The following is an 87,621-nucleotide window of genomic DNA, read 5'->3' as shown; positions in this document are numbered from 1 at the left end:
CCTACAGACGAAAAAAAAGCACCGCGATCGCTCGCAGGTGCTTGATTCTCTTACCGCCTTCGTGAAAAAGCGGGGGTGGTGGGCTGAGCGAGACTCGAACTCGCGACCAACGGATTAAAAGTCCGCCGATCTGCAAATCCCTGCAAGTCAGAATGTCTTTTCAATCAAAGACTTGCAACGATAGCCCCCCTTTAGCCACTGGACATTCAATCAGTGATTCGCAGGGTTTTGCGGTCTTTTTTAATGATTGCGGTCAAGATTTGGTCAAGGCCCGCTGCCGCGCGAACCTAGCAGGACTTTCACCTCTCTGGCGCGCCGACACATGCGCCAGCAGCCCTAGCCGCTCCTTCGCGGCACATCCCCAGTCACGCTGGATAGTCAGCTAAACCCGCAGCCCGCGTATGTCGCCCACGGCGGCAGGCCGAGGTGCGCACGTCATTCGCAGAGGATCTATATGGTTCAGTCGTCCGCGGCCTACCCATCCGGCGCCGCATTTGAATTTCCATCCACGGCGCGCGACGCACGCCAAGCAGCTCGCACTTGGTTCGAAACGGCTCCGGAGATGACTCCGGCTCAGTACCGCGACCAGCAATTTATCGAGCATTGCAAAGGCAAAGCCGATTCGCCCCTCGAACGCAGAATCCGGCGGGACGCCTTCAAGCAGGCATTTGCTGAGGCCATGGGCCACATCGTGGTGGAGGAGGCGAGGCTTCATGCGCTCCCTGCTTGAGCGCCCGATCACATTCCGGCTATCCGATGACGCCCGCCGGCGGTACGCGCAAGCAGCTGCGGATCGCGGCATGACGCTTTCCGCGTACCTGCGGGATCGGCTCGAAGTCGACGACCAGGTCGCCGAACATGTTTCGCAGCTGCGCCTCACGCTGCTGGATAACGCCCCGAGCGGACAGTCCGACGGTTCGCTGCTCCCCATCCTCCTCGAACTGTTGCTGCTCACCAGGCGACAGAGCTCCCCGGCCGAGCTGCGCGCCGTTCACCATGAACTTGAACGGCAGGGCGTGACGCCCCAGACCTTCAAGTAACTCTTTAGGATCCCCAATGCAAGCACCCCTCTTGGCGGCCGTCGTCTCGGCGGCCTGCCTTCTTTCGGCCTGCGGATTTGTCCCGCCCGCCCCTCCGACACCTCCGGACTCCGGACGCATCCTCATCAACCATGCTGATCCGCGCACCGTTCTACCGGGTAAATCGCCGACCGCCCTGGCTTCGGCAGACATTCCCCCCATCCCCGTGCCGGAAGCGCCGCCCAAGCTCGAAAGCACTGCACCAGCTGCCAGCGCGCCTAAGCCAGCCGCGACTGAGGCAACGCCTGGTGCCAGCGCCTCTGCGTCGGCGCCGCCGCCGGTAGCAACAAATGAAGCCTCCGTGCCTACCAACGACGTGAACGAAAGTCCGCAACAAGTCACTCCGACCGCTGGCGCCGTCGTAACGGTCGAAGTTACTCCTACCGAGCCCGTTGCCGAACCGCAAGTCGTGGAGCCGCCTAAACAGATTTGGCGGGTCAGCCCGCAAGACGGGACCGTCCGCCAAGCGCTTGTGCGCTGGGCAGCTGATGCCCACTGGACCTTCGGACCTGATCAGTGGGAACTGAACGTCGACATTCCGATACAGGCTCCCGCCGAGTTCGAGGCGGACTCGTTCCGAGAAGCCACTCAGGCGCTATCGCAGGCGGTCGCCATGGGTGAATCGCCGATCCGCCCCTGCTTCTATGCCAACCGCGTGCTCCGCATGTTGCCCTTCACCCGCAGCTGCAACCGATCCCCCGCCACGCAATCCTAGCCGTGGCGTTGAACAGGAAATCCAATGATTGCTTACCGCACCGTACCGACGGCGGTCATGCTGGCAACGCTTGCTGGCTGCTCGGCCCTGCAGGCCACCGATCGAGTCGAATCCCGCGCCGCCCTCCGTCAAGCCGACGGCACGATCGCGCTGGACCATTTCAAGCTCAAAGCCGGAGACATCGACCGGGCAAAGGGTCAAGTCGTGCAGCTCCCCTGGATCGCCGGCCGACCGCAGCCCTTGGCTCGCGAAGTCACCCTGCCCCCGGCGCTCCGGGCGAACGTCAATACGACGCTGCTCTTTGAGAACAACTCCGCCGATCTCAAGACGCTGGCCGACCGGATCCAGATCGCCACCGGCATCCTGACGCAGGTCACTGCCGACGCCCTGCTCCCCGCCGAATACTTCTTGCCTCGCCTGGCGGGCGATCTCGGCGCGGTGAACCCGCTTAGCCTGAGCGCCAGCACGGCTGACACGCTCGTCCCGGCTCTAATCCCCGGCGCGGCAGTGGATCGTGTTGCGGGTCCCGCGCTGCCGACGGGCGTAGCGCGCACAAAGATGGCCCCCCTGCCAGCTGGCCAGGCCCCGCTCGCCTCCGTGCTGGACGCCATCGCCCTGCGCCTGGGCGTGTACTGGCGCTACGACGACAAGATCGGTGCGCTGCGCTTTTACCGGACAGAGACCAAGAGCTATGTGGTCCGCACGCCCACTCAGGCGGCCGAGGAAAACCTGCAGCGCGATATCAAGTCGACCAATTCGATGCTTGCAGACAGAACCACCGCGGGTGCGAAAGACGAAGCCCGCGAGCTGGCCGCAGTTGTCAGCAAGGTCACCCAGTTCCTCAGCCGCGCCGGCGTGATCAAAGCGGCGGACGGCGCGTCGAACACGATCGTGGTGACGGACACCAAGGAAGCTCAGGACCGAATCAGCGAATTCCTGGACGCCGAGAATCGGCAGATGACTCGTCGCGTGCGCCTGGTCTTCGAAGAAATCACGGTGCAGAGCGATCGGATCAACCAGGGGAGTGTGGACTGGAGCATCCTGTTCAACAGCCTCGGGCGCCAGAACACCGCGTCAGCAATTGGTGTCGCTCCAATGCTGGACGCGGCCAAGGCCGCTGGCAGCGTAGGAGCCACAGTGGGCAGCGGCCCGTTCGCAGGAACCAACCTTGCACTGTCAGCGCTATCGCAATTGGGTTCGATCATCGACCACAAGAGCATCCCGCTCCTGATGCAAAACCGCCGCCCAGGCAAGTACGACACCCGCCGCTCCTTCGACTACATCAAGGACCTGCAGCAAACGCAAAGCACGTCGGACACCTCAGCCCCCACCGTCACGGTCACGCAAGACAACAAGACGGTCGGCACTTTCCTTACGGTTGTGCCGGACGCGCAGGACGACGGCCAAGTGCTCTTGACCATTGCCTACGACGACACCCGGCTCATCGAGATGAAAAAGGAGCCGGTCGGTGCGCGTGGTGATCAGTCATTTGTCCAGCAGACTGACATCGGTGGCCAGGGACGAGTGCAGCAGGTGATGGTGCGCCCCGGCGAGCAGGTCGTGATCGGCGGCTACCAACAATCGGCCGACACCTCTACCAGGCGGCGCCTGGATGACAAGGCTCCGATGCTCGCCGGCGGCTCCGACGCTTCGCAAGAGAAGCAGATGCTCACGGTCGTGCTGGTCACGGCCATTCCCGAAGAAGGATTCTGACGTGGCACGACGAGAGAAAGCCCCGCGGCGGCTGAGCTATCGGCTCGTCGCCATCCCCGGCACATCGAATCAGCTTGTCTTCGGCGTCCGATGGCAGACGGTCCTCGGAGAGGATCCGCAGAAAGAAGCGCTGCGGCTGGCACGCAAGGTGAAGGCCACGCACTTTGTCCACAGCGATGCCCGCAGCCCTTCCGTCGGACTCCTCATCGCCAAAGGGAAGGAGCGTCGCGCAAAGACGCGCGCCAGCCTATTCTCGGCGGCCTCCGCGTTTGCACAGATGCACCGTCACGGCACCCACATCGTGGCGCTCAACCTGCCCGACAAATCCGTATGGATTGCCGTCGTCGTTGCTGGTGTGGTCCAGGCAGGCGGAGACGCGGTCTTCGCAGATCTGCAGGCGGCACAGCGTGCGCTCGATGAGGCGCTGGCCCGCTACGGCGAGGCGCAGGTGCACGGGGACCACCGCACGCAGTCGCGGCCTTTCTCCTTGCAACAGCTTGCCGCGCACACCAACCAGCAGTCGACCCTGCGCCGAGCGGGCTTCAGTCTCGCGATGGTCTCGCCCTTCTGGTGGACCATCCTGGGGCTATTTCTGGTGTACGAGGCCTGGGACATCGGCATGAGCTACTGGGAGGAGCGGCAAGCACGAATTGCACAGGAGATGCTGGCCGCGCAGCCCGAAGTTGACCCAGCAACGCTGTGGAAAAAGGCAATCGCTGCGTGGGCAAAGACCGCGCGAACACTTGGCGAGCCGGGGCTCACTCCGCTGCTGCAACAAGTGGAGTCCGTGCCGACCGCGCCCGGTCGGTGGAAGCTCGTCGAGGTTGACTGCCAACCCAAGGTTCGCAGCTGCGTAGCGAAGTACGAGCGCACGCGACTTGCGGATAATCGCACCCTGCACGCGGCCTTACCTCCCACCTGGAAGATTGAGCATGTCGATCTGGAGAGCGCGAACGCCTCCTGGACCGTCCCTGCGGGGCTGGCGGCTCAGCCGTTGCTGCTGGCGGAACTCCCCGACGCAAACGCGATGCGGCAGGTTTGGGAGCCATCCTGGCAGGCACTGCGCCCAGCGCTGCAGGACATTTCTCTGTCTGCGCCAGGACAAGTGCCGATCTCGGTACCGAACATCAAGCTTGCCAACGGGTTGGAACAACCCGTGATCCGGCCCAAGGAGATCAAGCTTCCGGCAACGCGCGCGCTCGTCATCAACGCGCCGCTGCGCTCCCTGTACGGCTTGGCGCTTCCGCGCGCCACCGAAGTCACGCAGTTGCACGTGCGCTTTTCGCCAGATACCACACCAGGGCTCACGACGAGCGCCTTCGACACAACGCTCAAAGGAACCATCTATGTTGAATCGCCCTGAACGCAGACAGCGACAACGATTCGTCGCAATAGTCGTCTGCGCAGCAGCTGCAATTGCCGTGCCGCTATCGGTGGCGGCGCAGATTCCCGTCTTTGGCGTCGATGCCGTCAATCTAAGCCAGCCAGTTCCTCGGATGGTGCAAGAACTGTTGGAGCTCGATGCCCAACGCGCACTCGATGAGGAAAAGCGCAAGGCGCAGCCCGGAATAGGCGAAAGCGCGCACCTTGCCGCTTCTGGCCCGCCTGCCGCGCAGGCCGCCAAACCCGATCCAAACGCAACGCCAGTTGTTGCCCCGCCTCGGCTTCTCGCCATCACAGGTGTCGGCAAGCAGCTGACGGTGATGGTCGACCAGGCGGGCCGTCGGGCGCATTTTCGCAGCGGCCACGCCGAGCCGGTTGCCGGCGTCGACCTCGGACTGCGCCTGCAGGCCGTTTCGCAACCCTGCGCCAGCTTCGTTGACCAGTCTCAGGACGCAGTCACCTATTGCCTTAATCGGGGAACACCATGATTTCAAGCTTCCTTCAGTGGGTGCGGCGGCTCAAGCGAACGTTGCATGTCAGCCTGCGCGAACAAGAGGAAATGCCGGTGCTGGATATGCATGCATCGATGCCTGCAGTGCCCACCGGTGACGACTACCCGCACCTCGATTCGTTCGAAGACATTACGCAAATGCAGCCGGCGTTCAGGACGCTCAAGGTCGATTGGTGCGGCTCGACATCGGCGGTCACCGCATGCGTCGCCGAGCTCGAGGGACCGCGCTATGTCGTGTTCGTCAAACCGCGCGAAGTCGACACGGACATCTTTCGCGCCGTCAAACAGCGCGCCATCGACGCCGCCAAAGGCCCGGTCCACATATATACGATCAACCCGGTCATTCTGCTGACCCTTGTCAGAGAGCGGATGCAGGCCGAAGACGTGATGCAGCGAAGCTCCCGGATCCGTGGCCAAAAGGAGAAGTCGGCGGTTCGCCAGGGGTTCTACGACATTGTGTCCTGGGCGGTTCGCAACGATGCGAGCGATCTGCATCTGAACATCGACACTACGGCCGCGAAATCGCGCATCAGCGCCACCATCGACGGCCAGTACACCACGCCTGAACATCTGGCGATGCCCACGCAGCAGCTCCTCGACATGGCCAGCGTTGCATGGCTGGATGTCAGCGGCGGGAACGGCCTATTCCTTGACATGGCCAACGAGCAACAGGGCCGGCTGTACGAGGTGGTGGACGAGCGCAGCTACATGCTTCGCTGGGGTTCATTCATTGCGGACAAGGGGCCGTCCATCACACTGCGCCTGCTGGACGTGGACTCCAAGGTGCAAACGGTGGACATGTCAGCCCTTGGATACCTCCCCTCGCAGATCGCCCAGTTCGAGCGGGCGATGCGCAGCATGGGCGGCGCCATCGTCATGGGCGGTATCCCCGGCTCCGGGAAAACGGTGAGCATCGCCCAACTCATCGTGCGCTTGCCGAAGACCCGCAAGCGGATGTCGATCGAGGATCCGGTGGAACTCATCATGGAGGCAGTGCTCCAAGCCAGCGTTTCGCGCTCATTGGATGGCTCCGACCGCGACACGATGAAATCGAAGCTCATGGCGCTCAAGCGGGCAGCCGCCAGTGACGTCTTTCTCGGTGAGATTCGCGATGTGCTCACGGGCGCGGCATTTCAGGACATCGTGCTCTCGGGCAGCAACCTTTATTGCACGACGCACGTGGGAGGTGCGCTTGCCATTCCGCAGCGGTTTGCCTCCAGCGAAATCGGAATACCGCGCAGCACGCTGGGAACCCCTGGCGTGTTGAAGCTGCTGGTTCACCAGGCCCTGATGCCAAAGTTGTGCAGCTGCGCCCTTCCCGCCGTGGCACTCCTTGACGGCGCCCAGGATCGGATGGGAATCAATCGAGATCGCGATACATGGCAACGGTACTTGGCGGACATCGAAGCCCTATACGACTTCGGCAGCGATCCGCTCAAGATCCGTAACCCGGACGGGTGCGAACACTGCCGCAAGAAGGGGATCCCTGAACTCTTCGGGTACGCAAGTCGTACTGCAGTAGCAGAACTTTTCGAGCCCTCTAGTGATCCCGATGCACTTCGAGCCATCGCAAACGGGGACGAGATCCGCCTGAGAGCGATCTTCGCCAGCCAGCGCACCGCCCGTTACGACGACCCTGATATGGAAGGAAAGTCGACCATGGAATGCGCCGTCTACAAGATGAGCCAGGGAATGATCGACCCCCGGGACATTGAGCCTCACTTCACGGCGTACGCAACACTTCTGCGCCAAAGGAAAAAGGGATGAAGATTCCCTTCTACTTCACGCGGGTGGGCCAGGCCGCCAGCAAGTTCGCGCGTGCCCGTGCGGACTGGTACGAATACTTGGCGGACATGACGGAGGACACTCAGGGGCGCCGGACGTTCCTCAGCATTCTTGAGGCAGACGCCCAGCGCTATGGCAAAAGCGCCCGTGGCGTCCTGTCGGCTTACTGGGCGCACCGAATTGTGGAGACGGGCGAGCTTGGCAGGACGCTTCACCGGACGCTCCCACCGCGAGAGGTAGCGGAATTCGTTTCGCTGCAAACCCAAGGGCAAGCAGTCTTCGCAGGAGGGCTGCGCGACATGGCCGCCGTCGTGCGCGTGACGGCCAAGCTTAGGTCAATCCTCGTCGGAACGTTGGCGGTGGCTGCCCTAATGCTGCTGCTGGTCTGGGCCATGGTGATGATCGCGGTCCCCTACCTCACCGCGCCCATGCTGCAGGACGCCATGCCCGACATACGGTTTGAGCTGCTTAGTCCGTCGACCCAGGCGTTCTTCGACATGGCGCAGTGGATTCGGGACAAAGGTATTCGGCTGTGGTTGGTATCGAGTGCCCTCGGCGTTGGTGTCTATCTCTCGTTTCCCTATATGGACAACGCGCTACGCCGGTGGCTCGACAAGTGGGGACCGTATCGGCTTTACCGGGACGTTCAAGCGATTGCGGTCGTGAGCACGGCGGCAACCGCCGTCAAGCCTCGCGCCGGCAAGGTCATGCAGATCCGTCAAGCGATAGAGCTGCAGTTACCCGGGGCATCCCGCTGGCTTAGCCGTCGGCTTCAGGCCATTCAGAACCGACTCGACGACGCAAAAAAGGGCGCGGAGATTTTTGACGTTGGCCTGCTGGATCGAGAGATCTACTGGTATCTCGAAGACCTCACGAACACGCTTGGCCTGGACGCGGGCTTGCAGATGACCCGCGCACGCATGGAGACCACCATTCTCAAGCGCGTTGAAGACCGCGCAAAGGTGCTGCGATGGGCGGCGCTCATTTGCGCCGTCCTCTTCATGGCAGGCCTCTTCTTTTGGCATCAAAGCGTGATCATGGACATGCGCAACGCCTTGATGATCGACGCAATGTAGCAACTCGCCGCCACGAAAGCTCGTGGTGAAAACTCATTCGAACAATCGGAATTCAGATGCAACAGCACAACATCGCAACCCAGCGTGCAATCCAACGCGCCAAATCTGCGGACCTTCGCCGTCAGGGCGGTTGGACGCTGGCCGAGGTGGGCGTGGTCATCACTATCGTCATCATCCTCGCTATCGTGGGATTCCCCTCGGTAAAGGGCTTCTTTGTTCAAGGTCGTGTCCCTGCGGCGGCTGGTGAACTGCAGCGGTTCATGTCCACTGCACGAATCATGAGCGAAGGTGACTCGGCCACGCCTTACTCGGCGATCGACAACGCGCAGAACCTGGCGCCGTCGCTGAGGGACTCAACCGTTTTCAAGGTGACCGGGAACACGGTTGCACACCGCCTCGGCGGTACCGGCGTGGGCTCGAACGGGACGATCACTATCGCCCCGGCCGCGCTGGGTGGCGGCGCGGTAGGAAGCGCGTTCTCCCTGACGCTGACGAACGTCAACCATCGCGCCTGCCCTGTCCTCGCCTCCACCTTGAACGGCATTTCCGAGATGATCAGCGTGAACGGCACGGTCGCAAAAACCTTGGGTGCCAACAGCGAGTCGGGGACGTTCAACGCCGTCACCGCCCAAAACCTCTGCGTCAATGGCGACAACAACACCTTCGTCTTCGCCACGCGCTGATTCCCTGGGACTGCGTGTGGGACGTGCCACCGGCACGCCCCGACGGGCTCTCAACGGAGGCGAACCAATGCAATTATTTCAATCACCGCTGCCCTCCCGCGCGCGCACACAGGCAGGCTTTACTCTCGTCGAGGTCACGGTCGCCCTACTGCTCGTCATGTTGCTGGCTGTATTCGCGGCGAAGGAAGTCAGACGCAAAGCAGACGAAGGCGCCGCTGAAGCGACCGGCCGTTACCTGATGCAAATCCGGGGCGCGGTGGTCGATCTGCAGTTAAAGCACGAGGCCTGGCTGCGCGGCGAAGACCTCACCGGACTGCCCGCAGGCTCGTATCCCACGCCTCCAGCTCTAGCCTGGGCCAGCGTGGGAGGTGCGCAAGTGGCGCGGGGCGGGCTCTCCGATCTCACGGCGCTAGGGCTGCTGCCGGCGACCATCCCGCGATACCCGAGCTTGGGAGACGTAGCGCGGTTCATTCTGGTCCGACAGGGTGCCTGCCCAGGCGCTGATTGCCGTACCAGCGCCTTCGTCTACGCCTGCCATCCCATCAACGCAGCGCGCAGCCTCCGACAGAATGCCGGATGCACACCGCCTGCCGCCAACCGTAGCGTTTTCGACCAAGCCCTCCTGAGCAAGGTGGTTCTGGCCGCTGACGGCTACGGTGGCCACGACGCGCGCGGGTCCGCAAATGTACGGGGGCCGCTGATGGACATTCCGCGTGCCTGGTTTGACTTCGGCACAGAGCCAGGGCATGCAGTCATCGCTGCAAGCCTGGACGCCACACCCTTCGGCCAGTTCGTGCGGCATGGTGAAACCCGCCCCGTCACTCTGCATAACACCTTGACAGTGGGAGAGACGATCCAGAGCAACAAAGGCTTGCTGCTCAAAACGTCGGTCGCCCCAGGCGCCGCATGCACGATCGAAGGTCTTTACGCTTCAACGGCCAATAAGATGCTCGCGGTTTGCACGGGCGGGGTGTGGTTTACGCCCTTCGGTCACGTGGTTACTGGGGTGTACAGCAACCTGCCGACCGATGCAGCAGTTCCGGCGCTCACCTGCCCAGCAGGTCAGACGCCGTGGAGGTATGCGTCGATCCAATCCCTAGACGTCACTGTCACGGGGACTGACGTTAACGTTGGCGGTTCGGTCGGAGGGACCATTCAAGGATCAGGTTCGGTCAATGCCGCAGGCTCCGTAACCGTGAACGGCACGTTCGCGGGAAGCTTCCAAAACTCTGGCTCCAGCTATGTTCGGGTGGGCCAGGCCGTGGCAATGAGTGGCGACCGCGTAGTTATCTCTCCGGCAGGCGCAAACGCACGCGCCGCCGTCATCCAGGGCTGCAGGAACTAGGCAGTCCCCCACGTGCGTCCACTATGGACGCACTCATCACCTTTGAGGCAAGCATGAATTTCCACACTCTCAAGTGCTGGGGCCGGCGTGCGCTCGCCCTGACTGCGTTGCTGGTGTCCACCCACGCCGCGGCTGCGGCGGACCCGAATGGCAAGCAGGCCGACGTCCAGCTCAAGACGGACCTTACGCTCATGAACGTCCAGGTCACCCAAGGCGCGCCGCTTCCTCCTGGCGGCTGCTTCTCAGGCTATGCCTGGCACACAACTTACGGTGGTTGCCGCCTGGCTCAGTCCCAGTCCGAATCTGCCACTTGCCCCGCGGGCTATACCGGCAGCCGAACTCGGTACCGAACGGCTTACATCTTGCAGGCCAATCACGCCGACGTCGCCTACGAGGGCTGGGGGCCCTGGCAAGACGCATGTGTGGCGGCGCGCCTTCCTGGGGTAGTCGACGCCCTAATAGCGGGGGTCAACGGCGGCCAAAGTGGATGGTCGGACAATCACTCAACCATCGTTACGCCGAACCTTCAGCGCGCCATGTTGGTGTACTACGGCACCCGCTACGGGGTCACGATTCATCGACCCTCGGCCACTTTGAACTGCTTGTTCGCGTCGGGCACCACCGCCGGTAGCGGCAACTCTAACGATCCCATCTGGTACGGCAAGCTGGCGGAACCCGGCGAGTCGGTCGAAGTTAGGGGTGAAAGCGGCTTTTTCGGATACTGCAAACTGTCCAACAGCAATCGTACCGCCGAGCTGTACGGAAGCTGCGACGGCCACACGGGCGGCGATGGAAGCCACTGCATTCCAGCCACTCGTGTAGTCAACATCACGTCCGTGAGCGGTTGCATCGTGACTACCGAGACGCGTGAAGGCCGCAACATCGTCGACGTCGGTAGCTACGACATCTGCCACTAATCTGAGGACCCCAACCATGCAGATCCTGCGGCGCCTGATGGCGCTTATCATTGCTTCGATTCTCCCGGCACTGTCATCTCCGGCGTGGGCGCAAAGCCCCGGTCAATTCGATTATCTGACCGGCGACAAGAAATTGGCCTGCGAAGCGCTCATTTGCCTTTCCAGCGGAGTACGGCCGGGGCAGTGCGACCCGGCCCTCTCGCACTTCTACGGCATCAAGAAGAAAAAGCTGTCCGACACGCTGGATGCTCGCCATGACTTTTTGAAGCTGTGCCCGTCCTCCAACCAAACCAAGGAAATGGCATCACTCGCAGATGCGCTCGCCCATGGCGCAGGGCGATGCGACGCAGGCTCCCTAAACGCGGGCCTCGGCGCCTGGCGAGGGACCAGCGACGACGGATACCCCATCATCAGCAACAAACGACCGGGCTACTGCAACGCCTATGTCTCGCACGAGTACACGTCATTTGATGACGATCTGCCTCGCTACGTTGGAACGCCCGAAGAGCGCGGCTACTGGGTTGAGGCGAAGGACTATGACCGCGAACTCGCCAAGTACGAAAAGGAACTCGCCGAGCGCAAGCAGCACGAGGAGTGGTTACACGGCTCTGGAAGCGGGGGGAATTAGACGATGGACTTTCCCACGCTCGCCCGGCAGTGCGCGCCTGACGTGCATATCAGTACGCTGAGCGCGGTAGTGCGGCACGAGTCTGCGTTCAATCCGCTTGCCATTGGCGTCAACGCCAAGCCGCATCGAAGCATCCGCCCCAAGTCCAAGGAGGAAGCTGTAGAAGCGGTGCGTGAGCTAATGGCCAAGGGGGTCGACTTCGATGTCGGCTACGGCCAGATCAACGTGCGCAACTGGAAGTGGCTGGGTGTCACGCCGGAGTCCATCTTTGACCCTTGCGTGAACCTGGCTTCTGCGCAGCGCGTACTCGTGAATTGCTACCAGCGCGCAGCCAAGCTGCATGGGCCTGGACAGAATGCGCTGTATGCGGCATTCAGTTGCTACAACACTGGCAACCTCACATCAGGTTTCACCAATGGCTATGTCGGCAAGGTTATCGCAGGCGCGGGCCTGGCCGTACCGGCAATCGTGAAGGACGCCGGCGCCATCGCCCACGCCGAACGCAAGGCAGGTAGTTCACCGCCACCCAAGCCATCCAAGCCAGACGCATTCCAAGCGCCCCGCAGAGATGCGTTCGGCACCCGGCGCAACGATGCCTTCACGCCGCAGACCGACGCGGTATTCGGGCGTCCAGTACCGACCTTGCCCACACGTCCGCCTACGCAGTAGCCACGTACCCCTCAACGTGTTTAGCCGCTAAACACCGGAATTTTCCCATCAGCCTCAACAAACGCCTCCCCGCCGACCGGCCGGAAGGCCACACCCATTGGAGTTTCACATGTTTGTCGCTTCCTCTTCCTCCCACATCAAAACGCCGTCCAAGAGCTGGCGCATGCTCACCGCACTGGCATATGCCACCCTGGCAGCGCTCCTCATGCTGCAACCTGAGCTGGCCATGGCTCAGCTCGAGAAGGCCACCAGTGCCACGCAAGCTCTGAAAGACTGGCTTTGGCTGATCATCCCGGTCATCGGCCTCATCTCTGCGGGCATCATCGGCATCCTTTACTCCTTCGACGTGATTCGCAAGGAGACCGCCTATCAGTGGGCGGTGGGTATGGTATTTGCCGGCGCGATCGCTGGCGGCATCATCAAGCTGCTCTTCTAAACATGGCCACCTCGCCTAAGCAGAAGGCAAAAGCCCCCGCCGCAGCCGCCCCAGTTGCGGTGGGGTCCGAAGTGCCGCCCAACCGCTTCCCTCTTTTCAAGGGAGCCACCCGCGTCGCCACCGTCCCGGGTGGAGTTCCGACGCGGGCGTTTGCGGCCCTGGTCTTCCTGACCGTCACGGCGGCGTCCTTCACCCTGTGGGGCTGGCTGCTCTTCCCTGCGCTCTATCCGATCATGGCCATTGTCAGCCGCAACGATGACCGGGCCTTCTGGATCTGGGAGCTTTGGTTGAAGACCAAGATCTTCGCCAAAAACAAGGGCTTTTGGGGAGCAGTTTCGCTCACACCCACGCCCTACAGTCCGCGGCGCCCATGGGCACGCGGGCGCGGAGTTCACGACCGATGAAACAACAATCCACCGTGACGCTGCCGGCGCATGAGCCACCGGTTAGCGAATACGTTCCCTATTCCCACCACGTCACCCCGACCATCGTCGCAACCCGCGACTGGGAGTACCTTTCAGTGTGGCGTATCGACGGCCGTACATTCCAGGGCTACAGCGAAGAGGAACACTATCGCTGGGTCGAGGAGCTGAACAACGTCTTCCGTGGCTTTCCGACTGGATTCGGGATCTGGTCGCACCTGGTCCGGCGCAAGGTCTTCGAGTACCCCGAGAGTGACTATCCGGACCAGTTCTCGCGAGATCATGACGCCGCGTACCGCAAGGTCTTTGCAGGCAAGCCGCCGATGATCAACGAGATGTACTTGACCGTGCTGATGCGGGCGCAGATTGATCCCGCGCTGCGATTGCTCTCGAACTTTGAGAAGCGCACCGCGCGCGCGGCGCTCGCCTGGCAGAACCAGGCCATCGAGCAGCTCGATGACGTCAACCGCAAGCTTCGCGGCTCGCTCAAGCGCTATTCGCCGGATCTCTTGTCCATCGTCGAACGCGAGTCGCCGCAAGACATAGGCGATGAGGAGGCTCCGCGCAGGATGTCGCGGTTCTCGGAGCCCGCGGAGTTCCTGGGCTATTTGCTCAACGGCAAGATGCAGCCCGTGCCGCTGGTCAATGCCCGGCTCTACAACTACCTGCCGACCAGCCGGCAGTTCTTCTCCACGCACGGTGAGCTGGGCGAGATGCGCGGGCCCGACTGGACACGCCGCTATGTGATGTTGGAATTGCGTGAATACCCCAACAACACCAGAGCTGGCCATCTGAACTGCCTGCTCAATCAGCCTCATGAGTTCGTCCTGTCGCAGTCATTCGGGGCAATGTCCAAGGCAGACGGTCTGAAAGCCCTATCGCGCCAGATCAAATGGCTGCAAGACTCGGGCGACTACTCGTCGTCACAGATCGCGGATCTGCACAAGGCGCGTGACGAGTTGGCCGCCGGCCGCTTCGTCATGGGGGATCATCACGCAACGATCCAAGTGTTCGGAGAGGACAACGAAAGCGCCCTTCGCGCGGCTGCAAACATCAGCGGCGCGCTGGCCGATGAGGAGATCATTGGAAAGCTGTGTGATCGCGCTTCCCTGGCGGCATGGGCCGCGCAGCTCCCAGGCAACTGGAAGTGGCGCCCTCGCCCGGCGCCCATCACCTCGCTCAACTTCCTGAGCTTCGCGTCCATGCACAACTACCTCTTCGGAAAGCCCGCGGGCAATCCTTGGGGTCCGGCCGTCACGATGCTCAAGACGACTGGGGGAACGCCCTATTACCTGAACTTTCACGCCTCGCTGGAGGACGTGGACGATACAGGCAAGCGTCGCCTTGGCAACACGTCCATCATCGGGCAGTCAGGCGCTGGCAAGACCGTTCTGTTAGGGCATCTGATCACCCAGGCACGCAAGTTCAATTACACGGGCGTCGTCTTCGACAAGGATCGCGGCATGCAAGTCACGGTCATGGCGATGGGCGGTAAGTATTTCCCGCTGCGCCTGGGCGTCAGAACCGGTTGGAACTACCTGCAGCTGCCGCCCACCGCCTCCAACGTCGCATTCATGGCGAGCATGACGCGGCAACTGGGCGCCAGGGGCGACGAGCCGCCCAGCAGTTCCGAGCAAAAGCAGATCGCCGAGGCAATCGACCACCTGGTCAGCCATATCGACTTGGGGGACCGGTGCCTTTCTACCCTGCTGCAGTTCTTGCCTTCGGCGCCGGCGCCAGATGGCCAGCTCAGCTTGAAGGACCGCCTCAAGCGCTGGTGTGCCGGAAGCGAGAACGGCTGGCTGTTCGACAACCCGAAGGACGAGCTTGACCTCGCAGTCACAGATCTCTTTGGCTTTGACCTGACGGAGTTTCTCGAACAAGGGCCGATCCGGGACGCGGCGATCACATATTTGCTTTATCGGACTGACCAGATGATGGACGGCCGACGTATCGCCCTGTTCTTTGACGAGGTGCAGCACCCGCTGAAAGTGCCGTACTTCCAAGCATCGATGCAGGACGCCAGCCGCACCGTTCGCAAGAAGAACGGCGTCCTGGTGTTCGCAACCCAGGAACCGGCGGCGATCTTGGAGAACCCGGTGGGGCGCTCGCTCATTCAGCAGTCGGCAACTGCCATGTTCCTCGAGAACCCCAAAGCAACCGCCGAGGAATATGTCGAGGGTTTCAAGTTGTCCCCGGCCGTCTTCAAGATGGTCAAGGAACTGCCGCCATTCAGCCGGCAGTTCGTCGTCAAGCAAAACGAGTCTGCCGTCACCGCCGAGCTGGACCTTTCTTCTTGCCCTGAAGCACTGCTGGTGTTCTCCGGTTCTGAAGACCTGGCCGAAATCGCCGAAGCGGCCGTCGCCACCCATGGCGACGATCCCGCGATCTGGCTGCCCCACTACCTCAAACGCGCCCAAGAGGCGACAAGGAGCTAAAAATGACCCAGAAGCACAACGGCAATACCCGCCTGCGCAGCCCCTGGCGCGCACGGGTCACCGCATGCCTGGCCGCCGTCCTTTTCTGCAACGCGCTGGCCCCTGTCCACGCGAGCGGAATCCCCGTGATTGACGGCGCCAGCCTCGCCGACCGCGCAATCAAGCATGTGGAGACGTTGGCCAAGTACGCCGAGCAGATCCAGGTTCTCAAGAGTCAGCTCGAAAGTCAGAAACGCCAACTCGAATCGCTCACGGGCACGCGCAACCTCGGCGACATCCTGAACAACCCGGCGATCCGCAATGCCCTGCCGGCGGACGCACGAGAGATCCTGCGGGCGTCCAGCGGCGGGCTGGGCGGTATCTCAGACGTCGTGGAGCGCATTGAGCGCGAGGAACGTCTGACCGGGAACTACGAGCAAGACAAGAAGAACCTCGATGCGCGCGCCGATAAACTCGCTATCCGCAGTCAGGCGATGATGGAGCAGACCCAGAAAGCCATGACCGCTCGCGTCAAACAGGTGGACCAGCTCCAGGCGCAGATCAACCAAACCCAGGATCCGAAGGCTATTGCCGACCTTCAGGCTCGTCTGTTGGTTGAGCAGGCCAACATCCAGGCCGACCAAACTCGGGCGGATATGCTGACCCGACAGATCGAGGCGGAGCAGGCACTGATGGAACAGCAGGCCGAGAAGCTCGCCGATAGTTCCTTTAGCCTCAGCGCAATTCGGGCGCCGCTTCCGGGAGCGCGGTAATGGCCACCACCGGGGTTAGCCTTGTCAGTCTCGGTGGCATCGCGAACTGGATCGATCAGTCAGTAACCACGATGCTGACAAATGTCGTCACGCCAATGGTCGCATCCGTCACGGCGAAAATCTTGCCGTTTGTCTCGGTCGGCCTTTCGATCTCACTGATCTGGTACGGGTGGCTAATCTGCTCCGGGGCAATTCAAACCCCGGTACTCCACGCTTTGCGACGTGTCGTCAACATTGTGCTCATTGTGGGCATAGCCGGTGCCAATGGCTTTTATCAGCAAAGGATCGTCACCGTGATGCTGGACTTACCCACGTCGGTCGCACAGCTCTTTACCGGCACCGTCAAGACTCCTTCAGAGATGATGGACGATGCCGCAAACAATGGCGCGGAGATCGGCACGAGGCTGCAGGAGCGCGCACCCAGCGGCATCAGAAAGATCGCACAAGCGTTCGTATTTGTCGTCGTGTCGGTCATCATTACGATCATCTCTGCCGTAATGAGCGCGATCGGCATGCTAGTACTTATCACCGTAAAAGTCGGGATGGGCTTAGTCGTCGTGTTGGGGCCACTCTGCATACTGGCTCTGCTGTTCGATGTGACCCGGGATTTCTTTACTACCTGGCTGCGTCAAGCCTTGTTCTATGCAATCTATGCTGGCCTATTTATGGTCGTATTCATGTTCATCATGGGCATGTTCGGCATGCTGCAGCAAGGGCTGTTAGACCTCACAGCAGCGGATCAGATAAACATCTTTTCCATGCTCACAGCCATCGTCTTTTTCATGATGTGTTCCAAATACATGCTTGAACAGGTCTCCACCGTGGCGGCAAAGATTACGGGCGGAGAAGGGGGGGGTATTTCGGTTCCTTTCCTGGGTAGGATCGGCTAACATTGATCCAAACCTACTGCAAGTCATCATCTCGATTTCAAGACAATTTGTGGGAGAACTGATGGCCCCGATTACGCCCCTGGGCAAACCTCTTTCGAGGGCTCCGCTTGTGAGCCAGGATGTGCCCCTATCTCCGTCCCTTCAGACGGGAGCCGAACAACCGATCTCGGCCTTCCAGTGGGTGAGCTTGGCACGCGCGAGCTGGACGTGGATTCTGCGGCCGATTTGGTATCTCTGCTTCAAATGGCCGACGCAGCTATTTATAGCGGGCACAGCGACTACCCAACGCTCGAGCGATGTTGGACGCGCGCCTTGGCAGAAAAGGCACTCCCAACAGCAACATAATGAAATGACCCGTTCGATGGTTCGGAACATGAGTCAGGATCGCTAGCGCGGTCAAAGCAATATCAACGGCGCCACTGCCGGTTTCTCACAGGGCACAGCAATCGCTGTGCCCTTCTCTTTGAGCTGCGCATTAGCCAGCCTCCTCTGATTTAAATCCCCTCATCTCCTCGGAGAATCGATGAAGCACGCCATATTGGCCGCGCTCGCCGCGGCTCGCCCTTTCACGTCCGTACGAAACGTGCGGCCCTTCCACCTCGTCGGGCAAAGGGAGGAAGGTCATGTCCTCTGAAGATCCCAAGCTCTCACTGCAGCAAGAACTGGATCGCAACCGTGGCCTGGACCGAGACCTTCTTACGGAATTCAGCGTGTCCAGGGCCAAAGCTTGGCGAGTGGCAACAGCCTTCTTTGTGCTGGCGGCACTCGCTGTCGGTGCGCTGACCGCCCTCCTGCTGAGCTACACGCCCCAACCGCCCTACGTTGTGCGTGTCAATGACGCGACCGGCGAGGTCGAGAACGTATCTCAGGTTGGTGATGCACGGGAAGACTACGGCCCCCGGCTCGCCCGTTACTTCGTCACTCAGTACGTGCTTTCCTGCGAAGGCTACGACTGGCGAACCCTGCAGAACATGTACGACCGCTGCGGGTTGTTCAGCTCCCCTGACGTGCAGAAGCAGTACCACTCGAAGTTCGAGGATGACTCGAGAACGGGCCGGGAAGCCCTGGACAAAAAGTATGGCGAGCACACGCGCCTGGCGATCAGCGTCCGCTCGATCACCCCCGGCCCCAACCAGACCGCCACGGTTCGCTTTACCCGAAGCGAGATCGGCCCCAATCGGGCGCCGAATTCTGAGCAGTTCATCGCCACCCTCGCTTATCGGTTCGTCAATACGCCCATGTCGGAAAGCGTGATCCGTGACAACCCGTTGGGCTTTCAAGTCATTTCCTACTCGACCGCTGTCGAAACGCTGAGGTAATCGTCATGCAAAAAGCACAAATCAACGAACTCGCCCGCCGCCTCGAAGATGTGGGCCGCATGGACAACGCACAGCGCACTGCCCTGCTGCGCGACATTGAGCGCTATGCAAAGAGCGACCTTTACGGCGCCGCCCGCTTGTGCAAGGACCATCTCCAAAAGGATGCGAACCTGCGCCTGCCTACCGCTGTGATGGCCGCTGACCGCATCGGCAAGCACTTCGAAGAGCGGATCCGCGAAGCGCGCCGTCCGGTGGAACTGTACGGGGAACAGGACCGACAAATCCGCCAACCGGAAGACGGTCGCGAGTACAAAGGTCCGATCGTTGGGACGACTCCCAACTGCCTGATTCAGCGTGACAACGAGACAGGCGACCTCATCGTCCACGCACGCAACACGCTGAATCGTTCCTTCGAGATGACCGGCAACGAAGAAGCCCTCGCGATCAGCTATCCGTTCAAGGCCGTCGGAGGCGTCGGCCTGGTGCGCGACGCTGACCATGGTAAGCAGGCCGAGCTGGGCGTCGAGCATCAGCACTCGCACCACCAGGTCCGCCAACGCGAGAGCAACCTCGAGATGGGGCACGCCCGATGAACATCCGCTTCAGGCCTTTGGCCTTGGCGGTGCTGACGGCCGCGCTATGCGCGGTCGCAGCGCCGGCCTGGTCGCTTGACCGCCCTGCAGCTTCGCCCAAGGATCAACGCATCCGCTGGACGGACTATGACGCCGCAGACGTCATTCAGGTCGACACGACGCTGGGTGTCGCAACGCAGATCCAGCTGAACGACGATGAGGACTATGTGACTCATGCTTTCGGTGATTCGGCCGCGTATGACTTTCAGCAGATCGGCAAGCACCTCCTGCTCAAACCTATCGTCGAGCAGGCCGACACGAACCTCCTTTACATCACGACCAAGCGCAACTACTCGTTCCTCCTGAAGTATGAAAAGGCCCGAAAGAGCGGTGGTGTCTTTCGCGTGGTGCTGCGCTACCCCGAGCTTGAGCAGGCAAAGTCGGCCGCCCAGGAAGAGCGTGAGCGCGTTCAGCGCGACCTGGCCACGGCGGACGTCGCCATCAACTGGCAGGCTTACTCGATGAGCGGCGACATCAGCTTGGCACCCAGTGCCGCCTGGGATGACGGTGCGCAGACCTGGCTTCGTTTCGCGCCTGGCCAGGATCTGCCAGCCATTTACTTCGTCGACGCCGACGGCCAGGAGGTCATTGTGAACCGCCATATGGAAGACGAACAAACCGTGGTACTCCATCGCGTCGCCAAACGGTGGCACTTGCGAATTGGCAACCAGGTTCTGGCCGTTCACAACGATGGCCCGCCTGTCGCACGCAGCTTGGCCACCGGGACTGTGTCCCCGCAAGTCGAACGCGTCCTTCGTGAGGAGCCAGCGCCATGAAGTTCTTCAAAAGGCGAAAAAGACCCGGTCAAACCATTGACGCCGTGGCGGAGATCGAGGAGCACCAGGCACAGATACAGGGCCGCGGCCGGCCCGATTTGTCCGGCACGGCCAAGCCGATGCAACAGGGCGCAAAAGCGTTCATGTTTCTGATGATCCTGATTGCTCTGATGGCTATCGGCGTAACGGGATGGCGCGCATTTAACTCGCCCGCTGCAGAGGAGGCCGCGCCCGCCGTGCAGGCGAGAATCGAGAACGTGCTTCCCGGCCTGAAGCTCAGACCCGAACCTCCTCCGCCGCCACCTCCGATGCCTGATTCGCCTCTGGCTACGCCTATAGTGCCTGCTCCAATGCAGGCGGAGCAGAAGGGCGCAGTGCCTGACCTTGCACAGGCCGTGACGGTAGACGCAGTCACCCAGCGGCGCTTGGCCAGCGGCCTTCGTGGCACCAAGGGACAAGAAGGCCAGTCTTCCGGGCAGTCCAGCTCTTCCCCTCCGCCAGCACGCGAAGTCGACAGCGGGCCGATGGCCAGCAAACTCACCCCTATGAAGCTCTCGGCATCGCGAGCAGGTTTGATCGGCAACCGAGACATGTTGATCACGCAGGGCTCGATGATCGACTGCGTCCAGGAAACCAAGCTCGTCACTGCGCAGGCAGGCATGCTGAGCTGCTACGCGCCTCACGATATCCGCTCGACCAGCGGTCGCGTGGTCCTGATCGACAAAGGATCCCGGTTCATCGGCTATCAGCAAGGCGTGCTGGCCCAGGGCCAGCCGCGCGTGGGCGTCGTATGGTCGCGGCTGGAAACGCCCAAGGGTGTTGTCATCCACCTGGATTCGCCTGGCACCGGCCCCTTGGGTGAGGCAGGCCTGGACGGCTTCATCGACACGCACTTCGCTGAGCGGTTCGGCGGTGCCATCCTGGTCAGCTTGATCAGCGATCTGGGCACGTGGGCTACCTCACGTGGCAGCAGCGACAACGGGCAAGTGCAATTCAACACGACGGGCGACGCGGCTACCAACGCGGTTACCACGGTGCTGGATAACACCATCAACATTCCGCCGACGCTATACCGCAACCAGGGAGGCCGGTTGGGGATCTATGTCGCTCGCGACCTGGACTTCAGTTCTGTTTACACGCTCCGGTCCGTCCCGCGGTAGCAGCGCAGTCGCCGGCACTGCCAATGCTGCGAAGCTGACCGAAGCTTCCAACGCATCCTCCGTTAGGCCTGCCTGACCTTCGGGTCTCGGCGGGCCAGACGCATTAATTGGATTCCCTATGAAAGACTCCTCCGGTGCACCGCCCGTCGACTCGGGCGGGCGCGACACAGCGTTGCGCCAGATGATGCGTCCCATCTCTGGCTACATGGCCGACGACGCTGTCCGCGAGATCACCATCACCCGGCCTGGCGTTATCTTTACGCGCTCTCAAGGGCGATGGCATGAGCGCCACGATCCGAAGCTGACCTTCAGCTTTCTGGAAGCGTTGGTGAGCGCCATGGCCAGCTACAACAACGTCAACTTCACGCCAATCATGTCGCTGCTGCTGCCGGACGGGGAGCGCGCTCAGGTTGCCCAGCCGCCTGCGGTGATCGACGGCGCACTCTCGATCAACATTCGCAAGCACAGCAGTGTCGTGAAGACGCTGGACGAGCTGGCCGCAGAAGGGGCCTTCGCCAACTGGGTCAATGTGAGTGGTCTGACGGGACACCTCGACAACCTGACCGACAACGACAAGGAATTGCTCGACCTTCTGACAGCGAGGGATATGTTGCAGTTTCTGCGACGCGCAGTCCTTCAATGCCGCAACATCATTGTCGCGGGCAAGACCGGCTCAGGAAAGACGACGTTCGCGCGCAGCCTCATCGACTGCGTGCCCTCCCTCGAACGCCTCTTGACCATCGAAGACGTGCACGAGCTCTTCCTGCCTAACCATCCCAATCGCGTGCACATGATCTACGGCAAAGGTGCGGGCCGAATGTCGGCGACAGAGTGCATCGAGGCCGCCATGCGCAGCTCGCCCGATCGGATATTCCTGTCCGAGCTGCGCGGCCCGGAAGCGTGGGACTACCTGAACGCTCTGAATACTGGCCACCCTGGATCTGTCACGACCACGCACGCCAACAGTGCGCCCGATTCGTTTGAACGCGTCGCGCTCCTCGTCAAGCAGTCCACGGCCGGCAATCAGATGGATCTCGACACCATTCGGCGCTACCTGTTTTCCACGCTGGATATCTCGCTGTACTTCGCCGACTACAAGCTGACGCAGGTGTATTTCAACCCTGGGCGGGTGCTATGAACAAACGCATAGACGTCGAAATCCCGTTCAGAGCGCCGGTGGGGCAGCCGGGTGTTCTACGGCTCCAGCACGAGTGCGGCAAAGGCCAAACCGCACTTCTAGCCATGGATGGCTGTGGCATGCCTGGCGCGCCGACTGCGTCCGCCTCACTTACCACTGCCGACATGCACCAGCTTGTGGATGGCTTGATGGACGCGATCTACGCAATCGAGCGGCAAGAGCGGCTGTGAGTTTAAAACTTGCGTTCGGCTCATGCGTGTAAGTAGCTCTCGCTGGCGCGAGTAGCCCGTTTGCAGGTCACGTGGCGCCCTGGACGCAGCCACAGGTGCTTTGCACCGTCGCTTCCTGGTTCAACCCTCTTCTTCACCTGGCGAGCGCTTCGCTCGCAGCCGAGTAAAATCCATGATTAAAGAACTCGATCTTTCACTTCCGTTCCGGTTCACCGTTATTGCGTTTTGTCTGCTGCTTGTTTTCGTCATTGGTATGGCGAGCGGCATGCAGATGCCTGTTTTCGGGATATCTGCCGGGGTAGTCGCCGCCATGATGTACGTCACGGCGGTGAGTTACGACCGCCGTCTGAAGGCACGCGTCACCCAGCCGCGGCCCATCGTCTGGAAGGTCACTGTGAACGGGATATCGGTCGGGACAATGGCCGACAGGCATTACGCCGCTATTCAGCGCAGCGTTCTCCGTAATAGCGGTGTCGCCGTCGAGCAACTTATGTCCTCTTCGAAGTGGTCGGCCGCCCTCGCTGCGAAGATGTTGCTCATCTGGCCCCTAGTTCTCTTCTGGCTACTGGCACTTCTTGCAATGGCCTTTCCCAATGAAGCGGTACCTATGCTGCAGGAGCTATCGGCGGAGTGGCACGCACGCGCATGGGGCAGCGCAACGCTGACGAATATTGTCGGCATCACCGGCGCGATTTCCATTTTCTTGGCATACCTTTCCATGCCGCCGCGTGTGCGCTCTCGCTACAAGCAGGCCACCGACGCCTTGCTACGCCTGCACTTCAACACGGCCGCCGACGGTGACGTGCAAGTTCATCGGCTTCCGGCCTATACAAACCATGCAAGCCGTACTTGAGCATATGCGCAGCGCCTTTCGCCGGAGGATGCAAGCACGCCTCTTCAAAGGATCGTTGCGGCCACACACCGAAGCGCTAGCGCTCGATGTCATCGATCCGCGCGTCCGTGCACTGGTTGCGGCGTTCAACGTCGACGGCGTCGTCTCATCAGTAAGCAGCTGCGAAGGACATCGGCTGTGGCGCCTGCCGACGCGTCGGACGCCCTTCGTTATGTTCCGTACGGATGTCGCTCGGTCCGCGCGCCTCGCGGGTAGGATCCTGCTTGATTATGGGCAGGCGTGCGAGCTGCAGCACTATTGGGCCATCGACGCAATGTTCGATGCCAACGGCGAGCTCGTCTTCCATCTTCACTGCCCGGACTCCCGATTCCAACGCCAAAAGGTGGACGCCGACTTTATGCTCCTCGCGCATTGGGCTCGAGACGTCTTTCAAGGCCACCCCGCCCAGCAAGCCTGAAGTCCCGGCCGAGCTCGAGGCGCCATCCGAGCGAGCGCGCCAGCGAAGGCGGCCAGCGCGCACTCTGTCCTCTCTGTTTCGTAATCCCAGCGCGCCCGGCCAAGTCCGGGCTTGCGCTGCCGTCGGCGGACCATTCACACCGCCCCGACGCCAATTTCACCCGGAGACTTCCATGACCCGAGCGAACCGCAAACGCGGCGCGCAGGAAGCACGCACCCGCATGGCCTACAAGATCATGCAAAGCGTCTTCGACCGCTGCCGCGCCGAAGGCCTCAGCGCCGAACAAACCCACCAGGCCATCAAGGACGCGTACCCCTGGGGCGAGCGCCGTGCCTGGCCCTACAAAGCGTGGCTGATGGCCCGCCGCGAGTTCTACGAAGCACACGGCCTGCCCCTGCGTGCACGTCGTTCCATTGCTGAATCTCTGGAGGCTGACTCGTGATCGGCAAGCTGTACCCGCACCATCCATTACCCGGCAAAACCTCGAAGCAACGCAAGGGACGAACATGAGCGTCGAAGCATCCAAATGGGCCAGAATGGCCGACGTCCAGAAATCCTCATCCAAGCTCGTGTTGCTCAACTTGGCGCAGCTCGTCCGGTACGATGCCGAGCATTGGACCGTTTTCGCATCAATCGACTACCTGGCCAAGGTCACGCATCTGAATCGCAAGACGGTCATCGAGGCGCTTGGTCGGCTTCGCGAACTGGGCGCGATACAGGACACCGGGCGGCGTGCGGGCGACAATCGCAGCAGCATCATCTATCGCTTGTGCCCGAATGCGGTCCCGCTGATCGATCTAGCGGCCACCGGTGCTGTCGCCGGCGGCGAGGCTCAGGCGGCGCAGCAAGACTTGGGCCTGCAGGACGAGGGAGACGATGCCCCCGCGGCCGCGCCGCCAGTCGACAACCCGCCACCGTTGGACCAACGGCAGCCGGGCGATCGGGATGGAGCCGGTATTGACGGCATGTCCGAGGGGTTGCCCAGAGAGGGCGTCATGACCTCAGCAGGCGACTCCAGCCCCACCCACGACAGTTCTCGGAATTCCGCTCCCGCGACGTATGCAGCCACCGGCAAGGCGGCGAAGGGCTCCCGGAAAAAAGGCCGAAGGCGCCAGCCCGAAGCGCGCGGTGCCGGCGCCGGTGCCACCAGGCTCCCGGTGACCTGGACACTGCCGGAGCGATGGCGAAGCTGGACGCAGGAACAGCGGCCGCTCTGGACGCACGAGAAGATCGACGCCATGGCCGCCACATTCAGCGCCTACATGAGATCCAGGCCCGGCGAGCTGGGCACGTCGCCCGATTGGTTCGAGTCGTGGCGGCTTTGGGTTTTCCGAGAGCGCGAGCCCGGCGAAGCCGCCGGCGCGGCGTGGCAGAACAGTTGGACCGGCATCGTGGCCACGGGCAAGAAGCTGGGCGTGGAACAGGCCCCGAACGAGCCACCTCCCCATTTCAAGGCGCGCGTGTTCCAGGCCGCTGGGCTCGTGCCGTCCCATTAGAAATTGTCCACAGCCTGGCCCAGTATCGGGACCAGTCCCAATTTTGGGCCTAGCCCGAAAAGTACTTTTTGCCCGTCCCAGTTTCTGCTTTCGCCAGTACCGAAAACGGCTTTTTGCCAGTACCGAAAACGGTACCCAATAGGTATATATAGGTTTTATAGGTTTTAGAGAGAGTCGCGCGCGAGGCGCTGGCTCATCGCGAACGCCGATCCGCCTACCCTCCGATCGCTGCGCTCCCTCCGCCCCGACGCCTGCGGCGCCGGCCTGAACCCATAGCTTCAGTCCCCCTCTCCGCCGGCGCGATGCGCCGCCAGGCGGGGGAAAGGCAGCCCCCCAGGGCGTTGCGGGCCGCTGGCCTCGCCCCGCCCTTAGCGCCACGACCTGTCTGCCGAACGCCTCCAATGCCGCGCCACCGCTGCTGACCTCCATGGCTGCGCTGCCTGCATACCCCAGAAAAAGGTCCGTCCCCTTCCCGGCGGGCATCCCGCCGGGTGGGGATCGGAAGGCCCCAAAAGCGCGGGGGCTGCTGCCCCCCTGGCCGGCCGCCTAGCGGCGTCCGCGCTTCCGACCCCCCGGGGAACCGCAACGGTTCCCCCGCGCCCGCCCACGGGCGCGGCTCCCCCTCCTTCAACCCCGGTTCTGCAGCACGAGGGGCGCCACCGCTCACGTCAACTCAACCGCACGCCGGTGCTCAGCCTGGAGCGCTACGCACCTTCACCTCACGAGGAAATCTCATGAAAATCTCCGACCTGAAAGCCAAATTCCAAGCGTTGTTTCGCTCCGCCCAACCCGATCGCGCGCCCGTTTCGAACGGCCCGCGAGCTCTTTCCGCCGACGGCGAACGCAAGCCGGTCGACATCTCCATCGTCAGCACCGGCGAGCGATTCGTTCACGTGCCCTCAACGCCTCAACCTGGCGAAGTCAGCCACGCAGCCGATCAGATGGACGTAGACCCCGCCGATTCCTATGAGCAACATCTCTCTGCGCTCGAGCGCGAAGCCGAAGCGAAGCTACGGCTATGGGACGGAAAGTCGGTAAGCGATATCGACGCAGGCGTTTTCGATGACTTCCGAAATCTCGAAGACCACCCGGTCATGCGAGAAACCGTGCCCACGCCGGTGGTTCGGAAAGACTTCTTAAACCCGTCGCCGCTAGACGAGAACGCGGTCGAGAAGGTCACCTTACTGGCGGTCGACACGCAAGGCCAAGCGCTTCTCAAGACACAACTATGGCACCACGTGAGCGACTTCGAACAAACCACCTACGACATCATGCCTATAGCGGAGGCCATTGATGAGCTGCAGCGACACGGCGCCAGCGAGGATTTGACGCTCGTGATTGGCGAAACTCTGTGGCGTGGTTCGACACCGGCCGAAGTGAAACCGGCTGAAGTCGGCGCGACGTATCGGGGTGCCATTCTTGATGTGCAGGGCAGCAAGGTTTATCAGCTCGTGTCGAACGGCACTGCCATCTCGCACGACGCAGGCAGGATGAGCGTACCCGATCCGCTTCGATTCGTAGGCAGAGAGGTGGACATCAGCTACCCGTGCGGCAAAGTTGGCCTGGTGCGCGAGGTGGAATCCCTCGCGCTCGAAGCCACCGCGTGGCAGAAGGCAGGTGCGGAGAAAATTTCGGCCGCCCTCGAGCGGTAACCCGGCGTCCGCGCAACTCACCGAACCTGGGAAACGCCTCTCCATGCAACAGAATCACGCCCCGCCGGCCAACAAAGGCGAGATCGTTCAGCAGCTAAACGCGTTGAATGCCACCGACCAGCGCGCGCGGTTTCGCGCGCTACTTCCGTTGATAGACCGACTCGTCAGACAGGGAGTCCCCCACGCCAAGATCGTTGAATCCCTGATCAACGCTGATTTGCCCGTGACACTTCTGTCGCTTCGAAAGGCGCTCTACCGATGGCGCAAGCGGTCCGTCGCTTTGGAGATCGACGACAACGTGCCCGACCGCCATTCCGCGCCCAGCTCCGAGGCAAGTCTGCCTTGTCCATCGCGCATCCCCGATACCCCCGCTCCTGGCGGCATTCAAAGCAAGGCCGACTTGGTTCGGCTTCGCCTAGCCTCAGATCACATTGACCTCAACGAACTGGCCGAAATCGGCCGAAGAAAATAGGCATCACCCATGAAAATCGCAACCGTCAATTATTCCGGCTCGGTCGGCAAAACCGTCACGACGAGCCACCTGCTGGCGCCCCGCATCCCGGACGCCGAAATCATCGCCGTTGAGTCGACGAACGAAAGCGCAGCCGATCTTGGGCTGGATGTCGAACAGATGCGCGGCGGGCAATTTGGCCGCCTCTTTCGCAAGTTGCTGATGGCAGAAGCCGCCATCGTCGACGTCGGCGCCTCCAACATCGAGGACTTTCTGGCCGAGCTGGTGAAGTACGACCAGGCGCATCTCGAGATCGATTACTACGTCCTGCCCGTGGTCAGTTCGGGTAAAGCGCAACGCGAGACGATCAAAACGATCCAGGCCCTCTCGGAGATGGGCGTGCCGGCCGACCGCGTGCGAGTGCTCTTCAATCGGGTCGATTCCGATGTCCGTGAGGAGTTCGCAGCTATCTTCGGCTACGCCCGCAAGTCCGGCGACTTCCAGGCCAATCCGGAAGCGGCGATTTTTGAAAACGAGGTGTTCGATCTGCTGGCCAACAAGCGCACCACGATCAAGGAAATTCTCGCCGACCCGCGCGACTACCGCCAGGAGCTGCGTCAGGCTGATCGTGACGATGCGAAGCTCGTCAGTCACCTCAGCGACATGCATGCCCTGCAGTCGCTTGCGCGTCCGGTCGATCGGCAGCTGGACAAGGCGTTTGGCGCACTCTTCCTGTAGGGGACTCTGTGACCGCCATTCAGCCCGAAAGCGCAGCCGCCTCGTCCCCCATCCCCCGAAGCAGGATGGAGCTTCTGTATCGCGACATGCTGCAGGAAAGCGCTCAACTGGTAGGGCAGATGGAGCAGCTGACAGCACGGCAGGAGGGGATCGCCCAGGCAATGCAAGCGCTGCCCTCCACTGTGCGCCAAGCAGGCATGGAGGCTGCGGTCAATGCGGGCGGCCAGGCCGCCCGCTCGCTTCTTGAGGCAAGCCGCACCCTCGCTAAGTCGACGTCCGAAGCCCGAATCGCGACTCGCGTCGCAACCCGGGCTCTGCCGACGGCCGCGTGGCGAGCTGGTCTCCTGTGCGCGGTCTGCGCGCTCATCGGCAGCGGCATCGGCGGCGCCCTTGTGGCGCTCGCGCTTTATCGGTAGCCCCTGCGGGCGCTATTTCAATGGCGCCCTAGGCGCCTTATTCCTATTCCGAAAGGACTTTCATGGCACCCGACATACGCCGGCGAATTATCAAGTTCGCCCTTCTAGTTCTTCCTCTTTGCGCTTGGCTTTTTACAGCCAAGGTGCTATCCGGCCTCCCCTTCTCCCACATCACCTGGACGGTGCTATCACACTGGGTAGTCTCCACGCCAGACTACCCCTCCCTAATCGCCGCGCCCATCATCGCCCTCATCCTGGCACTCGCACTTTCGCTCACGCTCAAGAAGTACTCAACCAAAGACGGCTTCGACGGCGCCGGGTACAAGAAGCACATTCGCGGTACCGAGGCGGTCCCTGTCAAGAAGCTGAAGAAGCTTTGCGCCGAAAACGGCCGCCAGCAGATCGATGTGGCCGGCGTCCCGATGCCCACGGGCATCGAGAATCTTCACATCCTGCTGAACGGAGCAACGGGCAGCGGCAAGTCGGTGCTATTGCGCAACCTGGTCTATTCCGCCCTGCGGCGTGGCGACCGAATTGTCGTGGTCGATCCGAACGGCGATCTCTACAGCAAATTCGGGCGGGAGAGCGACGTCCTGCTCAATCCCTATGATCAGCGGACCGAGGGTTGGTCATTCTTCAATGAGGTGCGTGCGGAGTACGACTGGAAGCGATTAGCGCTGTCTATTGTTCCGCTGGGCAAAGACGCTAACGCGGAAGAGTGGAACGGCTATGCTCGACTCCTGCTTCGTGAGGCTGCCCGCAAGCTGAACGAACTAGGAAACCCGTCCATCGAAGAGCTCTTTCGTTGGACCACGATCGCCTCCGACAAAGACCTTCGGGCCTTCCTTTCCGGCACGCTTGCCGAGTCCCTGTTTGCCGGCTCATCTGAGGCCAACAAAGCCCTGACGAGCGCACGCTTCGTGCTTTCCAAGTATCTGGCAGAACACGTCACGATGCCTGCTGGACAGTTCAGCATTCGTGACTGGATGGAGCACGGCACCGGCAGTCTCTACATCACGTGGCGCGAGGACATGAAGGAGGCGATGAAGCCTCTCATCTCCGCATTCGTTGACGTTTTCTGCTCGGCACTGCTTTCGCTGCCAGAAGATCAGGCGCGCCGGTGGTGGCTGGTCATCGATGAACTGGGGTCGATGGAGAAGATGGCCAGCTTGGAGGACTTCTTGACGAAGGGGCGCAAGAACGGTGGCCGCGCGCTTGCTGGCCTTCAATCGGTATCCCAAATGGACGACATTTTCGGAGAGAAGATGTCCCAGACGCTACGCGCAAGTTTCCGCTCGCTGGTCGTGCTCGGCGGCTCCAAGACGGACTTTGAAACAGCAGAAGTCATGTCCAAGTCGCTCGGTGAGCATGAGGTCGCGCGGCCGGAATACACCGATAGCCGAAACCCTGGAAAGACGCCGAACACGAGCGAACGCATGGTCCGCTCGACAGAACGCGTCGTTACCGCCGCGCAGGTACAAACGCTGCCTGAACTCACCGGCTGGGTTGCCTTCGCGGGCAACCGGCCGATCTCGAAGTTCGAGCTCCAGCCGGCAACCTTCGCTATTCGCAATGCGCCCTTTGTCGAAGCGAGGCGCAGCGGCGCTCAAAGTATGACCAATTCGTCTGCCAGCGGCCCTCAACCCTGGTCGCAAGTCGACCTACCCGAGGATCCGACTCTCGCGGCGTAAGCGCATCACACCAGGTCGCCGGCAGCGCCGGCGGCCGCTCGCATGGAACATCCGATGATTTCGCTCAAGACCATCCACCGGAGCGCCGCCAACAAGGCGTCGCACTACTACGCAGACCAGAAGGATGACTACTACAGCCGCGACGGTACTGCGGCGCAGTGGCAGGGAAAAGCTGCAGAGGCCCTTGGCCTCACTGGCAGCATCCAACAGGACGAGTTCCTGCGGGCGCTCCGCGGTGACTTCGGATCTGAAGTTGCACTGTCTCAATCGGTTCGGCTTGATGCCAAAGCCAGGGCCGCGCTTGACATGACGTTCTCCCCTCCAAAGAGCGTCAGTATCCAAGCGCTGGTCGGCAAGGACCCTTCTGTTGTAGCCGCACATGACGCGGCGGTCACCAAGGCGCTGGCATTCATTGAGCAGGAGCTGGTGCGGGCACGCCAAACGGAAAAGGGCGTCACCACCATGGAGCGCAGTGGGAACGCCGCGATCGCCAAGTTTCGCCACGAGACTGCCCGCCCGACGGACGGTGCGTACTCGGACCCCCAACTTCACACTCACGCGCTAGTTCTGAATATTACCCAGCGCGCGGACGGGTCCTGGACCGCGATCTCGAACGATGAGATCTACCGGCTCGTTTCGCTGGTGCAGTCAGTCTATTCGGCAGAGCTCGTCGCCGAGCTGGAACGCGCCGGGCACGCCATTCGATATGAGGGCAAGAGCTTTGAACTTGCGCACGTCTCTCGAGAACAGATCGAAGCCTATTCGAAGCGTTCTCAAGACATCAATGCCGAACTGGCTTCGGTGGGTGCAACTCGTCTTACCGCAAGTCCCAAACTCAAACAGACGATCGCGCTCAAGACGCGCAACAACAAAGCGCCGGAGCTCACTCGCGAGGAGTTGCAGCGCGACTGGGAGCGGCAGGCCAGGGATCTCGGCGTGTCATTCGAGCCGTCGAACACACCGACCGGCAAGGCGGCCGAGCGCACGCCGCAGGCTCAATCCTTGACGGCCGACGAATGCTTGAAGTGGGCAATCAAACACCACACGGAGCGCGAGTCAGTCATGGATGGCAAGGCATTGCTGAAGACAGCGCTGCGCCGATCCCACGGCACGGGCGTCAACCTGGCAGACCTCAAAGGTGCCGTCAAACGATCGTTAGATAGGGGTCACCTAATCCTTGGCACGCTGCAGTATCGCCACGCCAAGGACCGTGATGCGCCCGCAATGTATCGTTCCGAGATGGTTGACGCGTTGGTTCAAGGCGGCACTACCAAGAGGCAGGCGGAAGAACAGGTCCGCAAGTCTATTGCCCGAGGCGAATATGTCCCCACGGGCGCCCGCTACACCACGCAATCCGCGCGTGAGCGTGAAAAGCGCATTTTGCAGATTGAGCGCGAAGGCCGTGACGCCGTCGCCCCGATCCTGCAGGTGGACGCGGCGCAGGCTGCGTTGGCTGACAAAAAGCTCAAGCCTGGGCAGCTCGCGGCGGCCGGCCTGATACTAAGCACGCCGCATCGCTTTGTCGGCGTGCAGGGATTGGCCGGCACCGGCAAGTCGCACATGCTGGCGCAGGTCAAGGAGGCGGCAGAAGCGGCCGGCTATCGCGTCCAGGCGGTGGCGTCTTACGGCAAGCAGATCGAGGCGCTGCGAGAGCTGAACATGGAGGCACGTACAGTGGCCTCCGTGCTTGAAGCGCGCCAGAAGGACCGCTTCAAGTTGGACGCGAAGACGGTCCTCGTCATCGACGAAGCCGGCGTGGTTCCCGCCCGAATCATGGAGCGCCTCATGAAGATGGCCGAGGCCGACGGTGCTCGTGTGGTCATGCTCGGCGACACCGGCCAGACCAAAGCGATTGAAGCGGGCCGACCGTTTCACCAGCTGCAGGCGGCCGGCATGGAGACTTCGCTCATGGGGGACATCATCCGCCAGAAATCGCCAGAACTGAAGGCGGCGGTGGAACTCGCCGCGGCTGGCAAGGCGTCCGCATCCCTCGCCGTGTTGGACGGAAAGCTCAAAGCGGTCCATTCCATCGATGACGACGGCACCCGCTATGACGCCATCGCCTCCAAGTACGCCACGCTCGACGGGGATGAAAGGCGTGAAACGCTGATCGTCACAGGCACGAACGATTCGCGCAATGCACTGAACGAGGCAACGCACCAGGCGCTGGGCCTGTCTGGCCGTGGATTCGACTTCAATCTGCTCACCCGTCGCGACACGACCCAGGCGGAGCGACGGGTGGCGAAGTACTACGTCGCCGGCGACATCCTCCAACCGGAACGCGACTACAAGACGGGCAACCTACGCCAGACCGAGATGTACCGCGTCATCGGCGTAGCGCCAGGAAAGCCAAATGATCTGGTTGTCGAACATGTCATCACAGGAGAGCGCACGCAGTTCAATCCTGCACGCGCCGCCAAGCTTTCCGTATACGAGCCAGTCCAGGCGGAATTGTCTGCAGGCGACTGGGTGCGAGTGACACGGAACAACGCCAAGCTTGACCTTGTCAACGGTGGCCGATTCGAGGTGCTGGCGGTAACCCCCACCACCGTCACCATTGGCGGCAACGGCCGGAGGCTCACGCTGGATGCTGCCACCGGCCCCCTACACCTGGATCGCGCATATGCCACGACCAGCCATAGCGCCCAGGGCCTCACATGCGACCGCGCACTCATCAACGCGGAGAGCTTTAGCCGGACCACGCAGCGTGACGTCTATTACGTGGCTATTTCACGCGCACGTCACCATACGGAGATCTACACGAACGACGCCAGCGAGTTGGCCGGCGTCGTAGATCGGCTCGAGGAAAAGACTGCGGCCTTGGACATCGGATTGGAAGCTACCCGCCCTTGGCGTCCATACAAAGCGCCTGCCACGATGGAACACCACACCAAATAGGATTAACAATGCAATCTATTCAAACACCGTTCTTCACGCTAACCGTCAAGGGAAGCTTTGTCCACATTAAAAGTACCGGGCTGGCGGGGGCCCAGGGCGTGATCCATTTAGTCGAGAGGGACGCCTTAGAAACCTTCGACCAGCTGCTGCACGTCCGCGAGTCCTCCTACACGAACTGGGCCGAGGATCCGTACCCAGTGGAATGCGGCGCGGTGCTGCTGCGCGTCGATGACATTACTCATGCAGAGTACGGCCGCTTGCAGGTCGAGCTAGAACGGCATCCGAGCAGCGGATCGTTGGCTCTGGGTGAACCCGAGCAGGAGCAGATCCAGTTGCAAGCACTTCTGCAATTGCGGCACCAGGTCATGCACTTGTTCGAGATAACCCGACCGGACGAAGCAGCGCGGGCGTGCACTGCCGAGCGAGCACAAATACTGCTCCGCCAAGCCAAAGGCCTCACCTTTTTACCGCCGGAAGGCTATTGCTATCGCTGCGAGGAGGACGTCACTCTGGAAATTACAGACGCCACCGGCATGACCGGCTGCCCGAAGTGTCACGTTTCCTGGTGCGACTAGCATCCAGCTAAGAGCGCCGCCTATATTCTTGCGGACAAGCGATCACGTTGCGTAGTGAAAGCGAGAAATATAATCGGCCGCAGGTTTCTCGCCGTCTGATCGCCCGAACGACCGCTCACGAAGTGCGATAAACACTCAAAAGTGTTATTGCGTAAACCCGCAGCCGGCCACTCTTGGCCCGGAGTGGTCGTCGAAGACAGGCAATTTTCGACCTGAAGCCGCAAAAGGCGCACGATCACTCCCGCCCCACCGTCGCCAAGTGGGGAAGGTTCTCTCCCCATCCGGCGTGCGTTCAGCGCGTCCATTGCGCGCACTAAAAGTCTAGGCGGATTCGCCCAATGGCTTGCTCATAATGATGCTGCGATAATTAGTGTGTGCCCATTGCGCAAATTCAATCGGCCGGTAGCCGCGTGAGATGTACCAATCTTGCAAATGCGTTGCGGGTTCGGCGGTATCTAAAGCGATTTCACTGGCACCACAGTTTGCCGCCCGAGCTTCGGCGTATTTCATCAGTCTGGTCCCGAGCCCCGACCCTTGTAGAGCGGGGTCCACCCCCAGCTGATGAAGACTAGCGACATCGGGCCGATCGAGCCATGGTGTCCCTCTGGTCCGTGGCGGAGGAACGTAGAGTACGGTCCCCACCAAGTTGCCGCCCGCAACCGCCACATAACACTCCCCAGCATCCAAGCGCTGCCGCGTGACATCGTCGGACTGATCTACAGCTTTGAACTGCCATCCCATTTCACCGAGTTGGGCATATGCTCGGTGCAGTAACGAAGTGAGAGTCGAAATATCGTCGTCGGGTGTAAATAGCCGGACGTCAACAGAGGTAATATCGATTTCCACGTCTTACCTTGCAAACTTGGTTAGAAGTCTCGAATATATATCAGGTAGGCGACCGCTTCTGGCGGCTAGCCGTCCTTGTCGACCGGCCGATGGCGGCCAGAAGCGGTCGTATAACTTGCCCTTTTGAATGTCCGCTTTAACTCGCCATTGAGAGCTCGACCGGGTCCGCGCCCCTACCCGCCTAGGCGCTGATCACCACTTCCACGCCCTGGGCGCGGATCGCGGCCACGACCTCCAGGTCGGCCGCCGGATCGGTAATCAGGCGCTGCCCCTGCTGCCAGGCGGCCACGCGGAAACTGGCATGCGCGTTGAGCTTGGTGTGGTCGGCCATCACGGTGGTACGGCTCGCCGCCGCGATGAAGGCGCGGTTCATGGCGCCGTCCTCGCTGTCGCGCATGAATATGCCGGCGGCGGACACCGCGTGCACCCCGAGAAACGCCTCCCGGATCTGGATGCCCGACAGCGTGTCGTTGTCGGCGCGCTCGATAGTGGCCTGTTTGCGAGTGTCGAGCCGGCCAGCCAGCACATACACATACGCCATTCGGCTCTGCCCGGCCGCCGCGGCCACGGAAAGCCCGTTGGTGATGACGTGTAGATCCTGGTGGCCGCGCAGAGCCTGAGCCAGCGCGTGCGCAGTGGTGCCGGCGTTGATCAGGATGCTGTCGCCATCGGAGATGTACTGCGCCGCGCACTCCGCGATCGCGGCCTTCTCGGCCGACTGCTGATTGTGCCGCTCGGCATAGCTGTACATCTCATAGCGCGCATTGCCCTCGGCCAGCACCTCGTGCAAGGCCACCGCGCCGCCATGGGTCCGTGCCAGCATGCCTTTGTCGCCCAGTTCGAGCAGATCGCGCCGGATGGTGATGGGCGAGGTCGAAAAGGCCTGCGCCAGATCGCGCACGGTCACGGCGTTGGTTTCTTGCATACGCGCGAGGATGCGCTGCTGACGTTCGGCTTTGAGCATATTTGATCGTTATCGGGCCGGGGCCGCCACCCTATCACACAGAGATTTCTGGAGCCTTAAAAAATGAAATGATCGATATTGATCTTTTATAAACGAATTTGTTCATATCTGCGTCACATTCGATCAATAAAGTAGCGGACATGACAACTTTCACCCCCTATCCAGCGATCGTTTTTGATCTCGACGGCACGCTGCTCGATACTTGGCCCAGCCTGCTGGCGGCCGTGCGCGCCGTGGCCCCGGCCTCGGCCCCCAGTCTCGATCCGACCGCGCTGCGTCTGGCGTTGAGCCAGGGCGTCGGCCCAATGTTCAAACGCGCCGCCGCGCAACTGGCCGGCCCTGAAGACGGGGCGCGTCCCGCGCTGTTCGCGGCAATGTCGCGCCACTATCTCGATCACACGCTGGTGACGGCCACGCCCTACGCCGGCACCGGCGCACTGCTGGCCGGCCTGCGGGCGGCCGGCCATACGCTGGCCGTGTGCACCAACCGCGACCGCGCCTCCACCCTGACCCTGCTGGCGCACCACGAATGGCGCGCGCACTTCAGCCACGTCCATTGTCTCGACGACGGTCTGCCGCCCAAGCCCGATGGCGCGCCGCTGCTGGCCACACTCGAACGTGTCGGCCATCCCTCCGGACGGGCCCTGTTCGTGGGGGACTCGCAGGTCGACGCGCGCTGCGCACAGGCCGCCCGCGTGGATTTCGCCGCCCATCGCGGTGGCTACCATGCCCGGCCCGGTGACCTTGCCCCCGCCGTATTCACCTATGACCATGCCGGCGACCTGAAGCACTGGATCGCGTCGCACCCCACCCGCGTCCTGGAGACAGAAGATGACTGACCTCGTCCTTGACCAGATCAGCAAGTCCTATGGCAGCACGACAGTGCTCGACCGTCTCTCGCTCACCATCCACGATGGCGAGTTCCTGACCCTGCTGGGCGCCTCGGGCTGTGGCAAGTCCACGCTGCTCAAGCTGCTGGCCGGACTGGAGATGCCCGACAGCGGCACCCTGCGCAAGGGCGACACCGACATCCTGGCGCAGTCGCCCAGCGAACGCGACTGCGCCATGGTGTTCCAGTCGTACGCGCTCTATCCACACATGAGCGTGGGCGACAACATCTGCACCCCGCTCTATATGCGCTCACTCAACTTCGCCCAGCGCCTGCCCGGTGCGCGCTGGCTCATCCCCGGTACGCGCCGCCGTGTGCGCGACGCGCAGGACCAGGGCCGCCAGGTGGCCGGTATCCTGGGCATCGACCATCTATGGACACGTAAGCCAGCCCAGCTCTCTGGCGGCCAGCGCCAGCGCGTGGCGTTGGCACGCGCGATGGTGCGCCGACCCTCGCTATTCCTGTTCGACGAACCACTCTCCAATCTCGATGCGAACCTGCGCCAGTCGCTACGCAGCGAAATCCGCCAGTTGCACGACCAGCTCGGCGTGACCTTCGTCTATGTCACGCACGATCAGCACGAGGCCATGTCCATGTCGGATCGCGTGGCGGTGATGAAGGGTGGCCACATTCTGCAGTTGGGCACGCCGCAGGAGATCTACCACGCGCCTCAACACGCAGACGTCGCCGCATTCGTGGGCGCGCCGCGCATCAACTTCCTGACCGTGGGCCACGACGGCGCCGGCCGCGCTGCGCTGCAGGAACAGGCCATCGAGCCACACTTCCCCACGCGCAGCACCCGAATGGCATTCCGTCCACACGCCGCCACGCTCGCGCCCATGCGCGATGCCCTGGTGGTAAGCGGCACGGTGCAGTTGGTGGAATTCACCGGGGCCGACTGCATGGTTACGCTGCAGACTGCAGGGGCGGAGAAGGTCGTCGTGGTGCTGCCCGCCAGCAACCGCATCCACACCGGCGAGGTGCTGCGCGTGTACGTGCCACTGACGGCCTGGCATGCGTTCGATGCCGACGGCCACAGTCTCGCTGACGGCCAGCGCGCGCTGTCGCTGGCCGCCTAGGAGCCGGGATGCGCATCAAGCCTTTGCAACTAACGCTGCTACTCGGGCCAAGCCTGGTGTTGACCCTGCTGCTGCTGGTGCTGCCGCTGGTGGTGGTAGCGCTCATGTCGCTCACCGACTGGCAGTTCGGCGCGGCCAGCTGGAACTGGATCGGCCTGGGCAATTACGCCGATCTGTGGAACGACACCACGTTCCGCAAGAGCTTCGCCAACACCGTGTACTACCTCATGGTGGTGTCGCTTGGCTCGATCGCAATCGGCCTGGCCGTGGCGCTCCTAATCGAGTCGCATGATTCCTGGCGCGGCTTCTACCGCACCGCGTTCTTCATGCCGGTGGCCTCGACACTGATCGCGATGGCGGTGGTGTGGCAGTTCCTGATGCACCCCTCGGTGGGCTTTCTCAACCACGTGCTGGGCTGGTTCGGCGCCGAGCCGCGCAACTGGCTCAAAGACTACGACCTGGCCCTGCCGGCGCTGGCGGCCATCGGCATCTGGCAGATGTCGGGCCTGGCGCTGGTGATGTTCCTGGCCGGTCTGAAAAGCATCCCGGCCGAACTGCGCCACGCCAGCCTGCTCGACGGCATGCGCCATCCGCTCGACCGCCTGCTGCGGCTCACTCTGCCGATGCTCGGCCCAACCATGCTGTTCGTTGTCACGGTGTGCGGTATCCGTTCGCTGCAGGTGTTCGATACGGTACACGCGCTGACCCAGGGCGGCCCCAACAAATCCACGGAGGTGCTGCTGCACACCATCTACGCCGAGGGCTTCGGTTTCTTCCGCATGGGCTATGCGGCGGCCATGGTGGTGGTGTTCGTCGGCTGCATCTTCGTGCTCACGCTGGTGCAGCAGGCCAGCATGGAAAAACGGACACTCCACTGATGAAAAATCCCATGCAACCCGGGCTGCCCTGGCGCGTGCTGCGTCACACACTGCTACTGGCCGGCGCCGCGGTCTATCTGCTGCCCTTCGTCTGGATGCTGTCGACATCGCTGAAACCGGCCGACGAGATCTTCCGCGACGGCTTCCACCTGTTGCCGCGGCAGTGGGCCGCGGTCGACAACTACACCCGCGCGCTGACCCAGGTGCCACTGCTGCGCTATCTGTGGAACGGCATCGTGGTGTGCGGCGGGATCCTGATCCTGCAGATCATCGTGTCGCTGCCGGCCGCCTATTGCTTTGCCAAGCTCAAATTCCGTGGAAAGCGCCTGGCCTGGGGTCTGGTGCTGCTATCGCTGATGATTCCATTCCAGGCCACCGCGATCCCGCTCTACATCCTGCTTTATCACGCCGGCCTGCTCGACACCACCGCAGCGTTAATTCTGCCGTTCATCGCCTCAGCCTTCGGCATCTTCCTGATGCGCCAGTTCTTTATAGGCGTACCCGACGACCTGATCCATGCTGCGCGGCTGGACGGCATGGGCGAGTTCGAATTGGTGTGGCGCGTGATGATGCCTGCGGCTATGCCCGCGCTCATCGCCTTCTCGATTTTCTCCGTGGTGTGGCATTGGAACGACTACTTCTGGCCGCTGCTGGTAATCAACACCACCGATCTGGCCACCCCGCCGCTGGGCACCATGTTCTTCAAGAACGAGGAAGCCGGCACGGATTTCGGCCCCCTAATGGCAGGCACGGTGATCATCACCCTGCCCTTGCTCTTGTTCTTTCTGTCGGCGCAGAAGCGCTTCATCGAGGGCGTTACCCTCACCGGTGTCAAAGGTTAAAGGAACCTCCATGCAATTCAAACTGCTGTTCGGCCTGCTGGCCGGCGTCGCCCTGATCGGCAATGCCGCCCAGGCCGCCAAGATAGAACTGATCGTCGACTACCCCTATCCCGACATGTTCAACACGGTGCACGAGGAAATCGCCAAGCGCTTCACGGAGAAGTTTCCCGACTACACCGTGAAGTTCCGCGCGCCCACGCCCGAATACGAGGCCGCCGCGCAACAGGCGCTGCGGCATGCCGTCACGCGCCAACTGGCCGACGTGTCGTACCAGGGCCTGAACCGCCAACGCGTGTTCGTCGACCGCAACATCGCGGTCGATCTCACGCCCTTCATCCAGGCGGAGAAGGATTGGGATAAGAGCGGGTATAGCCCTGCGCTGATGTCGCTCGGCCAAGTCAATGGCAAGCAGGTGGGTATCGGCTTCTCGCTCTCGACCCCGATCGTCTACTCCAACATGGACCTGCTGGAGCGCGCCGGCGTGAAGGCCGACGCGCTGCCCAAAACCTGGGACGACATCCTCGCCGCCGCCGACAAGTCGCGCGCCGCCAACGCCGGCACCAATGGCCTGCACTACGACTGGGAAATCACCGGCAACTGGCTCTGGCAGGCCATGGTGTTCTCGAAGGGCGGCAGCATGCTCGACGCGAGCGAAGCCAAGGTGGCCTTCGATGACCAGACCGGCCGCGAGTCGATCGAGCAGATGGGCCGCATGGTCGAGCACGGCACCATGCAGAACTTAAAATACAAGGACGCCGCCCAGCTGTTTGTGACCGGCAAGCTCGCTGTGCTGTCATCGTCCACGTCACGCTTGTCGACCATCGAGAAGCAGATCGGCGGCAAGTTCAAGATGGTGACGGGGTTCTTCCCGACCTATGGGGATAACGCTCGCGTGCCGGCCGGTGGCAACGTGGCCATGATGTTTGCTAAAGACCCGGCGCACCAGAAGGCTGCCTGGGAATACATCAAGTTCGCCACCGGCCCCGAAGGGGCCACCATCATGACCAAGGGCACCGGCTATTTCCCCGCCAACACCCTGCCGATTGACGACCCCGCCAAGCTCAAGGGCTATTACGACGCCAATCCGAACCAATACACTGCCGTTCGCCAGCTGCCGTGGCTGACCGGCTGGTATGCGTTCCCGGGCGAAAACGGCCTGAAGATCACTGACGTGATCAATGATCATCTGCAGACCGTGTTCGACAAGTCCACCAAGCCCGACGCCGCGCTGGACGCCATGACGCGCGATGTGCAGAAGCTGCTGAACTGAGCGCCGCGATGAAATTCATCCATCTCACCGACACCCACCTGATCGCCGACGCTGGCGATCTGTATGGCACCAATCCCAAGCAGCGGCTGCAGCAGGCGGTAGCTCACATTCTGGCTCACCAGCCCGACGCCCAGGCCGTGACCATCACCGGCGACCTGACCCATTACGGCCACACCGGCGCGTATGAACACTTGCGCGAATGCCTGGCGCCGCTCACCATGCCGGTGTTCCCGATCCTGGGCAACCATGATCATCGCCAAATCTTCCAGAAGTACTTCCCGCACGTCGGGCGCGACCCCGAGGGTTTTGTGCAGTATGCGGTGGACTTCGGCGATCACCTGGCGGTGTTCCTCGACACCAACGAGCCGGGCGTGCACTGGGGCGTTTTCTGCGAGCGTCGCGCAGCCTGGTTGCGCGAGCAACTGGAGGGGACGGCCAAGCCGGTGCTGCTGTTCATGCACCATCCATTCTTCCCGATCGGCATCCGCAGCATGGACTTCCTCTCGCTGCGTGACACCGGGCCGTTCATGGCCGCCATCGCCGGCTTCGAAGCACGTATCCAGCAGGTGTTTTTCGGCCACATCCACCGCCCGATCTGCGGTGTCTTTCGAGGCATCGGCTACTCGACGCTGCGTGGCACTAACCATCAGGTCGCGCTCGATCTGCACGGCGACGAGAGCCAGATCATCGGTGTACATGAGCAGCCGCAATACGGCGTGGTGCTTCTGGCGTCCGATCAAGTGCTGATCCACACCGAAGACTATCTCGACTGCGAAATGCGCTACAGGCTGCACGAGATGCGCGACGGGGAGCAGAGCTGACTGCAGCCCCGACCGCGGCGGCCGGCCCCGAGCGAGCCGCCGCTTCAGCGCTGCAGAGGCCGGCCTTTCCGCAGGTCAATACCCAGGAGCGCCGTCCGCTTTTTGGGTGGAGCCTGGTCCCACAGGGACCACATACCCGAACATCGGAGACACAATGCGAACGTTACCCCGTTTGACCGTGCGCCTCGGTTCCCCGCCGAGCACCTCCTCCGACATGAGGGCGCACCTGCTCAGTGTCGCACCGTCCTCACCCTGACGCGGCCTGAGGAAGCGAGCCGGACGTCGCCTTCCGACCGTCGCGGTGCCGCTTCGCCTCGTTTTCAGTCTGCACTTGTTCTCCAAGATCATTCACCTTTCGAGGGGATGCGCAATGACATGTCCAAGCAGCCACTCCGCTGGGACTGACCACTAACCCCTTGAAAGCTGCCGTTAGACGGCGCCGACCCAAAGGGCTGCAACGGGTCGTCATCGGCCAGTCGACAAGGGCCGCTCGCGGTTCCCGGTCGGAAACTGCCCTTAGGACAGATCCGACACCACAGGCATGACCGCCTGCCCGAAATGTCACGTTTCCTCGCGCGACTAGGTTCGGACAATCGGCCGACTGGCAGCGGCCCTGAACCACGGTCAAGCGCAAGAAATGACACAGCACAAGTCGATTTCATGTTGCGATTGTCGCCTGGGGCGTACTTTGTCTCACTGTTGTCCCACTGTGGTCTCATGTGTGTCTCATAGATGTCTCACACATGTCCCATAGTTGTCTCACACGTGTCTGACACCTGTCTCATAGTTGTCTCATCACCCAGCGCCCGACGACGAGAATGTCAAGAATCGGCGGAATGTATACGGCTGCATTCCGGGCAAACCCGCTGCCCGCGTGGCCTCTGGCGCTTTAGCGCGGTTTGTTGTAGGACAAAAGAAAACAATTCTGCGCGAGGAAAGCCCCAAAAAATCAAAGAGATAACCGCACCCGGAGGGTGCGTAGTGTGTGGTGGCTTTAAGGGACCCGCCGCCGCCCTGGCGGCGGGGGCCTTAAGGGCACCTGTGGGCGTCCGGGGGACGCTCACGAAGTCCGAAGGACGGCCCCGCCGGCGCAGCCGGTGGGACTGGACGCCCCAATCCAAGACGCCGTTCATCCAAAGCAAAAGGGCCGCCCCTAGGGCGGCCCTCTTGCTTTGGCGGGTGTCGCGGTGGTTAGTGAACGTCAGCCACGGAGGCCAAAGGCCGGACTGGCGGCTGCTCATGCTGAAGTGCTTGCCAAAGGTCATAGTTGGCCTGCATCGCAATCCACGCCTGGGCAGTACTTGCCCCGGCCCGTTCCAGCCGGACCGCGAGGTCGGGACTGATCCCAGCCTTGCAGTTGAGCACCCGAGACAGCGCGACCCTGGACATGGCCAGCCGGTCAGCCGCTTCGGTGACGGACAGCCCCAGGGGGGCAATGACATCCTCCCGGAGAATCTCGCCGGGATGCGGCGGGCAGTGCATTGTCACGACCTAGCTTCCCCTAGGTCTGCTCCCGCCACCTTGCCCGACAGGTCGGAAAAGTTGCTGATCCGCACTGCACCGTCCGGGAACCGGGCAACCACATCCAGTTGGCCACCCATGGCCTCGATGTGGCTGCGCAGCGTCGAAATGTACATGTCCGTCCGCTTTTCCATCTTGGCGATGGACGGCTGTTGCACGTGCAAGATCTCGGCCAGGACCTTTTGCGACAGACCACGGGCCTGACGCAATTCCTGTAGCGGCATGTCCCGAAGCATCTCTTCCGTAGCGGCTTTGGCGCGAAGCTGAGATTCCGGCGACATGGCCGCCCGGAGTGCTGCAAATTTCTTAGCCATTGATCTGCCCTTCCTTTCGCAATTGTTCCAAATGATCGTCGTAAAGCTTGTCCGCTCGCGGCACGAACTCTTCATACCAGCGGCCATTCCCCGTTTTGTCGCCGCCGATCAGCAAAATGGCGGTCCTCCTGGGGTCAAAGGCGTACAGGGTACGCAAGGGATGCCCACCCGCCTGAGTTCTAAGCTCGCGCATGTGTTCGTGCCTGGAGCCGTTAATTCCACTCGAATGTGGAAAGCCCAACGACGTGCCCCGTTCCTCCAGCAGGCCGACCGTGGCGGCCACCGATTCCTGTTCGCTGACCGACAAGCTGTTCCACCAGTCTTCGAACTCATCCGTGAACTCAACTTCCCAAACCATCGATTCCCCGCCTAAGCTGTTTTAAAGATTATAGCCTGCACGGAATATTCCATCAAGGGAATATTCCGAAGGTTTCCCGGTGCGGGCGACCGAGGGACCGCAATGTCCGTCGGCTCGCCTCCTCAGCCAGGGACCGCGCAGCGACCCCGGCGCACATGCTCTTTAGTCCTCCATTTCTCCCATCGGGTGTTCCACGGCCATTGCGGCCTGAAGGGGTTGGACGCGCATCAGTTCAGGCACCCAGCCCTTCCCTTCCAGCAATTGCTCCGCTGCTGCGGCGGCCTGCGCCTTCTTCATCGCAAGCAGCGGCTTCGCCTGCTCGGCATCGACTGCATCTGTGACCACTGCCGCGATTCGGTCCTTGGACACATGGGCAAGGTAGGACTGCGCGGTCGGCTTCCACCACTTGCTCATGTCGAGATCAACAAGGCCCGATAAACGGTCTAGGTGCTTGGTTTCCGCGCCGTGCGCATTGCTGCGGCGGCGGTAGATCGTCAGACTCGTCAGCACGGCCAGCATGTCGAGAACATCGGCCTGGGACTGGTTCAGGAGCCAGGGCAGGACGGCGCTTTCATCTTCCGGCACGTCCTTCGTGACCGACCCAATCATTTCCTGCACGGCGGTCCAGGCCGCGCAGTCCTTGATATCGGGGTCCGTGTTCGCCAATTCATGTTGGGCCGACCGTGCCGAGAAATCGAACGTATCGCCGCTGGCGCTGCGCCGGTTCCAGTCCATATCGCCCAGCATCTGCTCCACCAGCAGGCACAGAGCCAATTGCGGGCGCATCATGACTTCGTATTGCAAGGCAATCACTCTTTGGGCTTGCAGACGATTTGTCAGGGCTTCGGAATGCACCGGGCGCGTCTTTACCGGGGGCAAGTCCACGCCCGTCACCGTCTGGCCCTCTGCGTCGTTGCTGCGCGTGGCCTGCGCCACGGCGTCGCGCTCGTCCTGGCGAATCAAACCGCGCGTGACGGTCAAGTCGCCATGGTAGTCCAGGTGCACAATCGCTCCGCACAGGGCTTTCAGGTCGGCCGGGTAGTCGTAAAGCTCGGCCCGGATTTCACGAAGCTGCCCTTCATAGCCGCGAATCAGGCCGCGAACCTTGTCCAGGTCGGCCGCGTCCTGGCCTTCGGCCTCTTGCAATTCAGCCAGCTTTGTCCGCGCCGCTTCCGTCTTCTTTTGCAGTCCGTCGATCTGCTTGGCCTGGGCCTTGCTGGGCTCCTGAAGGACGCGCTGAATCTCGCCGAAAGACTTTTTGTCGGCGTACTCGAAAGACACGCGGCATTCCACCCACAACCAGCCTTCTGCCTGCACCGCCTTGAACAGCTTGGATCGCTGCATCTTGGCATCGGCCATGCTGCGCACCTTCTCCGGGTCGGTCAGATAGGCGTCGTTTTCGAAAAGGTCGCGGCGAACCTCGCCGCCCGCCTTCTCGTATGCGGCGACGGTCACGTACCGCGCCACGGGCGAATCGCCGCGCATTTCGGTTTCGGCCAGCAACTGGCGAATGTGGTCATCGCGGTTCCAGTATTGGCCCGCCGATGCCTTCCATGCCGCCTCCTGGCGAGCATGGTCAGAGACGGATGCCAGCGCCTGCATTTCGTCCATCTTGATTTTGCCGTCGCGGAACAACTGCATGAGCGTGGGCGACACGCTGCCCAGCGCCAGCAGCTTCTTGACCGCCGATTCGGACGCGCCATGCGCGGCGGCGATGGCCGCAACCGTCCAGTTTTCGGCACGCAAGCGCGCATATCCCGCGTACACATCTGCCGGGTGCATCGCCTTGCGCCCGATGTTTTCGATCAGGCTGGCGTGGTGCGCGTGAGCGGCCGGAATGACAAGGCAAGGGACCGGGCAGTCGGCGGGAAAAACGCCGTCCGCGATCAGCAGGCCCAGGGCCGTCCAGCGCCGTCCGCCCGCGCACACTTCATAGGAACCGTCCGGCGCTGCGACCACAACGAGGTTTTGCAGCAATCCGCCCATCGCCAGGATGGTGGCTTTCAGTTCCAGAATCTCGGCGTCCTGCTTCCGGTCTTCCAGGCCACGGGCCTGATACGCCTCACTCAGGCGCAGTTGCGAATGCGGGATTTCTGTGCGCGTTGCGGCGGCGTGGACGGCGGCGAGTTCGTTGGAATCGAGTTTCATCAAAATGCTCCGGGTCGATATCAAATCAGTGCAGTTGCGCGGGGAATTCGGGCGCGTCGAGCGCGGCGATGAGGGCGGTAAGCTGGCGCATGGTCATCGCGGGAATGCGAAAGCCCAGGCCCAGCAAGTGGGCGCGGCGCATGTCGTTCGCCAATCTGATAAAGTCGTGGTTCATCACGAATCTCCTAGTCCGAGGTTGCGGGTGATGGCCCTTGTCGGTTGCCGCCGACAGGGGCCTTTTACTTAGTAGCCAAGCCAGTTCAGCAGGTCGCGCCCGCGATACAGCGGCTGGTCGCCATGTTCGGCAAAGAATTCTTGGGCGTTCGCTTGGTGGTCGCGCAGTTCCAGCACCACTTGAAACCGGGTCAACACGGCTTCGTCGGCCGTTTCCCTGTCGCGCAAACCGTCCGCGTCGACCACGCCGGTATCCATCAGGTCGGCCAACAGTTCGATGAGGTCGGGGCGATGGCCGGTCCAGGCGAGCAACTCGTTTTCAATCGCGGCGGTCACGACGGGCGCGAAATCAAAGCCTTTACGAGCCAGGGCGGGCGCATAGTCCATCGCGCTGCGCTCGGCGTACTGAAGGCCGCGCTGCGCCAGGGCCGCTTTAGTCAAGGCGCATTCAGCGCCACCCAGCACCGTGTAAATCACGATAGGCATATCAGTCGTGTCCTGTTCGCCAGCCGATCCTGAAGAAGTCGTCCGAGCGTAGGTTTGTTGGATTTGGTTGTTCATGGTCTTTCCCTCCGCGTTATTCGCATCCGTTCCTGTGAGGCCTGTCCGTGCCGTCCGTGGCCACGTAGTGACGACTGGAAAGGGCCGGAGCAGAGGCCGCACGCGGAGCGCAGCCAAAGGCGAGCACCGAACGGGTGAGCACCGGACCCTTGGAGGGAGGAGCGCAGTGGTACGGTCGGCGTTTTAGGACGGGGCTCGCGGGAATGGATGCATTGCGAGAGACAGGGCGGCGACACCAAAGCCAGGCGCGCGCCGAGCGCCCCTACCCGCGCGCAGCGCGGGTCAAGCTGGCCGCAAGGCGGCCCGCAAGCGATAGCGCGCAGCGCCGGCAGGCGCGAAGGCGTGAGCCGACCGAAGGGAGGGACGGCTGGAAGCCCCACCGGGGGTGAGACTGGCGGGGTTGGCCAGGCTCAACGCGAAGCGCGAGAGCCCGACCCGCAGCCGAAGGCGTAGGGGCACGCCCAGGGGTGAACACTCCGTCCGAAAACGGCCCGCGCCGACGTCCTGACCGGTCTGGCCTTGTGCGTTTCAGCGCTGCGAATCTGTCGAAGGCGAGATGTTCAGCAGATCCATGGCCTTATTTGCCCGATCCGTCGCCTGGCCGATGACTTCATGCTGTCGAACGATGTAGTCGAACAGCGCTTTCGGACGATCTTTGAGCTCTACCAACGACTCATCGTTGATGATCCCAATGCACATTTCAATGCACTCGTCGCAGATCGTGACCTGATCGTTGTCACCTCGGGCAACGAGCTTTCGCACCTCATATTGGGACTTATCGCAGAACGAGCAATGCAACTCTGGCGCCTGCTTTTTGGTACGGCGTCTCTTTTTTGGCTCATCCATGTCGGAACGGTGCGTGGGTCACGAAGGCCCGCAATCTAGCACGAGCTGTGACACGGCGGATGCGTGTTTTTCCTAGTAGCGCAACACTAGCGCAGTGGCATTCTTAACTCGTGAAAAAAAACCGCGAATAGGCTGACAACAGGAGGAACAATGGAGGGCACCATGGTGGTAAATGGGGTCAGGGCTGCGTACTCGATGACGCCGACCGACGACGGCGCCGGGATTGTGGCCAGCATCCGATACGGGCAGCGGGGGCCGTGGGAAGGTGTAGGCCCGCCCGGCACTTTTTTCGCCACCGCCGCCGAAGCGCGCGCTGCCATTCGCAGCCAGATTGCCGCCAATATGACGCGTGTGCTCGGACTAATGTGAAGTGCAGCGCCGGCCGGCAGGCCGGCGCCGCTTTTCTCATTTTCGGCGATAGTGGTCCACCATGCCGGCCAAGTACGCGGCCTCCAGCGCCTCGCGCAACTGGCCTACGAACAGTTCGTGATAGACGAGCTGGGCGCGTCCTCGGCAATCCAGCGTCTCCAGGTTCAAAACGCGGCGCGCGATGTCCGCAATGGCGGCGCGAGCCGCCATGGAAAGTTCTACCATGGCCCCTGGGCTCACTCCGGGTCCAGCGCGGCCAGCACTCGGCGGGCCAATTCATTGAGGTCGATTTCCGACCGGGCAATCGCTTGCACTTCATCGAGCGGCAGTGATTCGATAATTCGCGCCATGCGCCGCTCGTTCTCGCGGGCGGCCAGCGCCGGCCAGGCGCTGTATCTGGCGATCGCCGCCAGGCCGTCCAAGTCGTGTTTTCCGTAGCCCTGCAAGAATGCGACCAGGCCACCCGTAATTGCGTCGTCCCGGCTCATGCTGCGATCCTCTCTTGGCGGGCGAGCTGCAAGCGCTGCGTTGCGGCTGCGTGGTACTTCGGATCCATTTCGATGCCGTAGAAGCGCCGGCCGACCTGGCGGGCGGCCACGCACGTCGAACCCGAGCCGGCGAACGGATCCAGCACAATGTCCCGCGGGCGGCTGAAAGATTCGATCAGCGGCGCCAGGCATTCGACGGGCTTTTGCGTCGGATGGTGGCGGTTGCCGCTGTACTTCCAACGCATGACGTCTGGCAAGGGCTCGGCCGGGAGCGCCGGCTGCCCCTTGGCCAGCAAGTAGGCCGACTCGTGCTGATACGCGAGAAATCGCGCTTTGGATTGATATTGCTTCGCAAAGACCAGGTGGCCGACGACGCGAAAGCCGGCGGCGCGCCAGGCGGCAAAGAATCGGTCCACGCGGTTCCAGCCGTAGAACGAAATGCAGAAGGCGTCATCGCGAAGGACGCGGAACATCTGTGCGAACGCCGGCGCCAGCCATTCGTCGGTACGATCGTTGGCGATGCTCCGGCCTGAGCGGTCCACGTAGTTGACGAGGTATGGCGGATCGGTCAGGACCAGATCGACGCAGCGATCAGGCAAGGTGGGGAGAACGGACAGGCAATCGCCCAGGACAACACGACTCATGGTTGGCTCCTTGCGTGCAGCAATGTCAGCCGATCTGCATTGCACTGCACGGGGCAGGCGGGCGCAGCCCACGAAAGCGCGGTCAAGGGACGTGGAATAAATAGCGAACGCAGTGAGCGGTTTATGCCGCGAAAGCCCTTGAAGATGGGGCCGCGGCTACAAAGCCGCGCGCAGCGGCCCTAGCGTCCGTGTGTGAGTGGGATGCGACTGTATGCTCCGTGCAGTGCTTGCGGTTCTCCATATGCCGAAGATGGCGCGTCGCCGGCGCGCCAAGCCCCGTGAGGGGCCATTGCAACCTCGCTAGAAGAGCGACATCTGGCCAGCGGCAGCGGCTTGGCGGATGGCCTTCGGAATGGCCTGCAGCGGCGCATCGATCTCGGCCGATGAACTGTCGGCCGCAACCTGGTCGACATGGTGATCTGGCACGGCCGCCGGCGCCTGCAGGAGCGCTCGAGCGCCCTCCTCCGCTTCGCGACGGCGAAGACGCGCGCCCCAGCCGCCCAGGATGTGTGCGGGCGTAAACCATTGCTCTCGGCACTCACCCGTAAGGCCGTTGCCATGAATCACCACGGCCGGCACGTGCAAGAGCACCAGCTGGATGAACGTCATATGCACGCAGCGCTGATCGATGTCGATTGCAGTGGCGTGCATGCACTGCTGATAGTTCAGCTGCGCATCATGCATTGCGTGCGCAGCCGCGATCAACATGCCGCCAGCGCCGCAGGCTGGTTCCAGTACGCGCACGAACCCCTGTGCCCCCGTCTTGTCGATGAGATCCTGGCCGTTGCCCATAATCATGTTGCCCATCAGGCGCGACACCTCGTACGGCGTGAAGAACTGGCCGGTGCCGGCGTTGCCCATGTCCAGCATCATGAACGTGCTGCCCAGCACGTCGCCAAAGTCTGCTGCTTGAACCCGGACCTCGTAGGCCATGACCAGGTGCGAGAACGCTTGCACCAGCAAGTCCAGCTCGGCCCGCTCGTACTGAGCGATTACCTGCTGGTAGCGCTGCTCGCGCGCCTCGCGCTGCGCGAGATCGGCACGGGCCAATGCGATCGCGCAGATCTCCACCCAGTCGCTCCACACGCGGTCGATCCCACGCGTGTGCGCGACCTGCCGAATGAGGCTGACGATTTCCTTCTGGTGGGCGTCCGCGTTGTTCAGGAAACGGCGTTGTTGTGCATTTGAGGTTTTGGCCATGTACTCTCTCCGGTTGCCAGGGCGGGAATGCCCGGAACTTGAGAGGCACGGCGCAGCGCAGCGCTCAAGTGTCGAAGACGGCCAGCGGCCGCCAGCGGCTCGGGCGTAGCCCGGGCCGCGCCGCACTTGAACGCGAGAACGACGTGGCACCCTGACCGGGAAAGCAGACCCGCCACCCCGTATGGCTTTCCACGGTCCACCTTCAAAGCGCAGCCGTTCCTCTGCAGCGTCACTTAGCAGGGACTGAGCCACGATGGCCTGATGGCGGCCAGAAGAAGAAAGGCCCGCCGAAGCGGGCCGGGATGGCGTTAATCGATCGCCGCGAAGATGGCGTTCGCCTCGGCCTGTTCGCCGGCGAAGTCGCGCAGGGCGTGGTACTTCTCTGCCAGGTCATCGCTACGGTATTGGCTGCACAGTTCGCAGAGGGCGTACAGCGTGGCCACGATGCCGGCGGCGTCTGCCGACATCGTCCGGTCGCACCAGTTCATCGGCCAGACGATGTGAAGCGTCTCGTAGTCGGCGGGGGCCATGTAGAAGCCGTTCGGGATCTCGTAGTAGTGCCAGAAGCCGCCGCTGTATTCCTGCGACAGGCGATCCAACCAGTTGTAGACGCTGATCTCTCCGCGCAGCATCAGGCGACTTCCGAACGCCTTGGGAAGAAAGTTCATGCGTTCGCCATCGGGAACCAGGCGTGCGACGGAAAGAGTGGCTTGGGTCATTTCGTGCTCCTCAGAAGTAGGGCCCGGCCGGGTGGCGGGACGGGAGCACTGGCGCCCTGCGGAACAAGCGCCGGGGGCAAGGGGCCGTGGAATATAAAGCGAGCGCAGCGAGCGGCTATATGCCGCGAAAGCCCCTTGCGCCCGGTGCGCGCAGGGCAAAGATGCGCCCAAGGCCTGACACCAGCGCCAGGCCCGGCGCCGCAGGTCAGGGCATGATGCCCTTCTCTGCGAACGAGACGATCCTGCTGCCGGCCACAACCAAGTGATCGAGTACGGTGGTGCCGACCAATGCGAGTGCATCCTTGAGCTGACGCGTCATGCTGATGTCGGCCGCGCTCGGCTCTGCGTGACCGCTCGGATGGTTGTGCGCCAAGATCACGCTCGCCGCGTTATGCGCCAGCGCAGCTTTGACGATCTCGCGCGGATATACAGGAGTGGTGCTCAACGTCCCCCGGAACGGTTCTTCATATGCGATCAGTTCCGCGCGCGGGTTCAGGTACAGGATGCCGAACACTTCGTGCTCAAGACTCGGGTTCAACCGCAGCTGCAGGAACTCGCGCACGAGCTTGGGCGAATCCATGAGCTGGCCGCGCTGGATCTCCTGCAGGACGACCTCGCGTGCCGCGGCGAGGATCTCCTTTGGCGCCGCAAGGCGCACCTCGCCAGCGGAATCCTGCACGAAGAGCGCGCCGGCGGCGTGATCGATGGTGTTGAACGCGATGGAATACTGCATTGCTGGATCTCCAGTGCCGGGCGGGATTGCCCGGCGATCCTGGGATACGCTGCAGCGGAGCGGTCAAGTGGCCCGCCGGCCCCTGGCCGCAAGCGGCGCCGGCACCGTCGGCGTTGCGCAGCACTTGACGGCGAGAACAGCGTGTCACAATCGCCAAAGACGCAAGACCGCCCTCTCTCCTCCAGTGTTGACCTCCTGCCGCACACCCCGCGCGCGCCTATACTGGCCAGACATCTGCATTCACAGAGGTGGTCGATGTGCGGTCGTATTGTTCAGAAATCAGGTCCGCTGGACTACGTTGAGCTGATCTTTACCAACCAGAGCCAGATCTTCGCGGACCCGACGGGGCCGCGCTTCAACATACCTCCGGGCACGCGCCCGCTCACTTTGCATCGCCTGGCTGAAGGCACCGAGGCCATGGGCAGACTGCCCTGGGGTTACAAGCGTCCAGACTCCAAACACTTCATGAGTAACGCAAAGCTGGAGACCATTCTGAAGAACGGATGGCCCTGGCGCTTTCTCATCGGAGCTGGCCGCATCCTGGTGCCTGCAGACGGCTGGTACGAGTGGCCGATGCTCGCGGACGGCGCGAAGCAACCCCACTATATTCACGGTGATGGCCCGCTCTACTTCGCCGCGTTGACGGCCTGGTCGCCCGGCGCGCCGCTCGATGCCGCTCATGGCTTTGCGATCGTGACCAACGATACGAAGGGTGGAATGGTGGACATCCACGCGAGGCGTCCGGTGGCATTGCCGCCCGCGATCGCGCAGCGCTGGGCCGATCCAGCAATCTCGGCCGCCGAAGCCCGCGATCTGCTCCACGAAGGTGTACCCGAGGACGCCTTCACCTGGCATCCCGTTCGGCAGGAAGTCGGCAACTCGAAGTATCAGCTGCCGGACGCCATTGAACCAATCTGATGGTCAAGACCGCGGCTGGTGGTCAAACAGGGCGAGCGCGGCTTCAAACGATGCGCGCATGCCGACCAGCCGCCCCGAGTCCCCTCGGCTGTGCCATAGCTCGTGCTGATAACGGCCGTCGACCCAAACGCGGCAAATGGTCCACCCACGCGGTCCTGCCCAGTAGTAGTCATCCATACGCCGCCAATCTTCGGGATCGCTCATGGCCGTGGCCCAGTGTTGCCGCTGGGAAATAGGGCGCTATGGCGCGGATTCTAGGCTTGTTTATACTGTATGTCCATACAGTGGTTCAGCATCATGCCGTTCAAGCCTCCGCTTCGCATCGCCCAGCTGCGCGCCATCCAAGATCGCCATCGCGGTCCGGACGGAAAGATCAGTGATGCCGATCTTCTGGCCCTCCTGCAGGAGGTCAAGCGGTACCGCTCGTTCATATTGCGCACCAAGCAATTGTCCGGTGGATTCAAACGGCCGTCCGGGGTGCTGGGGCCGGTGTACGATGAGTGGTTTGAGATCCTCTCCGCCGAGCCCTGTGTGGCGGAGCAAGAACAGATGGTCCGCGAGCTCCTGGAAGACCCGAAGAAGCTTCGCAAGGGTATGGGGCCGCGCTAAGACTATCCCGCCCAGTACAGCGGCACCATTGATTCGAACGCCGTTTCATTGGCATACTGGACCCCCACCACTTTTGGAGAGCGAGGCCATGCTCATCGAGATCCAGAAGGAAGGCGCGGAGGCGGCCCGCAAGGGTCTGAGTCTCTTAAGTTGCCCGTATCTGAAGGCGGACGCTATGCCAGGTCACACCGGGGAATCTCCCCGCGAATGGATCGAGCGAGTGAATGCCTGGGAGGAAGGCTGGAAGAGAGAGGTGGCACAGCGAGGTGCCAAACGATCCACCAGTCCGTTTGCAGTCTCCGTCGCCGAGAGGCGACCGGGCTTCCGCCTACCGGCCGCTTAACCGGCCCACAAACCAGCGCCCCGAATGGGGCGCTTTCGTTTTGGCAGAGATCCGCGGCGCGTTTAGCGGCTAAACACCAGCCACGCGGTCGCGCAGATCATCCCCAGGGTGTTTAGCAGCTAAACGATGCCGACGTGCCGCACCGTAGGCACGCTGGTTGCTGCGAGCATGGGTCCAACACGAGAAGGAGGATTTCATGTCGGACGATCTGAAAAATCGCGGTGCGCAAGACCGGTCGCGTATCAACGTGAACGAGGCCCACGAGCTTCATTACTGGACCAACGAGTTGGACGTGAGTGACGAACAGTTGCGAAAGGCTGTGCAGGCCGTCGGCGTCTCAGCAACAGCGGTGCGAGAGCATCTGAAGGGCCAGACCGGCGCCAAGCGCTCCTAGCTATCGTGGTGGGGCAGGACCGTGGACAACGGCCGAAAATTCATCGTCTATCGGTCCCTGAACCAACAGGAACGGTTCGATCTCCTGTTGGAGTTCGATGATGCGATGAGGCGCTGGACGGTAATCAACGGGATGCCGGATGACCCGAAGGCGAGACGCATCGCGGTGGAGCAGCCGGCAGTTCCCTCGGTCGGACGGAAGCGTAGAGGACGTACTGCGGTATCCCCGCTCAGCGGGGAGCCGGTATCTGTGTGGGACGCCGGAGAGTGGAACTTGGCGGGCGATGCAGGCGGATACGAGGCCGGCCATCTGAGATTCCGCCTCCATGGCGCGCTCCTGCAGGGCCGCTGGGCCCTCGTGCGTATGTCTGGCAGCGGCGCCGTGGAACGGCCTCCTTGGCTACTCATCTTCACATCGGTTCGTGACCGGCGGAACTGAACCATGGCAACCCGACCTCGAAAGGGCAATGCCCATGCGACCGGCCGCTCCGGAGCGGCGTCCGCTGCATCAAAACTTCCAGGCCTCGAGGCAGATCTGCCGCCTTCCCTAAAGCCTCAGTTGGCTACCTTGGTCGACGGCGTTCCCAGGCACGGAGATGATTGGCTTTACGAGGTCAAGTTTGATGGTTGGGCGTATCAGTGCCATTGTCTTGGGATGAGCTGGGCGACGTCACTGGTGGCGCGCAATGGACGATTTCGAACGTCCAGGGTCGGCTTGACGTGGCCAACTCACCGTGGGACGACTACACGCCGCAAACGATCAGCTAGGCCATGAACGCGATCGGCTACAGCCCGGAGCGGACGAAGAGTTAGCCCGCCTTCAGAACGCCCATGCTGCAGCATCAGCACTGCTGTTTTGAGGCTCTGCATCTAATGATTGGCAGATGGGGGCCGGTGGGTATGTGGGTGAAACTCGGGAAGCCGGTGGGCACACCCTGTGGTCAAGCGCGTGGTCAGGCGGAGCCTGTCCACCGTTTGTCCATCAGCGGTTGTCCATGGGCCGAGCGCAGCGAGCCGAGTGGTCGCGCAGCGATCATCCACATATCCACGGGTTCGATGAATGTCTTTGGTCTTGATGGTTTAGCGGCTAAACACGTGGCACAACGGTCCAAGTGTGTTCCCCGCGCTTACCAATTTGACTCTTGATTGTCTCCGTCGGGGCGGTCTGCCCCAGGGCTTCCACTGACTGGCTGGACTGCGCGCGGTGCACCTGTCTGCTTTCGGCCGAGGTTGTGTGAAAACTCACCGTGCTGAGGGTCATGTCGGAAGTTGGCCTCTCAGATCAACTCAGGATCGACGATCGGAGTTGAGGGAAGGGTTTGAACACCCTCGAAAACAAGTCCATCACGAGTTTTCACACAGCCTCGGCCATAAGCGGACGCTCGGCGGGCATGCCAAAATATCGTTATCTGCATATGTTAACGGTGTCATATGGCTGCAAGAAAAATCCTCACTGTCGGTCTGGAGCTCGCGTCATCCGAGCCAACCTATGCTACGTTTCGGTCAAAGGCATCGCTACTGGACTGGGACATATTTCTCTTCAGACCAGAAATCTCGGAGTTTCTTCACAACTACCACGAAACGTACCAAGGCAAGCCGTGCTTCAATGACAGCTCGTCGTTCGAGGCGAAAGAGTGTTGTGAACACTGGCGTCGCGAAATTAAACAGGCTATGGAGACGGGAAAGACCGTAATTGTCTTTCTGCCTTCTTTGTACGAAGCCTACGTAGATACGGGTAGGCGCTCCTACTCAGGTACCGGTCGAAATCAGAAGACAACCCGTCACGTTGAACTCCTCACTAACTACGACACGCTCCCGATGGGCTTGGAGCCGTTAGCAGCAACTGGGAGTTCGATGAAGCTCACGTCGAAGGGGGCTGAATTATTGGCCCCATACTGGACCGAGTTCGGCGAAAGATCTGGCTACAGGGTTGTCCTGAACGCATCCGATGTTCCAGCATGCGTTCAGACTCGTGCAGGAGACAAAACCGTGGGCGTACTCTATCGGAGCAAGTCTTCCGCCGGGACGCTATTGTTGCTCCCCGACATGGATTTCAGTCCGCCGAACTTCACGAAAAAAAAAGGCAACAGTGAGGTCTGGACGTCTGCCGCTACTCAGTTTGCAGGCGCATTCCTTTCTGCCGTGGTTGCCCTCGACAAAGCCCTCCGATCCTCTTCGGAGGTAACACCGGAGCCGCCGTGGGCCGCTACCTCACAGTACACGCTCGCACCGGAGACAGCGCTACGCGTTCAACTCCTTGAAGCAGAGCGCCAAGTCGAGGCAGCGCAAAGAAAAAAGGAACAGGTCGCCGAGGCGATTTCTGGTGCCGTTATGCCGCGCGGTCTTCTATATGAAAAGGGCAAACCGCTGGAGGCCGCGATCATCTACGCCCTAACCATTCTCGGCTTCAATGCGTGCCAATTCAAACAGTCCGATTCTGAATTCGATGTGGTTTTTGAGTCCGCCGAAGGTCGTCTTATTGGCGAGGCAGAGGGAAAGGACAGCAAAGCGATAAACATCGACAAGCTCCGTCAGCTCTCAATGAATATTCATGAAGACCTACAGCGGGAGGAGGTTTCAGAACCTGCAAAGCCGGTCCTATTCGGAAATGGATTCCGACTTCAAGAACCCAGTTCCCGATCTGACCCGTTCACGGAGAAATGCCACTCAGCCGCCTCAACGTCATCGACGGCGCTTGTTTCAACCGCTGACCTCTTTCTGCCCGTTCAGTACTTGCTTGCGCACGAGGACGCCGAATATGCGGCTGCATGTCGTGCCGCTCTTTTGTCGACTGTTGGCAGAGTCGTTTTCCCTAGTCCCCCCGTCGTGGCCCAGAGAAATAACGACACAGAGCAAGAGGAAAGTGGCGTCTAACAGGTTGATCGACACGGACGTCCAATCGACCGGCTTTGCCGACCAACTGTCGGCGGTCATCTACAGCGTTTCTGAACGTCCGCTTTCCACCGCGAGCTACTTCCGCTTTAGGTCGCAACCGGGCCTCCACTAGAGGCTGACCATGGCCATGAACGGCTCCTCGCACCGTGCAGTCCTATGGACCAAATCACATCTGCTTTAAATCAACCTCTTTGGCGACCTTGCCAAAGGCCTCAAGGTCCGTCTTGACGCGGGCCGTGGTGTCGGCGGGCGTCGATACGCGCGGGATCATGGCCAGCTCCAGGAGGCGTTGCTTCATCTCGGGTTTGGCGAATTCGCGAGCGATAGCTTGCTGAATCTTGTCCACAATGGCGTCCGGCGTGCCCTTGGGCGCCGCTAAACCAAACCACGCGACGGCCGAAAAGCCGGGCATGCCGGCCTCTGGAGCCGTCGGCACATCGGGCAACGCCGCCACGCGTTCGGGGTTGGTGACGAACAGCGGCCGCACCTTGCCCGCCTTGATGAAGGGTGTCTGCACGCCGGTATTGTCCAGCACGGCGTCAATATGGCCACCCAGCAGATCGTTCATCGCCGGGCTGCTTCCCTTGTACGGCACGATGTTGATCTCAATACCGGCGGAGCGTGCAAACATAAGCTGCGTCAAGTGTTGCTGGGTCCCGAGACCGGCATTGCCGAAAGTGATCTTATTGGGATTGCGGCGCCCGTAATCGATGAATTCCTTCAGCGTCTTGGCGGGAAACTCGTTATTCGTCACCACGACGAAAGGCAGGTCCACCAGCACCGTGATCTGCTTGAAGTCCTCCAAGGGCTTGTAGCGCAGCTTGTAGACGTACGGGTTGACCGCCATCGTGCCGCTCGCGGTCAGGGCCAACGTGTAGCCGTCGGGCTCCGCGCGGGCGACGTGCTCGGTTCCCAGGACGCCGCCGGCGCCCGGCTTGGCCTCGACGATGACGGGCTGCCCCAATTCGCTCTGCACCGCCTGGGCCGCGAAGCGCGCCAGCATGTCGGCCGATCCGCCCGTGGCATAAGGCAGGACGATCGTGATCGGCTTGCTGGGATAGTTGTCCGCGGCTGCGGCAGATGAGGCTGCGAAGGCGGCCACACAAGCGGCGGCCAGAAACTTCAGGTTCTTTATCATGAATTGATTACCCAAGTTGCGGAGGAACTGCGCAGTAACCCGGGCAAGGTTAAGCGGTCGCATGTTATATGACCAATCAACAATTAAAATAAAACATCATCAACGTTTTTGATAACGACTTAGGGTAAGCGTGCTTGACGCCATCGACTTGAACCTGCTTCGCATATTCGACGCCGTGATGACCGAGCGTAACGTCACGCGCGCGTCGCACACCCTGCACATGACGCAGCCGGCGGTCAGCAACGCCATCAACCGGCTACGGCTGACGCTGAAGGATCCACTGTTCATCAAGGTCCAGGGTGGGGTCCTGCCCACCCAGCGCGCCGAATTGCTCTGGCCGCCCATCCGCGACGCGCTTGCCCGTATCGCCGAGACCCTGGAGCGCAATGAGTTCGACCCCGCCCGATCGGAAGCCGTCTTCCGTCTGGCCATGTCCGACTACGTGGCCGACCAGGTCATCCGGCCGCTGTTTGTCGAACAACAGGAGGTGGCGCCGAATATCCGCATCCACCTGCACCCCTATTCGCTGGACAACACCACCTCGCTGCTGGAAAAGGGGGAAGTCGATATGGCAGCGGGCGTGTATTCGAACTTCGGTTCGTCGCTGCGCACCCTGCCGCTTGAAACCCTGACCTACGTCTGCGCGATGCGCAAAGGCCATCCGCTGCTGTCCCTGCCGCGCTTCACGCTGGACGATTTCCTGTGCGCGCGCCATCTGGTGGTGAGCCTGCTGGGCACGGCGGCCCTGATCGATCACGAGCTGGCCGCCCACGGCTACAAGCGCAACGCCGTGCTGACGATCAACCAGTTCGCGCTGGCCCCGCGCCTGCTGGCCGAGACCGACCTTATCTGCGTGGTGCCGGCCAACGCCGTGCGCAACAGCCCGCACAGCCACCAGCTAGAGGCCATCGAGCCGCCCTTCCCGCTGATCCCCCGCACGGTCAATCTGATCTGGCACGAGCGCTCGGACAACCTGCCGTCGCATCGCTGGCTCCGCGAGGAGATCCTCAAGGTGTGCAAGGCGCAGGGCATGATGTTCGACCCCGCGCAGGGGGCTGAATCGCACGCCTATTGAGCCTGTCGTTATTCACACAAATGATGAAGATCAATGCAAATCTTTGATTAGATCGAATGATCCGCGGTCGATAAGATTCTGGTCACCCTAGCTTCGGCGCATGTCCGCGCCGGCTTCCTGGAGACCCGCGTTGACCCACTCCGCATCCCCCACCGGCGAGCGCCGTTTCCGCGTCGGATTCGACGTGGGCGGCACCTTCACTGATTTCACCCTACTGGCCGAACACAGCGGCGCGTTATCCTACTTCAAGGTGCCTTCGACGCCGCACGACCCGTCCGAGGCCATCCAGAGCGGTCTCGCCCATCTGATGCGCGAGCACGGGATCGCCGGCGACGAACTGGTCCACGTGGGCCACGGCACAACGGTGGCCACCAATATGGTGATCGAGCGCCGCGGTTCGCGCTGCGCCCTGGTCACCACGCGCGGCTTTCGCGACGTGCTGGAGATCGGCCGCCAAACCCGCCCGCATCTGTACGACTACAACGTCATCAAGCCGGCGCCGCTGGCGCCGCGCGAATGGCGCTTCGAGATCGGCGAACGCATGGCGGCGGACGGCTCCGTGCTGCAGGCGCTGAACGAGGACGAAGTCGTCGCGGTCGCGCGCCAACTGGCCGACGCGCGGGTCGAAGCGGTGGCCATCTGCTTTATGCACAGCTATCGCAACGACGCCCACGAGCGCCGCACGCGCGAAATCCTGGCCGAATATCTTCCCGATGCCTACCTCAGCGTTTCCAGCGAAATACTGCCAGAGTTCCGCGAGTATGAGCGCATGTCGACCACGGCCCTGAACGCCTACGTGGGCCCGCGCATGGCGTCATACATGCGCAACCTGGTCGACTCGGTGCAGGCCATGGGGGTGCGCGTGCCTCCCACGACCGTGCATTCCAACGGGGGCCTGATGTCGGTGGAGTCGGTGCTGACCGCGCCGGTGCGAACCTGCGTGTCCGGGCCCGCTGCCGGCGTCATCGGCGCGGCCGAGCTCGGGCAGGCCGCCGGCTTTCACAACCTGATCACCTTCGACGTCGGCGGCACCAGCACGGACGTGTCGCTGGTGGCCGAGCTGCAGCCGCTGTTCACTTCCAGCCGCCTGGTGGCGGATTATCCCGTCAAGACCCTTATGGTCGACGTACACGTCATTGGCGCGGGCGGCGGCAGCATCGCGCGCATCGACGACGCCGGCGCGTTGAAGGTGGGCCCGCAAAGCGCCGGCGCGGTGCCCGGCCCGATCGCCTACAACCGGGGCGGCACGACCGTCACCCTGACGGACGCGCACGTCGTGCTGGGCCGCCTGAATCCCGTGGCGCTGCTTGAAGGCCGCATGGCTGTGCATGCGGAGCGCGCACGCGCCGCGCTTCAGGAACAAGTGGCCGACCCGTTGGGCATCAGCATCGAAGAAGCGGCCTACGGCATCCTGCGAATCGCCAACTCGAACATGGCCCGGGCCGTGCGCGCGGTTTCGACCGAACGCGGCCATGACATCCGCAAGTTCGCGCTGTGCGCCTTCGGCGGCGCGGGCGGCCTGCACGCGGCCGAGCTGGCGCGCGACTGCGGCATCGGCACGCTACTGATTCCGCAGGAGCCCGGCACCATGTGCGCGCGCGGCATCCTGCTGTCGGACATATCCATGGACTTCGTCCAGACGCTGATGGCCAATGCGAACGAACAGGGCTGGCTGGCGGTGCAGCAGGCGCTGGACGCGCTGGGCGGCAAAGCCCGCGCGTGGCTGACGGGCGAAGGCGTGGACGATTCCGCCCAGCGCCTATCGGCGGTCATCGACGCGCGCTACCAGGGCCAGAATTTCGAGATCCCCGTGCCGCTGGACGGCATGCGCCTGATGCCGCTCACCGACTTCGTGGCGGCTTTCAGCGCGGCCCATATCCGCGAGTACGGCTACGACGCGACCGGCCGCGCGGTCGAGATCGTCAACTGCCGCGCGCGGGCAGTGGGTCTGGTGCCGCGCGCGCCGATCGCGCGCGTGCCTGGCGGCGCCAGCCTCGCGGGCGCGATCAAGGAGCGCCGGGCCGTGTACTTCGAAGGCGCCGGATGGACCGACACGCCCATCTATCGCCGCGCCCTGCTTCCGGCAGGCGTCCCCATCGACGGCCCCGCCGTCATCGAGGAGATGAGTTCAACCACCGTGATCCTGCCGGACCAGCAAGCGCGCGTGGACGACTACGGCAACCTCGTCGTCAACCTCAACCCCTAAGGCAACCCGACATGACCACTGCACCGACTGCCGCCGCCGACACCGACGCGTTCGATCCCATCGAAATGGAGGTCTTCAGCAACCGCCTGCTGTCCATCACCGAAGAAATGGGCAACACGCTGATCCGCTCCTCGTTTTCCAGCAACATCAAGGAGCGCAAGGACTGCTCCGTGGCGCTGTTCGACGCCGCCGGCCGGCTGGTGGCGCAGGCTGCCCACGTGCCGGTGCACCTGGGCTCGCTGTCGGGCGGCATCGACGCCGTGCTGCGCCGCTACGGCGCGGCCGGCATCCGTCCCGGCGACGCTTTTCTGTGCAACGACGCCTACCTGGCCGGGGGCACCCACGCGCCGGACATTACCGTCGTATCGCCCATCTTCTTCGACGGCGTGTTGCGCTTTTTCGCCGCCAATATTGGCCACCACACCGACGTAGGCGGCGCCGTGCCGGGCTCGACCTCGCACCACCTCAAGACGGTATGGGAGGAAGGCATCCGCCTGCCCGCGATGCGCATCGTGCGGCAGGGCGAGCTGGACCTGGACTTGCTGGAGATGATCGCGCACAACACGCGCGAGCCGGACAACCGCATGCACGACATCCGCGCCCAGATCGCGACCAACGACAAGGGCGCGCGCCTGATGCTGGAGCTGGTCGGCCAATCGGGGCTGGACACCGTGCTATCCGCCATCGACGGCATCCTGCGCTACACCGAACGGCGGCTGCGCAACCGCATCGCCCAGCTTCCGACAGGCAGCGTTTCGTTCACCGAACGCATGGACGATGACGGCATGGGCGGCGACCCGGTGGTGATCCAGGCCAACGTGCAGGCGCGCGACGGCCAACTGCACGTGGACTTCACGGGCACCGGCAAGCAGGCGCGCGGCGCCTTCAACTTGCCGGCCAGCGCGCTGAACGCCAGCGTGTATTTCGCGGTCAAGGCCATGCTCGATCCCGAGCTGATGCCGAATAACGGGCTTTTCCAACCCATCACCATCAGTGCGCCCGAGGGCACGATCACCAATCCGGTGTTTCCCGCCGCCGTGGGCGCGCGCGTGACCACCGCGCAGCGCGTGGCGGGCACCGTGATTGGCGCCCTGGGCCAACTGCTGCCGCCCGGCCGCGGCATGGCTTCGTCCAACGACGTGATGCCCTCCATGCTGTTCTCCGGCCCGATGCGCGACGGCAAAGGCACCTTCGTTTATCTTGAAACGCTGGGCGGCGGCGCGGGCGGGCGCGCCCGGGGCGACGGCATGGACGGTATCCAGGTCAACGTCACCAATACGTCCAACCTGCCCGCCGAGGCGCTGGAAATCGAATACCCCCTACTGGTCGACGAGTACGCCCTGGTGAACGATACGGGCGGCGCGGGCAAATACCGGGGCGGCATGGGCATTGCGCGCCAGATCCGCTCGCTGCACGATCAACTGGCCTGCACCATCCGCTGCGACGCGGCGCTGTTCGGCGCAGCCGGCCTCGATGGCGGCCTGACGGGCGGCACCTCGCGCCTCATCCAGAACCCGGGCCGCGCCGACGAGCAGCGGCTGCCCAACAAGATTTCGGGCCACCCTCTGCCGGCGGGCTTCACGGTCCGCCTGGAGACGCCCGGCGGAGGCGGCTACGGGATTCCCGCGGAGCGCGACCTTGCCGATATCCGCCGCGACGTCGTTGGCGGCAAGGTGAGCCGCGCCGCCGCGGAGCGCGACTATGGACCCGAGCGTGTGGCGCGCGCCCTTGAACAGGAAGGCGCATGACCCGTCCCGAATCAGCCGAGCCCCGCAGCGGCGGCGAGGCCCTCATCGCACAGTTGCAGGCCTTTGGCGTGCGGCGCGTCTTCATGGTGCCCGGCGAGAGCTTCCTGCCCTGCATCGACGCCCTGTACGCGCGGCGCGATGCAATCGAATCTATCGTCTGCCGCCAGGAAGGCGGTGCGGCCTATATGGCCGAGGCACACGGCAAGCTGACCGGCCAGCCCGGCATCTGCTTTGTATCGCGCGGCCCCGGCGCCACCAACGCGGCCATCGGCGTGCACACCGCCCGCGAAGACTCCACGCCCATGATCCTCTTCATCGGCCAGGTCGGCGGCGACACCGCCGACCGCCAGTGCTTCCAGGAAGTGGACTACCGCGCCATGTACGCGCCGCTGGCGAAATGGGTGGCGCAGATCGAGCGCGCCGACCGCATCCCGGAATATCTGGCGCGCGCCTGGACCACCGCCACCAGCGGACGTCCCGGCCCCGTGGTGCTGGCGCTGCCCGAGGACATGCTGGCCCGCCTGACCCGAGCGCCGCTGGCCGCGCCGCCCGCGACACCGCAGGCCTGCCCCACGCCCAACGATATGCAGCGCCTGCAGCGGATGATCGAGTCCGCCGCCCGGCCGTTGCTGCTGCTGGGAGGTTCGCGCTGGTCCGATGCGGCGCGCGGGGCGGTACGCGACTTTGCCCTGCGCTTTGACCTGCCGGTCGCCACCGCCTGGAGACGGCTGGAGCTGTTCGACAACAACCATCCGAACTTCGTCGGGCAGGTCAGCGCCAGCATGCCCGCGCACCAGAAGCGCGTCGTCACGGACAGCGACCTCGTCATCGCGCTGGGCACGCGCCTGTGCGAACCGACCACCATCAATTACGAATGGCTCGCCTCGCCCACGCCGCGGCAGACCTTGGTGCACATCCACGCCGACGCCAACGAGATCGGGCGGCTTTGCACGCCGGCGCTCGGCATCGTTGCCAGCGTGGCTGGCTTTGCCCAGGCCGCGGCGGCTCTCGCGCCCACGCCGGGCTGGCGGCCAGCGCGCAGCGGCGCGCACGCCGCGGGTTCGGCGCCCGTGCTGCTGCCGACCCCCGGCCCGCTCGACCTGAATGCGGCCGCCGGCCATGTCGCGGCTTCCCTGCCCGCGCGCGCCTGCGTCACCGTGGGCGCGGGCAACTACGCGCTCTATGCGCACCGGCACATCGCCTTCAAGGGCCTTGCCAGCCAGCTTGCGCCGGCCGTGGGCGCCATGGGCTACGGCCTGCCGGCGGCCATCGCGGCCAAGCTGCATGACCGCGACGCCCCGGTCATCTGCTTTGCCGGCGACGGATGCTTCCAGATGACCATGCAGGAAGTCGCCACCGCCGTGCAGCATCGGCTGGGCATCGTCATCCTGGTGTTCAACAACGGGCTTTACGGCACCATCCGGCTGCATCAGGAGCGGGCCTATCCTGGCCGCGCATTGGCCACGACCCTGGTCAATCCCGACTTCGCCCAGCTCGCGCAAAGCTATGGCGCCTTCGGCCACCGCGTCACAACCACCGAGGAATTTGCGCCGGCCTATGACGCCGCGCTGGCCCACGCCCGTGAGCACCAACTGCCCGCGATTCTGGATCTGGTGTACGACGCCGACATCATCCTGCCCGACCGCACGCTGTCGCAGATGCACGCTGACAGGGCATGCGCCCCGGAGCCGCGCGCATGACACCGCTGCTGCGCCGTGCCGCGCCGCAGGCCGGTTCCGCCCTGCACCTGACCTGGAACGGCCAGCCGATAGCCGCCCAGCACGGCGACACCGTGCTGACGGCGCTGCTGCTGGCCGGCGACCGGCTGCGAACCACACTGGGCACGGGCGCGCCGCGCGCGGGTTTCTGCCTGATGGGCGCTTGCCAGGACTGCTGGGTACAGCGCATCGACGGCCAGCGCCTGCGCGCCTGCTCCACCTTGGCCGAAGATGGCATGGAACTGCTCGACGCCCTGCCCGGAGCGTGCCCATGAACATGCCTCCCATGTCCGATGCGCCGCCGAGCGTGGTGGTGGTGGGCGCAGGACCCGCCGGCGTGCGCGCCGCACAAACGCTGCTGCGCCACGGAGTGCGGCCCGTCGTCATCGACGAGGCCGCGCTGCCCGGCGGCCAGATCTATCGCCAAAGCCCCGTCCCGCGCGGCACCGCACGCCAGCGGTACGGCTTCGAACATCAGCGCGCGGCCCGCATCCACGAGGCAGGCGCCCAATTGCGCCAGCAGGCCGACTACCGCGCAAACACCGCCGTGTGGAACACCGCGCCCGGCCACCTAGATCTCGTTACGCAAGACGGCGACTTGGATGAACTGCCCTACTCCCAACTGCTGATAGCCACCGGCGCCACCGACCGCGTTCTGCCCTTTCCCGGCTGGACCCTGCCTGGCGTCTTTTCGCTGGGCGGCGCCCAAATTGCGCTGAAGGGCCAGCATTGCCTGCTGGGGCCGCGCATCGTCTTCGCGGGCACCGGGCCCTTGCTGTATCTCGTCGCCTATCAATACGCGCGTGCCGGGGGCCAGGTGCAGGCCGTGCTCGATAGCGCGCCGCTGGCTGGCCAGGCACGCGCCCTGCCCGCGCTGCTGAATCAGGTGGGCACGCTGGCCAAGGGCTTGTATTACCTGGGATGGCTGCGCGCGCACGGCGTACCCGTGCACCATTCGGCAAGCCTTATCTCGGCCCGGGGCGAGACCCGCATCGAAAGCGCGCGCGCGCGCATCGTCGACGCCGAACGCCACATTGCCTGTGACGCGCTGGCAGTCGGCCACGGCCTGCGCGCCGAAACCCAACTGGCCGACCTGCTCGACTGCGATTTCGATTTCCACGCCGCCCAGCGCGCCTGGCTGCCGCGACGCGACGCCGACGGCCGCAGCTCGATCGCCGGCGTCTACCTGGCGGGCGACGGCGCGGGCATCGGCGGCGCCGCACTGGCCGAACTGGCCGGCGAACGCAGCGCGCTTGCCATGCTGGCCGACAGCGGCATCCGCGTCGACCCCAAGCGCCTGCGTTGGCTGGCGCGCCGGCAGGCCGCGCTGACGCGCTTTCGGCATGGTCTGGACCGTGCGTTCCCGCTGCCGGCCGCAGGCTCCGGCTGCGACGACAGCGTCATCGTCTGCCGCTGCGAGGAAGTGCGGGCGGGAGCGCTGCGCGCCGCCGCCGCGCAATATGCCATCGATGACCTCAACCGCCTGAAAGCCCTGACGCGCATCGGAATGGGCTTGTGCCAGGGCCGCCTGTGCCAGAGCGGCGCCGCCGAATTGCTGGCCGACTGCCGGAAAATCCCCCTGGCGGCCGTCGGCCGCCCGCGAGGACAGGCGCCCGTCAAACCCCTGCCGTTCGCAAGCTTTGACAAGAACCCGTCATGACACTGCTGCATACCGACGTCGCCATCATCGGCGCGGGCCTGGTCGGCGCCAGCGCCGCCTTGGCGCTACAGCGCGCTGGCGTCTCCACCCTGCTGATCGAACGCGACTTGTGCGGCGCGCGCGCCAGCGGCGTCAACTTCGGCGGCGTGCGCCGCCAGGGCCGCAACCTTGAACAGCTACACCTCGCCCAGCGCGCCCACGGCATCTGGGCACGGCTACCGGCGCTGATCGGTACCGACGCCGAATACGTGCGCACCGGTCATCTGAAACTTGCCCGATCGCAAGCGGACCTGGACAAACTCGTCGCCTATCGCGACAAGGTGCGCGACCTTGACCTGGGCCTGGAGATTCTGGACCGCGCCGCCCTGCGCCGGCGCTTTCCCGCGCTGGCGCCCGACATCGTCGGCGGCTCACTTTGCCCCGAAGACGGCCAGGCCAATCCTCGCCTGGTCGCGCCCGCCTTCGCCCACGCCGCGGCGCGCGCGGGCGCCCAACTGCTTGAGCACTGCGCCATCGCCCACGTCGACACCATGGCAAGCGACTTCCTGCTGACGGCCACGGACGGGCGCCGCATTCGCGCCGCCACGGTGATCAACGCCGCCGGCGCATGGGGCGCTGTCGTGGCCGGCTGGTTTGGCGACGTCCTGCCCTTGCAGGTCAAGTACCCCACCCTGCTCGTCACCGAACCGCTCACACCGCAGATCGGCGTGTCGCTGGGCGTCGAAGGTGGAGGCTTCTACGCCAGGCAGGTGGCGCGCGGCAATGTCGTCATGGGAGGCGGTTATGGCCATGCCTTGCCCGGCGATCGCAGCCGCCCAGGTCCCGCGGCCCTGGCCGATCTCGGCCGCACCGGCCCGGCCATTCTGCCCGCCCTCGCCCGCGCCAACATCATCCGCTGCTGGTCGGGAATAGAAGGCTATTTCCCCGACAAGAATCCCGTCATCGGCTTCAGCGCCAAGGTGCCGAGGCTGCTGCACGCCTTCGGGTTTTCGGGGGGAGGCTTTCAGATTGCGCCTGCGGTGGGCGAAGTCCTTGCACAAGCGGCCCAGGGACAGTGCAGCCTGAAGATGGCGGAGCGATTTTCAGTCAGTAGATGGAACGGATATCAAGCCTTAGGGAATTAGGCGCTTGCCGGCGGTTCCAATCGGCTCTGGCAATGTCGGAAGAATACTCATTGGATCGAACAAAGCCTTGATGCGCCGTTCAAATGCGAAAGCCTGAGTGAGTTTGTCCATGACTGCTACAGGGGATTCAAAATGGCACCCAAGCATCGATCACCATGGAATACCTGTTAATGAGGCCCCGGGCAAAAGGCACTCGCAGGTAGCCATGTGAGCCCCGCAATTCTCATTCTCCCTTTGTCTAACGATCGTTCAGAACTTCAGGATTTTCCGCAATCCGGACGGGGTTTGGCGAATTCCCGAGCGATGGCTTGCTTAATCTTATCCACCATGGCAGTCGGCATGTCATTGGGCGCCGGCGATCCGAACCACGCCACGGCCGAAAGTCTGGGCATCCCTGCCTCTGGGGCCGTCGGCACATTCGGCAACGCCGCCCTGAGTTCTGGGCTAGTGACGAACGCGAAAGCAGCGACTCGGTCGTAAGAGCCCGTATAGCCTAGAGAGCAAGAATCCTGGTGCGGCTCCAAAAGCGAGCGTCGCTGCTTGCGTGTGCGGTTAGCCTCGACCTTGAGCCACGACGAGTGCAGATAGCGTCTCACCGAGGTGCGCGATATGCCAAGTCGCTTGGCAATCTCTCGTAAAGAGCCATGATCGCGCAAATGCCAACGGCGAGTAATGCTGAGAAGACCCACGTCGATCACTCCTGTGTCCCACACGCGTACCGAGCAGGATGGTGTTCACGAGGTTGTTCGGACTTACATGCAAATCAAACGTAAAGGTGGTTCAACTCTGCGTGCAAATCAAAACCTAGCTCGTCTCAAAACTACCCGCGACATTACGCTTGGAACTAGGCAAAACTTTAGGCAGTTGACGCACGCGCCGTTTACGCGATGTCACTATGCGCAGTTGCAGCTGGGCGAATCGAATTCGCTTTGGATGCCAGAGAATCTGCGCCGAGAGGTGGGAGGCAGACCGACCGCTCTGGGTCGAGGTTGTGTGAAAACTCACCGTGCTGAGGGTCATGTCGGAAGTTGGCCTCTCAGATCAACTCAGGATCGACGATCGGAGTTGAGGGAAGGGTTTGAACACCCTCGAAAACAAGTCCATCACGAGTTTTCACACAGCCTCGGTCGTTATCGGCCCGACATACCTCAGCGGATCTGGGAATTAATTTTGGCCAAAGACTTTTCCATCGGATGGCTCCTCTTTCGGTGTTTAGCGGCTAAACGATACATCAGGCGTCGCACAGTGCCGGACGCCAAAGCGCAACCAGGGCCTTGAACTGCGCATGTACCTCGGTCCCCAGGGTATCGGGATACGCGCGTGTTTGGCGGATCAGGCCAATCACGACGAGCATGTCATCGGCTATCTCAGCGTCCACGCTCCAGATATCGGTCAGGTCGAAGCCACCGCACCTGGTCGCGTTCCACCACGAAAGCAGAAAGTCCGCCACCCGTTTGCTTTGGCCAGTATCACGCTGTGCGATGTTGATGAGGCGTGCCAGGGCATCAGTCCCTTTCTTTTGAAGCACCGGGTTTGCGCCTTCCCGTCGATGCTGCTCGAGGCGATCCATGCTTCGTTGGACTTCCGGGCCAACCGTGGGCGGTAGTTCGCCATTTTCGGGTGGGGTGCTTGGTTCTTTTGCATGGAACACATGGGTCGAACATTCCGCCACTACGGCGCGGGCTGTCGTCTCATCACGTGATGACTGTGGCGTCTCCTCCGCCAGTGCGTCTGACGACGCTCGCTTCGCACCTCCGGCTTTCCGAATCGCCTTCACCGCCGACCGCGTAGGCTTGGCCTCATTCGCGCTCAACAGATCTGCGACGGCCTCCGGTTGCTCACGGTGCGCGACGGCCAGTTCATTGGCGAGCGTCACATCAGTCACCTTCCCCGCCGCAACCGCTTCGGCGACGGGTTCGGGCAGCGTGAGTAGACCTGCATGATGGCTTACCCAGGCTTTCGATTTACCGAGCTGACGCGCTAAGTCGGCCCGGGACCAACCAGCTGACAGCTTGCCGCCGATAAAGTCCGCAATTTCCCGCGCGGTTAGGTTCTCGCGCTGCACGTTCTCCACGACCTGATCGAAGTCATCGAAATCCGGATCTTCGAACCCCGGCACCGAAGTCATCTCAGCGACCTTCGCTGCACGGAATCGGCGGTGACCGTGATTGATAATGAAATGTCCGGGAATTGTTGGATGCGGTCGCAACGACAAAGGAGACTTGATGGCACGCTTACCCTTGCGCTCTTGGCGTTTGAACGACGCAGCTAGCTCTGCGATGCTCTCCACGCTGTATCCCGGATTGTTTTTGCCGCGGGAGTTCTTTTCATCTTCGTGGATGAGACTAATGTCATAGGAGCCGGGTTCGCGCGCCTGGGGCGGCGCGCCGTCTAGCAGCGACGCCAAATCGCCCAGGCCGGCCAAGTCCAGGCCGCCGGCATCACCGTGTTTAGCGGCTAAACTCATTTCGCCACTCCCATCGTTTGCAGGACGTGATTGCCGAGGGCGCGCATCTCCGCGCCTGCTGCCCGTGCCGTTGTCTTCCTGCTCTTCCAGACGGGTTCGCCCGCAGCCAGTGCCTCTGCGACGCTAGTGCGCAGACCCACCACAACTGGGGCCAGAAGTTTGCCGTGCGCAGCTTGTACCTCGGCAAGATGTTTGACCTGACGCGGGTTACGGCGGTCAACCCGGTTCGGCACAATACCCAGGAAGTGCAGCTTCGGGTTGTGCTGCTTGGCCCCGACGATCACGCGCATCATGTCTTTGATGCCCTCGATGCTGTAGTCCTCCATCTCGACTGGACTGATCACCGCATCCGCGGTGCGCAGTGCAGTAATGGTGGCGATGCCGATGCTGGCGGGCGTGTCGATCACGCAGAGATCAAAGCCCCGCGTTTCAAATTCGCGCAGGTTTACCTGGAAATTTCGAAGTGCTCGCTCGAGGGGCATGTAGATGACGTTGGCCAGAAGCCGATCTGCGTGCAGCAGGGCAATAGGGCCTGGGGCGTCGCGAACGACCGGCATCTCATCGAGAAACAGTGCGCTCGCCGGTACCTCCAAGCGGTGCTGACGCATGGTCTTGGAGAGGTTCCCGGTGTCCAGGTCCACTACGAGTGTCTTGAGCCCCCGTTCGGCGGCGTGAAACGCAATGTGGATGGCATCAGCGGTCTTGCCGACACCACCTTTGTTCTGTGCGATTACAACAGTTCTCATGTTTGCCATTCCTCTGTCCTTGTGAGGTACGGATGCACAGCAGCCAACGCGAGACTCCGTGTTTAGCTGCTAAACACCGAAGATCATCGGCCGTCCCTACGGTTTTTTAGCGGGAACAGCGGAAGTTTGATTGGATCGGTCGCGGGGGACGTCTATGGCAGCGAAGTAGTCAGCCAGGGCCTGAACCGTCTGGACTCCTGGATTCTTCACCTCGCCGTAGCGGATCTTACGGAGATTGCTCAGCGACACGTGCGTCGCGTCGGCGACTACGCCGAGTTCGTTGTACGGGACGGCGCGGAGGCGGGATAACACCCGGTCAAAAAATTGAAGTTCGCTCATGCAAGCGATTCTAACCCGTATTTGGGTTATTTCAACCCACATATATGCACGCCGGCGCGGCATAGTTCCGTATGGCAAAAAAAGCTACAGAACTCGTCGGCACGAACGTCGATCAGCTCATGCGTACGGCTGGTCTATCTAATGCCGCGCTTGAGAAGAAAACGAACGGCCGCCTGACGCGGTCGACGGTTGACCGTGTTCGTCGCGCGCAGGGAAGCGCAGGAGTGGAAAGCGTTGCGGAAATCGCACGGGCTTTTGGTTTGGACCTTTGGCAATTGTTTGTCGAGGACCTGGATCCGGCACATCTGCCGTCGTTAATGACCGAGCCCGTGGCAGGAACCCTGCCCCTCTCAAAGGAAGAGCAAACTTTGTTGGAGTGCTTCCGCACCCTCAATCCTGCATTCCAGCAGCTGATTTTGAACGATATAGAACGTTATTCAGAGGCTGAGCGTCAAACGCTTGCAAAAAAGGGGGAATCCCCCAAGCGACGCGCATAGATTCCCGCAATGGCGGATCGAAACCACGACGGGTGCCACTGTCTACTGGTTGGATATAGGTACAAACGGCAGCTTGCGGCCGAAATTTAGGCCTTTTGTTACCAAATACGAAAACAATGTCCTTTTGTTCGCCCCTAACTCGGCTAGAACACGGCTGCCTTAGTAAACCCATATTTGGGTTGACAACGTTTATTTACGGGTTATCATGTTCGCACACACCCAAATATGGGTTGCCGCTCTTTAACAATACGCACAGAAGTAACGTCCTGCGCCGCCCGAGAGGGCGCCGCAGAAGGGGAGTTGGCTGCGAACACGGAAAGCCCCGGGGACGAAAAGAAGCAGCAAAAATCTAGGGGTCCCGTAGAGGCCCGTGAAGTCCGGCCAGGTGCGGCAAGCATGTGGTTGAAAAAATCTGTTCAGGCGCAGAGCCTGGAAGACCACCTAGATCTCGAGATGAGGCAGGAAGGGATCAACGATCCCGCCTTCCCACCAGCCCTTCGAGTGAAGGGCGCGAGCGCCTAAGCAGAATGTCTATGCCCTCCGTGGCGAGTAACGGCGGGGCGAACACCCGGCCGGGAGAACAACTGGCCTGCGCCGTGCAAGTCGGCAGGAATCCGCCAGCGTCGTGGTATCTCGCTGGCGGCATCCGAATCGGCGTTCAGTAATCGACTGAGAGGTGTTTAGCAGCTAAACGCCTCCGGCTGAGCGCTCCGATTCGGATGTGTACGCTCCAAAGTCGCAGCAAGGCCGATACGCCTTCTGCTGTTTAGCGCCTAAACACGCTGCCATCACTTGCAGGAGGGAGGACGACCCGACCTTACGTCGGCCTCTGCATTCTGGCGACGCGCTCGCGTCTGCATGTGCCCCCCTCATCCGCCATCTCGCACATGAAATCTTGATGAAGCAATTTTTCGTCTGGACGATCGCCGCGTTGATCTTCGCGGCGGGCTACGCGCTCTACCTCATCTATTCCGATGTCAAAGACGTCTGCGCAAAACAGCAATTCGTGAGCACAACGCTTTGTGCCACCTTGGGAGGCAAATGATGGACCGCAAGGTTTACCCGGTGGAAATAACGCTCGGTCCCAACAAACGCCCTTACTCCCCTGAGTTTCAAACGCTGGACGAATACAAGGAGGGTTGGAAGCGAGTCCTGCTGATGGCTCATGGAAAGGCGGACGTGCGCTGCACGTGCCCCGGTGCCGGTGAAAAGCGCCTCTCAATTCACAGCAGGGCCAATTCCGACAGGTTCCATCTCGCCCGCTTTCCAGAGACGGGCGCCGAGCATAGCGAAGACTGTATCTACTACGGCGTCGATCCCAGCATGTCCGGCCTTGGCTCCTATCGCCGCGGTGTCGTGCAGGAGCTGGATGACGGCGCAGTGAAGATCAAGCTCAAGGTTGGGCTGCAACAGCGCGCGGCTGTCGCGCCTGATGAAAGCAACAATGCCGGACTGGCCGAGACGAAGGTCGCCACCCCTCGACCCCGGTCCGGCCAAGCAAGCATGACACTGCTCGGCCTGCTTCATTTCCTCTGGACGCAAGCCGGCCTGAATACGTGGACTCCCGGCATGGAAGGCAAGCGCAACCTCGGCGTGGTTCACCACCACCTGATGCGTATCGCGACATCGACCTATGCAGGCCGCGCTCGACTGTCGCAAAACCTCGTGATTGCCACGCAGCCCGGCTCGGGGCAGCAGGCGGGACACAACAAGGCTAAGAGTCTCGAAGCGATCACACAGCGCCGCCGCCTGGTCATTGTTGCGCCGCTCGCCCAGCATCAGGAAGGAATGGACGGCAGTGAAGTACTGCCTATCGCCGGGTTTCACGGCATACCTTTCATGGCCTTGGACGAAGGCATCTGGGCAGCGCTCGAGCGCCGCTTCGGCCGCGAGATTGACGCTTGGCGCGCTGGAAACCCAATCATCGCGGTTGCGCAAACAGATCCGCCGAAATCCTCGGCGGGCAACATGCGAGCGCAGGTCGTGGACATCGCGCTCATGCAGATCACGCGTGACTGCATCCCGGTCGATTCGGGGTATGAAGTTCTGATCGCTGAGAAGCTCGTTGCGGAGAAGCGCCGATTTGAAAAGCCCCTGCGATTCGACGCAGGCGAAGACGCGGTCTTTCCCGACTTTTGGCTGCGCGACCTGCCTGAGCCGATCCCCCTTGAAGTTTGGGGCATGTCCGGCACGGATTACTTGTCGCGCAAAAAAGAGAAGGCTGCGCACTATGACGAAACATTCGGTGCCGGAGGCTGGTGGTCGTGGAATGCCGCGATCGGTGACCCAGTGCCCGAATTGCCCCCCAAAACCGCCTAGATGCTCCCCGTGAGGTGCCACCATTGCCGCCATGGTTCTGCATGAACTGCTTCCGACAGGCGCGGGCGGATGAGTCGACCCCTCGGGTATGCATCCAATTTAGAGGTGTTCACGATGCTCAATGCACTTTCCGTGCAGACCACGGATGAAAAGGCGCTCACGCTGCATGAAGCCGCTGAACGCCTCAATGTTTCCTACAGCACAATCTTCAGCTATCGCAAGGAACTTGGATTTCAGCTTAGGGCGCGTGGCGCCTGGCGGATCTGGCCTTCGCGCCTTGCTGCATTCTCGGAAAAGAAGAACAATGTCACCCAGCTATCGCTGCGGGTCTTGGGAGAAGCACCATGCCCATCCGCAAAGATGAAACCTCAGGTATCTGGCAAGTTGATATCCGCGTCCCAGGCCTCCCGCGAGTTAGATGCTCTTCTGGAACATCGGACAGGCAAGCCGCGCAGGAATATCACGACAAGTTGAAGGCTGATTTGTGGCGCCAAGCCAAGCTCGGTGAGCAACCCGACCGCTTGTATGAAGAAGCCGCTGTACGGTGCCTTCGACTTTGGGACGGCCTGCGAGACTACGACAGCAAGGTCCGGCACATTGCCTACTGGCGCACGCAGTTCTCTGGACGCGCCATTCGCTCTTTAAAATTCGACGAGATCGCGGACAAGCTGCCCACTCACACGACGCACCGTCATCGGAAACCCACTCCAGTCAGCGCAGCTACGAAGAATCGTTATCTTGCAACGATGCGCCGAATGCTCAAGCTATGCGAGGAGTGGGATTGGATCGACAAGTGTCCCAAGTTCGCCGAGTTCGTCGAGCCCGATAATCGAGTGCGCTGGGAACCAAAGGACGTTATCGGCCGCTTGATTAGCGCCATGACGCTCGAATGGATGCGGGACGTGAGCTTGGTCGCAGTAGCCACCGGTATGCGCGAGGACGAACTGCTCTCGCTCAAGCCAAGCAACGTCGACATGCCGCGCTCCAATGCCTGGGTCATCGCAGAAGAGGCGAAATCCGGTTACGCACGTTCTGTGCCGCTCAACGCGGATGCTCTTGCAGTCCTGCAGCGTCGGATTCCCAAGGCGAAGAAGTACGTCTTCGAGAGGCCGTCGCGCGACGGCCTCGTCCGCAAGATTGGTCAGGTCGATGCGCGCTGTCTTCGCCGCGCTTGCGCAGAAGTTGGCATTGACGACTTTCACTTTCACGACCTACGGCACACCTGGGCCAGCTGGCATGTACAGGCTGGCACGCCGCTCATGGTGCTGAAGGACCTCGGCGGTTGGGAGACACTGGACATGGTGCAGCGATATGCTCACCTGGCCCCGTCTCACCTCGCGCACCATTCGGCCACGGTCGAATTTTGGTCAAAGTCAGAACGCCAAGAAAAAACGCCGCTTGTAGAAGCGGCGTAAGTTCTTGATACTGCAAAGTTTTGATGGTGGGCTGAGCGAGACTCGAACTCGCGACCAACGGATTAAAAGTCCGCTGCTCTACCGACTGAGCTATCAGCCCGACCGAAGCCAGAAATTATGGCGGATTTTTTGGGACTTGTCAAAAAGATTGACGACAGATCGCCCTATCCCGCTTGCGGCCGCCCATGAAAAACGGCCGCACAAGGCGGCCGTTCCCAAGCGCGGATGAGACTGGCCTTACCAGGCAGCCACCACGGCGCCCTTGTACTTGGTCTCGATGAACTGCTTGACGGCCGGGCTGTGATAGATGCTGACCAGCTTGGCGAACTCGGGGCGGTCCTTGTCCTTTTCACGCACGACCAGCACGTTGGCGTACGGCGAATCCGGCGACTCCTGGGCGATGGCGTCCTTGGTCGGGTTCAGGCCGGCTTCCAGCGCGAAATTGGTGTTGATGGCCGAGGCGTCGGTGTCGTCCAGCGAACGCGGCAGTTGGGCGGCGTCCAGTTCGATGAAGCGCAGCTTCTTCTTGTTCTCGACCACGTCGATCGGGGTGGCCTTCAGGCCGGCTTCGGGACGCAGCTTGATCAGGCCATTGGCTTGCAGCAGCAGCAGGGCGCGACCGCCGTTGGTCGGATCGTTCGGCAGCGCGATGCGGGCGCCGTCTTTCAGATCGGCCAGCGACTTGATCTTCTTGCTGTAGATGCCGATCGGGAAAATCACGGTCTTGGCGATGCTGACCAGCTTGTAGCCGCGGTCGGCGTTCGCATTGTCCAGATAGGGCTGGTGCTGGTAGCTGTTGACGTCCAGGTCGCCCGAGGCCAGCGCCACATTGGGCTGCACGTAGTCGGTGAATTCGATGATCTGGATGTTCAGGCCCTGCTTGGCGGCTTCGGCCTTGACCACATCAAAGATCTGGGCGTGCGGGCCGGCGGTGACGCCAACCTTCAACGGCTTGTCCTGGGCCAGCGCGGGCTGGGCGAAAACGGCGGCGCCCAGGGCGAACGCGGCCAGCGACTTCAAAACCTTGATGCTCATGTTGCGATATCCCGAATAACGGATGTAGAGAGAGAAGAATGAATAGGCGCGGTTGCGATCAGCGATGCGACATGCGGCGCACGAAGCGGTCGCCAAGGCTTTGGATGGCCTGGACCAATACGATCAACACGATCACGACCGCGGCCATGACGTCCGATTGGAAACGTTGATATCCGTAGCGGATGGCCAGGTCGCCCAGGCCGCCGCCGCCGATGGCGCCGGCCATCGCCGAATAGCCGATCAGGCTGACGACCGTGACGATGGTGGCGGCGATCAGGCCGGGCAAGGCCTCGGGCAGCAGCACCTTCAGGATGATCTGCATCGGCGAGGCGCCCATGGCGCGCGCGGCGGTGATCAGCCCCGGGTCCACTTCACGCATGGCGTTCTCGGCGATGCGGGCCATGAACGGGATCGCGGCCACCGATAGCGGCACGATGGCGGCCGTGGTGCCGATGGAGGTCTGCGCAACCAGACGGGTGAACGGGATGATCGCGACCATCAGGATCACGAACGGCACCGAGCGGGTGGCGTTGATGATGGCGCCCAGCACATGGTTGACGGGCTGGTTCTCCAGCATGTTGCCGCGCGCGGTCACGGTCAGCGTCACGCCCAGCGGAATGCCGATGACCACCGCGATGGCGCTGGCCACACCCACCATCAGCAGGGTGTCAAGCAGCGACGTAATAAGCAGATCGATCAGTTGCGGACTCATGAGCTATTTCTTCAACGGTGATGTCACGGGCGGTCAACGCGGCAATCGCGTCCTTGACCGCGGCGGGCGTGCCTTGGGCCAGCACGAACATCGTGCCCACGGCCACGCCCTGGATGTCTTCGACGCGGGCCTGCACCAGGCCGACGTCCAGCGAGTACTGTTTGGACAGGTCCGACAGGAATGATCCCGACGCGTCCGTGCCGGTCAGCGACAAGCGCAGCAGGCGCACGGCCTGGCCCGGCTTGGCGGCGGCCAATGCGGCGATGCGTTCCTTCACGGCGGCCAGCGTGGCGTCGGTCAGGTCGGACGCGGTGGCGGCCGAGACCATGCCGCGCGTGACGTCGTGGCGCGGCTGCGCGAACACTTCACGCGTGCTGCCCACTTCCACCACTTCGCCTTGCGACAGGACGGCGACGCGGTCGCAGACCTCGCGCACGACTTCCATCTGGTGCGTGATCATGACCACGGTCACGCCGGTCTTGCGGTTGATGTCACGCAGCAGCGCCAGGATGTTGTGCGTGGTTTCCGGATCCAGCGCGGACGTGGCTTCATCGCTGAGCAACACGTCAGGGTTGTTGGCCAGCGCGCGCGCAATGCCCACGCGTTGCTTCTGGCCGCCGCTGATCTGGCTGGGGTAGCGGTCGCGCAGATGCTCCAGGCCCACCAGCGCCAGCAGGCGTTCGACACGGGCCGGGATCTCGGCCTTGGCCACGCCGGCGATTTCCAGCGGCAAGGCGACGTTGCCGTAGACGGTGCGGCGCGACAGCAGGTTGAAGCCCTGGAACACCATGCCGATGCGGCGCCGCTGCTCGCGCAGCTGCGCTTCATTCAGGCCGGTCAGTTGCTGCCCGCCGATGGCGATCGTGCCTTCGTTGGGGCGTTCCAGCAAATTGATGCACTGGACCAGCGTGCTTTTACCGGCCCCGCTGGGGCCGATGATGCCGAAGACCTCGCCCTGCGCAATATGCAGGTTGATGCCTCGCAGCGCCTGGAATGCTCCATGCGGCGTGGCATAGGTCTTGGATAGGTTCTCGATGTGGATCATGGCAAGCGATTTTGTATCTTTTCTCTTCTAAAGAGAACGACCGTTTTTTCCATTTTCTATAACTATAAGTAATATAGAACGCCGTGGGCGCCCGAGGGCGGGCCGACGGGGCCTATCTCGAATCCTGCAATCGGATGCCGGACAGAAGGCGTAAAGGGCAGCCAGGAAGGAAAGCCTTCCTGACTGCCCTTTTGTCGCGGTGGCCGGCAAACCGGCCACGCTACTGTCAGCGAGCGCGGGAAATGCGGACTTCCGCGCCCCGGCGCTTGACCTCAAGGCCTTCGGACGGCGAAATCCGCAGTCCTTCCAGCCCCTTGATGTAGCTGGAGCCCTGCATCTGCATCACGCGGATCTTGTTGCGCATGACGACCGGGTTATGCACCGGCATGCCGAACATCCAGACTTCGTCCAGGATGCGGGCCGAGTTGAACTCGCCCGTATGCTGCGCGGCCGGTCCCAGACAGAGCATGTGCCCTTCGCGGCCGAAAACCGGGAATTGGCCCAGTTCGCAGTCGATCGTCCAGGTGGTGCCGCCTTCGTAGCGGTGTCCCGTGTTCAGGTCCCACCAGGCCTCGCCCTTGGGCAGGTACACGCGCACCTGCTTGCCGGGCTCGGTCACCGGCGCCACCAGCAGGGCCGGGCCCAGCAGGTATTGCAGGTCCCATTCATGGGCATGCGGATCGTTCGGGAACGACAGGGCCATGGAACGCTGCACCGGCAGACCGGTACGCGCCGAATCCTCGATGGCGCCCAGCACATAAGGCACCAGGCGGTAGCGCCATTGCATCCACGTCTTGGCCTGGGCCAGCGTTTCTTCGCCAAAGTCCCAAGGCATCAGGCCTTCAACGCCCTGGAACGAGAAGTTCGCCGAAAACACGCCCACGGTCAGCCAGCGCAGGTACAGCTCGGACGTCATGCCCGCGCGGTCGCGCGAGCCCGAGCCGATCCCATGCACTTGCACGGGCACGCCGCTGGCGCCGATCGACAAGGCCGTACGCAGCGTATGACGCAGGCCCTCCCAGTTGTTTTCCACCTGCGGCCCCACTTGCCACGGCAAGCGCTGGGCGGCGGGGAACAGGTCGGCGCTGGGCACCACGCCTTCCGGCGGCACCTTCAGGCCGGCGACGGCGTCGAACAACGCGCGGCGTACCAGCAGCGGATACATGCTGCGCAGCGCCGGGCCGGTTTCACCGTTGCGGGCGGTCACGCCGTCGGGAATGGCGATCTGGGCGTCGCACGCAGGCGCGTCCAGGCCGTCTTCGACCAGTTGGCGATGACGCTCGACCCACTGGTTGTAGATGTCGCGATAGGTCAGGTCCAGCAGGCCGTACGGCTGGCCGGAGGTGGCGGCGTTGCCGTCGAACACCTGGGCCGAACCGTCGTCCTTGGCCAGCAGCCAGCCGCGGTCTTCCAATTCTTCGAACAACGGGCTGGTCTTCAGCACCCCGGGGAAACCGGAGGCCGACACGTGCACGTTGTGCTTATGGAAGAGCGCCAGCATCTGCTTGGCGTCCGGGAAGCGCTGGGGGTCCCATTCGAAAACAGCCTTGTCCGCCTGAAAACCCCAGGCTGCCGGCTGCGCCAAGGTCACGGCATCCACCGGGATCTGGTTTTCGCGCATGCGGGCAACCAGGGCCACCGTCTGCGTCGGCATTTCGCCCGCAGCCTGCTGCAGCCACGCGCCCATCGCCCACAGCACGGGCTGGCCGGCGCGGCCGGTCAGCGCGGTGTACTGATTCAGGATTTCAGCGGGTTCGCCAGCGAACAGGAACAAGTCCAGCACGGCGTCGTCCACGGTCAGCACGTAGGCCGAATCCGCGGGCGCGACGCCCACCGCGTGCTCGACGCGACGCATGGTGTTCACGTAGACGCCCCAGCCGCGCGGGCTCCAAGCCAATGGCAAGGCGCGGTGCTCGGGATCATCGGAAACGACCGATTCTTCGCGGCGGTTCAGGTCGCCCGGCGTTTCCCCCAGGCCGAAGACGCGATCGTCCGCCTGCAGGGTGAACCCCGCCGACCAGACCGCGTCATCGTCCTGGTCCAGCGCGTTATGCCCAAATGCGGGCGTATGCGCGGAAACCTCGGACTCGAACACCCGTTCGTCGTTGCGGTAGAGCGCCACGCGCACGGGGTTGGATTGAATCTCCAGGGCGACGTCGCCCTGGGTAATGCGCCAGCCATCCCCGCCTTCGCGAGGGGCAATGGCGGCTTCGCCCACGGCCTCTTGGCGCGCGAGCAGCATCTCCGCCACGGCGCGCGCACGCGCGCTGGGCTTATCTTCATTCAGGTGGTTCGCCTCGCCGCAGCGCAGGCGAAAAACACCAGGCGCATGCGCCTCGACTACCAGGTGCAACCCATCGCCCGCATCGAAATCGAAGCGACTGGGGCGGGACGTCAGCAGCTCGACATTATCGAGCTGGGTAGTATGGGCAAAGTCGAACTTGGGCGGCACAGAGCATCCCCCGGCTTAAGCCAAAAACCATCAAAAGACGCTATTTTGACGGATTTGAGCTTTGAAATAAACTCGGTCCCTCTTTTGGAAGGCGATCTCATCCAAAAAAGGGGCATAAAGCCCTCGGCCAGCGCCCATCGGTCTTCACGCCCGCGAGCTGCCGAAACGCCAACTTTGAGGCCAATGCGGCCTATTTGGCGCCAAATCCTGGCAATTACTGCAATTCTACGCCACCTGACCCCAAGGCCCGTCACGGCCCTGACTTTTTTTCACCGCGGAGAAATAAGTTGGGCCAGATCGGTTTCCAGCGGCGACGGCTCGCCCGCCAGGCGGGCACCAATCAAGTCACCCATCAAGGCCGACCAGGACAGCCCCCGCGAGGCATAGCCCACGGCCAGCCACAGGCCCCGAGCATGCGGCAATTCCCCCACTGCCGGCAAGCGTCCCGGCAACACCGCGCGCCAGCCGGCCCAACCGGGCAGGCTGCCGGGAACCAGGGCGTCGAAGTCCGGCAAGTGACCGCTCAGTAGGCCGGCCGCCTTGGCCAGCGTGACGCGTTGCCCGTCTGCGCTGATCCGCGCCTCGGCCGCGTCATGGACGTACGTGCTGCCTACCACGCAGCCTGGACCCACATCCGGCAGCAGGTACCCTTCCCCGCCGACGATGCAGCGGGGGCCGCCCGACAGCGCCGCGGCAGGCACCAGCGTCACCTCGCCCGTCAGCGCATGCATCTGCGCCACGCGCGGCAAGGGGTCCAGCAGGCCGCTGTCAGCCAGCACGCCGCGCGCGCCGGCCGCATTGGCCAGGATGACCGTTTGCGCCTGCACCAATTCGGCGCCTTGTCCGTCCAGCACACGCCAGCCCTGCGCGCTGCGCTCCACACGCGCCGCCTGGCCCGGAAGCAGCGTTATGCCCGCCGTCGCCAACAGCGCATCGATCAACCGGTTCGGCTGCACCAGCATGCCCTGGGCGAAGAACACCCCGCCGCGGGCCAGCGGCAGGCCGGCCAGGGCGCTGGCCTCGTCGCGGTCCACCTGACGCACCCAATCGGACGGAAACGCCAAGGCCTCCAGGGTGCCGGCCAGCGCGGCCGACTTGCCCGCATCACGCTCGACCTGCACGGTGCCGCACACCCGCGGCGCCGCACCGCCTGCCAAGCCTTGCCATCGGGCCAGGGCGCGCTGGCTGCCGGCGCGCGAAAGCCGCGCCCGCGCATTGTCGTCCCGCGCCACCACCGGCGTCAGCGCCGCTGCCAGATGCCCCGCATGCGCGGGCGCCCCCAGCGCCCGACCCGCATCCAGCACCGTCACGCGCCAGCCGCGGCCTGCCAGCGCTTGCGCGATTCCCGCGCCCGCCAGCCCCGCGCCCACCACCACGGCATGGCCCGCATCCACGCCCGGGGCGGCTGCCACGCGGCCTTGCTCGCGGACCACACCCACCGTCATATGCCATTTGCCGCCATAGCCGGGCTCGCGCCGCACATCGAAACCCGCTTCCTCCAAGGCTTGCCGCAGCGCGCCGGTGCAGGCCCAGGTCGCCACCGTCGCCCCCGGCGCCGCAAGACCGGCCAGCGCGCGCAACAGCGGTTCGGCCCAGATATCCGGATTGCGGTCAGGGGCGAAGCCGTCCAGGAAAAAGGCATCGACCCGGGCGCTCAAGCGCGGCGCCAGCACCTGCGCACGCCCGAAACAAAGCGTCAGCGTCACGGCGCCGTTCTCGAATTCCAGTCGGTGCACCCCCGGCAGCAATGCGGGCCACTGCGCGGCCAGGCGCTGCGCCAGCGCCGCAAACGGCTCGGGCGCGTAACGCGCCAACAATGCGGACAGGTCTTCCTGCGTGAACGGATGCGCTTCCATCGAGATCACGTGCAACGTGGCGGACCGTTGCGGGTCATCGCGCCACGCCTTCCACAGCGCCAGGAAATTCAGCCCCAGGCCGAACCCCGTTTCGCAGACAGTGAACCCCTTGCGGCCTTGCCAACGGCCGGGCAGGCCGTTGCCGCGCAGGAACACGTGCTCCGCCTGCCCCAGCGCACCCGACGGCGAGTGATACACATCGCCATACAGGGGGCTATACAGCTTGCCGTCAGCATCGAATTCGACCACTGCGGGCGTCAAGGGAACATAGGGCGCAGACATGGGATCCGGGAAAAACAATCAAGGTTGAGACAAAGGCGAATTATCGAGCGTCTGCTGCGTCGGCGTTGGATGGGCACCACGCTGGCGCCGGTGTTTCAGGCCTTTGCCTCAGATTTGACGCATACATGGGCTTACACTGGTTTACATGGATACCTATGATCAGCCCCGTTCGCAGGCTTCGCCCATAGACCTGTGCGCCGCAATCGACGCGGCCGTCACTGCGGCTCATGGCGGCGCGGCCATCCTGCAATCCTACGCGCATCACCGCGCCGATCTCGTGATCGACCGCAAGGCGCGCAACGATCTCGTCTCCCAAGCGGACCGCGAGGCAGAGGCCGTCATTATCCAGGAGCTGCAGACCCGCACGCCCAAGTTCGGCATCGTGGCCGAAGAGACCGGCGGCAAGCCCAAGGGCATCGCCACCTGGTACATCGACCCGCTGGACGGCACCACCAATTTCCTGCACGACATCCCGCACTACGCCGTGTCGATCGCGCTGATCGCCCACGCGGGCACCGCGGTATCGGCCACCGAAACCCTGACGGAAGACACCCCCGTGATCGGCGTGGTGTACGACCCCAACCGCGAAGAGCTGTTCACGGCGGTGTATGGCATCGGCGCGTGGCTCAATGGCCGCCGCATCAAGTGCTCGCGCACGCAGACGATCGAAGACTCCGTGCTGGCCACGGGTTTCCCGTTCCGCGACTTCTCTTTCGCCGCGCAATACATGCCCATGCTGGACGACGCCATCAAGCGCGCGCGCGGCGTGCGCCGCATGGGCGCAGCGGCGCTCGACCTGGCATGGACGGCTTGCGGCCGCTACGACGGCTATTGGGAAATGGGCCTGGCGCCCTGGGACGTGGCCGCCGGCACGCTGATCCTGCGAGAAGCGGGCGGCACATGCTCAGACATGCACAAGCTGGACCCCTGGCCGATCGGCGGACGCGTCGTGGCGGGCAACCCCGCCATCGAACGCGCCCTGCATGAGATGATCGCGCCCCACCTCGCCAATCCCGGCTGAAGCCGGGCTTCAGGCCGTCGCCTTGCCCGCGGGCGCGGCGGCCGGCGCATCGGGCCGGAGTTCGCGGCGCAGGATCTTGCCCACATTGCTCTTGGGCAGTTCATCGCGGAACTCCACGAAGCGCGGGCGCTTGTAGCCCGTCAACTTTTCCCGGCACCAGTCCTGCACCTGGGCTTCAGTCAACGACGGATCGCTCTTGACCACGAACACCTTCACGGCTTCGCCCGAGTGCTCATCGGGCACGCCGATCGCCGCGCATTCCAGCACGCCCGGCAGTTGCGCGACGACGGCCTCGACTTCGTTCGGATAGACCTTGAAGCCGGACACCGCGATCATGTCCTTCTTGCGGTCCACGATGCGCGTGTAGCCCTGCTCGTCCATGATGCCGATGTCGCCCGTGCGGAAGAAGCCGTCGGCCGTCATGGACTGCCGCGTTTCCTCGGGCTTTTGCCAGTACCCCAGCATGACTTGCGGGCCGCGGATGCCTACTTCCCCGCGTTCGCCCAGCGGCACTTCGTGGCCGGCGTCGTCAAGGATAGCCACGTCGGTGGACGGCAACGGCAGGCCGATGGAACCCGAATAGGCCGTGGCGTTGGTGGGGTTCACCGTCGCCACTGGTGAGGTCTCGGACAAGCCATAGCCTTCGATCAGCGGCCTGCCGGTGATCTTCAGCCAACGTTCGGCCACCGATTGCTGCACGGCCATGCCGCCGCCCAGCGTCAACCGCAGCGCCGAGAAATCCAGCTTCGCGAAATCCGGGTTGTGCGCCAACGCGTTGAAGAGCGTATTGACGCCGGGGAACAGATTCACCGGCACCTTGCGCCACGCGTTGATCAGCGACGGCTGGTCGCGTGGATTGATGATGAGCACGTTGCGCATGCCCGCATGCAGGCCATACAGGCCGCACACCGTCATGGCGAACACGTGGTAGAGCGGCAGCGCGCTGATGATGGTCAGCTGGCTGTTCGCCAGATCATGCACCACGGGCTGCGCCACGGCTTCCGTCTGTAGCACGTTGGCCGTCAGGTTGCGGTGCGACAGCATGGCGCCCTTGGGCACGCCGGTGGTGCCGCCGGTGTATTGCAGCACCGCCACGTCGTCCATCGTCAGGACGGGCGGCGTGAACGGCAGGCCTGCGCCGTCATCCAGCACCTTGGGCAACATGCGCGCGCCCTCGATGCGCCAGGCCGGCACGATCTTCTTGATATGGCGGGCAGCGAAGTTGACGATCGGCGCCTTCAGGCCACCCAGCAGGTCGCCCGGGCCGGTCACGACCACATGCTTGAGCTGCCCGCGGTGCTTCACGGCCTGCAGCGTGTGCGCGAAGTTTTCCAGGATCAGGATGACGGACGCGCCGCTGTCCTGCAGTTGGCGCTCAAGCTCGTCGGCCGTGTAAAGCGGGTTCACGTTCACGACGACGAATCCGGCGCGCAGCGTGCCCAGCATGCCGACCAGATACGCCGGCACGTTCGGCATCATCAGCGCGACCCGGGCGCCCTTGGGCAGCCCCAGGCTTTGCAGCCAACCTGAAAACGCGCGCGCATGCCTGTCCAGTTGCGCATAGGTGATATCGCTGCCCATCGCCGTGCAGGCGATGCGCGAAGCGTATTGCTTGCAGGCCCGGTCCAGCAAGTCGGCCAGTGAGGAATAACCCTCAGTGGAGATCTCTGCCGGCACCCCCTGCGGGTAATGGGCAAGCCACGGACGCGTCATGGTAGTTGTCTCCATTAAATAGATTTTTGATTGATGATAACCTTGTTGCGTTCCCTTATTCCGCCTGACTTCCCCCATGAAACTGCTCGAACCCATCGTCGCCTGGCATCACGATATCTCCAAGATCCGCCGCGACATCCACGCGCATCCTGAATTGGCCTTCGAAGAATTCCGCACCGCCGACGTGGTGGCGGCCAAGCTCGAAGAATGGGGCATCGAAGTCGACCGCGGCCTGGGTGGCACGGGCGTCGTCGGCATCATCCGCGGCAACCAGCCCGGCGACCGCGCCGTGGGCCTGCGCGCCGACATGGACGCGCTGCCCATGCAAGAGGTCAATACCTTTGCGCACGCCAGCAAGAACGAAGGCAAGATGCACGCGTGCGGCCACGACGGCCACACCGCCATGCTGCTGGCCGCGGCGCAATACCTGTCGCAGCACCGCGATTACGCGGGCATCGTCTACGTGATCTTCCAGCCCGCCGAAGAAGGCGGCGGCGGCGCCAAGCGCATGATCGACGACGGCCTGTTCAAGCGTTTCCCGATGGAAGCGGTGTTCGGCATGCACAACTGGCCCGGCATGAAGCCCGGCCAGTTCGGCCTGACGCCCGGCCCCATCATGGCCTCCAGCAATGAATTCTCGATCGTGGTCAAGGGCAAGGGCACGCACGCCGGCATGCCCAACCTGGGCATCGATCCGGTCATGGCCGCCGTGCAGCTGGCGCAGTCGCTGCAGACCATCATCACGCGCAACCGCAACCCGCTGGACGCGGCGGTCCTCAGCATCACGCAGATCCATGCCGGCAGCGCCGACAACGTCGTGCCCAACCACGCCGAATTGCGCGGCACGGTGCGCACGTTCACGCTGGACGTGCTGGACCTGATCGAACGCCGTATGGAAGAGATCACGCGCCACACCTGCGCGGCCATGGACTGCGAGGTGGAATTCACGTTCCAGCGCAACTACCCGCCCACGATCAACCACGCCGAAGAAGCCGCGTTCTGTGCCGACGTGCTGCGCGACATCGTTGGCGAGGCCAACGTCAACGACCACGTGCAACCCACGATGGGCGCGGAAGACTTCGCCTTCATGCTGCAGGAATTGCCCGGCTGCTACGTCTGGATCGGCAACGGCACGGGCGACCACCGCGACAGCGGCCACGGCCTGGGCCCCTGCATGCTGCACAACGGCAGCTATGACTTCAACGACGAACTGCTGCCCCTGGGCGGCACGTACTGGGTTCAACTGGCCCTGAAGCGTCTGGCCAAAGCCTGAACCTTACCCGCCGTCCGCCGCCCCGACCGCCAGGCACATCGCCAGGAAGCGGCCGGTGGCGCGGGCGGCGGCGTCCGCATGCGGCACCAGGATGCTGAGCGTGCGGGTCAGCGGCTTGGGCAACAGGCGCAACGCCGCCAATGCCCCGTCCTCATGCCGCATCGACATGACGGACACGAATCCCACCCCCAGCCCCGCGCGCACGGCCTGCTTCACGCCTTCGACGCCTGCCAGTTCCAGCCCCACAGACGGCGCCAGTCCCGCGTCCGCGAACGCGCGCTCGACCAGCCGCCGCACGCCCGAGCCCGGCTCGCGCATGACCAGCGGCGACGCGGCCAGATCGCGCAACGTCACCGCGCCTTTGCCCGCCAGCGCGTGGTCGGCCCGCACGATCGCCACGACTTCGTCCTGCCGCCAGGCATGCACCGCGGTGTCCGCCGGCAGGCCGGTGGGCACATCCCCTTCAATGAAAGCCAGGTCCAGCGCGGGCAGCCGTTCGACGATTTCCCGCGTGTTGCCGTCGGACAGGTGCAGGCTGACGGCGGGGAAGGCATGGCGGAAATCCGCCACCAGGCGCGGCAGTAGATAGCTGGCCGGCGTGGTGCTGGCGCCCAGGCGCAGCGCGCCCGTTTCCAACCCGCGCCACGTCTCGCGCACGGCCTGCGCCTGGCGATACACCTGGCGCAACTGCCGGGCCTGCTCGGCCAGGCGTTCGCCGGCTTCCGTCAGCGCGATGCCATGCCCGCTGCGGCGGTACAGCGGTTCGCCGAACCATTCCTGCAGCATGCGCAGTTGGCCCGAGACGGCAGGTTGGGACAAATGCAGCACCTGGGCGGCGCGGCTGATGTTGCCGGTATCGGCCACACAAGCGAAGGTCAGCAACTGGTCCGGAGTCATGGCAGCCTAATTATCAGAATTTCTGATATTACATATTCAAAATAAAGATTTTTCAAATAGTAGGCCGAGATCTAATATTTCGTGAAGTTATTTAGATATGCCCAAAGGGCTAGCCATGAGCACCTCTTCCAGCACCA

General features: G+C 62.8%; 87 protein-coding genes, 1 tRNA gene and 1 pseudogene. 61 read left to right on the top strand and 28 right to left on the bottom strand.

Annotated features, from left to right (window positions below; genetic code table 11):
• The first annotated feature begins 454 nt into the window (after window positions 1–454).
• From ACO6D5_RS02795 to ACO6D5_RS02630, 34 genes are all read left to right on the top strand, one after another.
• The gene (locus tag ACO6D5_RS02795; RefSeq protein WP_152383469.1) at window positions 455–730 is read left to right on the top strand and encodes a hypothetical protein; all 276 of its coding nucleotides are present in this window, start codon (window positions 455–457) and stop codon (window positions 728–730) included.
• Complete coding sequence (locus ACO6D5_RS02790) at window positions 714–1,040, top strand: hypothetical protein (protein ID WP_152383468.1); 327 nt, start codon at window positions 714–716, stop codon at window positions 1,038–1,040. Before ACO6D5_RS02795 ends, ACO6D5_RS02790 begins: the two co-directional genes overlap by 17 nt.
• A 340-nt stretch (window positions 1,041–1,380) precedes the next feature.
• Complete coding sequence (locus ACO6D5_RS02785) at window positions 1,381–1,794, top strand: TcpQ domain-containing protein (protein ID WP_253856180.1); 414 nt, start codon at window positions 1,381–1,383, stop codon at window positions 1,792–1,794.
• A 24-nt stretch (window positions 1,795–1,818) separates the two neighbouring features.
• Entirely contained in the window at window positions 1,819–3,507 is a 1,689-nt protein-coding gene (locus ACO6D5_RS02780; protein WP_338617962.1) for a type II secretion system protein GspD, read from the top strand.
• Between the two features lies 1 nt (window position 3,508).
• The gene (locus ACO6D5_RS02775) at window positions 3,509–4,870 is read left to right on the top strand and encodes a type IV pilus inner membrane component PilO (protein ID WP_152383465.1); all 1,362 of its coding nucleotides are present in this window, start codon (window positions 3,509–3,511) and stop codon (window positions 4,868–4,870) included.
• Window positions 4,854–5,378, top strand: coding sequence for a hypothetical protein (locus ACO6D5_RS02770; RefSeq protein ID WP_253856173.1), 525 nt, complete (start codon window positions 4,854–4,856; stop codon window positions 5,376–5,378). The genes ACO6D5_RS02775 and ACO6D5_RS02770 overlap by 17 nt, the downstream gene beginning before the upstream one ends.
• Entirely contained in the window at window positions 5,375–7,168 is a 1,794-nt protein-coding gene (locus ACO6D5_RS02765; RefSeq protein WP_175157419.1) for an ATPase, T2SS/T4P/T4SS family, read from the top strand. The genes ACO6D5_RS02770 and ACO6D5_RS02765 overlap by 4 nt, the downstream gene beginning before the upstream one ends.
• Window positions 7,165–8,262, top strand: coding sequence for a hypothetical protein (locus tag ACO6D5_RS02760; protein WP_152383462.1), 1,098 nt, complete (start codon window positions 7,165–7,167; stop codon window positions 8,260–8,262). The genes ACO6D5_RS02765 and ACO6D5_RS02760 overlap by 4 nt, the downstream gene beginning before the upstream one ends.
• A 56-nt stretch (window positions 8,263–8,318) precedes the next feature.
• Window positions 8,319–8,945, top strand: coding sequence for a type 4 pilus major pilin (locus ACO6D5_RS02755; protein WP_152383461.1), 627 nt, complete (start codon window positions 8,319–8,321; stop codon window positions 8,943–8,945).
• Window positions 8,946–9,012: 67 nt separating this feature from the next.
• Window positions 9,013–10,290 (top strand): prepilin-type N-terminal cleavage/methylation domain-containing protein, encoded by a 1,278-nt coding sequence (locus ACO6D5_RS02750; protein WP_485824532.1) that lies wholly within the window; start codon window positions 9,013–9,015, stop codon window positions 10,288–10,290.
• A 23-nt stretch (window positions 10,291–10,313) separates the two neighbouring features.
• The gene (locus ACO6D5_RS02745; protein WP_152383459.1) at window positions 10,314–11,207 is read left to right on the top strand and encodes a hypothetical protein; all 894 of its coding nucleotides are present in this window, start codon (window positions 10,314–10,316) and stop codon (window positions 11,205–11,207) included.
• A gap of 16 nt (window positions 11,208–11,223) precedes the next feature.
• A complete protein-coding gene (locus ACO6D5_RS02740) occupies window positions 11,224–11,835 on the top strand; it encodes a TrbM/KikA/MpfK family conjugal transfer protein (RefSeq protein WP_227741356.1) in 612 nt (203 codons plus the stop codon).
• Window positions 11,836–11,838: 3 nt separating this feature from the next.
• On the top strand, window positions 11,839–12,504 hold the full coding sequence (locus ACO6D5_RS02735; protein WP_152383458.1) for a lytic transglycosylase domain-containing protein: 666 nt from the start codon (window positions 11,839–11,841) through the stop codon (window positions 12,502–12,504).
• A gap of 109 nt (window positions 12,505–12,613) precedes the next feature.
• Window positions 12,614–12,940 carry a TrbC/VirB2 family protein gene (locus ACO6D5_RS02730; protein WP_152383457.1) on the top strand — a complete coding sequence of 109 codons (327 nt, stop codon included), beginning with the start codon at window positions 12,614–12,616 and terminating at the stop codon, window positions 12,938–12,940.
• Between the two features lie 2 nt (window positions 12,941–12,942).
• A complete protein-coding gene (locus tag ACO6D5_RS02725; RefSeq protein ID WP_082900587.1) occupies window positions 12,943–13,344 on the top strand; it encodes a VirB3 family type IV secretion system protein in 402 nt (133 codons plus the stop codon).
• Window positions 13,341–15,800 (top strand): VirB4 family type IV secretion/conjugal transfer ATPase, encoded by a 2,460-nt coding sequence (locus tag ACO6D5_RS02720; protein ID WP_286895896.1) that lies wholly within the window; start codon window positions 13,341–13,343, stop codon window positions 15,798–15,800. Before ACO6D5_RS02725 ends, ACO6D5_RS02720 begins: the two co-directional genes overlap by 4 nt.
• 2 nt (window positions 15,801–15,802) lie before the next feature.
• Window positions 15,803–16,552 carry a P-type DNA transfer protein VirB5 gene (gene virB5, locus ACO6D5_RS02715; protein ID WP_152383455.1) on the top strand — a complete coding sequence of 250 codons (750 nt, stop codon included), beginning with the start codon at window positions 15,803–15,805 and terminating at the stop codon, window positions 16,550–16,552.
• Complete coding sequence (locus tag ACO6D5_RS02710) at window positions 16,552–17,442, top strand: TrbL/VirB6 family protein (protein ID WP_152383454.1); 891 nt, start codon at window positions 16,552–16,554, stop codon at window positions 17,440–17,442. Before virB5 ends, ACO6D5_RS02710 begins: the two co-directional genes overlap by 1 nt.
• 623 nt (window positions 17,443–18,065) lie before the next feature.
• Window positions 18,066–18,761 carry a VirB8 family type IV secretion system protein gene (locus tag ACO6D5_RS02705; RefSeq protein WP_152383453.1) on the top strand — a complete coding sequence of 232 codons (696 nt, stop codon included), beginning with the start codon at window positions 18,066–18,068 and terminating at the stop codon, window positions 18,759–18,761.
• A 5-nt stretch (window positions 18,762–18,766) separates the two neighbouring features.
• Window positions 18,767–19,354 (top strand): hypothetical protein, encoded by a 588-nt coding sequence (locus ACO6D5_RS02700; RefSeq protein ID WP_152383452.1) that lies wholly within the window; start codon window positions 18,767–18,769, stop codon window positions 19,352–19,354.
• Window positions 19,351–20,169, top strand: coding sequence for a TrbG/VirB9 family P-type conjugative transfer protein (locus ACO6D5_RS02695; protein WP_152383451.1), 819 nt, complete (start codon window positions 19,351–19,353; stop codon window positions 20,167–20,169). The genes ACO6D5_RS02700 and ACO6D5_RS02695 overlap by 4 nt, the downstream gene beginning before the upstream one ends.
• Window positions 20,166–21,329, top strand: coding sequence for a type IV secretion system protein VirB10 (gene virB10, locus ACO6D5_RS02690; protein WP_152383450.1), 1,164 nt, complete (start codon window positions 20,166–20,168; stop codon window positions 21,327–21,329). The genes ACO6D5_RS02695 and virB10 overlap by 4 nt, the downstream gene beginning before the upstream one ends.
• 118 nt (window positions 21,330–21,447) lie before the next feature.
• Entirely contained in the window at window positions 21,448–22,467 is a 1,020-nt protein-coding gene (gene virB11 / locus ACO6D5_RS02685) for a P-type DNA transfer ATPase VirB11 (protein ID WP_152383449.1), read from the top strand.
• A gap of 402 nt (window positions 22,468–22,869) precedes the next feature.
• Complete coding sequence (locus tag ACO6D5_RS02680) at window positions 22,870–23,550, top strand: hypothetical protein (protein WP_152383448.1); 681 nt, start codon at window positions 22,870–22,872, stop codon at window positions 23,548–23,550.
• Complete coding sequence (locus ACO6D5_RS02675; RefSeq protein WP_152383447.1) at window positions 23,534–24,007, top strand: hypothetical protein; 474 nt, start codon at window positions 23,534–23,536, stop codon at window positions 24,005–24,007. The genes ACO6D5_RS02680 and ACO6D5_RS02675 overlap by 17 nt, the downstream gene beginning before the upstream one ends.
• Window positions 24,008–24,179: 172 nt before the next feature.
• Complete coding sequence (locus ACO6D5_RS02670) at window positions 24,180–24,449, top strand: hypothetical protein (RefSeq protein ID WP_152383446.1); 270 nt, start codon at window positions 24,180–24,182, stop codon at window positions 24,447–24,449.
• A 64-nt stretch (window positions 24,450–24,513) separates the two neighbouring features.
• Window positions 24,514–25,503, top strand: a complete 990-nt coding sequence (locus ACO6D5_RS02665) for a helix-turn-helix domain-containing protein (RefSeq protein WP_152383445.1) — start codon at window positions 24,514–24,516, stop codon at window positions 25,501–25,503.
• Window positions 25,504–26,237: 734 nt separating this feature from the next.
• Window positions 26,238–27,155, top strand: a complete 918-nt coding sequence (locus tag ACO6D5_RS02660; RefSeq protein ID WP_152383444.1) for a KfrB domain-containing protein — start codon at window positions 26,238–26,240, stop codon at window positions 27,153–27,155.
• 43 nt (window positions 27,156–27,198) lie between these two features.
• Entirely contained in the window at window positions 27,199–27,627 is a 429-nt protein-coding gene (locus tag ACO6D5_RS02655; protein ID WP_152383443.1) for a hypothetical protein, read from the top strand.
• A gap of 9 nt (window positions 27,628–27,636) precedes the next feature.
• The gene (gene stbB, locus ACO6D5_RS02650; RefSeq protein WP_152383442.1) at window positions 27,637–28,344 is read left to right on the top strand and encodes a StbB family protein; all 708 of its coding nucleotides are present in this window, start codon (window positions 27,637–27,639) and stop codon (window positions 28,342–28,344) included.
• A gap of 8 nt (window positions 28,345–28,352) precedes the next feature.
• Window positions 28,353–28,760 carry a hypothetical protein gene (locus tag ACO6D5_RS02645; protein WP_175157252.1) on the top strand — a complete coding sequence of 136 codons (408 nt, stop codon included), beginning with the start codon at window positions 28,353–28,355 and terminating at the stop codon, window positions 28,758–28,760.
• A gap of 62 nt (window positions 28,761–28,822) precedes the next feature.
• On the top strand, window positions 28,823–30,451 hold the full coding sequence (locus tag ACO6D5_RS02640; RefSeq protein WP_152383440.1) for a type IV secretion system DNA-binding domain-containing protein: 1,629 nt from the start codon (window positions 28,823–28,825) through the stop codon (window positions 30,449–30,451).
• Window positions 30,452–30,505: 54 nt separating this feature from the next.
• Window positions 30,506–33,349 (top strand): MobF family relaxase, encoded by a 2,844-nt coding sequence (gene mobF, locus ACO6D5_RS02635; RefSeq protein ID WP_152383439.1) that lies wholly within the window; start codon window positions 30,506–30,508, stop codon window positions 33,347–33,349.
• A gap of 8 nt (window positions 33,350–33,357) precedes the next feature.
• Window positions 33,358–33,924, top strand: coding sequence for a hypothetical protein (locus ACO6D5_RS02630; RefSeq protein ID WP_152383438.1), 567 nt, complete (start codon window positions 33,358–33,360; stop codon window positions 33,922–33,924).
• A 321-nt stretch (window positions 33,925–34,245) separates the two neighbouring features.
• Here the strand turns inward: ACO6D5_RS02630 and ACO6D5_RS02625 are convergent, their stop codons facing one another.
• Window positions 34,246–34,665 carry a GNAT family N-acetyltransferase gene (locus ACO6D5_RS02625; RefSeq protein ID WP_227741372.1) on the bottom strand — a complete coding sequence of 140 codons (420 nt, stop codon included), beginning with the start codon at window positions 34,663–34,665 and terminating at the stop codon, window positions 34,246–34,248.
• A gap of 286 nt (window positions 34,666–34,951) precedes the next feature.
• Entirely contained in the window at window positions 34,952–35,734 is a 783-nt protein-coding gene (locus tag ACO6D5_RS02620; protein ID WP_026382209.1) for a DeoR/GlpR family DNA-binding transcription regulator, read from the bottom strand.
• A 140-nt stretch (window positions 35,735–35,874) separates the two neighbouring features.
• On the opposite strand from ACO6D5_RS02620, the gene ACO6D5_RS02615 reads away from it, so the two are divergent.
• From ACO6D5_RS02615 to ACO6D5_RS02590, 6 genes are read left to right on the top strand one after another with little or no spacing between them, the layout of a single operon-like run.
• On the top strand, window positions 35,875–36,573 hold the full coding sequence (locus ACO6D5_RS02615) for an HAD family hydrolase (protein ID WP_051428994.1): 699 nt from the start codon (window positions 35,875–35,877) through the stop codon (window positions 36,571–36,573).
• Window positions 36,566–37,702, top strand: coding sequence for an ABC transporter ATP-binding protein (locus ACO6D5_RS02610; protein ID WP_026382208.1), 1,137 nt, complete (start codon window positions 36,566–36,568; stop codon window positions 37,700–37,702). The genes ACO6D5_RS02615 and ACO6D5_RS02610 overlap by 8 nt, the downstream gene beginning before the upstream one ends.
• An 8-nt stretch (window positions 37,703–37,710) precedes the next feature.
• Window positions 37,711–38,580, top strand: coding sequence for a carbohydrate ABC transporter permease (locus ACO6D5_RS02605; RefSeq protein WP_026382207.1), 870 nt, complete (start codon window positions 37,711–37,713; stop codon window positions 38,578–38,580).
• A gap of 11 nt (window positions 38,581–38,591) precedes the next feature.
• The gene (locus ACO6D5_RS02600) at window positions 38,592–39,422 is read left to right on the top strand and encodes a carbohydrate ABC transporter permease (protein ID WP_242408959.1); all 831 of its coding nucleotides are present in this window, start codon (window positions 38,592–38,594) and stop codon (window positions 39,420–39,422) included.
• Window positions 39,423–39,432: 10 nt separating this feature from the next.
• Window positions 39,433–40,692, top strand: coding sequence for an ABC transporter substrate-binding protein (locus tag ACO6D5_RS02595; RefSeq protein WP_485824531.1), 1,260 nt, complete (start codon window positions 39,433–39,435; stop codon window positions 40,690–40,692).
• 8 nt (window positions 40,693–40,700) lie between these two features.
• A complete protein-coding gene (locus tag ACO6D5_RS02590) occupies window positions 40,701–41,513 on the top strand; it encodes a phosphodiesterase (RefSeq protein WP_035199189.1) in 813 nt (270 codons plus the stop codon).
• 1,191 nt (window positions 41,514–42,704) lie between these two features.
• Here the strand turns inward: ACO6D5_RS02590 and ACO6D5_RS02585 are convergent.
• From ACO6D5_RS02585 to ACO6D5_RS02555, 7 genes are all read right to left on the bottom strand, one after another.
• Window positions 42,705–42,995 (bottom strand): HigA family addiction module antitoxin, encoded by a 291-nt coding sequence (locus tag ACO6D5_RS02585; RefSeq protein ID WP_152385420.1) that lies wholly within the window; start codon window positions 42,993–42,995, stop codon window positions 42,705–42,707.
• 2 nt (window positions 42,996–42,997) lie between these two features.
• Window positions 42,998–43,348 (bottom strand): XRE family transcriptional regulator, encoded by a 351-nt coding sequence (locus tag ACO6D5_RS02580; protein WP_152383427.1) that lies wholly within the window; start codon window positions 43,346–43,348, stop codon window positions 42,998–43,000.
• Window positions 43,341–43,706 (bottom strand): type II toxin-antitoxin system RelE/ParE family toxin, encoded by a 366-nt coding sequence (locus ACO6D5_RS02575; protein WP_338617929.1) that lies wholly within the window; start codon window positions 43,704–43,706, stop codon window positions 43,341–43,343. Before ACO6D5_RS02575 ends, ACO6D5_RS02580 begins: the two co-directional genes overlap by 8 nt.
• 162 nt (window positions 43,707–43,868) lie before the next feature.
• The gene (locus tag ACO6D5_RS02570; RefSeq protein ID WP_152383425.1) at window positions 43,869–45,854 is read right to left on the bottom strand and encodes a ParB/RepB/Spo0J family partition protein; all 1,986 of its coding nucleotides are present in this window, start codon (window positions 45,852–45,854) and stop codon (window positions 43,869–43,871) included.
• Between the two features lie 25 nt (window positions 45,855–45,879).
• Window positions 45,880–46,029: a hypothetical protein gene (locus tag ACO6D5_RS02565; protein ID WP_175157253.1), complete on the bottom strand. Its 150-nt coding sequence runs from the start codon at window positions 46,027–46,029 to the stop codon at window positions 45,880–45,882.
• A 68-nt stretch (window positions 46,030–46,097) separates the two neighbouring features.
• Entirely contained in the window at window positions 46,098–46,589 is a 492-nt protein-coding gene (locus ACO6D5_RS02560; protein ID WP_152383424.1) for a thioredoxin domain-containing protein, read from the bottom strand.
• 528 nt (window positions 46,590–47,117) lie between these two features.
• Window positions 47,118–47,435 carry a ClpX C4-type zinc finger protein gene (locus ACO6D5_RS02555; protein ID WP_152383423.1) on the bottom strand — a complete coding sequence of 106 codons (318 nt, stop codon included), beginning with the start codon at window positions 47,433–47,435 and terminating at the stop codon, window positions 47,118–47,120.
• A gap of 150 nt (window positions 47,436–47,585) precedes the next feature.
• On the opposite strand from ACO6D5_RS02555, the gene ACO6D5_RS02550 reads away from it, so the two are divergent.
• Window positions 47,586–47,804, top strand: a complete 219-nt coding sequence (locus ACO6D5_RS02550) for a hypothetical protein (RefSeq protein ID WP_175157254.1) — start codon at window positions 47,586–47,588, stop codon at window positions 47,802–47,804.
• A gap of 36 nt (window positions 47,805–47,840) precedes the next feature.
• Here the strand turns inward: ACO6D5_RS02550 and ACO6D5_RS02545 are convergent, their stop codons facing one another.
• The 6 genes from ACO6D5_RS02545 to radC all read right to left on the bottom strand — a co-directional run bounded on the left by ACO6D5_RS02545 (window position 47,841) and on the right by radC (window position 51,588).
• The gene (locus ACO6D5_RS02545; RefSeq protein ID WP_152383421.1) at window positions 47,841–48,029 is read right to left on the bottom strand and encodes a DUF6900 domain-containing protein; all 189 of its coding nucleotides are present in this window, start codon (window positions 48,027–48,029) and stop codon (window positions 47,841–47,843) included.
• 11 nt (window positions 48,030–48,040) lie between these two features.
• Window positions 48,041–48,292, bottom strand: a complete 252-nt coding sequence (locus ACO6D5_RS02540; protein WP_152383420.1) for a hypothetical protein — start codon at window positions 48,290–48,292, stop codon at window positions 48,041–48,043.
• Window positions 48,289–48,936, bottom strand: a complete 648-nt coding sequence (locus ACO6D5_RS02535) for a DNA methyltransferase (protein ID WP_152383419.1) — start codon at window positions 48,934–48,936, stop codon at window positions 48,289–48,291. Before ACO6D5_RS02535 ends, ACO6D5_RS02540 begins: the two co-directional genes overlap by 4 nt.
• 300 nt (window positions 48,937–49,236) lie before the next feature.
• Window positions 49,237–50,136 carry an N-6 DNA methylase gene (locus ACO6D5_RS02530; RefSeq protein WP_338617926.1) on the bottom strand — a complete coding sequence of 300 codons (900 nt, stop codon included), beginning with the start codon at window positions 50,134–50,136 and terminating at the stop codon, window positions 49,237–49,239.
• 308 nt (window positions 50,137–50,444) lie between these two features.
• The gene (locus ACO6D5_RS02525; protein WP_152383417.1) at window positions 50,445–50,855 is read right to left on the bottom strand and encodes an antirestriction protein; all 411 of its coding nucleotides are present in this window, start codon (window positions 50,853–50,855) and stop codon (window positions 50,445–50,447) included.
• Window positions 50,856–51,060: 205 nt separating this feature from the next.
• Complete coding sequence (radC, locus tag ACO6D5_RS02520; RefSeq protein WP_152383416.1) at window positions 51,061–51,588, bottom strand: RadC family protein; 528 nt, start codon at window positions 51,586–51,588, stop codon at window positions 51,061–51,063.
• A gap of 255 nt (window positions 51,589–51,843) precedes the next feature.
• Between radC and ACO6D5_RS02515 the strand changes: the two genes are divergently transcribed.
• The 6 genes from ACO6D5_RS02515 (at window position 51,844) to ACO6D5_RS02490 (ending at window position 56,725) form a co-directional block, all read left to right on the top strand.
• Window positions 51,844–52,506 (top strand): SOS response-associated peptidase, encoded by a 663-nt coding sequence (locus tag ACO6D5_RS02515; RefSeq protein ID WP_152383415.1) that lies wholly within the window; start codon window positions 51,844–51,846, stop codon window positions 52,504–52,506.
• 297 nt (window positions 52,507–52,803) lie between these two features.
• Window positions 52,804–53,115 carry a hypothetical protein gene (locus ACO6D5_RS02510; protein WP_152383413.1) on the top strand — a complete coding sequence of 104 codons (312 nt, stop codon included), beginning with the start codon at window positions 52,804–52,806 and terminating at the stop codon, window positions 53,113–53,115.
• On the top strand, window positions 53,003–53,458 hold the full coding sequence (locus ACO6D5_RS02505; protein ID WP_306649739.1) for a CrpP-related protein: 456 nt from the start codon (window positions 53,003–53,005) through the stop codon (window positions 53,456–53,458). Before ACO6D5_RS02510 ends, ACO6D5_RS02505 begins: the two co-directional genes overlap by 113 nt.
• A gap of 196 nt (window positions 53,459–53,654) precedes the next feature.
• On the top strand, window positions 53,655–53,852 hold the full coding sequence (locus ACO6D5_RS02500) for a DUF3606 domain-containing protein (RefSeq protein WP_152383412.1): 198 nt from the start codon (window positions 53,655–53,657) through the stop codon (window positions 53,850–53,852).
• A gap of 21 nt (window positions 53,853–53,873) precedes the next feature.
• Window positions 53,874–54,290: a DNA polymerase ligase N-terminal domain-containing protein gene (locus ACO6D5_RS02495; RefSeq protein WP_152383411.1), complete on the top strand. Its 417-nt coding sequence runs from the start codon at window positions 53,874–53,876 to the stop codon at window positions 54,288–54,290.
• A 992-nt stretch (window positions 54,291–55,282) separates the two neighbouring features.
• Window positions 55,283–56,725 (top strand): hypothetical protein, encoded by a 1,443-nt coding sequence (locus tag ACO6D5_RS02490; protein WP_152383410.1) that lies wholly within the window; start codon window positions 55,283–55,285, stop codon window positions 56,723–56,725.
• A 187-nt stretch (window positions 56,726–56,912) separates the two neighbouring features.
• Here ACO6D5_RS02490 and ACO6D5_RS02485 read toward each other — a convergent pair whose 3' ends face one another.
• A complete protein-coding gene (locus ACO6D5_RS02485; protein ID WP_227741353.1) occupies window positions 56,913–57,947 on the bottom strand; it encodes a Bug family tripartite tricarboxylate transporter substrate binding protein in 1,035 nt (344 codons plus the stop codon).
• Between the two features lie 67 nt (window positions 57,948–58,014).
• On the opposite strand from ACO6D5_RS02485, the gene ACO6D5_RS02480 reads away from it, so the two are divergent.
• From ACO6D5_RS02480 to ACO6D5_RS02450, 7 genes are all read left to right on the top strand, one after another.
• Window positions 58,015–58,959, top strand: coding sequence for a LysR family transcriptional regulator (locus ACO6D5_RS02480; protein ID WP_054481934.1), 945 nt, complete (start codon window positions 58,015–58,017; stop codon window positions 58,957–58,959).
• Between the two features lie 130 nt (window positions 58,960–59,089).
• A complete protein-coding gene (locus ACO6D5_RS02475; protein ID WP_338617918.1) occupies window positions 59,090–61,165 on the top strand; it encodes a hydantoinase/oxoprolinase family protein in 2,076 nt (691 codons plus the stop codon).
• 11 nt (window positions 61,166–61,176) lie between these two features.
• Window positions 61,177–62,913, top strand: coding sequence for a hydantoinase B/oxoprolinase family protein (locus tag ACO6D5_RS02470; RefSeq protein ID WP_054481932.1), 1,737 nt, complete (start codon window positions 61,177–61,179; stop codon window positions 62,911–62,913).
• A complete protein-coding gene (locus ACO6D5_RS02465) occupies window positions 62,910–64,613 on the top strand; it encodes a thiamine pyrophosphate-dependent enzyme (RefSeq protein WP_054481931.1) in 1,704 nt (567 codons plus the stop codon). The genes ACO6D5_RS02470 and ACO6D5_RS02465 overlap by 4 nt, the downstream gene beginning before the upstream one ends.
• The gene (locus tag ACO6D5_RS02460; protein WP_082401429.1) at window positions 64,610–64,906 is read left to right on the top strand and encodes a (2Fe-2S)-binding protein; all 297 of its coding nucleotides are present in this window, start codon (window positions 64,610–64,612) and stop codon (window positions 64,904–64,906) included. Before ACO6D5_RS02465 ends, ACO6D5_RS02460 begins: the two co-directional genes overlap by 4 nt.
• Window positions 64,907–64,908: 2 nt before the next feature.
• Window positions 64,909–66,291 (top strand): FAD-dependent oxidoreductase, encoded by a 1,383-nt coding sequence (locus tag ACO6D5_RS02455; RefSeq protein ID WP_485824536.1) that lies wholly within the window; start codon window positions 64,909–64,911, stop codon window positions 66,289–66,291.
• The gene (locus ACO6D5_RS02450) at window positions 66,288–67,415 is read left to right on the top strand and encodes an NAD(P)/FAD-dependent oxidoreductase (RefSeq protein ID WP_152383408.1); all 1,128 of its coding nucleotides are present in this window, start codon (window positions 66,288–66,290) and stop codon (window positions 67,413–67,415) included. The genes ACO6D5_RS02455 and ACO6D5_RS02450 overlap by 4 nt, the downstream gene beginning before the upstream one ends.
• 455 nt (window positions 67,416–67,870) lie before the next feature.
• On the opposite strand, the pseudogene ACO6D5_RS02445 reads toward ACO6D5_RS02450, so the two are convergent.
• The 4 genes and pseudogenes from ACO6D5_RS02445 to ACO6D5_RS02430 form a co-directional block, all read right to left on the bottom strand.
• A pseudogene (locus tag ACO6D5_RS02445) lies at window positions 67,871–68,113 on the bottom strand (helix-turn-helix domain-containing protein); the annotation flags it as partial.
• Between the two features lie 533 nt (window positions 68,114–68,646).
• Window positions 68,647–69,882: a DUF7673 family protein gene (locus ACO6D5_RS02440; RefSeq protein ID WP_152383407.1), complete on the bottom strand. Its 1,236-nt coding sequence runs from the start codon at window positions 69,880–69,882 to the stop codon at window positions 68,647–68,649.
• Window positions 69,879–70,628 carry a ParA family protein gene (locus ACO6D5_RS02435; protein WP_152383406.1) on the bottom strand — a complete coding sequence of 250 codons (750 nt, stop codon included), beginning with the start codon at window positions 70,626–70,628 and terminating at the stop codon, window positions 69,879–69,881. The genes ACO6D5_RS02440 and ACO6D5_RS02435 overlap by 4 nt, the downstream gene beginning before the upstream one ends.
• A gap of 96 nt (window positions 70,629–70,724) precedes the next feature.
• Window positions 70,725–70,967, bottom strand: coding sequence for a hypothetical protein (locus ACO6D5_RS02430; RefSeq protein ID WP_152383405.1), 243 nt, complete (start codon window positions 70,965–70,967; stop codon window positions 70,725–70,727).
• A gap of 71 nt (window positions 70,968–71,038) precedes the next feature.
• On the opposite strand from ACO6D5_RS02430, the gene ACO6D5_RS02425 reads away from it, so the two are divergent.
• The 5 genes from ACO6D5_RS02425 to ACO6D5_RS02405 all read left to right on the top strand — a co-directional run bounded on the left by ACO6D5_RS02425 (window position 71,039) and on the right by ACO6D5_RS02405 (window position 75,198).
• Window positions 71,039–71,464, top strand: a complete 426-nt coding sequence (locus ACO6D5_RS02425; protein WP_152383404.1) for a hypothetical protein — start codon at window positions 71,039–71,041, stop codon at window positions 71,462–71,464.
• Window positions 71,465–72,362: 898 nt separating this feature from the next.
• Window positions 72,363–72,509 carry a hypothetical protein gene (locus tag ACO6D5_RS02420; protein WP_175157260.1) on the top strand — a complete coding sequence of 49 codons (147 nt, stop codon included), beginning with the start codon at window positions 72,363–72,365 and terminating at the stop codon, window positions 72,507–72,509.
• Window positions 72,506–73,783 (top strand): DUF1173 family protein, encoded by a 1,278-nt coding sequence (locus ACO6D5_RS02415; protein WP_152383403.1) that lies wholly within the window; start codon window positions 72,506–72,508, stop codon window positions 73,781–73,783. Before ACO6D5_RS02420 ends, ACO6D5_RS02415 begins: the two co-directional genes overlap by 4 nt.
• A gap of 114 nt (window positions 73,784–73,897) precedes the next feature.
• Window positions 73,898–74,257 (top strand): hypothetical protein, encoded by a 360-nt coding sequence (locus tag ACO6D5_RS02410; protein WP_227741350.1) that lies wholly within the window; start codon window positions 73,898–73,900, stop codon window positions 74,255–74,257.
• Window positions 74,254–75,198: a tyrosine-type recombinase/integrase gene (locus tag ACO6D5_RS02405; RefSeq protein ID WP_227741349.1), complete on the top strand. Its 945-nt coding sequence runs from the start codon at window positions 74,254–74,256 to the stop codon at window positions 75,196–75,198. Before ACO6D5_RS02410 ends, ACO6D5_RS02405 begins: the two co-directional genes overlap by 4 nt.
• A 24-nt stretch (window positions 75,199–75,222) precedes the next feature.
• Here ACO6D5_RS02405 and ACO6D5_RS02400 read toward each other — a convergent pair.
• From ACO6D5_RS02400 to mnmC, 6 genes are all read right to left on the bottom strand, one after another.
• Window positions 75,223–75,298 (bottom strand) — tRNA-Lys (locus tag ACO6D5_RS02400).
• Between the two features lie 137 nt (window positions 75,299–75,435).
• Entirely contained in the window at window positions 75,436–76,233 is a 798-nt protein-coding gene (locus ACO6D5_RS02395; RefSeq protein WP_315844788.1) for a MetQ/NlpA family ABC transporter substrate-binding protein, read from the bottom strand.
• Between the two features lie 58 nt (window positions 76,234–76,291).
• Window positions 76,292–76,945 (bottom strand): methionine ABC transporter permease, encoded by a 654-nt coding sequence (locus ACO6D5_RS02390; protein WP_006226291.1) that lies wholly within the window; start codon window positions 76,943–76,945, stop codon window positions 76,292–76,294.
• Window positions 76,902–77,990 (bottom strand): methionine ABC transporter ATP-binding protein, encoded by a 1,089-nt coding sequence (locus tag ACO6D5_RS02385; protein ID WP_315844789.1) that lies wholly within the window; start codon window positions 77,988–77,990, stop codon window positions 76,902–76,904. The genes ACO6D5_RS02390 and ACO6D5_RS02385 overlap by 44 nt, the downstream gene beginning before the upstream one ends.
• Window positions 77,991–78,216: 226 nt before the next feature.
• Window positions 78,217–80,442 carry a glycoside hydrolase family 31 protein gene (locus ACO6D5_RS02380; RefSeq protein WP_485824530.1) on the bottom strand — a complete coding sequence of 742 codons (2,226 nt, stop codon included), beginning with the start codon at window positions 80,440–80,442 and terminating at the stop codon, window positions 78,217–78,219.
• A 269-nt stretch (window positions 80,443–80,711) separates the two neighbouring features.
• Window positions 80,712–82,580, bottom strand: a complete 1,869-nt coding sequence (gene mnmC / locus ACO6D5_RS02375; protein ID WP_485824529.1) for a bifunctional tRNA (5-methylaminomethyl-2-thiouridine)(34)-methyltransferase MnmC2/FAD-dependent 5-carboxymethylaminomethyl-2-thiouridine(34) oxidoreductase MnmC1 — start codon at window positions 82,578–82,580, stop codon at window positions 80,712–80,714.
• Window positions 82,581–82,725: 145 nt separating this feature from the next.
• Here mnmC and ACO6D5_RS02370 point away from each other — a divergent pair, with 145 nt between their 5' ends.
• Entirely contained in the window at window positions 82,726–83,601 is an 876-nt protein-coding gene (locus tag ACO6D5_RS02370; RefSeq protein WP_315844792.1) for an inositol monophosphatase family protein, read from the top strand.
• Window positions 83,602–83,610: 9 nt separating this feature from the next.
• Here the strand turns inward: ACO6D5_RS02370 and ACO6D5_RS02365 are convergent, their stop codons facing one another.
• Window positions 83,611–85,314 (bottom strand): AMP-binding protein, encoded by a 1,704-nt coding sequence (locus ACO6D5_RS02365; protein ID WP_485824528.1) that lies wholly within the window; start codon window positions 85,312–85,314, stop codon window positions 83,611–83,613.
• Window positions 85,315–85,390: 76 nt separating this feature from the next.
• Between ACO6D5_RS02365 and ACO6D5_RS02360 the strand changes: the two genes are divergently transcribed.
• A complete protein-coding gene (locus ACO6D5_RS02360; RefSeq protein ID WP_006226285.1) occupies window positions 85,391–86,587 on the top strand; it encodes a M20 aminoacylase family protein in 1,197 nt (398 codons plus the stop codon).
• 3 nt (window positions 86,588–86,590) lie between these two features.
• On the opposite strand, the gene ACO6D5_RS02355 is transcribed toward ACO6D5_RS02360, so the two are convergent.
• Window positions 86,591–87,484, bottom strand: coding sequence for a LysR family transcriptional regulator (locus tag ACO6D5_RS02355; protein ID WP_088587632.1), 894 nt, complete (start codon window positions 87,482–87,484; stop codon window positions 86,591–86,593).
• Window positions 87,485–87,621 lie beyond the last annotated feature (137 nt).

It is taken from the genome of Achromobacter sp. (genome assembly GCF_057314935.1).
Note: the sequence above shows the minus strand (reverse complement) of the source record. Positions and strands in the feature narration are given on the sequence as shown.

Coding starts and splice junctions, on each gene's coding strand:
- ACO6D5_RS02795 (WP_152383469.1), top strand. CDS start 455: ATGGTTCAGTCGTCCGCGGCCTACCCATCCGGCGCCGCATTTGAATTT.
- ACO6D5_RS02790 (WP_152383468.1), top strand. CDS start 714: ATGCGCTCCCTGCTTGAGCGCCCGATCACATTCCGGCTATCCGATGAC.
- ACO6D5_RS02780 (WP_338617962.1), top strand. CDS start 1,819: ATGATTGCTTACCGCACCGTACCGACGGCGGTCATGCTGGCAACGCTT.
- ACO6D5_RS02770 (WP_253856173.1), top strand. CDS start 4,854: ATGTTGAATCGCCCTGAACGCAGACAGCGACAACGATTCGTCGCAATA.
- ACO6D5_RS02765 (WP_175157419.1), top strand. CDS start 5,375: ATGATTTCAAGCTTCCTTCAGTGGGTGCGGCGGCTCAAGCGAACGTTG.
- ACO6D5_RS02760 (WP_152383462.1), top strand. CDS start 7,165: ATGAAGATTCCCTTCTACTTCACGCGGGTGGGCCAGGCCGCCAGCAAG.
- ACO6D5_RS02755 (WP_152383461.1), top strand. CDS start 8,319: ATGCAACAGCACAACATCGCAACCCAGCGTGCAATCCAACGCGCCAAA.
- ACO6D5_RS02750 (WP_485824532.1), top strand. CDS start 9,013: ATGCAATTATTTCAATCACCGCTGCCCTCCCGCGCGCGCACACAGGCA.
- ACO6D5_RS02745 (WP_152383459.1), top strand. CDS start 10,314: ATGGACGCACTCATCACCTTTGAGGCAAGCATGAATTTCCACACTCTC.
- ACO6D5_RS02740 (WP_227741356.1), top strand. CDS start 11,224: ATGCAGATCCTGCGGCGCCTGATGGCGCTTATCATTGCTTCGATTCTC.
- ACO6D5_RS02735 (WP_152383458.1), top strand. CDS start 11,839: ATGGACTTTCCCACGCTCGCCCGGCAGTGCGCGCCTGACGTGCATATC.
- ACO6D5_RS02730 (WP_152383457.1), top strand. CDS start 12,614: ATGTTTGTCGCTTCCTCTTCCTCCCACATCAAAACGCCGTCCAAGAGC.
- ACO6D5_RS02725 (WP_082900587.1), top strand. CDS start 12,943: ATGGCCACCTCGCCTAAGCAGAAGGCAAAAGCCCCCGCCGCAGCCGCC.
- ACO6D5_RS02720 (WP_286895896.1), top strand. CDS start 13,341: ATGAAACAACAATCCACCGTGACGCTGCCGGCGCATGAGCCACCGGTT.
- virB5 (WP_152383455.1), top strand. CDS start 15,803: ATGACCCAGAAGCACAACGGCAATACCCGCCTGCGCAGCCCCTGGCGC.
- ACO6D5_RS02710 (WP_152383454.1), top strand. CDS start 16,552: ATGGCCACCACCGGGGTTAGCCTTGTCAGTCTCGGTGGCATCGCGAAC.
- ACO6D5_RS02705 (WP_152383453.1), top strand. CDS start 18,066: ATGTCCTCTGAAGATCCCAAGCTCTCACTGCAGCAAGAACTGGATCGC.
- ACO6D5_RS02700 (WP_152383452.1), top strand. CDS start 18,767: ATGCAAAAAGCACAAATCAACGAACTCGCCCGCCGCCTCGAAGATGTG.
- ACO6D5_RS02695 (WP_152383451.1), top strand. CDS start 19,351: ATGAACATCCGCTTCAGGCCTTTGGCCTTGGCGGTGCTGACGGCCGCG.
- virB10 (WP_152383450.1), top strand. CDS start 20,166: ATGAAGTTCTTCAAAAGGCGAAAAAGACCCGGTCAAACCATTGACGCC.
- virB11 (WP_152383449.1), top strand. CDS start 21,448: ATGAAAGACTCCTCCGGTGCACCGCCCGTCGACTCGGGCGGGCGCGAC.
- ACO6D5_RS02680 (WP_152383448.1), top strand. CDS start 22,870: ATGATTAAAGAACTCGATCTTTCACTTCCGTTCCGGTTCACCGTTATT.
- ACO6D5_RS02675 (WP_152383447.1), top strand. CDS start 23,534: ATGCAAGCCGTACTTGAGCATATGCGCAGCGCCTTTCGCCGGAGGATG.
- ACO6D5_RS02670 (WP_152383446.1), top strand. CDS start 24,180: ATGACCCGAGCGAACCGCAAACGCGGCGCGCAGGAAGCACGCACCCGC.
- ACO6D5_RS02665 (WP_152383445.1), top strand. CDS start 24,514: ATGAGCGTCGAAGCATCCAAATGGGCCAGAATGGCCGACGTCCAGAAA.
- ACO6D5_RS02660 (WP_152383444.1), top strand. CDS start 26,238: ATGAAAATCTCCGACCTGAAAGCCAAATTCCAAGCGTTGTTTCGCTCC.
- ACO6D5_RS02655 (WP_152383443.1), top strand. CDS start 27,199: ATGCAACAGAATCACGCCCCGCCGGCCAACAAAGGCGAGATCGTTCAG.
- stbB (WP_152383442.1), top strand. CDS start 27,637: ATGAAAATCGCAACCGTCAATTATTCCGGCTCGGTCGGCAAAACCGTC.
- ACO6D5_RS02640 (WP_152383440.1), top strand. CDS start 28,823: ATGGCACCCGACATACGCCGGCGAATTATCAAGTTCGCCCTTCTAGTT.
- mobF (WP_152383439.1), top strand. CDS start 30,506: ATGATTTCGCTCAAGACCATCCACCGGAGCGCCGCCAACAAGGCGTCG.
- ACO6D5_RS02630 (WP_152383438.1), top strand. CDS start 33,358: ATGCAATCTATTCAAACACCGTTCTTCACGCTAACCGTCAAGGGAAGC.
- ACO6D5_RS02625 (WP_227741372.1), bottom strand. CDS start 34,665: ATGGGATGGCAGTTCAAAGCTGTAGATCAGTCCGACGATGTCACGCGG.
- ACO6D5_RS02620 (WP_026382209.1), bottom strand. CDS start 35,734: ATGCTCAAAGCCGAACGTCAGCAGCGCATCCTCGCGCGTATGCAAGAA.
- ACO6D5_RS02615 (WP_051428994.1), top strand. CDS start 35,875: ATGACAACTTTCACCCCCTATCCAGCGATCGTTTTTGATCTCGACGGC.
- ACO6D5_RS02610 (WP_026382208.1), top strand. CDS start 36,566: ATGACTGACCTCGTCCTTGACCAGATCAGCAAGTCCTATGGCAGCACG.
- ACO6D5_RS02605 (WP_026382207.1), top strand. CDS start 37,711: ATGCGCATCAAGCCTTTGCAACTAACGCTGCTACTCGGGCCAAGCCTG.
- ACO6D5_RS02600 (WP_242408959.1), top strand. CDS start 38,592: ATGCAACCCGGGCTGCCCTGGCGCGTGCTGCGTCACACACTGCTACTG.
- ACO6D5_RS02595 (WP_485824531.1), top strand. CDS start 39,433: ATGCAATTCAAACTGCTGTTCGGCCTGCTGGCCGGCGTCGCCCTGATC.
- ACO6D5_RS02590 (WP_035199189.1), top strand. CDS start 40,701: ATGAAATTCATCCATCTCACCGACACCCACCTGATCGCCGACGCTGGC.
- ACO6D5_RS02585 (WP_152385420.1), bottom strand. CDS start 42,995: ATGCACTGCCCGCCGCATCCCGGCGAGATTCTCCGGGAGGATGTCATT.
- ACO6D5_RS02580 (WP_152383427.1), bottom strand. CDS start 43,348: ATGGCTAAGAAATTTGCAGCACTCCGGGCGGCCATGTCGCCGGAATCT.
- ACO6D5_RS02575 (WP_338617929.1), bottom strand. CDS start 43,706: ATGGTTTGGGAAGTTGAGTTCACGGATGAGTTCGAAGACTGGTGGAAC.
- ACO6D5_RS02570 (WP_152383425.1), bottom strand. CDS start 45,854: ATGAAACTCGATTCCAACGAACTCGCCGCCGTCCACGCCGCCGCAACG.
- ACO6D5_RS02565 (WP_175157253.1), bottom strand. CDS start 46,029: ATGAACCACGACTTTATCAGATTGGCGAACGACATGCGCCGCGCCCAC.
- ACO6D5_RS02560 (WP_152383424.1), bottom strand. CDS start 46,589: ATGAACAACCAAATCCAACAAACCTACGCTCGGACGACTTCTTCAGGA.
- ACO6D5_RS02555 (WP_152383423.1), bottom strand. CDS start 47,435: ATGGATGAGCCAAAAAAGAGACGCCGTACCAAAAAGCAGGCGCCAGAG.
- ACO6D5_RS02550 (WP_175157254.1), top strand. CDS start 47,586: ATGGAGGGCACCATGGTGGTAAATGGGGTCAGGGCTGCGTACTCGATG.
- ACO6D5_RS02545 (WP_152383421.1), bottom strand. CDS start 48,029: ATGGTAGAACTTTCCATGGCGGCTCGCGCCGCCATTGCGGACATCGCG.
- ACO6D5_RS02540 (WP_152383420.1), bottom strand. CDS start 48,292: ATGAGCCGGGACGACGCAATTACGGGTGGCCTGGTCGCATTCTTGCAG.
- ACO6D5_RS02535 (WP_152383419.1), bottom strand. CDS start 48,936: ATGAGTCGTGTTGTCCTGGGCGATTGCCTGTCCGTTCTCCCCACCTTG.
- ACO6D5_RS02530 (WP_338617926.1), bottom strand. CDS start 50,136: ATGGCCAAAACCTCAAATGCACAACAACGCCGTTTCCTGAACAACGCG.
- ACO6D5_RS02525 (WP_152383417.1), bottom strand. CDS start 50,855: ATGACCCAAGCCACTCTTTCCGTCGCACGCCTGGTTCCCGATGGCGAA.
- radC (WP_152383416.1), bottom strand. CDS start 51,588: ATGCAGTATTCCATCGCGTTCAACACCATCGATCACGCCGCCGGCGCG.
- ACO6D5_RS02515 (WP_152383415.1), top strand. CDS start 51,844: ATGTGCGGTCGTATTGTTCAGAAATCAGGTCCGCTGGACTACGTTGAG.
- ACO6D5_RS02510 (WP_152383413.1), top strand. CDS start 52,804: ATGCCGTTCAAGCCTCCGCTTCGCATCGCCCAGCTGCGCGCCATCCAA.
- ACO6D5_RS02505 (WP_306649739.1), top strand. CDS start 53,003: ATGAGTGGTTTGAGATCCTCTCCGCCGAGCCCTGTGTGGCGGAGCAAG.
- ACO6D5_RS02500 (WP_152383412.1), top strand. CDS start 53,655: ATGTCGGACGATCTGAAAAATCGCGGTGCGCAAGACCGGTCGCGTATC.
- ACO6D5_RS02490 (WP_152383410.1), top strand. CDS start 55,283: ATGGCTGCAAGAAAAATCCTCACTGTCGGTCTGGAGCTCGCGTCATCC.
- ACO6D5_RS02485 (WP_227741353.1), bottom strand. CDS start 57,947: ATGCGACCGCTTAACCTTGCCCGGGTTACTGCGCAGTTCCTCCGCAAC.
- ACO6D5_RS02470 (WP_054481932.1), top strand. CDS start 61,177: ATGACCACTGCACCGACTGCCGCCGCCGACACCGACGCGTTCGATCCC.
- ACO6D5_RS02465 (WP_054481931.1), top strand. CDS start 62,910: ATGACCCGTCCCGAATCAGCCGAGCCCCGCAGCGGCGGCGAGGCCCTC.
- ACO6D5_RS02460 (WP_082401429.1), top strand. CDS start 64,610: ATGACACCGCTGCTGCGCCGTGCCGCGCCGCAGGCCGGTTCCGCCCTG.
- ACO6D5_RS02455 (WP_485824536.1), top strand. CDS start 64,909: ATGCCTCCCATGTCCGATGCGCCGCCGAGCGTGGTGGTGGTGGGCGCA.
- ACO6D5_RS02450 (WP_152383408.1), top strand. CDS start 66,288: ATGACACTGCTGCATACCGACGTCGCCATCATCGGCGCGGGCCTGGTC.
- ACO6D5_RS02440 (WP_152383407.1), bottom strand. CDS start 69,882: ATGAGTTTAGCCGCTAAACACGGTGATGCCGGCGGCCTGGACTTGGCC.
- ACO6D5_RS02435 (WP_152383406.1), bottom strand. CDS start 70,628: ATGAGAACTGTTGTAATCGCACAGAACAAAGGTGGTGTCGGCAAGACC.
- ACO6D5_RS02430 (WP_152383405.1), bottom strand. CDS start 70,967: ATGAGCGAACTTCAATTTTTTGACCGGGTGTTATCCCGCCTCCGCGCC.
- ACO6D5_RS02425 (WP_152383404.1), top strand. CDS start 71,039: ATGGCAAAAAAAGCTACAGAACTCGTCGGCACGAACGTCGATCAGCTC.
- ACO6D5_RS02420 (WP_175157260.1), top strand. CDS start 72,363: ATGAAGCAATTTTTCGTCTGGACGATCGCCGCGTTGATCTTCGCGGCG.
- ACO6D5_RS02415 (WP_152383403.1), top strand. CDS start 72,506: ATGATGGACCGCAAGGTTTACCCGGTGGAAATAACGCTCGGTCCCAAC.
- ACO6D5_RS02410 (WP_227741350.1), top strand. CDS start 73,898: ATGCTCAATGCACTTTCCGTGCAGACCACGGATGAAAAGGCGCTCACG.
- ACO6D5_RS02395 (WP_315844788.1), bottom strand. CDS start 76,233: ATGAGCATCAAGGTTTTGAAGTCGCTGGCCGCGTTCGCCCTGGGCGCC.
- ACO6D5_RS02390 (WP_006226291.1), bottom strand. CDS start 76,945: ATGAGTCCGCAACTGATCGATCTGCTTATTACGTCGCTGCTTGACACC.
- ACO6D5_RS02385 (WP_315844789.1), bottom strand. CDS start 77,990: ATGATCCACATCGAGAACCTATCCAAGACCTATGCCACGCCGCATGGA.
- mnmC (WP_485824529.1), bottom strand. CDS start 82,580: ATGTCTGCGCCCTATGTTCCCTTGACGCCCGCAGTGGTCGAATTCGAT.
- ACO6D5_RS02370 (WP_315844792.1), top strand. CDS start 82,726: ATGGATACCTATGATCAGCCCCGTTCGCAGGCTTCGCCCATAGACCTG.
- ACO6D5_RS02365 (WP_485824528.1), bottom strand. CDS start 85,314: ATGACGCGTCCGTGGCTTGCCCATTACCCGCAGGGGGTGCCGGCAGAG.
- ACO6D5_RS02360 (WP_006226285.1), top strand. CDS start 85,391: ATGAAACTGCTCGAACCCATCGTCGCCTGGCATCACGATATCTCCAAG.
- ACO6D5_RS02355 (WP_088587632.1), bottom strand. CDS start 87,484: ATGACTCCGGACCAGTTGCTGACCTTCGCTTGTGTGGCCGATACCGGC.